The organism is Neobacillus kokaensis (genome assembly GCF_014656545.1).
GTDB lineage: Bacteria > Bacillota > Bacilli > Bacillales > Cytobacillaceae > Neobacillus > Neobacillus kokaensis.
This window is the reverse complement of record NZ_BNDS01000010.1, coordinates 107,491-191,532: the sequence shown is the minus strand read 5'-3', so window position 1 is coordinate 191,532 and position 84,042 is coordinate 107,491. Positions and strand designations below refer to the sequence as shown.

89 protein-coding genes, 1 pseudogene, 1 riboswitch and 1 other annotated feature are annotated in these 84,042 nt (G+C 39.4%); of the genes and pseudogenes, 58 read left to right on the top strand and 32 right to left on the bottom strand.

Translation table 11 applies throughout. From position 1 onward, the window contains the following. Nucleotides 1–102: 102 nt before the first annotated feature. Nucleotides 103–495 carry a C40 family peptidase gene (locus IE222_RS13630; RefSeq protein ID WP_191273681.1) on the bottom strand — a complete coding sequence of 131 codons (393 nt, stop codon included), beginning with the start codon at nt 493–495 and terminating at the stop codon, nt 103–105. Nucleotides 496–631: 136 nt separating this feature from the next. Between IE222_RS13630 and IE222_RS13625 the strand changes: the two genes are divergently transcribed. Further along, nucleotides 632–1,762 (top strand): glycerate kinase, encoded by a 1,131-nt coding sequence (locus tag IE222_RS13625; protein WP_191273679.1) that lies wholly within the window; start codon nt 632–634, stop codon nt 1,760–1,762. A 65-nt stretch (nt 1,763–1,827) separates the two neighbouring features. Then, nucleotides 1,828–2,703 (top strand): proline iminopeptidase-family hydrolase, encoded by an 876-nt coding sequence (locus tag IE222_RS13620; RefSeq protein WP_191273709.1) that lies wholly within the window; start codon nt 1,828–1,830, stop codon nt 2,701–2,703. 69 nt (nt 2,704–2,772) lie between these two features. On the opposite strand, the gene IE222_RS13615 is transcribed toward IE222_RS13620, so the two are convergent. Beyond that, nucleotides 2,773–2,916: a hypothetical protein gene (locus tag IE222_RS13615; protein ID WP_191273677.1), complete on the bottom strand. Its 144-nt coding sequence runs from the start codon at nt 2,914–2,916 to the stop codon at nt 2,773–2,775. Nucleotides 2,917–3,087: 171 nt separating this feature from the next. Between IE222_RS13615 and IE222_RS13610 the strand changes: the two genes are divergently transcribed. From IE222_RS13610 to IE222_RS13590, 5 genes are all read left to right on the top strand, one after another. Then, nucleotides 3,088–4,419: an MDR family MFS transporter gene (locus IE222_RS13610; RefSeq protein ID WP_191273675.1), complete on the top strand. Its 1,332-nt coding sequence runs from the start codon at nt 3,088–3,090 to the stop codon at nt 4,417–4,419. Nucleotides 4,420–4,593: 174 nt separating this feature from the next. Next, nucleotides 4,594–5,379: an ABC transporter ATP-binding protein gene (locus IE222_RS13605; protein ID WP_191273673.1), complete on the top strand. Its 786-nt coding sequence runs from the start codon at nt 4,594–4,596 to the stop codon at nt 5,377–5,379. Continuing rightward, nucleotides 5,363–6,124 carry an ABC transporter permease gene (locus IE222_RS13600; RefSeq protein WP_191273671.1) on the top strand — a complete coding sequence of 254 codons (762 nt, stop codon included), beginning with the start codon at nt 5,363–5,365 and terminating at the stop codon, nt 6,122–6,124. The genes IE222_RS13605 and IE222_RS13600 overlap by 17 nt, the downstream gene beginning before the upstream one ends. Before the next feature lie 32 nt (nt 6,125–6,156). Next, nucleotides 6,157–7,158, top strand: coding sequence for an ABC transporter substrate-binding protein (locus IE222_RS13595; protein WP_191273669.1), 1,002 nt, complete (start codon nt 6,157–6,159; stop codon nt 7,156–7,158). 187 nt (nt 7,159–7,345) lie between these two features. After that, on the top strand, nt 7,346–7,921 hold the full coding sequence (locus IE222_RS13590) for an SCO family protein (RefSeq protein ID WP_191273667.1): 576 nt from the start codon (nt 7,346–7,348) through the stop codon (nt 7,919–7,921). Nucleotides 7,922–8,013: 92 nt separating this feature from the next. On the opposite strand, the gene IE222_RS13585 is transcribed toward IE222_RS13590, so the two are convergent. Both IE222_RS13585 and IE222_RS13580 read right to left on the bottom strand, forming a co-directional pair. Further along, a complete protein-coding gene (locus IE222_RS13585) occupies nt 8,014–8,526 on the bottom strand; it encodes a gamma carbonic anhydrase family protein (RefSeq protein ID WP_191273664.1) in 513 nt (170 codons plus the stop codon). 142 nt (nt 8,527–8,668) lie between these two features. Then, a complete protein-coding gene (locus IE222_RS13580) occupies nt 8,669–9,391 on the bottom strand; it encodes a FadR/GntR family transcriptional regulator (protein ID WP_191273662.1) in 723 nt (240 codons plus the stop codon). A gap of 303 nt (nt 9,392–9,694) precedes the next feature. Here IE222_RS13580 and IE222_RS13575 point away from each other — a divergent pair, with 303 nt between their 5' ends. The 7 genes from IE222_RS13575 (at nt 9,695) to IE222_RS13545 (ending at nt 17,830) form a co-directional block, all read left to right on the top strand. Further along, nucleotides 9,695–10,729 carry a taurine ABC transporter substrate-binding protein gene (locus IE222_RS13575; RefSeq protein WP_191273661.1) on the top strand — a complete coding sequence of 345 codons (1,035 nt, stop codon included), beginning with the start codon at nt 9,695–9,697 and terminating at the stop codon, nt 10,727–10,729. A gap of 25 nt (nt 10,730–10,754) precedes the next feature. Then, nucleotides 10,755–11,570, top strand: a complete 816-nt coding sequence (locus IE222_RS13570; RefSeq protein WP_191273659.1) for an ABC transporter permease — start codon at nt 10,755–10,757, stop codon at nt 11,568–11,570. Nucleotides 11,571–11,585: 15 nt separating this feature from the next. Then, a complete protein-coding gene (locus tag IE222_RS13565; protein ID WP_191273656.1) occupies nt 11,586–12,359 on the top strand; it encodes an ABC transporter ATP-binding protein in 774 nt (257 codons plus the stop codon). An 18-nt stretch (nt 12,360–12,377) separates the two neighbouring features. Further along, complete coding sequence (locus IE222_RS13560; RefSeq protein ID WP_308435608.1) at nt 12,378–14,042, top strand: amidohydrolase; 1,665 nt, start codon at nt 12,378–12,380, stop codon at nt 14,040–14,042. 200 nt (nt 14,043–14,242) lie between these two features. Continuing rightward, nucleotides 14,243–14,495, top strand: a binding site (T-box leader). A 70-nt stretch (nt 14,496–14,565) separates the two neighbouring features. Continuing rightward, the gene (gene ilvA, locus IE222_RS13555) at nt 14,566–15,831 is read left to right on the top strand and encodes a threonine ammonia-lyase IlvA (protein ID WP_191273652.1); all 1,266 of its coding nucleotides are present in this window, start codon (nt 14,566–14,568) and stop codon (nt 15,829–15,831) included. Nucleotides 15,832–16,198: 367 nt separating this feature from the next. Then, nucleotides 16,199–16,924, top strand: coding sequence for a sulfite exporter TauE/SafE family protein (locus IE222_RS13550; protein WP_191273650.1), 726 nt, complete (start codon nt 16,199–16,201; stop codon nt 16,922–16,924). A gap of 186 nt (nt 16,925–17,110) precedes the next feature. Next, nucleotides 17,111–17,830 carry a YebC/PmpR family DNA-binding transcriptional regulator gene (locus tag IE222_RS13545; protein ID WP_191273648.1) on the top strand — a complete coding sequence of 240 codons (720 nt, stop codon included), beginning with the start codon at nt 17,111–17,113 and terminating at the stop codon, nt 17,828–17,830. 35 nt (nt 17,831–17,865) lie between these two features. Here the strand turns inward: IE222_RS13545 and IE222_RS13540 are convergent, their stop codons facing one another. Further along, a complete protein-coding gene (locus tag IE222_RS13540; protein ID WP_191273646.1) occupies nt 17,866–18,792 on the bottom strand; it encodes a DMT family transporter in 927 nt (308 codons plus the stop codon). A 197-nt stretch (nt 18,793–18,989) separates the two neighbouring features. On the opposite strand from IE222_RS13540, the gene IE222_RS13535 reads away from it, so the two are divergent. Together IE222_RS13535 and IE222_RS13530 are read left to right on the top strand one after the other, a co-directional pair. Next, complete coding sequence (locus tag IE222_RS13535) at nt 18,990–19,508, top strand: YbaK/EbsC family protein (protein WP_191273707.1); 519 nt, start codon at nt 18,990–18,992, stop codon at nt 19,506–19,508. Nucleotides 19,509–19,775: 267 nt separating this feature from the next. Beyond that, on the top strand, nt 19,776–20,231 hold the full coding sequence (locus tag IE222_RS13530) for a hypothetical protein (protein ID WP_191273644.1): 456 nt from the start codon (nt 19,776–19,778) through the stop codon (nt 20,229–20,231). 47 nt (nt 20,232–20,278) lie between these two features. Here IE222_RS13530 and IE222_RS13525 read toward each other — a convergent pair whose 3' ends face one another. The 9 genes from IE222_RS13525 to treP form a co-directional block, all read right to left on the bottom strand. Beyond that, nucleotides 20,279–20,683 carry a hypothetical protein gene (locus IE222_RS13525; RefSeq protein ID WP_223282697.1) on the bottom strand — a complete coding sequence of 135 codons (405 nt, stop codon included), beginning with the start codon at nt 20,681–20,683 and terminating at the stop codon, nt 20,279–20,281. 115 nt (nt 20,684–20,798) lie between these two features. Continuing rightward, entirely contained in the window at nt 20,799–21,416 is a 618-nt protein-coding gene (locus tag IE222_RS13520) for an RraA family protein (RefSeq protein WP_191273642.1), read from the bottom strand. A 93-nt stretch (nt 21,417–21,509) separates the two neighbouring features. Beyond that, nucleotides 21,510–21,752 (bottom strand): hypothetical protein, encoded by a 243-nt coding sequence (locus IE222_RS13515; protein ID WP_191273640.1) that lies wholly within the window; start codon nt 21,750–21,752, stop codon nt 21,510–21,512. A 23-nt stretch (nt 21,753–21,775) separates the two neighbouring features. Beyond that, a complete protein-coding gene (locus IE222_RS13510; RefSeq protein ID WP_191273703.1) occupies nt 21,776–21,994 on the bottom strand; it encodes a hypothetical protein in 219 nt (72 codons plus the stop codon). 26 nt (nt 21,995–22,020) lie between these two features. Beyond that, on the bottom strand, nt 22,021–22,266 hold the full coding sequence (locus IE222_RS13505) for a hypothetical protein (protein ID WP_191273638.1): 246 nt from the start codon (nt 22,264–22,266) through the stop codon (nt 22,021–22,023). Nucleotides 22,267–22,473: 207 nt separating this feature from the next. After that, a complete protein-coding gene (locus IE222_RS13500) occupies nt 22,474–23,151 on the bottom strand; it encodes an SOS response-associated peptidase (RefSeq protein WP_191273701.1) in 678 nt (225 codons plus the stop codon). 79 nt (nt 23,152–23,230) lie between these two features. Beyond that, nucleotides 23,231–23,947 carry a trehalose operon repressor gene (gene treR, locus IE222_RS13495; RefSeq protein ID WP_191273636.1) on the bottom strand — a complete coding sequence of 239 codons (717 nt, stop codon included), beginning with the start codon at nt 23,945–23,947 and terminating at the stop codon, nt 23,231–23,233. A gap of 15 nt (nt 23,948–23,962) precedes the next feature. Beyond that, complete coding sequence (gene treC, locus IE222_RS13490; protein ID WP_191273634.1) at nt 23,963–25,630, bottom strand: alpha,alpha-phosphotrehalase; 1,668 nt, start codon at nt 25,628–25,630, stop codon at nt 23,963–23,965. A gap of 111 nt (nt 25,631–25,741) precedes the next feature. Further along, on the bottom strand, nt 25,742–27,166 hold the full coding sequence (gene treP, locus IE222_RS13485) for a PTS system trehalose-specific EIIBC component (RefSeq protein ID WP_191273632.1): 1,425 nt from the start codon (nt 27,164–27,166) through the stop codon (nt 25,742–25,744). A gap of 512 nt (nt 27,167–27,678) precedes the next feature. On the opposite strand from treP, the gene IE222_RS13480 reads away from it, so the two are divergent. Next, complete coding sequence (locus tag IE222_RS13480; RefSeq protein WP_370465049.1) at nt 27,679–28,395, top strand: TerC family protein; 717 nt, start codon at nt 27,679–27,681, stop codon at nt 28,393–28,395. A 329-nt stretch (nt 28,396–28,724) separates the two neighbouring features. Here the strand turns inward: IE222_RS13480 and IE222_RS13475 are convergent, their stop codons facing one another. Continuing rightward, nucleotides 28,725–29,102: a thiol-disulfide oxidoreductase DCC family protein gene (locus IE222_RS13475; protein WP_370465046.1), complete on the bottom strand. Its 378-nt coding sequence runs from the start codon at nt 29,100–29,102 to the stop codon at nt 28,725–28,727. Nucleotides 29,103–29,278: 176 nt separating this feature from the next. Between IE222_RS13475 and IE222_RS13470 the strand changes: the two genes are divergently transcribed. The 6 genes from IE222_RS13470 to IE222_RS13445 all read left to right on the top strand — a co-directional run bounded on the left by IE222_RS13470 (nt 29,279) and on the right by IE222_RS13445 (nt 34,124). Next, nucleotides 29,279–29,650 (top strand): DUF2500 domain-containing protein, encoded by a 372-nt coding sequence (locus tag IE222_RS13470; protein ID WP_191273626.1) that lies wholly within the window; start codon nt 29,279–29,281, stop codon nt 29,648–29,650. A gap of 203 nt (nt 29,651–29,853) precedes the next feature. Continuing rightward, complete coding sequence (locus IE222_RS13465) at nt 29,854–30,936, top strand: NAD(P)H-dependent flavin oxidoreductase (protein ID WP_308435607.1); 1,083 nt, start codon at nt 29,854–29,856, stop codon at nt 30,934–30,936. A gap of 64 nt (nt 30,937–31,000) precedes the next feature. Continuing rightward, nucleotides 31,001–31,648 (top strand): phosphatase PAP2 family protein, encoded by a 648-nt coding sequence (locus IE222_RS13460; protein WP_191273622.1) that lies wholly within the window; start codon nt 31,001–31,003, stop codon nt 31,646–31,648. 214 nt (nt 31,649–31,862) lie between these two features. Continuing rightward, nucleotides 31,863–32,585: an amino acid ABC transporter ATP-binding protein gene (locus IE222_RS13455; RefSeq protein WP_191273620.1), complete on the top strand. Its 723-nt coding sequence runs from the start codon at nt 31,863–31,865 to the stop codon at nt 32,583–32,585. Between the two features lie 24 nt (nt 32,586–32,609). Continuing rightward, complete coding sequence (locus IE222_RS13450) at nt 32,610–33,398, top strand: ABC transporter substrate-binding protein (protein WP_223282695.1); 789 nt, start codon at nt 32,610–32,612, stop codon at nt 33,396–33,398. A gap of 69 nt (nt 33,399–33,467) precedes the next feature. Then, nucleotides 33,468–34,124, top strand: a complete 657-nt coding sequence (locus IE222_RS13445) for an amino acid ABC transporter permease (protein ID WP_191273697.1) — start codon at nt 33,468–33,470, stop codon at nt 34,122–34,124. Nucleotides 34,125–34,162: 38 nt separating this feature from the next. On the opposite strand, the gene dsdA is transcribed toward IE222_RS13445, so the two are convergent. The 4 genes from dsdA to IE222_RS13425 all read right to left on the bottom strand — a co-directional run bounded on the left by dsdA (nt 34,163) and on the right by IE222_RS13425 (nt 36,753). Continuing rightward, nucleotides 34,163–35,494, bottom strand: coding sequence for a D-serine ammonia-lyase (gene dsdA, locus IE222_RS13440; RefSeq protein ID WP_191273618.1), 1,332 nt, complete (start codon nt 35,492–35,494; stop codon nt 34,163–34,165). A gap of 129 nt (nt 35,495–35,623) precedes the next feature. Then, nucleotides 35,624–35,737, bottom strand: a complete 114-nt coding sequence (locus tag IE222_RS13435; protein WP_191273616.1) for a YjcZ family sporulation protein — start codon at nt 35,735–35,737, stop codon at nt 35,624–35,626. Nucleotides 35,738–35,832: 95 nt separating this feature from the next. Continuing rightward, nucleotides 35,833–36,189, bottom strand: coding sequence for a DUF2642 domain-containing protein (locus IE222_RS13430; protein ID WP_191273613.1), 357 nt, complete (start codon nt 36,187–36,189; stop codon nt 35,833–35,835). A gap of 135 nt (nt 36,190–36,324) precedes the next feature. Continuing rightward, nucleotides 36,325–36,753 carry a YugN family protein gene (locus IE222_RS13425; protein WP_191273611.1) on the bottom strand — a complete coding sequence of 143 codons (429 nt, stop codon included), beginning with the start codon at nt 36,751–36,753 and terminating at the stop codon, nt 36,325–36,327. A gap of 139 nt (nt 36,754–36,892) precedes the next feature. On the opposite strand from IE222_RS13425, the gene IE222_RS13420 reads away from it, so the two are divergent. From IE222_RS13420 to IE222_RS13395, 6 genes are all read left to right on the top strand, one after another. After that, nucleotides 36,893–37,060 carry a hypothetical protein gene (locus IE222_RS13420; protein WP_191273609.1) on the top strand — a complete coding sequence of 56 codons (168 nt, stop codon included), beginning with the start codon at nt 36,893–36,895 and terminating at the stop codon, nt 37,058–37,060. Between the two features lie 75 nt (nt 37,061–37,135). Then, nucleotides 37,136–37,381: a transcriptional regulator SplA domain-containing protein gene (locus IE222_RS13415; protein WP_191273607.1), complete on the top strand. Its 246-nt coding sequence runs from the start codon at nt 37,136–37,138 to the stop codon at nt 37,379–37,381. An 18-nt stretch (nt 37,382–37,399) separates the two neighbouring features. Next, nucleotides 37,400–38,425, top strand: a complete 1,026-nt coding sequence (gene splB, locus IE222_RS13410) for a spore photoproduct lyase (RefSeq protein ID WP_191273605.1) — start codon at nt 37,400–37,402, stop codon at nt 38,423–38,425. Nucleotides 38,426–38,696: 271 nt separating this feature from the next. Then, complete coding sequence (locus tag IE222_RS13405) at nt 38,697–39,065, top strand: rhodanese-like domain-containing protein (RefSeq protein ID WP_191273604.1); 369 nt, start codon at nt 38,697–38,699, stop codon at nt 39,063–39,065. Between the two features lie 167 nt (nt 39,066–39,232). Beyond that, nucleotides 39,233–39,808, top strand: coding sequence for a sulfurtransferase TusA family protein (locus IE222_RS13400; RefSeq protein WP_191273602.1), 576 nt, complete (start codon nt 39,233–39,235; stop codon nt 39,806–39,808). 46 nt (nt 39,809–39,854) lie between these two features. After that, entirely contained in the window at nt 39,855–40,982 is a 1,128-nt protein-coding gene (locus IE222_RS13395) for an MBL fold metallo-hydrolase (RefSeq protein WP_191273600.1), read from the top strand. 422 nt (nt 40,983–41,404) lie between these two features. Here the strand turns inward: IE222_RS13395 and IE222_RS13390 are convergent, their stop codons facing one another. Next, nucleotides 41,405–41,578: a hypothetical protein gene (locus tag IE222_RS13390; RefSeq protein WP_191273711.1), complete on the bottom strand. Its 174-nt coding sequence runs from the start codon at nt 41,576–41,578 to the stop codon at nt 41,405–41,407. A 285-nt stretch (nt 41,579–41,863) separates the two neighbouring features. Here IE222_RS13390 and IE222_RS13385 point away from each other — a divergent pair, with 285 nt between their 5' ends. The 7 genes from IE222_RS13385 to IE222_RS13350 all read left to right on the top strand — a co-directional run bounded on the left by IE222_RS13385 (nt 41,864) and on the right by IE222_RS13350 (nt 49,640). Beyond that, nucleotides 41,864–42,640, top strand: a complete 777-nt coding sequence (locus tag IE222_RS13385; RefSeq protein ID WP_191273598.1) for a sulfite exporter TauE/SafE family protein — start codon at nt 41,864–41,866, stop codon at nt 42,638–42,640. Between the two features lie 71 nt (nt 42,641–42,711). Then, a complete protein-coding gene (locus IE222_RS13380) occupies nt 42,712–43,986 on the top strand; it encodes an MFS transporter (RefSeq protein ID WP_191273695.1) in 1,275 nt (424 codons plus the stop codon). A gap of 91 nt (nt 43,987–44,077) precedes the next feature. After that, nucleotides 44,078–44,473: a DsrE/DsrF/DrsH-like family protein gene (locus IE222_RS13375; RefSeq protein WP_191273596.1), complete on the top strand. Its 396-nt coding sequence runs from the start codon at nt 44,078–44,080 to the stop codon at nt 44,471–44,473. 101 nt (nt 44,474–44,574) lie between these two features. Further along, nucleotides 44,575–44,964, top strand: coding sequence for an OsmC family protein (locus IE222_RS13370; protein WP_191273594.1), 390 nt, complete (start codon nt 44,575–44,577; stop codon nt 44,962–44,964). A 1,007-nt stretch (nt 44,965–45,971) separates the two neighbouring features. Beyond that, nucleotides 45,972–46,541, top strand: coding sequence for a peroxiredoxin family protein (locus tag IE222_RS13360; protein WP_191273590.1), 570 nt, complete (start codon nt 45,972–45,974; stop codon nt 46,539–46,541). A gap of 319 nt (nt 46,542–46,860) precedes the next feature. Beyond that, nucleotides 46,861–47,967: a CotH kinase family protein gene (locus IE222_RS13355; protein ID WP_191273588.1), complete on the top strand. Its 1,107-nt coding sequence runs from the start codon at nt 46,861–46,863 to the stop codon at nt 47,965–47,967. 125 nt (nt 47,968–48,092) lie between these two features. Continuing rightward, nucleotides 48,093–49,640 (top strand): S8 family serine peptidase, encoded by a 1,548-nt coding sequence (locus IE222_RS13350; RefSeq protein ID WP_191273586.1) that lies wholly within the window; start codon nt 48,093–48,095, stop codon nt 49,638–49,640. Between the two features lie 100 nt (nt 49,641–49,740). Here the strand turns inward: IE222_RS13350 and IE222_RS13345 are convergent, their stop codons facing one another. The 3 genes from IE222_RS13345 to IE222_RS13335 form a co-directional block, all read right to left on the bottom strand. Continuing rightward, the gene (locus IE222_RS13345) at nt 49,741–50,085 is read right to left on the bottom strand and encodes a hypothetical protein (protein WP_191273584.1); all 345 of its coding nucleotides are present in this window, start codon (nt 50,083–50,085) and stop codon (nt 49,741–49,743) included. A 65-nt stretch (nt 50,086–50,150) separates the two neighbouring features. Continuing rightward, nucleotides 50,151–51,305, bottom strand: a complete 1,155-nt coding sequence (locus IE222_RS13340; RefSeq protein WP_191273582.1) for an MFS transporter — start codon at nt 51,303–51,305, stop codon at nt 50,151–50,153. A 148-nt stretch (nt 51,306–51,453) separates the two neighbouring features. Then, nucleotides 51,454–53,004 (bottom strand): ABC-F family ATP-binding cassette domain-containing protein, encoded by a 1,551-nt coding sequence (locus IE222_RS13335; RefSeq protein WP_191273580.1) that lies wholly within the window; start codon nt 53,002–53,004, stop codon nt 51,454–51,456. Nucleotides 53,005–53,227: 223 nt separating this feature from the next. Here IE222_RS13335 and IE222_RS13330 point away from each other — a divergent pair, with 223 nt between their 5' ends. Then, entirely contained in the window at nt 53,228–53,440 is a 213-nt protein-coding gene (locus IE222_RS13330) for a spore germination protein (RefSeq protein WP_191273578.1), read from the top strand. A 23-nt stretch (nt 53,441–53,463) separates the two neighbouring features. Here the strand turns inward: IE222_RS13330 and IE222_RS13325 are convergent, their stop codons facing one another. After that, the gene (locus IE222_RS13325) at nt 53,464–54,765 is read right to left on the bottom strand and encodes a nucleobase:cation symporter-2 family protein (RefSeq protein WP_191273576.1); all 1,302 of its coding nucleotides are present in this window, start codon (nt 54,763–54,765) and stop codon (nt 53,464–53,466) included. After that, nucleotides 54,765–55,358: a xanthine phosphoribosyltransferase gene (locus tag IE222_RS13320; RefSeq protein WP_191273574.1), complete on the bottom strand. Its 594-nt coding sequence runs from the start codon at nt 55,356–55,358 to the stop codon at nt 54,765–54,767. The genes IE222_RS13325 and IE222_RS13320 overlap by 1 nt, the downstream gene beginning before the upstream one ends. 171 nt (nt 55,359–55,529) lie before the next feature. Further along, nucleotides 55,530–55,631, bottom strand: a riboswitch (purine riboswitch). Nucleotides 55,632–55,844: 213 nt separating this feature from the next. On the opposite strand from IE222_RS13320, the gene IE222_RS13315 reads away from it, so the two are divergent. From IE222_RS13315 to IE222_RS13305, 3 genes are all read left to right on the top strand, one after another. Beyond that, the gene (locus IE222_RS13315; RefSeq protein WP_191273573.1) at nt 55,845–56,843 is read left to right on the top strand and encodes an NAD(P)H-dependent flavin oxidoreductase; all 999 of its coding nucleotides are present in this window, start codon (nt 55,845–55,847) and stop codon (nt 56,841–56,843) included. A 424-nt stretch (nt 56,844–57,267) separates the two neighbouring features. Beyond that, nucleotides 57,268–58,458, top strand: a complete 1,191-nt coding sequence (locus IE222_RS13310) for a glycine C-acetyltransferase (RefSeq protein WP_191273571.1) — start codon at nt 57,268–57,270, stop codon at nt 58,456–58,458. A gap of 32 nt (nt 58,459–58,490) precedes the next feature. Further along, nucleotides 58,491–59,453 (top strand): L-threonine 3-dehydrogenase, encoded by a 963-nt coding sequence (locus tag IE222_RS13305; protein ID WP_191273569.1) that lies wholly within the window; start codon nt 58,491–58,493, stop codon nt 59,451–59,453. A 32-nt stretch (nt 59,454–59,485) separates the two neighbouring features. Here the strand turns inward: IE222_RS13305 and selD are convergent, their stop codons facing one another. Next, nucleotides 59,486–60,538, bottom strand: coding sequence for a selenide, water dikinase SelD (gene selD, locus IE222_RS13300; protein ID WP_191273567.1), 1,053 nt, complete (start codon nt 60,536–60,538; stop codon nt 59,486–59,488). Nucleotides 60,539–60,743: 205 nt separating this feature from the next. Between selD and IE222_RS13295 the strand changes: the two are divergent. Further along, nucleotides 60,744–60,926, top strand: a pseudogene (locus IE222_RS13295) (Rdx family protein); the annotation flags it as partial. A 75-nt stretch (nt 60,927–61,001) separates the two neighbouring features. Here IE222_RS13295 and IE222_RS13290 read toward each other — a convergent pair. Further along, nucleotides 61,002–61,406 carry an Hsp20/alpha crystallin family protein gene (locus IE222_RS13290; RefSeq protein WP_191273563.1) on the bottom strand — a complete coding sequence of 135 codons (405 nt, stop codon included), beginning with the start codon at nt 61,404–61,406 and terminating at the stop codon, nt 61,002–61,004. A 100-nt stretch (nt 61,407–61,506) separates the two neighbouring features. Here IE222_RS13290 and selA point away from each other — a divergent pair, with 100 nt between their 5' ends. Further along, nucleotides 61,507–62,913, top strand: coding sequence for an L-seryl-tRNA(Sec) selenium transferase (selA, locus tag IE222_RS13285; RefSeq protein ID WP_191273561.1), 1,407 nt, complete (start codon nt 61,507–61,509; stop codon nt 62,911–62,913). A gap of 171 nt (nt 62,914–63,084) precedes the next feature. On the opposite strand, the gene IE222_RS13280 is transcribed toward selA, so the two are convergent. Next, on the bottom strand, nt 63,085–63,225 hold the full coding sequence (locus IE222_RS13280) for a small acid-soluble spore protein P (RefSeq protein ID WP_191273559.1): 141 nt from the start codon (nt 63,223–63,225) through the stop codon (nt 63,085–63,087). Nucleotides 63,226–63,338: 113 nt separating this feature from the next. On the opposite strand from IE222_RS13280, the gene IE222_RS13275 reads away from it, so the two are divergent. Then, nucleotides 63,339–63,608, top strand: coding sequence for a hypothetical protein (locus IE222_RS13275; RefSeq protein WP_191273557.1), 270 nt, complete (start codon nt 63,339–63,341; stop codon nt 63,606–63,608). A gap of 47 nt (nt 63,609–63,655) precedes the next feature. Here IE222_RS13275 and sspO read toward each other — a convergent pair whose 3' ends face one another. Beyond that, nucleotides 63,656–63,805, bottom strand: a complete 150-nt coding sequence (gene sspO, locus IE222_RS13270; RefSeq protein ID WP_191273555.1) for a small acid-soluble spore protein SspO — start codon at nt 63,803–63,805, stop codon at nt 63,656–63,658. A gap of 317 nt (nt 63,806–64,122) precedes the next feature. Here sspO and acnA point away from each other — a divergent pair, with 317 nt between their 5' ends. The 8 genes from acnA (at nt 64,123) to IE222_RS13230 (ending at nt 71,623) form a co-directional block, all read left to right on the top strand. Continuing rightward, entirely contained in the window at nt 64,123–66,828 is a 2,706-nt protein-coding gene (gene acnA / locus IE222_RS13265) for an aconitate hydratase AcnA (RefSeq protein WP_191273553.1), read from the top strand. 155 nt (nt 66,829–66,983) lie between these two features. Then, nucleotides 66,984–67,517 (top strand): redoxin domain-containing protein, encoded by a 534-nt coding sequence (locus IE222_RS13260; protein WP_191273551.1) that lies wholly within the window; start codon nt 66,984–66,986, stop codon nt 67,515–67,517. Between the two features lie 167 nt (nt 67,518–67,684). Then, complete coding sequence (locus tag IE222_RS13255; RefSeq protein WP_191273549.1) at nt 67,685–67,816, top strand: FbpB family small basic protein; 132 nt, start codon at nt 67,685–67,687, stop codon at nt 67,814–67,816. Nucleotides 67,817–67,883: 67 nt separating this feature from the next. Beyond that, nucleotides 67,884–68,024, top strand: a complete 141-nt coding sequence (locus IE222_RS13250; protein ID WP_066398434.1) for an acid-soluble spore protein N — start codon at nt 67,884–67,886, stop codon at nt 68,022–68,024. A gap of 152 nt (nt 68,025–68,176) precedes the next feature. Continuing rightward, entirely contained in the window at nt 68,177–68,413 is a 237-nt protein-coding gene (gene tlp, locus IE222_RS13245; protein WP_191273547.1) for a small acid-soluble spore protein Tlp, read from the top strand. Between the two features lie 113 nt (nt 68,414–68,526). After that, complete coding sequence (locus IE222_RS13240) at nt 68,527–70,857, top strand: AAA family ATPase (RefSeq protein WP_191273546.1); 2,331 nt, start codon at nt 68,527–68,529, stop codon at nt 70,855–70,857. Nucleotides 70,858–70,879: 22 nt separating this feature from the next. Next, nucleotides 70,880–71,308 (top strand): acyl-CoA thioesterase, encoded by a 429-nt coding sequence (locus IE222_RS13235; protein WP_191273544.1) that lies wholly within the window; start codon nt 70,880–70,882, stop codon nt 71,306–71,308. A 24-nt stretch (nt 71,309–71,332) separates the two neighbouring features. Continuing rightward, nucleotides 71,333–71,623 carry a hypothetical protein gene (locus IE222_RS13230; RefSeq protein WP_191273542.1) on the top strand — a complete coding sequence of 97 codons (291 nt, stop codon included), beginning with the start codon at nt 71,333–71,335 and terminating at the stop codon, nt 71,621–71,623. A 338-nt stretch (nt 71,624–71,961) separates the two neighbouring features. Here the strand turns inward: IE222_RS13230 and IE222_RS13225 are convergent, their stop codons facing one another. Both IE222_RS13225 and plsY read right to left on the bottom strand, forming a co-directional pair. After that, nucleotides 71,962–72,129, bottom strand: coding sequence for a hypothetical protein (locus tag IE222_RS13225; protein ID WP_191273540.1), 168 nt, complete (start codon nt 72,127–72,129; stop codon nt 71,962–71,964). A 113-nt stretch (nt 72,130–72,242) separates the two neighbouring features. Continuing rightward, nucleotides 72,243–72,842, bottom strand: a complete 600-nt coding sequence (gene plsY / locus IE222_RS13220) for a glycerol-3-phosphate 1-O-acyltransferase PlsY (protein WP_191273538.1) — start codon at nt 72,840–72,842, stop codon at nt 72,243–72,245. Between the two features lie 268 nt (nt 72,843–73,110). On the opposite strand from plsY, the gene IE222_RS13215 reads away from it, so the two are divergent. The 7 genes from IE222_RS13215 to IE222_RS13185 all read left to right on the top strand — a co-directional run bounded on the left by IE222_RS13215 (nt 73,111) and on the right by IE222_RS13185 (nt 83,758). Then, the gene (locus IE222_RS13215; protein ID WP_191273536.1) at nt 73,111–73,941 is read left to right on the top strand and encodes a sensor histidine kinase; all 831 of its coding nucleotides are present in this window, start codon (nt 73,111–73,113) and stop codon (nt 73,939–73,941) included. 54 nt (nt 73,942–73,995) lie between these two features. After that, nucleotides 73,996–74,415: a CoA-binding protein gene (locus tag IE222_RS13210; RefSeq protein ID WP_191273534.1), complete on the top strand. Its 420-nt coding sequence runs from the start codon at nt 73,996–73,998 to the stop codon at nt 74,413–74,415. 275 nt (nt 74,416–74,690) lie between these two features. Beyond that, a complete protein-coding gene (parE, locus tag IE222_RS13205) occupies nt 74,691–76,670 on the top strand; it encodes a DNA topoisomerase IV subunit B (protein WP_191273532.1) in 1,980 nt (659 codons plus the stop codon). Then, complete coding sequence (parC, locus tag IE222_RS13200) at nt 76,667–79,111, top strand: DNA topoisomerase IV subunit A (protein ID WP_191273530.1); 2,445 nt, start codon at nt 76,667–76,669, stop codon at nt 79,109–79,111. Before parE ends, parC begins: the two co-directional genes overlap by 4 nt. Nucleotides 79,112–79,210: 99 nt before the next feature. Then, nucleotides 79,211–79,960, top strand: coding sequence for a YybI family spore inner coat protein (locus IE222_RS13195; protein ID WP_191273528.1), 750 nt, complete (start codon nt 79,211–79,213; stop codon nt 79,958–79,960). 187 nt (nt 79,961–80,147) lie between these two features. Then, the gene (locus tag IE222_RS13190) at nt 80,148–81,875 is read left to right on the top strand and encodes an ABC transporter ATP-binding protein (protein WP_191273526.1); all 1,728 of its coding nucleotides are present in this window, start codon (nt 80,148–80,150) and stop codon (nt 81,873–81,875) included. Beyond that, nucleotides 81,872–83,758, top strand: a complete 1,887-nt coding sequence (locus IE222_RS13185; RefSeq protein WP_191273524.1) for an ABC transporter ATP-binding protein — start codon at nt 81,872–81,874, stop codon at nt 83,756–83,758. Before IE222_RS13190 ends, IE222_RS13185 begins: the two co-directional genes overlap by 4 nt. A gap of 102 nt (nt 83,759–83,860) precedes the next feature. Here the strand turns inward: IE222_RS13185 and IE222_RS26390 are convergent. Then, a partial coding sequence (locus tag IE222_RS26390) for a hypothetical protein (protein WP_223282694.1) occupies nt 83,861–84,042 on the bottom strand: 182 nt, incomplete at its 5' end.

Sequence of the window (84,042 nt, the reverse complement as noted above, 5' to 3'; positions counted from 1 at the left end):
TGTAATTTATCTTCTGCAGTAAATTTAGCCATAGAAAAACTGCACCTCCAATTGTTAGATGGTGTCTAACAATTGGGGTGCAGTTCATATTTCGGGGATTTTTTAATAGATTCGTTTTACCCCTACCATCATTTTCTTCCAGTATGGTTCTAATGCTGAGATGGTAACTTTTTTTCCTTTCGGATACGTATGCAGAATTCTACCATTTCCAAGGTACAAGGCAACATGGCCGATTTTCTCAAGTCCTTTTTTTTGTTTCCTGCTGCGAGTAGTGAAAAATAATAAATCTCCTTGTTTGATATTTTGACTGTTAATCATTTTACCAGCAAGATATTGCTGGCGTGAATTTCGTGGAAGCGACACACCATTTACTTGGAAAATATATTGGATGAACGAGCTGCAATCAAAAGAGTTCGCTTGAAATGGTGGTGCATTGAAGACATAGGGCTTTCCGAGCTGTTGCAATCCTGATTGAATCACATTATTTGTTAGCATCTTTTCCCTCTCATTTTTGATTATAATCTAGCATATTGAAGTTAACAGGAAATGCTTGTACAAAAAGAATAGGATATCGTACAATTTTTACATCATATACTTTTTTGGGGATAACTCAAATAGGGAGTGGTTGGCGGTGAAAATTGTCATTGCACCTGATTCATTTAAAGAAAGTCTTTCTGCAATCGAGGTGTCTGAAGCAATTGTCAAAGGCTTTAAAAAGGTACTGCCAGATGCGGAATATGTAATGGTTCCTATGGCAGATGGAGGAGAAGGAACAGTTCAATCTCTCGTCGATGCAACCAGTGGGAAAATCATTAAAAAAATAGTGACAGGGCCACTTGGTGAAGAAGTAGAAGCTTTTTTCGGAATGCTTGGGAATGAGCGGACTGCGGTCATCGAAATGGCAGCTGCATCTGGTTTGCAGCTCGTTCCAGTCGAGCGTCGCAATCCTTTGATCACATCATCAAGTGGTACGGGAGAATTGATAGCTGCAGCCCTTGACTACGGAGTAAATCATATTATTCTAGGAATCGGAGGCAGTGCCACTAATGATGGAGGCGCAGGCATGGCACAGGCTCTTGGCGTACGGCTCCTAGATGAAAACTGCAGGGAAATTGGCGGAGGCGGGGGAGCATTAGGAGAGCTTTGTTCCGTTGATATCGCTGGGCTTGACCCACGATTAGGGAATGTCAGAATTGATGTTGCCTGCGATGTCGATAATCCGCTTATAGGTGAAAAAGGAGCTTCTGCTATATTTGGTCCGCAAAAGGGAGCAGACTCCGAAATGATGTCCCGGTTGGATGAAAATCTTGCCCATTTTGCTGCAATTATTGAACGGGACCTTGGAAAGAAAATAGTGGATGTTCCTGGGGCTGGAGCAGCTGGTGGTCTCGGCGGCGGCCTGCTTGCATTCTTACCTGCGGAATTGAAGCGAGGAGTGGATATTGTCATTGAAGCGACAGGGCTTTCTAGGCTTGTACAAGATGCGGATTTGGTCATCACCGGAGAAGGGAAGATTGATGATCAAACGATTTTCGGCAAAACTCCGATCGGTGTAGCGAAGGCTGCTAAAAAATTTGGAGTTCCCGTCATTGCCATTGCCGGAACAGTTGGCACTGACAGCCATGTTGTCCATGACCATGGAATCGACGCCATCTTCAGCATTATACCAGGGATTGTGGAATTAGAAGATGCTTTCAAACACGCCGCTGAATACATAGAAACAACCGCCAGAAATATCGCCGCAGTATGGAGTAACGAGTAGTGGTGTCAAGCACCATGGGAAAATTCACATGGTGCCTGACATCGCTAAAGAAAGGAGAATGGAAGATGTATGAAGAGGGGTTTGTTGAGGTAACGGGGGGCAGGGTTTGGTATCAGAGGTTTAATGAGGGGGCGGCTGGAACGCCTGTGATTGTTTTGCATGGAGGGCCTGGTTCATCTTGTTATTCATTGCAGGGGTTGAAAGACTTAGCGAAGGATCGTCCTGTGATTTTATATGATCAATTAGGCTGCGGCCGTTCGGATCGGCCAACAGATTCATCGCTATGGCATGTTGATCGGTTTGTGGAGGAACTCGGTCAGCTACGCAAAGCCTTGAACCTTCAAGAAGTACATATTCTCGGGCATTCATGGGGCACGACGCTGGCGGCGGCCTATTGTCTGATGGAGCCGCAGCCGCAAGGCGTGAAAAGCGTTATTTTTTCAAGCCCATGCTTAAGTGCACCATTGTGGGAACAGGATCAACGTCGAAATTTAAAAACACTGCCACTAGATGTGCAGGAAACTATCAAACGCTGCGAGGAAAACGGGACGACTGATTCGGCGGAATTCGAAGCAGCAATTGAAGTTTTTAGTAAACATTTTGTCAATCGATTAGAACGAAATCCCGAATGGATCGAAAACAGACCGCGAGAGTACCGAAATCCTGAAGTTTACAATATCATGTGGGGCCCATCGGAGTTTACCGTGAAGGGGAATTTAAAAACGTTCGATTGCACCGAGCAGCTAAAGAATATAACGTGTCCAACCTTATATACCTGCGGCCGCTATGATGAGGCAACACCAGATTCAACCAATTATTATAGCAGTCTGACACCCCACTCGAAATTTTATGTGTTTGAAAATAGCGCCCATATGCCATATATTGAAGAGCCGGAGGAATACTTACGGGTAATTGGCGATTTCTTAAACTCAGTAGAATAGTTAGATTGGAAAAACCCAACACTTATACACGAATGTGTTGGGTTATTTTAAAAAAACGCCATTACGGCGTTATGAATAGGGGGTATCATTTTCCTGATCGTTTTGTTGAATCATTTCTTTCACATCTTGAGAAATCTTATCAAAGGTTTGATTGACCCGGTTCATGATTTCTTCGTTATTTAGGCTGCTTTCTTGATTGATGTCTTTTCTCATCTTTACACCACCTCCGATTGTTTTTAGAATTTCTCTTAATAGAGCAATTTATTACTTAAAAAGGTATTTTTAGGGAGATTACTTTTTTGGGTTGGAAAAAGTAATAGATATTTGAAAAGGTACTTTGCTATAATAAAAAGATGTTTTAAGGGGTTTACGTAGGAGGTTCTAATGGGGAAAAGTAAATATGTATTTTGGGGGCTGGTGATTACCACTCTCATTTCGGCGCTTGACGCAAACATTATGCAAACAGCCAGTCCAACGATTGTCAAACAGCTTGGAGGTATGGAGTTGTTTGCGTGGATTTTTGTGGTTTATATGTTAGCGAGTACAGTAACTGTTCCGCTGTATGGAAAATTATCCGATATGTATGGCAGGAAAAAGCTATTGATTATCGCTGTGGGTATTTTCACGCTAGGTTCGGTTCTATGCGGACTTGCTAATTCTATGGTTACACTTGTTATATATCGAGGAGTTCAAGGTCTTGGGGCAGGCGGCATGATCCCGCTCTCGATGATCATTGTAGGGGATTTATTTACAATTGAAAAGCGCGGGAAAATTCAGGCAGTATTCAGTTCCATTTGGGCTTTATCTTCAATTGTTGGACCAGTATTAGGTTCTTTTTTTGTTGAAGCCTTAACATGGAGATGGATTTTCTATATTAACATTCCAATTGGCATTGCTACAGTGCTATGTTTGATTCCATATAAGGAACAGGTTCAATTTAAAAAGACATATATAGACTATAAAGGCTTTTTCTTATTTGGTATCTCCATTACACTGCTATTATTAGCTACGAACGTTAGCAAGCCTATGTGGTATGTGATAGCAGGTATTATCGTGTTTCTTCTTTTTGTATTGGTGGAAAGAAGGGAAACCTATCCATTTCTGCCTGTTTCCTTGTTTAAGAATAAAGGGCTATTCAGAACAAATTTGTTTATGCTTGTATACTGTGTTTCGTTTTTCGGGACATCGAACTTTATTCCGCTATTCCTGCAGGAAGGGAATAACATGAGTATTTACAAAAGCGGGTTAATCTTATTAAGTATCGCAGTCGGATGGATGTTTGGAAGCACTCCGGCAGGAAATTGGATTGTCCGTTATGGCTATAAAAATTTATTTATTATAGGTAGTATCATTACAGCATTTTCGGGACTTGCTCTCTACATTTTTGTCGAAAATATTGCGTACGCCGTATTATTTCTAATTCTAACGGTGCAGGGGTTTTCGTTTGGATTATTATTTGCGATAGGAACGATTGCTTCTCAGGAATTTGCTGATGCTGAAATCAAGGGGATCTCGACATCCCTGCAAATGTTTTTAAGAAACATCGGAACCTCCATTGGGGTTACCATCATGGGTGTCATTATTAATCAGGCGGCCAACATTGTAATTGGAATGCAAAACGTATTCCTATTTGCACTCATCTTCAGCTTTATCACCGTATTCCTAAGCTTTCTAATACCAGCAAAAACACAGTCTGAAGCCTATCAACTTAACTAGACAAACTTGGTGTCAGGCACCATGTGAAAAATTCACATGGTGCCTGACACCTTTTTTTGGTGAGAATTTTTAGAAAATGATTGACTTTAGGGCGATAAGCTTTATAATTAATTTTAATTAATATTAATCCGATTAAACTAATGTGAATTATGGGTGAAGTAGGTGAAAGGGCAAATGTTTCTTCAAATTCAAGATATTAATAAGCAATTTGTGAATCAAAATACGGCAAGTACTGTGCTTTCCGATATTAATCTGGACATAAAAGAGGGGGAATTTGTTTCAATCCTTGGGCCCTCTGGGTGTGGTAAATCAACACTGCTTTCGATTGTGGCCGGTTTGACAAAGCCAACAAGTGGTGAAATTTTGTTAAATGGCCAGCGAATCACGAAGCCGGGGAAAGATCGTGGAATGGTTTTTCAACAGGCTGCGCTATTCCCATGGATGACCGTAGAAGAGAATGTCATGTTTCCGCTCCGCAAACAGATGAAGAAGAAGGAAGCAAAAGAATTGGCACACCATTTCCTTCAAAAGGTGCAGTTGAGTAACTATACAAAGCATTCTCCACATGAGCTTTCTGGCGGCATGCAACAGCGGGTGGCAATTGCCCGAGCACTTTCGATGAATCCGAAGGTTCTCTTAATGGATGAACCATTTGGCGCATTGGATGAACAAACACGCTCAAGACTTCATCATGAATTAGAGAAAATTTGGCTTGAAACCAAGAAAACGATTTTGTTTGTCACTCACAGTATCAGCGAATCTATTAAACTGTCAGACAGAATTATCGTCATGGGGACACGGCCTGGAGTAATCCTAGAGGACATTCAAGTTCGAATTCCTAGACCGAGAGCGCAGCATCCGCAAATGACAGCCAAACTAGAGGAAAAAATTATGAGGCTCTTGCAGAGCGAGATTGATAAAGTTGTAAAAGAGGAATTAGCATATGCAGTCAACAATTAAACGAATCATATTCTTTGTTCTGATTTTGATCGCTTGGCAGGGGACTGTGAGAATACTCGGTGTTTCACCAGCCTTAATGCCAGCCCCAACAGATGTATTAGACGAACTTGCTAAAGGGTTTGCTGATAAAACATTAATCTATGATATTATCGCAAGCTTTCGCAGACTGGCAATTGGTCTTGCAATAGCGATTATTATAGGTGTCGGGCTGGGGATTCTCTTAGCCAAAAATAAAACTGCAGATGAAACACTTGGTACTTTGATTTTGGCGCTTCAGAGTGTCCCAAGTATCGTCTGGCTGCCTATCGCGATTATGTGGTTTGGCTTAAATGAAAAAGCAGTAACGTTTATTGTCATTCTGGGGGCTACTTTGGTGATGACGATTAATATGCGGATTGGAATCAAAAATGTCTCGCCTCTTTATATAAAGGCTGCTCAGACAATGGGTTCACGGGGCTGGGATTTATTTATAAAAATAATTTTTCCTGCCTCGATTCCATACGCAGTCACGGGAATAAGGCTTGGCTGGGCGTTTGCTTGGCGGGCGCTGATGGCAGGGGAAATTTTAAGTGCAGGACCTGGTCTCGGCTATACACTTAAGTTTGCCTCAGATTTTGGCAATATGAAGCTGGTAATCGGGATCATGATTATCATCGGTGTCATCGGCACGATTGTTGATATTTTGTTCTTCCAGCGGGTAGAGAAAAATGTCCTGCGCCGTTGGGGGCTGGAAACAAACAATTAAGATGTTTTTAAAAAAGGGGAGGAAAAAGAGAGATGAAAAAGAAGTTAACCATTATGGGCTCGGCCTTTTTACTTGCGGCAGGACTATTAGCAGGCTGCGGCAGTTCGGAAAGTGCCGGCTCCGGTCAAAAAGAGAAAAAGGTAGTAATTGGATACTTCCCGAACATTGACCATGCACCTGCGATGGTCGCAAAGGAAAAAGGCTACTACGAAAAAGAATTGGGTAAGGATGTAAAAATCGAATATAAAACCTTCCCTGATGGCGGTGCCTTTATGACAGCACTAAAAACCGGTGATATTGATGCAGGTTTAGTTGGACCTGGCCCTGTAATGAACAACTTTACTAACGGTGCCGATGTGAAAATTCTTGCAGGTGCTTCATCCGGTGGTACAGCGATTGTCGCCAGTCAGAAGAGCGGAATCAATTCCGTGGAAGATTTTAATGGAAAAACATTCATTACTCCTGGGGTTGGCTGCACACATGATGTTCAAATGGAAACATTTTTACAAGATTTCGGCATTTCATCTGCTAGAATCGGCGGCACGCTTAAGCATGTAACCGGCAACCCGGCTCAGTACGCAAACATGTTTGAGACTGGTAAAGTGGACCTTGCAGCCGTTCCTGAGCCTTGGGCTTCCCAATTGGTGAAACAAGTCGGGGCGAAGGTAATCGTCGACAGTTCTAAAATCTCTTACGGTCAAACATTGCCAAATACGATTCTAGTTTCGAGCGGTAAGAAGGTTAAAGAGGATAAAGACGTCATCGCAAAAATTGTAAAAGCGCAGGAAGAAGCCATCGCCTTTATTGAAAAGAATCCAGAAGAAGCCAAACAAATTACCATCAATAGCATTAAAGACATTACGAAACAAGAACTTGATAAAGATGTGATTGATCAAGCGTGGAAAAATATCCATTTCACTTCAGATGTCAATGAAGAGGTGATTCAACAGTTTGCTAATTCGTCTGTTGAGCTTAAATTCTTAAAAGAAAAGCCTGATTTTGCGGCTTTAATCAATACGGAGTTTATTAAATAAATATATAAAATTGACTAGTATGAGGAATTTATCTGCGGCTTTTCGAAATATATCTGTGGATTTTCTAGATAAATTTGCAACTTTCAACAATATATCTTCAAAAAATAAATTTTTCAGATTCAAAGCTAAATAAAATGCAAGGTGCTGAGTCAATGCTCAGCACTTTTTTCTAGAAGGGATGTTTGGAATGAAAAAAGTCATACTCCTTTTGTTGATCGGTTTAGGCATCTTGAGCGCATGTGTAAATAACAAACAAAAAGTTGTTTTTCCATTAAATATGAAAGTATCGAATTTTGAAGGGGTTAATCAAGACGAAAAGCCAATCGATCTCTCAACATTAAAAGGAAAGGTGTGGATTGCCGATTTTGTCTTTACTAATTGTGATACCGTTTGTTCGCCGATGACGTCCAATATGGCAGAACTTCAGAGGAAGCTTGCAAAAGCAGGCGTTAAGGCACAATTAGTATCCTTCAGTATTGACCCCGACTATGATCAACCCCAAATATTAAAACAATATGCTAGTAGAGTAGGGGCTGATTTTTCAAACTGGAATCTCATAACAGGATACAAACAGGAGTTTATTGAAAGCTTTGCCAATAAATCCTTTATGGCCCCAGCGGCAAAATTAGAAGGATCAAATCAATTTGTGCATAGCACGAATTTTTATCTAATCAATAAACAGGGACTGGTTGTGCAAAAGTATGAGGGGGTCTCCGATCCGCCTTATGAACAAATCATCAGAGATATTAAATCTTTACAATAATTTTTTGTGTAGTTTGATACCTTCTTAGATATAAAAATATGAAAAAAAGTCAACCACCCTAAAAAAAGCAGGGTGGTATTTTATACCTTCATTTATTTTAAAATCTCTCTATATTCCTTGCCCTTTTGGACATAAGATTCACTTGACATCTGCAGCATTTGCAGGTCTTTTTCTGTTAGTTCACGAACGACTTTGCCGGGAGAACCTAGTACAAGTGAACGCGGAGGAATTTTAATGCTCCCAGCAAGCAGGGTATTGGCACCGATAATACATTCTTGCCCGACTTCCACATTATCTAGGATTGTTGAACCCATTCCAATAATGGAGCCCTTGCCCACTTTACAGCCGTGCAAAATCACATTATGGCCAATGGTGACATCGTCTTCAATAATGACAGGAAATCCTTCATATAAATGAAGAGTAGAATTGTCCTGAATACTGCATCTTTCACCAATAATAATCGGACCCTCATCAGCTCGTAAAACAGCGTTGAACCAAACCGTCGACTCCTTCCCAATCTGAACATCGCCAATTAAATATGCACCTGGTGCCACAAACACGGAGTCATGCATAGAAGGAGATTTTCCTTTGTATGGAATCATCATATAAAATACGCCCCTTACAATTTCTGAATTTATTAACTGTTTGTAATTATATCAAAATTATTAGTGTCAGACACCCAGGATAATTGAAAATAAAAAATCCAGCTGGTGAAAGATTTCCTAGAACCTCAGAAAGGTAGAATGGTTAGTTATTTTCATTTACATCCAAATATTTTATGATAATCTTTTCCACATCCTCTAAGTGGGACATCATACATCTTTGCGCTTTTTCACTATCTTTGGCTAAAATAGCATGGTAAATATCGGCATGTTCCAAATATAATTTTTCGGTTGTCGTTTTGTTCGAGAAAACCCAAATTCGTCTTGTTTCTTTCATCGTTTCTATCATTAATTCTGCAACCTCTTTCATTAATTGTATTAAGATTGGGTTTTTGGAGGCTTCAGCTATCGATAGATGAAAACATAAATCTGCTTCCCCTAGTTTTTCAATCCCGAGAGGTTTTTTCATCTGCTCCAAGGCACTGAAAATAGTGAGTAAGTCATCTTCTGAACGTTTATTGGCAGCAGCTAAGACAGATCCAAACTCTAATATTTTTCTCACTTCTAAAAGGTGGATTATATCATTCTTGTTCATAAGAATGGCGGTAGACAATGGAAATAACAATCTATTTGTGTCAAACTCCTTAATATAGGTCCCTTCGCCTTGCTTCATCTCTACCAAACCCATAGCTTGTAAAGCACTTAAGGCTTCACGAATTGCAGCTTTACCAACTTGAAAATTCTCCGCTAGATGGTGTACCGAACCCAGTTTTTCTCCGGGCTTAAAAACCCCGTTTCTGATCATTTCATGGATTTCTTCAGTAACCTCTTCATATATTTTTTTTGGTTTTATTTTTTTATATATCATTTGATCCTCCTCATCCTTATCGGAAGTATATTTTTAGGATTAAATTATAGTTTTTAGTTGATTTAGCTATTGTCAGAATACCATCCACTTTTTAGTTAATTCTATTTAACCAAATTTTTCAATTTATAACTATTGTTATTTTTAATAAATTCCATAAATTATTTATATTCCAAATATTAAAAAAATTTAATTGCAATTAAAAATACTCACAGTTATAATTAAAAATAACTTTCACTTAGTCATCTGATGACTAGTTAAATGGATTGCTGGATTATTAATCTATTAAAAAAATGGGGGGTTCGTATGATTACCTTAAGAAAGAACATCTATTTTGGAATGATTGTTGTATTGCTGTTCGGTTTGTTAGCTGGTTGTGGATCAAATGAAAAGGCAGCCTCTAAAGATAATGGACATCAAGAGGTGAAAATTGGCTGGCAGCCAAGCGTTGAAACTCAATTCTATGTAGCTCAAAACGAAAAATTATTTGAAAAAAATAGTATTAACCCTAAATATACAAAATTTACCGCAGGGCCACCAATGTTTGCTGCTTTCAATAGCGGGAGTATAGATGTCGCTTATATGGGGAACCCACCGGCGGTTATTGCGATGGCGGAAGACCTTCCAGTAAGCATTATTGGAGTAGAAGTAAATTCTTCTAAAGCTGAGGGATTGGTTGTTAATGAGAAAAGCGGAATAAATAAACTTGAAGATCTAAAAGGTAAAAAGATATCTGTTTTAAGAGGAAGTTCTGCAGAATACGCCATGATGGAAGGTTTGAAGCAAGCCGGACTCACCGAAAAGGACTTAACCATTATCGATCTTGATGTTACCACCATTATCCCGGCTTTTGAAAAAGGCGATGTGGATGGTGTTTGGGTTTGGGACCCTTGGGTAAGCAAACTTGAAACTGCTGGTGGAAAAGTAATTGTCAGGGATGGAGATATAGGTGTCGGAGCTTCAGGAGTTTGGGTTGCGCGCAATGAGTGGATTGAAAAAAATCCGAAAGGTGTAGAAGCTTTTCTTAAGAGTTTAGGCGATGCAAATAAAATTATTGCAGACAACAAGGAAAACTCTGAAAAGATACTGCAAGAAGCACTGGCTTTAGAGAAACAAGAAGCAGCTTCTGTTTTAAGTAATTCTGAATATCCAACATATAAGGAATTATGGGACCCTAAATATACATTTTCAATGAATTCTGAGACGCTTAAGCAAAATGAAGGCTTAGTAAAGGTTCTAAACGATTTAGCAGAGTTTTTGTACGAAAAGGGGAAAATTAGTCAAAAACCCGAAATTGCAAAGCATATAGACGAATCGTTTGTTGAAAAGCTACAAAAATAATTTTCTAAAGGAGAGATGTAATAAGATGAGCCGAACGACAGTCCAGCCTAATTCTGCAATCCCAGTAAAATTAAAAAGGCGTAAATTGTCACCAGAAAGAATTGTAAGCGTTTGTACTCCTCTAGCTATGGTCTTATTATGGTGGCTTGTATCTGCTGCTGTTGGCGAGAAGTATCTCGCTTCTCCAAAAGAAATTATCACAACAATGGGTGTTTTGTTTACAGACGGGTATGTTGGAACAAATTTAACTACACATATTGTTGCTAGTCTATTTCGAACAATTGGCGGGTATCTGTTAGCTGTATTGTTAGCTATACCAATAGGGTTATGGATGGGTATGAATAAGTATGTTTCTGCAGTTTTAAGCCCAATATTTGCAATCATTCGTCCGATTCCGGCAATTGCTTTCTTACCGCTATTTATTATGTGGTTTGGGATTGGTGAAGTAGCAAGGGTCATGCTCATTTTCATGTCGGCGTTTTTATATATTGTTTTAAATACTTTTAGCGGCGTTAAGACAATTCCTAATGGTCTTATCCAAGCAGCTAAGAACCTTGGGGCAAATCGAATCCAATTATTTAGTAAAGTGATCTTTCCTGCTACACTTCCATCGATTATGACAGGATTAAAAGCTGGATTAGCAGTAAGCTGGGCGATTGTGGTTGCGGCTGAACTAATGGCTGCACAAGAAGGGCTAGGCTATATGATTATGGATGCTGCAACTTTCTTCAGAATGCCTGTAGTATATGTTGGAATTATCTTGATTGGATTAATAGGATTAATCCTTGAAAATATCATTTCCATTATTGAGAAGAAAAGCTGTCATTGGAGCGGGAAATAAGGGGGGAGTGTAATTATGCCATCACAAATACTTATGCAAAATATTGATATGATTTTTTCTTCAGAACGGAAAGAAACTCATGTTCTTGATAATATTGATTTAACAATAAATAAAGGAGAAATCTATTGCCTTTTAGGTCCGAGCGGCTGCGGAAAAAGTACTATCCTTAAATTGCTGGCAGGCTTTGAAAGTCCAACTAGAGGAAAAGTTTCTGTTAATCAAGAAATTGTAAAAAGCATTGGACCTGATCGGGCTGTTGTGTTCCAGACTCCCAATCTATTTCCTTGGCTAACTGTCTATGAAAATGTAGTTTTTGGACTAAGAATGAAGAAAACCTCACCTGGTGAACTGAAAGAAAAATCTTCAAGATTTATAGAGGCAGTTGGATTAAAAGGGTTTGAAAATCATTATCCACACGAACTTTCCGGAGGGATGCAGCAACGCGCCGCGATTGCAAGGGCGCTAGTAAATGACCCGACCGTGCTCCTAATGGATGAGCCATTTGCAGCCTTGGATGCACAAACTAGGTCATTAATGCAGGAATTAGTGATGGATGTTTGGGAACAATTTCATACTACTATTCTCTTTATTACACATGATATTGACGAAGCTATATTTATCGGGGACAGAATCGGCGTTATGTCAAGAAATCCCGGCCGAATTACGAAGGAATATGCCATTGAGCTTCCACGGCCGCGAAAAATAGATGTCATTACTACTCCGGAATTTTTAACGTATAAATCGGCTATTTTAAAGCAAATTCAAGAGGAAGTAAAGACATCTCATTAGAAACGGAAGGAGCTGCAAATGATGAAAATTGACCTGATTATAAAAAACGCTACAATCATAACTTTAGATGAAAGCAACACAACGGCCAGATCTCTAATTGTATCTAAAGGAAAAATTGTGAAACTATTTTCTGAATCAGAACCTGATTTACAAGAATTTACACTTGATGCCAATACAAAAGTTATAGATTTAGATGGTGCTGCACTTTTACCTGGATTCATAGATACACATAGTCATTTATTAATGTATGGTGAAATGTTAAATTTCATAGATTGTCGTTCGCCTCAAAATAATAGCATTGAAGACATCTTATTAAAGGTCAGTGCAAAGGCAGAAAAAACGGCACCAGGAAAATGGATTATGGGCTGGGGATATGATGATACTCTATTGGAAGAAAAAAGGCATCCAATGAGATTCGATTTGGACAAAGCAGCTCCAAACAACCCTGTTTATATCAGACATATCTCCGGACACTTTGCTACTGTAAACTCTAAAGCACTGGAACTGGCAGGCATAACCGAAGCTGTGATGGATCCTGCCGGCGGTTTTTTTGGACGTGATAAAGAGGGAATGCTAGATGGGGTGATTCATGAAATCCCGGCCTTGGAAATGATAAATCCATATTTACCTGTTCCGAGCAAAGAAGAGAGTATTCAAAATATCTCTAAAGGCGCAGAAGTATATTTATCTCAAGGAATTACAACGTGTACTGATGCAGGGGTAGGGTTGGATAAAGGAATAACCGAACTTGATGCTCATTTAGATGCAGTGAATTCAGGTAAGAACCCGCTAAAAATGCGATTAATGATTATGAATCATCTATTACGTGAAGATGGACCATTTGCTAATTATACAGCGGAACAGCTGCAAGCTGAATTGCTGAAAAGGTCAGATAACCGTGTTCGCCTTGATAGTGCTAAGCACTTCCAGGATGGTTCTATTCAAGGGTACACTGCAGCACTTAGAGAACCATATTTTAGTAATAGTTCTGAATACGGTGAACTATTAAACGAACAAGAAGCATTTGATAGAGAAATATTAGACTTACATAATCGAGGCTTCCGAATTGCTATACATGGTAATGGCGACCGGGCGATTGAGTCTAATATAAAAGCTCTTGGTGCAGCCATTCAAACCAGTCCTAGAGATGATCATCGCCACCGAATTGAACACGTACAGACAGGGAGCTTGAAGGATTTAGAAACAATGAAAGAACTAGGTATTGCTGCTTCCTTCTTTATTAATCACGTCTACTTTTGGGGAGACCGGCACCGTGAAATATTTTTAGGACCAGAGCGTGCAGCTCGGATTAATCCATTAGCTGATGCGGTTGGCTTAGATTTATTGTTTACACTGCATTCTGATTGTCCAATTACACCAATTTCTCCTTTATTTTCCGTTTGGGCCGCAGTAAACCGGATTACAAGGAACGGACGTGTATTAGGGGAAAATCAAAAGATTGATGTAATGACAGCATTGAAATCCATGACGATTTACGGGGCAAGGTTAAATTTTGAAGAAAATGAAAAAGGTACAATAGAAGAAGGCAAAAAAGCCGATTTCGCTGTATTGGCAAAGAACCCATTGGATTGCCCGCATGAGGAAATAAAGGATATTCCTATTTTAGCAACTATTATTGATGGGCAAGTTGTTTGGGAGAACAAAGTGAAAGCTCTGACCTAGAAGATGGAATGGACAAATATAGGTCATTAAAAAAATTTTAATAATGCTCTTATATTAAAATAAACAGCAATCCTTTGGGATGCTGTTTATTTTGTTTTACCTAAAAAAATGTAAGCGCTTTATTAATTATCTAAAAATAGGAAATAGTCAAAATATATTGACATGGCATTTTTTCAGTGGTAACCTAATAAAAAATTAATCTTAAATCGATGAAGAGAAGAGTAGGATTTGTTTCTTGTCCAAAGAGAATCGGCGGTTGGTGGAAGTCGATGTCAGAACAATCTGAAGATCATCTCTGAGATGCAAAGCTGAACATAACTAGTAAGCTATGCCGGGTGAGTCCGCCGTTAACGGAACACGTACTTTACAATCAGTACGTTGATCGAGAGCCGCAACAAGTTTATGTTTTTGCTGCGGAAGTAGGGTGGTAACGCGAGATAACTCGTCCCTATATTTTAGGGACGGGTTTTTTGTTGTTTATACAAGAAATAGTTGCTTGAAAAATGAAGGAGGAATCATGATCATGAGTCAACAAGTTGATAACAAAACATTACATGTGGAGGATATTATTATTGCCAGCCACACTATTAAGGATGTGATTTCTCCGACGCCTCTGCAATATAATCATCTCTTATCAGAACGTTATGATTGTCATGTCTATTTAAAACGTGAAGATATGCAAAGTGTTCGTTCCTTTAAAATTCGTGGAGCTTATAACCGAATTAAAAAATTAAGCTCCGAAGAAGTGGAAAATGGAATTATTTGTGCAAGCGCCGGAAATCATGCTCAAGGGGTGGCTTACTCCTGCCATTTATTAAAAATTCATGGAAAAATCTTTATGCCCAGCACAACACCAAAACAAAAGGTTAACTCGGTGAAATTTTGGGGTAAAGAAGATGTGGAAATTGTATTAGTTGGGGATACGTTTGATGATGCTTATGACAAAGCAATGGAATGCTGCCAAGAAGAAAATCGCACCTTCATTCATCCATTTGATGATTTTGATGTAATTGCGGGTCAAGGTACAGTTGGTGTGGAACTACTTAATGATTGTTCCGAAAAAATTGATTATTTATTTGCGGCCATTGGCGGCGGCGGGCTTATGGCAGGAACAGGTACCTACCTACGTCATTACTCTCCGGAAACCCAGCTGATTGGGGTCGAGCCTCAAGGTGCACCGGGCATGAAGGAATCCATTTTAAAAGGAGAAGTTACCTGCTTAGGAAAAATTGATCCATTTGTCGACGGTGCAGCTGTAAAAAAAGTTGGGAATAATACGTTCAATATTTGTAAGGAAATCGTAGACGATATTGTTGTTGTGCCGGAAGGAAAAGTTTGTACTACGCTATTGTCTCTATATAATGAAAATGCCATCGTTGTTGAGCCGACAGGTGCCCTATCTATTGCTGCCCTTGATACATATGCAGAGGAAATTAAGGGCAAAACCGTTGTTTGTGTCGTCAGCGGCGGCAACAATGACATCGGCCGGATGCAGGAAATAAAAGAACGCTCGATGATTTATGAAGGATTGCAGCATTACTTTATCGTTCAGTTCCCGCAGCGTCCAGGTGCTTTACGTGAATTCTTAATGGAGGTTCTTGGACCGAACGATGATATCAGCCATTTCGAGTACACGAAAAAGAACAACCGCGAAACTGGCCCAGCTTTAGTGGGAATTGAATTGAAGGATAAAGCCGACTACGGACCGCTAGTGGAACGGATTAAGGCGAAAGGGTTCGTCCATCGGGAAGTCAATAAGGACAGTACACTGTTCCAAATGCTTGTCTAAAAAATGGTTCTTTTTTAAAGTTTTTTGTGATTTTGGATTCGCCGATAAAATTGAAAATTCGCCGATAAAGTGGTTGGATTCGCCGATAAAATCGTAGTTTCGCCGATAAACTAACGAGAATCGCCGATAAAACATATTAATTAGTTCATATGTGTGATTTAAAACCATATTAACGTGATTTTTAACTGCATTCTTTACGAAAACCGAAAAAAATAAACTAATTATTCCAAGGCACACGTTATTCAGGGGAATTCCGTGTGCTTTTTATTGTTGTATAACCTAGTAGAAAACTTAAACAATGAGCTGGAATTTTGAAATGGTTGCATACAATTACACAAGGCTCATTTGCTAAAAAAGGAGGAAAAGTTTGGAGAATATATTTGTTTTTATTTCCATTGTTCTGGTGGCTTCCATCTTGCAAACCAGTACAGGTTTTGGATTTTCCGTAATATCGACACCTTTCTTACTGATGATATTCCACCCGCAAGAAGCCATTCAAATTAATATCATTTTAAACTTTCTAATCTCGGTACTTCTATTCAGGAAGATTAGAACGGACATTGACTATGTAATATTAAAAAGATTTATATTAGGAAGTTTAGCTGGTGTCCCTTTTGGTATTTTACTGTTTATTTCGATAAACATTAATGCATTTAAATTAGGCATCAGTATTCTTCTGTTGCTTTTTACATTGTTATTAATTTGTCGATTTAAGGTTAAGCGCACGAAATTTAGAGATTTTATCGTTGGAGGAATTTCCGGGCTTTTATCGTCAAGTATCGGCATGGCCGGTCCGCCGCTGTTACTTTACTTTACTGGTACGGATACGGAAAAAGAAAAAATAAGAGCAACAACCTTAGCCTATTTTATATTTATCTATTTTATTAGTTTAATCGTTCAAATAATCTTTGCCGGAACGGAAAAAATCATTTGGCAGTCAACACTTTATGCTGTTTTAATCGTCTTTTTCGGTTTATATATAGGTCAAATGATTTTTAGCCGACTGAATCAGCGGGTTTTTAGAATATTTACCTATATCATCCTAAGTTGTACAGGTATCTATCTTTTCCTAGAAAGCCTGAGCTCAATGTAGGATTTATTCCCTTTTATTGAAAAGTCTAGGGGGGACCCTGCGAAATGCATCACTTCTTCATTTTTTTTTAACATCTACACTTAACAAATGTCCCATTTAATGTATAATAAAAAATGGTCGAGTATCATTAGATTAAGGGACGAAATTTAAATCGTATCGATTCAAATTCAGAAAGAGAGTGTTCATATGGGTCGTAAATGGAATAATATCAAGGATAAAAAGGCAGCCAAAGATGCTAACACAAGCCGTATTTATGCTAAATTTGGCCGTGAAATTTATGTTGTAGCAAGACAAGGGGAGCCTGATCCAGAAGCAAACCAGGCATTGAAATTCACCCTTGAACGAGCTAAAACATACAATGTACCGCGCCATATTATTGACCGTGCGATTGAAAAAGCAAAAGGCGGTTCAGATGAAAGCTATGATGAATTACGGTATGAAGGCTTCGGACCAAACGGTTCTATGATCATTGTCGATGCACTGACTAATAACGTAAACCGTACTGCGTCTGAAGTACGTGCTGCCTTTGGTAAAAATAGCGGTAATATGGGTGTGAGCGGTTCTGTTGCCTATATGTTTGATAAGACAGCAGTAATTGGTGTGGAAGGCAAGAATGAGGAAGAAGTACTTGAACTATTAATGGAAGCAGATGTTGATGTTCGTGATGTCGTGGAAGAGGACGGGCAGGTTATTGTTTATGCAGAGCCAGACCAGTTCCATGCTGTTCAGGAAGCCTTCAAAAATGCTGGCATAACAGAATTTGCGGTTGCAGAGCTTTCTATGCTGCCACAAAATGAAATAACTCTTCCAGAGGATGTTATTCCGAAATTTGAAAAGTTAATCGATGCATTAGAAGATTTAGAAGATGTTCAGCAAGTGTACCACAATGTGGATTTAGGGGAATAATGATGGCGAGGGTGTCCTAATGGGCACCCTCTAATTTATCTTTTAACCGTTGACAATATAAAAATCGTAGCAATGATGGCGAACGAACCAATCCATTCTGCAGGACTAAATGTAACTTGGAGCCAGACTACCGCTAAAAATGCAGCAGACAACGGCTCCGCACAGGCTAATAGGCTGGCTTCAGAGGCACGGATGTATTTCATGCTCTCCATATAGCAAAAAAAGGCGATCAATGTTCCGAATATTACCACAAAGACAACGGCAATGAAGGATGAAAAAGTCCAGGTTCCTTGAAACTTCCACGGTGGATGGATAAAACTAAAGCCAACACCGCCAATTAACATTCCCCAGCCAACTGTAATGAGCGATCCCCATTTGGTTAGTAAACTGCCGGGGTAAAGGGTATAAAAGGCCAGCGCAAACGCGGAGAGAAGTCCCCATGTAAAGGCTGGTATGGAAATCGCCAATGTATGAATATTTCCCTTTGTTACAAGGAGAAACGTTCCTGATAAGGCCAAAATAATCGCGATGGTCTCCTGCTTTGTTGGCAGAGATTTAACCTTTAAACAAAGATAACTGGCAATGATAACTGGTGCTAAATATTGAAGTACTGTAGCTGTAGCCGCATTTCCATGTTCAATTGCAGCAAAGTAAGTATATTGAACTCCCAGCATTCCAATGATGCCGAAGATGACCAGCTGTAAGACATCTCGCTTATTTTTCCAGATGCTCCAAATGTTATATTTGCCGACTGTATTGGCGAAAAATAACAACCCAGCACCTGAGATTAGCAGCCGAATCACAACTAACCAGCCTGTGCTGAAGCCTTGCTGGTGAAATAAAAATTGTGCCACCGTTCCTGATACACCCCAAAAGATGGCGGCAATTAACACTAAAATAATTCCTTTTGTTCTTGGATAAGGCAAAACTGCCCCCTGTGATTCCAAACAGTATCCCCCCATTGAAGCATTTCATAAATGTATACCAACAAGATTATAACACTTTTTGGAGTAAGGGAGTTTCATAAATATATCCTAATCTTCAAATATTTTAATCATGTAATAACTTTACTTCTAAAAAGCATTAAAGCGAAAATGTTTGTATATACATGGATATTTGTGTATATTTACAGCATAATGATTTAGAAAGGATGAAAATCGTGCCAATCGAAAGTGTTAAGGACCATTTTAAACAATGGAATCGGGAACAGGATATTATGGAGTTTGATACCTCAAGTGCAACAGTGGACCTTGCAGCTCAAGCAATTGGTGTAGAACCCGCACGAATTGCCAAGACATTATCATTTCGCGGTGAAGGTGAAAGCGCCATTTTAATAGTGGCGGCCGGGGATGTAAAAATAGATAATAAGAAATTCCGTCAATCATTTGGTTTTAAAGCAAGGATGCTTTCACCTGAGGAAGTATTAGAGCAAACGGGGCATGCTATTGGTGGTGTTTGTCCATTTGGGTTAAAAAATAACCTTGATGTTTACCTCGATACTTCGATGAAACGCTTTGAATCGCTTTTTCCAGCTTGCGGAAGTTCCAATTCTGCGATTGAACTAACCTGTGAAGAAATCCAGCAATTCTCCTTTGCCAAAGGCTGGGTAGATGTTTGTAAAGGCTGGCAGGAAAAAGAAACGAATGTGGAAGCAGCTATAACAACCAATCGGAACTAAATATCATACATATAACGGAGTCCTTTCATTGGACTCTTTTTTTAATAATTTCCAGTTAAATTGAAATTTTGGTTTCTGTTAACAGTTGGTTACTATATTTTTTTGCTAAAGCGGAGATATTAACCTTAAAGATTTTTTCAGGAGGAATGTTTATGGGTCAATATTGTCTATTACAAGATAATAACTGGGGGGTAAAAAATAACCAAGTGTCTGCGGCAAAAGTATTAATATTGCTTGCAAATGCCACATTTAAATGGGTTTAGTCTTATGGATGCTAAGGAGGCGCTTTTTTGGAGCATTGCGCTCCCCGGATTTGGTCAGCTGTTAAATGGGAAATGGTTCAAAGGGGCAGTGTTCGTTGCTTTAGAATTCCTAGTTAATGTTCAAGCAAATTTTAACCTAGCCATTATAGCAAGTTTTCAGGGGAATATTGATTTGGCCATCCAGCAAATTGATTTTCAATGGCTGATGTTTTATCCATGTTTATATTTTTTTGCGATGTGGGATGCGTTTAAGGATGCGGGCGGAGGGAAAAAACGTTATTCCTTTTTACCGTTTGTTTTTTCTGCCTATTTTGTTACAGTAGGGTTAATTTTCTCAACAAAATTAAGAATATTTGGTGTGCTGATAGGCCCAGTATGGCTGCCGATGTTATCCGTGATTCCAGGTGTATTGGTTGGACTATTACTGCAGGGAATATTGAAGCGAAGAAGCTTCACATAAAAAACGACTGCAAAAAATAGCAGTCGTTTTAAGTTTATTTAAAAATTCTATCGAGGTGTCAGCGGCTTGACGATGATCGCGGGGGAATACGTAGTAGTGATACAGCTGTTTAATTGTTCCGGGTTTAATAAACCCAAGTTTACAGCTGCCTTAATTTTTTTATCATCAGGCTTCTTTACCACTTGAATGAGGTCATTTAATTGTAGGTCTTCTAACATTTTAACTGTTTCTTCTTCAATATATTTTTCCGTTTTCCGGATTTGGCGCTGTATTTTGTATCCGTTAACCGTGATTTCACCTTTTCGGTCTGTCCCGACTAATTGATTGAAATAGTGCTGAAACATTTCTTTTAATTCATTCATTTCAAGTTCAATTTCTTTTTTCTGCTTGTTTAGTTCGTAATATTTCGCTAACATCTCACCTGTAATCAAGGACTCATTACTTTTTAGCAATAGTCTCTCCTCCTGTACGAACGTATATTCTATAATATGCCGAGGTTTTAGAATTAGTACCGCTTGGAGGAGAGTTAATGAGAAAAATCCCCCAAATGGAGGGGGATCTTTCTCATTATTTTGAGAGGAGTTCATCTAGATGCTTAAGAATTGCTTCACGGTTACCGGAAATTTTGTCTTCTCGAAGTTGGTCTTTATTTAATTTTTCCAGTGATTTGGTCAAAACTTCCTGTTCAATATCTTGAGGGACGACCACAACACCATCCACATCGCCTATGATGATGTCTCCTGCGTGCACTGTCACGCCCCCGCAGGAAATCGGGACATTAATTTCACCCACTCCAGCTTTTCCGCTTGCTGCTACAGCAGTACCTTTACTAAAGACAGGGAAGTTCAATGCTTTAATTCCTGCTACATCGCGAATGACACCATCCACGACAAGTCCTGCAATCCCAAGTGTTTGCATCATTCCAACGACAAAATCACCGGCAATGGCCCGGTACTGATCACCTTTGGCGTCTACCACCAAAACATCACCCGGTCGTGCATTGCGGATAGCTTTTAAGACAGCAAGATTGTCACCGACCGGAATTTTCACCGTGAAGGCTCGTCCCACCACTTTATATTCTTCTTTCAGAGGTTTAATTGAAGGGTGGAGGTTATTTAAGCCATCCATCGCATCAGAAATACAAGTTGTGGGAATATTCGTAAAATCCAAAACATGCTGATCCATAAAAAAACTCCTCTCCATATGTAGACTACCTTTTTATTATAACGCGATTTTATTAGAAAAGGTTAACAAAAAAATAGCTGGAGTTTTTTCCAGCTATTTCGATAAAATAGAATTATTTTTTCCAGTCCAGCTGTCACTAATATCTGAATCAAAAATATAGCCGATCGGGATAAAATATGGATTAAAGTCACCGTTTTGTTCACCATAGCCTTGATTTCGTTTGTAGGAAACAAATTGGTCGATGAACTGGTTTGGTCCCATATTCAAAATGGATGCGTGGTCAAAAACATTGACCTTCAGGTTTCCAAAATTCACGACCATTGGAGCAAAAATCAAGATGAATCCCCCCTTAGCAGGTATTAAATAATGCTGTTCTTTGCTGTATTACTATCAGATACATCTGGATCAACAACCCATGAGATCGGGATGTTTACAGGGGAGATGTCACCGTTTTGCTCTCCAACCCCTTGGTTTCTTTTGTAGGAAACAAACTGATCCACAAACTGATTCGGACCTAGATTAATAAAGGAGGCATTATCGATTGCATTAGCTTTAAAACCGATAAAATTAAACGCCATTGGTGCGATATTCAAAATGATCACTCCTATACATGATAATCGTTCCCTTTTATTTTTATGGACGGTATATCAATAATGTCGTCATCAAAGGTAATGCTGATGGGGATGATGGTTAATACGTCATCCGCTGACTGCTGTCCAAAGCCTTGGCTTTTCTTTCCCGCTACATTCATATTCGTTAGGAAATTGGCACCAAAGTTGATGGCACTCTTATGGTCTGGGCTGTTAATCTTTATATTGCAAATATTTAGCTTAGTAGGTATGAAATACATCCAAAATGCTCCTTTCCTAAAGTCCAAGCAATTTAAAAGTTTGATGTTTTATTATGTATATTCGCCTATAACAGTAAAAATTCGGCAAAAAAAGAAAGCGGCAAAAGCCGCTTTTAAAAAGAAGGAAAAACTTAATGGGTTACTTTAATCTATGAAAAAGCTTGTACGTGGATGTAGTCATCTTGTCCAATTATATAAAAATGTGCGTTAGCATATTTTTTGAACAAGGTCGATTGTGTTATTTTTTGGTGAATTGACAAACGTAGATACCTTATAGGCTTCCATCCTTGACTCATCATATGGTTTTAAAAAACTTTGTAACCAATTTGTATCTGAAATGGAAGGGTTTAACCAATTTTTTTCATCCTCTGAATTCAAAATTACCGGCATACGATCATGGATATCTGTCATCAGCTGATTAGGAGTTGTTGTAATCACGGAACATGAGAAAATTGATTTCCCCTCCGGTGATTTCCACTGCTCCCAAATTCCCGCCATCGCAAATAATTCGTCGGATTTAAGTTTGATTCGCATTGGTGTTTTGGTTTTATCTTCATGACGTTTCCATTCATAAAAGCTATCGGCGATGATTAAACAGCGCTTCTTTTTAAAAGCATTTTTAAAGCTAGGCTTTTCTGCAAGGGTTTCCGCTCGGGCATTGATCAACTTGTTACCGATGGAAGGATCTTTAGCCCACGGTGGAATTAGCCCCCATTTTAAAAATCCCATCCGATTTGCTTTACCATTATTAATAACAGCAAGTACCATTTGAGATGGGGCAATATTGTAACTAGGGGAGAAATTTTCTTCGTCTAAAAATGCTTGAATATCAAATCGATCGATGATTTGTTCAATCGAAGCAGTCAACGTAAACCGGCCGCACATATTTTTCACCTCAAGATTATTGTAGCAAAAATGAATGAAGGTGCAATAAGAGGAGAGGAGCTTGGAATCCCAGCTCCTTTTATCGTTTCCTTCTCGCAAAATCAACAAAGCGGAATTTATCGGGACGGTGTCTAGACTCGGTATATTGGAAGAGGCTGGCGTCCTCTAAATAGACATGACTTTTAATGACAACAACATTTTGAAATCCCTCTAAATCTAAAAGCTCGCGGTCTTCGTCTGTCGGCTCCTCAACGATGATTTCCTTTTTCGCAAAGCTGATTGTTAGGCTTAAATCCTTCTCCAGGTATTCATAAATCGAGTTTCCACAGATTTCTTCCGTAAGGCTGGGCACATATTTTTTATTTAAAAAATCCTTATCCAAGATAATCTTTTTTCCGCCAATTTCTCTCGTTCTTATAACCTTCCATACCTGGTCCTTTGCTGATAATTGCAGCTGCTGGCGAATGGAATGATCAGGTTTAATTATCAAAGAAAGCTCATGGACGTTCGTTCGCGGTTTCGTTTCCATTTTATCTGCCAATTCTTTGAAACTTACAAGACCGGACACTGGAAAATCTAATTTGGTAACGTCTATGACAATCGACCCTTTTCCTCTAACTTTTTGAATATAACCATTTTGTGAAAGCAGATTTAATGCTTTACGTATTGTCTCCCTAGAGGTTTGGAATTGATCGGTCAATTCATGCTCAGAAGGGAGCAATGTTTGAGGCGGTATCGAACCGCTCTTAATTTGCTCTACAAGCGTGTTATAAATCGTTAGGTACTTACTGGTCACTACAGACATCTCCGTTCACTTTATCAAATGGTACACAATTGACTCATATGGCCTTAAGCTAAACTTATTTGTAAGCGGCTTCGAGTCTTTATAATTAGAGATTAACATTTCACTATGATACCCTTCAAGGTTTATCTGACCAGGAAGGAGCAGTTCTTTCTTCCTGCCATAGAAATTATTAATAACCAACAATTCTTCATCACCCGATGTTCTAACAAAGACAAATACTTCATCATCATCCTCTAAAAGCGGAGTAAAATCACCCGCCGAAATAATAGCGTAGTCTTTTCTTAATTGAATCAGTTTTTTATAATGGTAGAAAATCGAATCCGGGTCGCTTAATGCATTTTTGGCATTGATTTCTCGATAGTTCGCCGCCGTGTTAATCCATGGGGTGCCGGTTGTAAATCCAGCATTTGCCTCTGAATTCCATTGAACTGGCGTACGCGAATTATCACGAGATTTCTGCTGCAGGATTTCAAGGATTTCTTTTTCACACTTGCCTTCTTTTCTCATAATCTCGAATATATTTAACGACTCAACATCTCGGTATTGTTCGATTGATTTAAAGGCGGGATTGGTCATCCCGAATTCTTCCCCTTGGTAAATATATGGGGTGCCTTGCATCATATGAATCACAGTTGCCAGCATTTTTGCTGATTGTCTGTGATAGTTTTGATCATCGCCGAAGCGGGAGACAACCCGAGGCTGGTCATGGTTGCACCAGAATAAAGCATTCCAGCCGCCGCCTTTATTCATTTCAATCTGCCAGGTTGATAGAATTTTTTTCAGTTCTTGAAGATCAAATGGCGCCTTCGTCCATTTCTCTCCGTTAGGATAATCGACTTTCAAGTGATGGAAGCTAAAGGTCATGTTTAATTCTTTGCTCTCCGGTTTTGTATATTTAATACAATGGTCAATGGATGTGGATGACATTTCACCGACCGTGATTAAATCATATTTTGAAAAAACCTTCTCGTTCATCTCCTGCAAAAATTCATGAATTCTTGGCCCATCGGTATAAAATTTGCGCCCGTCGCTGTCATCCTGAGGGAATTGCTGATTCTTCGAAATTAAATTTATGACATCAAGACGGAAGCCATCTACACCTTTCCTTAGCCAAAAATGCATCATTTCATATAAGGCTTCACGCACTTTCTCGTTTTCCCAATTGAGATCAGCTTGGGTGACATCGAAAAGATGTAAATAGTACTGATCCGTTGTATCATCGTACTCCCAGGCAGAACCGCCGAATTTCGATTCCCAATTTGTCGGGGGTTCACCGTTTTTGCCATCACGCCAAATGTAGAAATCACGGTATGGATTGTTTTTTGAAGAACGTGCTTGTTTGAACCATTCATGCTCAGTAGAAGTATGGTTAATAACGATATCCATCATAATTTTCAATCCGCGTTTGTGGGCTTCAGATAGCAGCTCTTCAAAATCTGCCATCGTTCCGTACTCTTCGTGAATTTGATAATAATCGCTAATATCATAGCCATTATCGCGCTGCGGTGATTGGTAAATAGGGGTGAGCCATAAAACGTCCACACCAAGATTTTTTAAATAATCTAGTTTTTGAATGATCCCTTGAAGATCGCCGGTCCCATTCCCGGTCGTATCGCAAAAGCTTTTTGGATAAATTTGATAAACAACGGCATTCTTCCACCATGCTGTTGACATATAAAACACCTGCCTAAAATATTTCTAGTTGTAATCGAGTTCCCTAATTCGGCTAATTTATCGGCCAATTAATTGTAATGTAGAAAAGGAGGGAGACCATCTCCCTCCTAATTATTTTTTAAAAGCAATTTTCTTGATTCCAGTCTTTGCGAAAATCATGGTTAGAATAAATGGAATGACAATGGCAACTGCCATTGAGATAGCAAACATCGCCATGTGCTGCGGTTGAATTGATAGGATCCCTGGGAGACCACCGACACCAATTGAATTTGCCATGACATCCGTTCCCACAGAGATAACTGCCGCACACATAGAGCCAAGCATTGCTGCTAAGAATGGGAAGCCATATTTCAAGTTAATCCCGAACATTGCTGGCTCCGTTACTCCTAGATAGCAGGAGATGCATGCAGGAATGGACACTTGTTTTTCTTCTTCATTTTTTCGGTTAATGTAAATCATTGCAAGAACAGCAGATCCCTGGGCGATGTTAGACAGGGCAATCATTGGCCATAGGTTTGTACCGCCAAGTTCACTCATCAGCTGGAGGTCAATTGCATTGGTCATATGATGCAGCCCTGTAATTACCAGCGGTGCATAAGCAAAACCGAAAATTGCGGCAAATAGCCAGCCAAAGGCTGAAGTTAAACTTGTATAGACTACGTTAGAGATAGCAGAGCCGATTGTCCATCCGATAGGGCCTAAAATCGTGTGTGCGATTAGGACAGTAGGAATCAGTGCTAAAAAGGGTACAACAATCATCGAAATGGAGTTTGGCACAATTTTGCGCAGCCTAGTTTCTAAGAACGCTAATAAAAGACCTGCCAAAATGGCTGGAATAACCTGAGCTTGGTAGCCAATCATTTCAACTTGTGCAAAACCGAAATCCCATACTGGAATGTCTTTGGCATCGGCAACCGCATAGGCATTTAGCAATTGCGGTGATACAAGGGTAATACCGAGAACAATTCCAAGAATTTGCGACGCACCCATTTTCTTGGCAATCGACCATGTGATACCCACAGGGAGGAAGTGGAACACCGCTTCACCAATTAACCAAAGAAAGGAATGCACCCCCGCCCAGAATTGAGATACTTCGATTATAGTTTTTGTTCCGTTATCAAGTAATTTAATATCGCCAATTACGTTTCTGAAACCAAGAATTAAACCTCCGACCACAAGGGCTGGGATTAAAGGTGTAAAAATATCAGCGAGATGGGCCATCATCCGCTGGAGCCAATTCATGTTTTGCTTCGCAGCGACTTTCGCTTCATCTTTTGTTGTACTGTCTACACCTGCAAGTTTAATAAAATCGTTATAAAACAAAGCGACTTCATTGCCGATAATAACTTGAAACTGACCAGCTTGGGTAAAAGTTCCTTTTACAAGCTTAATAGACTTAATTTTTTCAATAGCAGCCTTACTAGGATCATTGAGAACAAAGCGCATCCTTGTAGCACAGTGGGTAACGGCTGCGATATTGTCTTTGCCGCCAATATGCTCTAATAGCTCTTTAGCAGGATCTGTATATTTAGACATTGTTTTTCCCCCTAACAACTGGGTTTAACCCCTATTATCTTTTAACGCTGCTGATTTTTATACAGCGTTTTCAATCATCCGAACAACATGTATATACAAGTTTTGATTACGTTTTCATTGTATCTTGTATATACATGTTTGTCAAACTGTATTTAGATGATATTTAATAAGATTATTGAAATTTGGAAATAGTATACAAAAATGTAAATATTGTTAAGTGTTTCGTGAAGTTTTAAAAAATTATTTAACCATTGCCTCTTTTTAATGAAACCTATTAGTCTTTAATAACGTATGAATAATAAATTCACATGATGGAAGGAGCAGTTTATGAAGGACAGGACTCAATTGTTATAAATTTTATGGTTTTATAATCTTATTAATTTTTAATTTGCTAGCTAATTCGAGGGAAGGTTGAATGTTAAATCAACCATAGCTAGTAAAGAAAGGGGAATATTTTATTGAACGTTTTAAATGAAATCTGGTCAACCTATGCATCATTTTTTGACTGGGGAATGTGGGTCGAAGTTTTATCAGATCCTGTTTCTTGGGGATACATAGGTACATTGGTTATTTTGGAAGGGCTGCTTTCAGCTGATAATGCACTGGTGCTTGCTGTTATGGTGAAACATCTTCCCCCAGACCAGCGCAAAAAGGCTTTAACATATGGGTTATTCGGGGCATATTTCTTCCGGTTCCTGTTTATTGGATTAGGTATGTTATTGATTAAGTTCTGGTGGATTAAGGTATTAGGTGCAGCTTACTTAGCTTGGCTTGTAATAAAGCATTTCTGGTTAGGTGAGAAGGAAGACGATGTAGAGGGAGTAAAAAAGACAAGCTGGCTGATCCGTACTTTTGGTGTATTCTGGGGAACAGTTATTTCTGTTGAATTAATGGATATTGCTTTTTCGGCGGACAGCATTTTGGCAGCATTCGCCGTATCAGAGCAGGTATGGATTCTTCTTGTTGGAGGAATGTTAGGAATTCTAATGATGCGGACTGTTGCTAAGTTTTTCTTAGTGTTAATTGACCGAGTACCTGAGCTTGAGAATACAGCGTTTATTTTAATTGCAATTATTGCAGCGAAGATGTTTGCAAGCGTGTTTGGAATCCATGTGCATCATTTAGTATTTTTCGGAATCTTGATTCTGGCATTCGCAGCAACATTTGTAGTTCATAATATTAATAAGAAGAAAACTGCTTCAGAGGTTGCCGCTTCGAAGGATAAGTAATGCTGCAGCTTTTGTTAAAGGGTATTGTGCCGCTAATGGTTGAAATTAGCGGCTTTTTATATACGGGAAATAAGACTCATATATTTTTACCCACTTTCATACTTTAGCGCTTTAAACTATTGTGAGAAGAATGTATCCATGTTAAAATGAACTTGTTTAAATTCTTCTGAGTTTAGACCTCCTAAACTGGGTTCTTATCAGTAAACTGTTAAGTACTCAATTAGCCTTTGGCATTTGCTCAAAGGTTCTTTTTTTGCTAAAAATAGGATAGTTATTTTTGGTATGACGGTAAATATGACATAAGATTCATTTTGTGGATAACCATTTCCTTAATCAAAAAATCTATTTTTCCATTCCGGTAATGGCAGCATGCAGCTATCTTTTTTGCCAAACCATTTATAGCGGTTATTGGCGATGATTTTATAGAAATAGTTACGTAGTGGGCTTGGAATGATCAATAAAACCGAAAGCACCTTCCAGCCGCCATTCAACTTACGGCACACACGGAGTGCAGCAGTTGACTCGAGGTAGATGTTATTATCTTCAACCAAAATAAAACTGTTCATGTTAGAGTTCAATCCATACTTACTAAGCAGCTTTTGGCCAGCTTCCCCTTGGAGGGAAGCAAATTTAAAATGGCCCGTTGGATCCCGTTTTATAACAAATTGTACACTGCTATTGCAAAGATTGCAGACGCCATCAAACAATATGATTCGCTCCAAAAAAATCACCAACTTAAAACAATTTAAATATAGTTAAAGTTTAGCATAATTTCTGGGGATACAAAAATTTTCCAATCAATGTAGAATTTTTGAAACAAAATAGAATAAGAGTCGTATGATTATCTAAGAAAGATATTAAGTTAAAGAATAGGGGGCACGGAATGGGGGGTTATCCAGCATTTGATATGTTTAGCATCATGGAAACCATTTTTCCAATCTTTTTTATTTTAATATTTGGAATCATCCTTTTCGTTATTTTTAGCGGTGTCAAGCAATGGAACAATAATAATAAGCAACCACGCCTGAATGTTGCAGCAGTGGTTGTTTCAAAACGGACTGAAGTAAGCGGGGGCGGAACTGATCATCACTCGAGTACCTGGTACTATGCCACCTTCCAAGTGGAAAGCGGCGACCGGATGGAATTTAGTGTCACGGGGCGCGATTTTGGTATGTTGGCGGAAGGTGATGCTGGTGAACTTGAATTTCAAGGCACACGATTTCACGGCTTTACCCGCCAACAGCCGCCAAATTAACCGATACTCCCATATTAGTTCACAAAAACAAAAAGGAAGAGAAACCTGATTTCGAGGGTTTCTCTTCCTTTTTAATCAAAGTGTCCACTGGTGGCGTACAAATGTCCTCGAGTGGTGCCTAACACCAAAAAGGAAAAATGTTGTCATAATTTAAAGGGAAATGTTTAAAAAAGTAGAAATAAATATTGAGAAAGGTGGTATATATGATGTTACAAAATGAATTAACTAAAAGGTTGCAAATAGACTATCCGATTGTTCTGGCTCCGATGGCGGGGGGCGTTACTTCATCTGAATTAGTTGCGGCTGTATCGAACTCTGGCGGGCTTGGGATGATTGGGGCAGGCTATTTAAGCCCCGACCAATTAAGACATCAAATAAAGGAAGTTAAGGTATTAACCACTAAAAATTTCGGAGTCAACCTCTTTGTTCCGAGCAGCTATTCTGTAGATGAACAAAAGCTCACAATTTCCGAAAAATACCTTCATTCAATCGAATTGGAGCTAGGAATCCAAAAGACAACCCCTTCACTTCCGAACTACGAGCAGGACATTGAAACGTTTGAGAAGATGGTGAATATAGTTATAGAAGAAAATATTCCAATTTGTTCGTTTACTTTTGGAATTCCTTCGGAAGATATTAGAACCAAATTAAAACAAAATGCGTCTATTATTATTGGAACAGCTACAACCGTTCAAGAAGCAATCATGAATGAAGAAGCGGGAATGGATGCAGTGGTAGTTCAAGGATCGGAAGCAGGAGGACATCGTGGGACTTTTGCTGGTGGAGACCAGCAGAGTTTAATTGGATTACTATCACTGATTCCACAGGCGGCGGACCAACTCTCCATTCCAATCATAGCCGCTGGCGGCATTATGGACGGAAGAGGCTTGCTCGCAGCCCAATGTTTAGGGGCAATGGGAGTGCAATTGGGAACAGCATTCCTTGTATGTGAAGAAAGCGGGGCGAATAAACTTCATAAGGAAGCCATACTTGAAGCAGCTGAGGACGAAGTAGTACTGACAAAAGCTTTCTCCGGTAAAATGGCTCGTGGAGTTAAAAATCGTTTTATTGAAAAACTTCATGGGGCAGAAGAGAATCTTCCGGAGTATCCGCTTCAAAATGAGTTAACAAAAGCGATTAGAAAAGCTGCTTCCGCTGATAAAAACCCGGAATATCTGTCTCTTTGGTCAGGTCAAAGTCCTAGATTAGCTATCAAGCTCTCAGCACAAGAACTAGTTGAAAAAATAGTAAATGAAACATTGAAACTTAAAAATACACTATCATAGAGTTTGACCATATTCTAGAACTCTATAAAAAATTGCTTAATTGCAGGGCAGGGGAGGAGAGAGTTTGAAGATATATTTAAAAAGAGCTCCCTATTTATTATTTTTACTGATTCTTCCGGTGCTTGGAGGAATTTATAAGCTGCTAAATGACCGTTCTCATAAAGCAGTAGATTTCATTACGCCGTTAGACCAGGCGATTCCGTTTGTAGCGATTTTTATTATTCCTTACATTCTTTGGTACGCCTATATTTTTTGTTATTTGATTTACTTTTGTTTTAAGGACCCCAAGGTCTATCTCAAAACATTGTCGCTAATTGTCATTGGAGAGCTTATCTGCTTTGGGATATATTTCTTTTTTCAAACAACGGTACCAAGGCCGTTAGTTGTGGGAGATGATTTTCTGACGATGCTTGTTCAGTGGATCTACATCAAGGACCAGCCGTATAATTGTTTCCCAAGTATTCATGTATTAACAACGTTTGCGGTGATGCTGGCGTCACTTCATATTCGGAATAAACATATCGTAAATACCTTGTTAATTCATATCGGCGGAAGTCTTATCATCATTTCAACCCTATTCGTTAAACAGCACGTCATTTTTGACATGATTGGCTCGATGTTTCTCGTTGCGTTTCTTTACGGATTCACCTTTGAATTATTATCGTTTCGTGTTCCCAATAAATCCGAAACAGTATATGTGAAAAATAAATAATTACAGTGGTAAACTGAGCCCAGCTTAGGCACAAACTAAAAAAGTTTGTGTCTTTTTGATGTCTGAAAAAATAAATTAATTTCTCTGAGGATGTCTAACATTTAGAAAGATTCGAATAAAATGCAAATCCTTATAATACGATTTACTAAAGCAGCGGATAGAGCGTTATGCGTAGGAAGGCCGGAGAGTCGAGAAAAAAACAAGGAGGGCTGCCATGATTACGATTTCAAATCTTGTTAAATCGTTTGGGCCACAAACGGTTTTACAGGGAATTGATTTAACTGTTACGGAAAAGGAAGTTGTTGTGATCATTGGAGCAAGCGGGTCGGGAAAAAGTACATTGCTTCGCTGTATTAATTTTCTTGAGGTATTTGATAAAGGTGAGATCTCCATTCAGAACAAGAAGATCGTTCCCGAGGAAACGAATTTGAACAAAGTCCGGGAAGAAGTAGGTATGGTGTTTCAGCATTTCAATCTTTTTCCGCACAAGAATGTGTTAGAAAACATTATCGAGGCGCCGGTTCATGTCAAGAAGATGGACAAGGCCATGGCAGCAGAGAAAGCTCTTCAGTTACTTGAAAAAGTGGGGCTGCGTGACAAAGCATACGCCTATCCGTCAAACCTTTCCGGGGGGCAAAAGCAAAGGGTTGCCATTGCCAGAGCCCTGGCGATGGAACCGCGGATTATGCTATTTGATGAGCCCACCTCTGCTCTCGATCCAGAACTTGTCGGAGAGGTGCTTCAGGTTATGAAGCAGCTGGCTAAAGAGGGGATGACAATGGTTGTCGTTACACATGAAATGGGGTTTGCGCGTGAGGTAGCCGACCGGATTGTCTTTATGGGTGATGGAAAAATTTTAGAAGAAGGACCGCCGGAACAATTTTTCACGAATCCACAGCATGCAAAGGCAAGGCAATTTCTAAACAGGGTTTTATAAAAAATGGACAGGGGATGATAGAACTTGAAGCGATGGGGCAATTCTTGGCTATTGGCTGCACTTTTGATTGTTTCTTTGGTGCTGAGTGCCTGCGGACAGGATGAGGAAAAAGATTCAGGTAACGGAACGGATCAAGAGGAATTTCATTATGCCATGAGCGGGCTGTACAAACCATTTAATTTTAAAGAAGGTGGGAAGTTAAAGGGATTTGATGTCGAAATTGGCGAGGCGCTGGCGGAGAAAATGGGGATGAAGCCGGTAGCGGTTACCAATCCATGGGAAACGTTAATCCAAGGTTTGCAGGCGCAAAAATTTGATGCCATTATTGGCAGTATGACCATAACCGAAGAACGCCTTAAATCGGTTAATTTCACTGAACCATATTACCGTTCCGGAGCGCAAATTTTTGTAGCCGAAAACAATCAAGACATTTCTGGACAAGCAGATTTAAAAGGAAAGAAAATAGGGGTTGTCAAAGCCAGTACCTATAAGGAATTGGCACTGCAAAATACGAAAAAGACCAATATTGTTGAATATGACAGCGACATTACGGCCCTTATGGACCTGCCAACTGGAAGATTAGATGCCGTAATCACCGATCAAATGGTTGGACTGCCGATTATAAAAGAGGGAGCAATTAAAATTAAAGATGTTGGTGAGCCAATGACCCATGATGACCAGGGCATTGCAGTCCGTAAAGATGACCACGAATTGTTGAAAAAATTAAATAAAGCACTGGATGAAATTATCAAAGACGGCACATACGAAGAAATCAGCAAAAAATGGTTTGGACGTAATATTTTAGGAGAGTAATAGTTTTATAAGGGTGTCGCTTTCATGCAAGGCACCCTTATTTAATTTACAAAAGGGAAGGTGATTATTATCCTTGATATTTTTCTTAATACATTAGATGTTTTCCCTCGTGCCGCCTTGCTAACTTTAAGATTAACGGTTACGTCGTTATTGCTTGGCTGTTTCATTGGACTCATTATTGCCTTTTTCCGAATATCCTCGAACAAATTGTTAAACTATGTTGCAACCGTCTATATCGGCTTAATTCGTGGCACACCATTGATTGTACAAATTGCCATTCTGTATTTTGGAATTGCTTCAATCGTTACATTTTCACAATTTTGGGCAGGAGCACTAGCACTTGCCATTCATAATGGTGCTTATATTGCAGAAATATTCCGCGGGGCGATCCAAGCCGTAGACCGTGGGCAAATGGAGGCAGCCCGCTCACTTGGGATGAGTTACCCGCTTGCAATGCGAAGAATTGTTCTTCCGCAGGCGTTTAAGTTTTCAATTCCGCCTCTTGGCAATCAATTTATCATAGGACTGAAGGATTCCTCGTTAGTAGCGTATGTAGGGATGGCGGAGCTTTGGGGCTCTGGATTAAGTGAGGCAGCCTCGAATTACCGCCAGCTAGAATCCTACATCGTAGTTGGGTTCTATTATTTAGCGCTTGTCATGCTGTTTTCTTTCCTGTTGAAAAAATTGGAAAAACGAATGAGTTTGGATACAAAGCTACTTGATTAAAAAGGTCAGACCCTGAAGAGGAGATCTGCCCTTTTTATTTAACCTTTTCGATAATAGTTGTCCATTTCTTCTTTCGGGACCATGCTCCCGCCCGTCGCCCAAACAATATGGGTTCCTTGAGAAACTTTGTTCGTAAGCTGGTGCTGTTGTAAATAATCGCTGCCTTGCTTACATAATTTTACCAGCCCAATCATTCCTGCAAGGGCAGATGGTTCTAAATAAATGTTCTCAGTGTCCGCCAAATTCTTTAGCAGCTTAAACATTTGCTCATCGCTGACGGTATAGTTGCCGCCTAAGAACGGTTCAATCAACATTCCGACAAATCCAGATGGCCTGCCGACAGCAAGCCCGTCCGCTGCGGTTTTATTGTCGATTCCAATATCTTGGACGGCAATTTTGTCATGCAAACCGGTCATCAGTCCAAGAAGCATACACGGAGAGTGGGTGGGTTCTGCAAAGAAACAATGAACATGTTCCTGGAAAATAAGCTTAAGCCCAAATGCGACCCCGCCTGGTCCTCCGCCTACACCGCAAGGGAGGTATACAAATAACGGATGATTCTCATCGACGGTGATTCCAGATTGATCAAGCTGGTTTTTTAGTCGAATCGCTGCTACAGCATATCCTAAAAATAGGTCGCGGGAGTTTTCATCGTCGATAAAATGGCAGTCAGGGTCAGCCTCAGCCTGTTGTCTTCCTTCCTCCACGGCTTTGCTGTAGTCTGATGCATATTCAATCACAGTGACGTTCTTGCTGCGAAGAAGGTCTTTTTTCCACTGTTTAGCATCTGCAGACATATGTACAGTGACGTTAAATCCTAATTTTGCACTCATTATCCCAATGCTGAGCCCTAAATTTCCAGTTGAGCCCACGGCAATTGAATATTGAGAGAAGAAAGAACGGAACTGATCACTGTCTAAGATTGAATAATCATCCTCGGTCGTCAGCAGCTGCCGTTTAATGGCCAAGTCTTCTGCAGTTTTTAAGACTTCATAAATCCCGCCTCTTGCTTTTATCGACCCCGAAATTGGCAGGTGGCTGTCACATTTTAACCAAAGTTCACCGAAAATTTCGTGCTCATATTCATGTTCTAGAAGTTCCTGCATGTTTGAAATTTTGAGCAAGGGGGATTCAATAATCCCATTTGTTCCTTGTGTTTCCGGAAAAACCTTGGCGATGTATGGAGCAAATCTTTGTAATCTAGCTTCAGCCTCTAAGACGTCATTTAATGCCAGCGGGCAGTTTTCGAGCGCAGTGTGAAAGGATTGTAATTTAGGATTAACCCAAAAAACTTCTTCTAATAATACGATTTGATTTATTAGCGGGTGTGGGTGGTTTTCCAGCCATGCTTTTATTTTGATGTTATTCATTTTGACCCCTCCAACATAAGATAAAAACAGTGTACCATACGTTTTTATCTCGTAGTTATTCAAATCTTTCGAATAAAAAAACAGCCATGTTGGGTTCATGACTGTTTCCTAAATAATCACGGCTTTATCCTAATAGTAGAAACCTCCGTAGCCGCCCATGTAGCCTGCGCCCACGATGATAAGCAGAATAAATAGAACAACAATAAGAGCAAACCCTGCTCCGCCTGAAAATCCTCCGCTCATGTTCTTCACCTCCACCGCTTTTACTTACAGCGTATGTTGGAAGAATCAATGGGTATAGACAAACATGTAATTTTTAGCTATTTTTTTAACAGATTTTAAATGCTTTCGTGCCTTCCATGACTTTCGTGCCTTCCATGACTTTCATGCCTTCCATGACTTTCGTGTCTTCCATGACTTTCATGCCTCTCGCTTGATTCCTCAAACTCTTCGCCCATTGGCATAAATCCAAATGGTCCTACATGTCTCCGCTCAGCACGGCGGATCACTACTACTTCTTCTATACGAATAAATAGTTTAAATGGGCGTCCCCCTAAGCGATGTTCTTCAAGTACTAGCACGTCTGTTCCAACGCTAATAAGTTTTCCTTCAAAGTTGCCTTGTCTAGTAATAACAATTACTTCGCGATGTAAAAGTTCAACAGCAACTTGATGGAACGATTTTTCGTTCTGCATTTACCATCCCCTCCTCTCAGAAATAGTAAATGCAGAACTTAGGAAAATGGGATTGTTTTTCCCATTAATTTTTAAAAATTGGCTTGTTTTAAAAAATATGACAGAGCAAACTTTTCTGTGCTCTTGTTTTATAAACTAGGAGCTAAGCAGTCCCGTCATAGAATTCATAATTCGTTCAACTGTTTCTTTACCGGCTTGTTCCCACCTGCTTTTATCATAAATATAGCCATCTTGGTCTAATGGTTTTTGAAATTGATCAAGTCCGGTTGTCCCGGTCACAAAAGAGTTTTCATCGTGATCTAGTCCAACATTTACGACGTGTTTAATGACAAAAGGTGCGCCAAATTCAATTTGGGCACTGGAATGATCCAACTCCCCGTCTACAACATAAATCGGCACCCGCAAATAGATGGATTCTCCGCCATCCCGCCATAACAGAGCATCAAATTTCCCTTGATGGTAGTCAAAATTACTGCAGAAACTGCAGCCGAAGGAGTCAAAAACATTTCGGGCTGCCCCAAAATTAGCTTGTTTTCCTTCAATAGGCGTTTGTAATAAAATCATTGATATTCACTCCTGTTAGTAGTTTTGTACTATTATTTACCAAAAATGAATTAACATACAGGGCTATTAAATCTTCTTAAACAATTCGAATAACTTTGCCACTATTACAAACCCTAATATAAAGAGGAGGTGATTAACATTGGTTCAGATTAATCGTGAAAACATAAAAAGTAAGACTGCAGAGCAAACAGGTTCAGGGACCAAATACCATGAAGAACACGCTTCGAAAGTAACTGGGTATGGAGAAATAGACCCCAATGCAGAGAGATTAACAAATAGAACGGACAAAAATTCTTCAACCTCTTAAATTCACGCCCTTTTGCGGCGTTTTTTCTTTGAGGCCATGATAGGTTTTTTAAAAATTTCGAGGAAGGTGAAGAAAATGGATGTAAATATTAACGGCACTCCCTATAATCCGGGAGATATCGTCTATGTATTTTATCGAAATCCTCATACACAGGATGTGGCTAATGTGCAGGCAGCTGCTGTTGTTAATCATCCCGATCATCCCAATGAATTGGCATTATTTCTGTATGAGAACTATTATCCATTAACAAATGAAACAGCCGTTTATTCAAGTGAAACAGAAGCAATTCAAGCTTATGAGCAATATTTCGGAGGGTATTAAAATGGAGGTTTACCTTTTATGAAACCATTTACACCTCAGCTTGTATACTTTGAACCGAAAGCCTTGGAATATCCACTTGGAGTGGAACTTAAAGAAAAATTCGAAAAAATGGATGTAGAAATTCGCTACACAACCTCTCATAACCAAGTTAGAAACCTACCTGGGGAAAACGATTTTCAAAGGTATCGTATAGCTAAATCAACATTGGTCGTTGGTATTCGAAAAACACTGAAGTTTGATACATCCAAGCCTTCAGCTGAATATGCTATACCGTTTGCCACGGGATGCATGGGGCATTGCCACTATTGTTATTTACAAACGACGATGGGAACAAAGCCTTACATACGTACTTATGTAAATGTGGATGAAATTTTGGAAGCTGCTGATCAATACATGGAAGAGCGGGCTCCTGAAATTACCAGATTTGAAGCCTCCTGTACTTCAGATATTGTTGGGATTGATCATTTGACACATACGTTGAAGCGGGCAATTGAACATTTTGGGAAAACAGATATGGGCAGACTTCGGTTTGTTACTAAATTTCACCATGTAGATCATTTATTAGATGCCAAGCATAACGGAAAAACAAGGTTCCGCTTCAGTGTAAATGCAGATTATGTGATAAAAAATTTTGAGCCTGGGACCTCGCCATTGGCTAAACGGATTGAAGCCGCCGGAAAAGTGGCGAGAGCAGGATATCCGTTAGGGTTTATTGTGGCCCCGATTTATTTGCATGAGGGATGGGAAGAAGGCTATTATCATCTATTTGAAAGACTAAATGAGGAGCTTCCAAAAGAGGCAAGGGAGGATATTACATTTGAGTTTATCCAGCACAGGTTTACTAAACCAGCTAAGAAAATTATCGAAAAGAACTATCCCATGACCAAATTAGAGTTGGATGAAACAGCTCGCCGATATAAATGGGGCAAATATGGCATCGGCAAGTACATTTATCAAAAAGAAGAAGAAGAAGATATTAAACAACACCTTCATTCTTATATGGAAAAATTTTTCCCTAAAGCAAAATTGGAATATTTTACCTGAAGTATACTGGTAAATAGGAAGCACTTTGCCGATTATGAAGAAAATGTGAAAGTCTTCGAAAAGGACTTTACACATTTTTTTATTGCATTCATAATACCCTTATAGGTATGAGGTCTAATATGGTATCTCCTAACGTACATAACATCTCGAGAGGTATCCGATTAAAAGAGCATCTTAAGAATCAGACAATCTATGTCTGCTGTAAAACATTCCTCTGCATACGGAAGCAGTGGTAAAAAAGAAGGTTAGAATAGGAGAGGGAGAAGTACTAATGAAAAAGTTTGCGTTCACTTTAGTTTTCGTTCTAATGATTTTTCTTACAGCCTGTGGAAACAAAGGATATAAAAATGTAACTGCTGAAGATGCAAAACAGCTCATCGGAAATAATAAGCTAATTGTGCTTGATGTAAGAACTCAAGAAGAATATCAACAAGGTCATATACCAAACGCAACATTGATCCCATTGCAGGAATTAGAAGGAAGGTTAAATGAATTAAAAACAGATGCAGCTTATTTAGTTGTTTGCCGAAGCGGGAAGCGGTCGGCTCAAGCCAGTGAAATTTTAACTGATAATGGTTTTATAAAAGTTTATAATATGACTGGCGGTATGAATAACTGGAGATATGAAATTGAGAAATAATTAATTATGGACTGAGGTCTCTTTAAAAACGAGGCCTTCTTTTATTTTTGTTGACTTTATACCCATAAGGGTATACAATGAAAATTGTTCAGGGGTTATTCTTTAACACCAAGAAAAGATAATTTTTTTAACATAAAAAATACCCTTATAGGTATAGGAGGAAAAGGATGAATAACATGGAAGCAAATGTAGTAGTAGATGCAAAAGGCTTGTCCTGTCCAATGCCAATCGTAAAAACAAAAAGAGCAATGGACAGCTTGGAGGCTGGGCAGGTATTAGAAGTTCTAGCTACGGATAAAGGCTCTAAGGCTGACATAAAAGCATGGGCTGACAGCACCGGGCATCAATATTTAGGAATCATTGAGGAAGGTGAAATTTTGAAACATTATCTTCGTAAATCCTCAAACGAAGAAACAAATGACAAGAAACATCCAAATATTATCGATAATGAAGAGTTAGAAAATAAGCTTGAGGCTAATGAAGAGATCATCATTCTTGATGTAAGAGAAGCGGCGGAATATGCTTTTAACCATATCCCAGGTGCTCTATCCATTCCTATAGGTAAACTGGTAGAACATTTGAGTGAATTAAAAAAAGAAGCTGCAATCTGTGTTGTTTGTCGTACAGGAAACCGTAGTGATTTAGCGGCACAAAAATTAGCAGAAAATGGATTTAAAAATGTAATTAATGTGGTGCCTGGTATGAGCCAATGGACTGGGAAAACAACAGGAATTAATCAATAAACAAATTTTTTTGACAAAAATAATACCACAGGGGGTAAATAAGAAAATGACTGTAACTGTCATGACGGCAAGAGAAGTAACCAAAAAGATTTTTAATAAGGAAGAATTGTTTATTCTTGATGTAAGGAATGAAAGTGATTTTCAAGATTGGAAAATAGAAGGGGAGAACTTTGACTATTTAAATGTTCCTTATTTTGAATTATTAGATGGAGTGGAAGGGATCCTCGATAAAATTCCGGCAGACAAAAAAATATTAGTCGTATGTGCCAAGGAAGGTTCTTCGATTATGGTGGCAGAAATGCTGTCTGAAGCAGGATTAACTATTTCTTACTTGGAAGGCGGCATGAAGACTTGGAGTGAGTATTTAGAGCCCGTTAAGGTCGGCGATTTAAACGATGGGGGAGAGATCTATCAGTTTGTTCGAATCGGAAAAGGATGCTTATCCTACATGGTTGTTTCTAATGGAGAAGCTGCCCTAATTGATGCTACACGAATGACCAAAACCTATATTCATTTTGCAGAAAGCATCGGGGTGAAAATCAAACATGTATTCGACACACATCTTCACGCCGACCATATTTCAGGTGGACGTATCATTGCAGAAAAAACTGGTGCACAATATTGGCTGCCGCCAAAGGACGCAGCAGAAGTAACCTTTGAGTATCAGCCATTACAAGATGGCAATGACGTAACAATTGGAAAGACAAAAATTAATATTCATGCACTATATTCTCCAGGGCATACAATTGGATCCACTTCTTTTGTAGTGGATAAAAAATATTTGCTCTCAGGTGATATTTTATTCATTGATTCTATTGGAAGACCTGATCTGGCTGGAAAAGCAGAAGATTGGGTGGGAGATTTGCGGGAAACTCTTTATAAACGTTATAGAGAATTATCAGAAGAGCTTCTTGTTCTTCCTGCACATTTTATGATTATTGATGAGCTTAACAAGGATGGTACTGTGGCAGAAAAATTAGGTACATTGTTTACGAAGAACCATGGTCTAAATATCGATGATGAAGTTGAATTTAGAAAATTAGTAACCGAAAACTTACCACCGCAGCCAAATGCTTATCAAGAAATTCGTGAAACAAATATGGGTAAAATAAATCCAGACCTAGATCAGCAGCGGGAAATGGAAATTGGTCCAAACCGTTGTGCTGTTCGATAAAGCTAGATATATTAAAAGTAGTACCGGGACTAGAATGCGCGTACCTTAAATTTAGATAAGTGGAGGATTGTTATGCTTAAAATTACACCAGCCGCTATATCGGCGATTACAAATGAGGTTCAGGATCTTATTGATGGAGGTAAAAAGCCGCTTATCCGTTTATCTATGGGGATTGGCTGAGGGGGGCCACAGCTTCGTCTGGCTCTGGAAGAGTCAGCTTTAGAAAGTGATGAATTCACTGAACAGGATGGAATTCAATTTTTAGTTAACGAAAGAGACAAAGTTTATTTTGACCATACCAAACTTGATTATGTTAAAACCTTATTTGGGGGCGGTCAATTTAAATTGCTCAGAGTGTAGGGGGTTTTTACAACCATTTGTAAAAGAGGCAGACGAACATCTGCCTTCTTTTATGGAAGTTTTTAAGAAACCTTATAGGTTTCAATATATGTTTCTAAAGCTGGGTGAAATTCTTTTTGGTAATGGTTTTCTGGGCATAATTTAATAACAATTGATTTAAAAGGTTTTGAATGTTTTGTTTCCAATACTTTTTTACATTTAGGGCAATGTTCCATAAAGAGGTTTTTAAAAATCACATTTTATCCTCCTATTCCTTTAAATCCTATGTTTATACTATGAATTATAATGTATATACGTAAATTTACAATAGTTTATTGACTTATTTTTATAGTATAGAGTGTAAAAGCGAATGGTGAAAAAATTTAGTATTTATGGAAGTATCAGAGGCAGCATGAGTGCCTGCATTCAATTATAATGAATGGGTATCTCAATTTTTAAATACAGTTTATAATAGGTTTATAAAATCTTTAGATGAGGGAATTAGATAAAAGACCCTTTCTACAGAAAGAAGGTAAAACAACATGGATATCAACCTTATCATAACGCTCTTCCTGCTCGGTTTTATAGGTTCCTTCATTTCAGGGATGTTAGGCATTGGCGGCGCGATAATCAACTTTCCTATGTTGTTATATATTCCTGCAATGCTTGGAGTTGGACATTTTACAGCGCATGAAGTTTCCGGAATTACCGCTATTCAAGTTTTCTTTTCGACGATCGGCGGGGTTTTGGTCTATCGTAAGGGCGGGTTTTTAAATAAAACCCTTATCACTTACATGGGAGTCAGCATCTTACTTGGTAGTTTCATAGGTGGATTCGGTTCAACTCATATGCCGGAAAGCGGGATTAATATCGTCTATGGCATTTTAGCGCTGATTGCTGTCGTTATGATGTTTGTTCCTAAAAAAGGAATTGATGACATTCCGCTGGATCAGGTAAAATTTAACAAATGGCTTGCGGCACTTTTGGCCTTCGTTGTCGGAATTGGTGCAGGAATTGTCGGTGCAGGCGGCGCATTCTTGTTAGTACCAATCATGCTTACAGTGTTAAAAATCCCTACTAGAATGACAATTGCCTCCTCTTTAGCGATTACCTTAATTTCATCCATTGGTTCGGTTACCGGAAAAGTTTCTACAGGGCACGTTGAGATTCTTCCATCGCTAATTATCGTCATTGCCAGCTTGTTAGCTTCACCAATTGGAGCAAATACGGGGAAAAGGGTTAATACAAAGGTATTGCAAATGGTAATGGGAGTATTAATTTTCGCTGTCGCAGTGAAGGTTTGGATGGAAATTTTATAAGTGAGGCAGGTACTCTTGGTTTTACCTAAATCAACTGTAAGTAATGATCTTTTTAAAGGAGGTGTTACAATATTTCTAGTTTAAGAGATGACGTATTTCAAAGCATTATTGACTCTCCGGATAAGCAAAGGAAGTTATACAAGCGGACATTGCTTATAGTGAGCCTTTCGCAAATATTTGGCGGTGCGGGTCTTGCTGCGGGGATTACAGTTGGTGCCTTGCTTGCCCAGCAAATGCTTGGTAAAGATACACTAACTGGACTTCCAACCGCTTTATTTACATTAGGCTCTGCCGGTGCGGCCTTATTTGTCGGGAGATTATCGAATCGTTTTGGACGGCGCACTGGTTTAACGGCTGGTTTCATAACTGGCGGGGTTGGAGCAATTGGTGTAGTGATTGCTGCGATAACGAATCAAATTTTTCTTTTATTTGCTTCTTTATTTGTTTACGGTGCAGGAACAGCCGCTAACTTGCAAGCTCGATATGCGGGAACAGACCTGGCGAGTAAAAAGCAGCGGGCAACTGCAGTAAGTATAACGATGGTTTCGACCACCTTTGGTGCGGTTGCAGGTCCAAACTTAGTAGATGTAATGGGGAATCTTGCTGCTTCAATGGGTGTCCCAGCATTGGCTGGACCATTTATTTTAGCCGCTTTTGCTTTTATCCTTGCTGGATTAATCCTTTTTATAATGCTTCGTCCGGACCCGTTTGTTATCGCTAGAGAATTAGAAGAAAACAAACAAATTTCAGCAGAAGAAGCTTCCGAAACAAATAAATGGGGGATTACGGTCGGGGCAATTATTATGATTTGGACACAAATTGTGATGGTTGCCATCATGACGATGACACCGGTTCATATGAAGCATCATGGTCATGGTTTAAAGGAAATTGGGATTGTGATTGGTGTTCATGTAGCTGCTATGTTTCTTCCTTCTCTTATTACCGGAGTACTAGTGGATAGGGTTGGTAAAACAAAAATGGCTATTGCTTCCGGAGGGACGTTAATGCTTGCGGGGGTAATAGCAGCATTTTCTCCAAATGATTCCATGATTTTATTAGGAACTGCCTTAGCTTTACTCGGGTTAGGATGGAACATTGGCTTAATAAGCGGGACGGCTTTAATTGTTGATTCAACAGAACCGTCGACACGTGCCAAAACACAAGGAACAGTGGATGTGTTTATTGCTTTGGCAGGTGCTTCCGGCGGAGCATTATCGGGAATGATTGTCGCCAATTCAAGTTATATTGTATTGTCGCTGGCAGGCGGCATTTTATCCTTGCTCCTTATTCCAATTGTGTTATGGCCGCGCCATAAGGAACAAGACAAGGTACAACTAAATGTATAGAGATAAGCAGATTTGACAATATTATTTTTTTAGATTACTATATACCTATAGGGGTAGTGGTAATAAAAGATATTTTAGGAGGAAGTCATTAATGAATAAAAAAGTAGCAATTATCGCAAGTAATGGTGGTTTATTTGATGCCTATAAAGTATTTAATATCGCTACGGCGGCTGCAGCAACCGATCAAGAGGTAGCGGTTTTCTTTACATTTGAAGGATTAAATTTAATTCATAAAGAAGCACATAAACAGCTGTCAATGCCAGCAGGTAAAGAACATTTCGCAGAAGGTTTTGCTAAAGCAAATGTACCTTCTATTCCGGAGTTAGTCGCTATGGCTCACGACTTAGGCGTTAAATTTATCGGCTGTCAAATGACAATGGATGTCATGGGATTAGATACGAAGGACTTTGTTGATGGAGTCGAGGTTGGCGGCGCAGTTACATTTCTAGATTTTGCAAAAGATGCAGATGTTACACTAACATTTTAAAAAGACAAACGCTTGGATGCCAAGCGTTTTTTTTGTGCTTAATATAATCTTAACAATTGTATGAGAGGATTGAATCATACTTTTTAGGAAGGGGATTGCAGATGTTAGAGTACGAGTATAAAAATGGTGTAACAAATCATGAAACAATTTACGGTATTTTACCTATTTCATCTGATGATTCAAAGGGTTATAGACCATTCGAATTATTGGTTTCATCTATTGTTGGATGCAGCAGCGGGGTATTATATAAAATTTTAGAAAAGAAAAGAATGAAAGTTGAGGCAATTCGTATCCAATCAAATGTTGAAAGAAAAAAGGAAGAGGCTAATAAAGTAACCGAAATTAGCCTGCATTATATCATTGAAGGCACGGGTCTTAAGGAAGAACAAATTAAAAAATCCATTGAGATGGCATTTAAAAATTGTGCGATGGTTCAGTCAGTTAAAGATAGTATTAAAATAAGTGAGTCATTTGAAGTCATAAATCATTAACATCTCCTTCGCTTATTATACCCCTTGTGGTATAATAAGCGAAAAAGAGCTTTAATGGCTTTGTGAATTAAAGGGGGGTCCCTTATGCAGATTGTTCAAATAGGGTCTTTTGCTATTTTGTTTAAATGGCTTTTGCTTGGAATTGCTGTCCTTTTCGCTATACTCGTTATCAAGCTTTGGCTAATAAGAACTCAAGAAAGGGAATTACATAAAAAAATATTAGATGTATTATCAAATAGTCTATTTTTAGGATTTCTTATTTGGAAAGGGAGCTTAATCATCCTTGAGCCATCTTTGGTGATGAAAAGTCCATTCTCCTTATTGTATTTTACGGGAGGAATGAAAGGACTGTTTCTTGCAATCATCCTTTCCATAGTTTTCTTCGTGTTTAGAGCACAGAAAAGCCATATAGGAAACTTGCTTATCTCACAAACTGGATTCATTTTTAGTTTTTCTGTCATAAGCGCATACCACATTTTAGAACTTGTATTTTTGGATAACGACAAAATGATTCACCTTATTCTAGGTTTTTTTCCTATTTTTGTTCTGATGTTCTTTTTATTTAAACAGCAATTATCCGAAAGGAAAATTTTTACCAATTACATCTTATTTTCTTTTCTGAGTCTTTTTCTATCTTTTGCTCAAGGAAAAACAGATTCAAGGTTATTCATATTTTCAATCGAACAGTGGTTTTTTATCGGGCTCATTATTGTTTCATTATTTAATTGGGATAAAAAAACCATTTCTTAATTGATTCTTAACAATCGTTTGTAAGAATAAAGCCGATAGGGGAGTTTTCTATGGCAAATATCTCAATTTTCATTGCCCGGAATTCCATTTCTCATTTTGTCAGTAATTGTAACGTATTCATTAGAAAAGAATAAATAATTTTTTACCAAAGCTCAATGGGGTGATTCTAATTATCATTTGCATTTTACTTTTTACTGGCAAAATGCAAATGATAAGTGCCTTTTCATCCACTTATACTATCTAGAGGAGTGAATAAAGTGTACAAAAAGATAATCGTTATCATTGCTTTATTTGGTCTAATTGGATGGGGAATATATGATTATACCTCATCACCAACTGAAGCTGAAAAGAAAATACAGGAAGTAAGTAAACCTAGTGATCAAGGTTCCATAAAAATTGGCTTTCAAGAGGGAAACAAAGCTCCTAATTTTCAATTGAAGACATTGGATGGAAAAGATGTTCAACTGTCCGATTTTAAAGGGAAGAAACTAATCTTGAACTTTTGGGCAACCTGGTGTCCGCCATGTAAAGCAGAAATGCCTCATATGCAAGAATTCTATAAAGAACAAAAAGGAAAAAATGTTGAAATTTTAGCCGTAAACTTAACGACGGCGGAAAAAGATCCCAATGGGGTTGGAGCGTTTGTGAAGGATTATGGTTTAACCTTTCCAATATTACTAGACAGCACTGGGGAAATAGGAGATGCATATCAAGCCTTTACGATTCCAACAAGCTATATTATTGATACGAATGGTATAATCTATAAGAAAATAATTGGTCCAATGGATATAGAGATGATGACTGAAATTATGAAAAGTATTAATTAAAGTGGCTTTTTAATAAAAAATCGGGGGAAGTTGGACATTCACATGTTATTCAATTTGTCTGGTAAAAACCGAAAAATTAGCCGTGATTGAAGACTTTATTTGTTTGGCCGCTAAGTAGTGTCTCCAATAGCCCCGATTGGAGACAATTTTTTCTATGCTCCTACTACCTTTGTTTCTAACCCTAAATCCACATAGTAAGGCCTATTATAATAATGGATTGTTAATTTGTATTTAAATCTCCCATACCCCCACACAGGAACATTCTCAAGTACATACAATATTATGGACAATTTATACCTGAAGAGGAAGTGTATGTATAATGACTAGCCCATCTAGGCTAGAATTACCAGCTTATCATCTTTTCATTCGTCCGGCTAATCTTCGAGAACTTAAGCGTGATATTTGGTTCGATGATCCCGTTCCGGCGAAGTTAATGATGAATAACAAAACTTATGATATTGGCATTGCCTTTCGAGGAAATCATATCCGCGAATTTGAAAAGAAATCCTACCTTTTTACATTCCTAAAACCCTCAGCCTATCAAAAGAACCAAGAATTGCATCTTAACGCTGAATTTATGGATTCCTCGCTTATACGATCGAAATTATCCTTCGATTTTTTTCAAGAGATTGGTGTTCACTCACCGCAAACAAAACACATCGTATTAAAAATCAATGGAAAAAATGCCGGCATTTACTTAGAAATAGAGTCCGTTGACCGTTTATTTTTTCAAAAAAGAAACATACCGGTAAAGGCAATCTACTATGCGGAAAACAGTAACGCCGATTTTTGTTTATTCAGCACGTATGATAAAAGTTTTAAGCTGGATGTATTAGCCGGTTATGAACGCAAATATGGGGATATCGAGGATGATCAGTATTTAAGGGCATTTATTTTTAAAATCAATACCCTTTCTAATGAGGATTTCCCAACTGAAATAAAAAAGTATTTAGACGTTGATCAATTTTTCAGATGGTACGCTGGTGTCGTTTGTATTCAAAACTTTGATGCTTTCCACCAAAACTATGCCTTAGTCCTTAATGCTGAAACAAATCTATTCGAAATCATTCCATGGGATAATGAAGCCACATGGGGAAGAGATTGTCACGGAGCAATCATGGAGTATGATTTTGTCCCGATTACTGGTGATCAAACCAACCTTCTGGCTGTCCGTCTTTTAGAACATGGACTGTTTAGAAAACAATATAGGGAGCTGCTTGAGAAAATCCTTGCTGAAAAATTTACAGAGAGTTACCTAACACCAAGAATAGATTCTTTAAAAACAATGCTGCAAAACGATTTAAGGAAAGATCCTTACATTTCGTATTCGTTAGAACAGTTTGAGAAAGAAATAGATTTGATTCGTCAATTCATTCGGAATCGTCGAACGTACATTCAAAATCATTTAATAGATTTAAAATCCTAGGTTGTATTGTCCTTAAAAAATCCTTATATCATTAGGAAATAAGCCCTTACGCATTCACTCTCCTTTGAATACTTTATTTTAAGTCGGACAAGCATTTCGACATTTTCATAAAGGAGGGATGTACATTGAATGCTAATGTAAACCTGTTAGTAGGTTTCCATCCTGATTGTAATAAGGCTCAGCGTGTCTATTTACATCAGGTAAATGGGTGTAAGGTTATTAAGCAATTTCCCGAAATTAACGTAGAAGTCGTAACGGTTCCCCAAATTAATGCCACCTTTGCATTTAAGGCCTACCACGCTTCACCCCATGTTACTTTTGTAGAAACAGAAAAGACCTATTCAGCTAACTTCAGACCCAATGATCCATTTTATAAAACACCAATTCAAACTTCAAATAACGGACTGCAATGCCAATGGGGGCTTAGGAGAACGAATCCGGAGCAGGCATGGGATCAGGTCCGCAATCGAACACCTTCTCAAATCATTGCGATATTGGATACAGGTATTGACCCAAACCATCCTGATTTAGCGCAAAAAATAGTTTCACCGGCTAATTTCACTACAGATAGTAGTTTTATTGATATTAATGGTCATGGAACACATGTTGCGGGGGTTGCAGCTGCCGTTACGAATAATAAAACCGGAATCGCAGGGATGAGTTTTAATACGGCTAACATCATGCCCGTCAAAGTTTTAGGCGGTCCACAAGGACAAGGCCAAACTTCCTGGATTGTAGCAGGAATACTTTATGCAGTGAACAATGGGGCAAATGTCATTAACATGAGCTTAGGCAGTCCTGCATATAGCCAAGCCTTTCAGCTGGCCATCAATTTTGCTTGGAATCGAGGCCTCGTGATCGTAGCATCAGCCGGTAATAATGGAAATGAACAAATACAATATCCTGCTGGGTATAATTATGTATTTTCAGTTTCTGCAACAAATCAGGCGAATGATCGTGCTTATTTTTCTAGCTGGGGCATGGATGTTGGCGTTACTGCTCCTGGTATTGCTATTCTTTCAACAACTCCTACTTATCCAGTAGCAAATGTACAATTAAACTACGATGCTTTAAGCGGGACATCACAGGCAGCACCATTTGTAGCCGGATTGGCAGTTATGTTAAGAGCGATCTACCCGCAGCTTAGCAATCAAGAAATTATTCAGGTTATTCAGAGATCAGCAAAACCAATTGATGCAGCCATTAAAGAATGGGATGCTTTCTTTGGATATGGGTTAATCGATGCTAGTAACGCCGTAAAACGTACGAGCGGGAAAGCCATACGCAGGCAGTCAACATTAAATCAAAATCTTCCGTGCAGTGCAGAGGCAAGAACCTCAGGAAATCGAAGCAGCGGCAGGAGAAATAGAGGGAAAAATTTGAAAACAAAGTTAGGCAGTTTTTATGGACAAGTCGTTAACCAAAATGGAAATCCAATCGGAAATGCAAGAGTCTTTGCACGAAGAGGTAATATTAATGTATCTATGTATACGACGAAAACCAATGTCTTAATTGATACAGGAGTAACCGCTTCGGATGGAATGTTCCGTCTGCCAAATCTTCAGGCAGGGTCCTATGGCATATTTGTAGCATTGCCGGGACAAGCACCTGTACAAATTACCACTGCGACAATTACACCGGGCGCAGATCTATTTCTTCGATTGGTGGTATAATAACCCAAGTGAGTAAACCTTCTAAATTAATAAGTAAGGTGAAAAAAGCTTTTGGGAACACTGCCCAAAAGCCTTTTTATCTTTAAAGATAGAAAATGTTTTATTCAAAAACCGAAGGGGAGTACTCACTTTGATCCCAGTATTTCAATGTTTCCATTTTAGAGGTAGGGATTTCTTCCGTGACATTTCCATTTGGGTCCTTATAAATCTCGTATTCTTGGTACGTTTCTACGATATAACCATCTACCTTTTCTATCTTTTCTAATTTTTCTACAAGCTCTGGTTCTTCTTCAGCTGGCTGTATGCTGGCTGGCTGCGCTATTACCGGCTGGTCAGCGGAATAAGAATAGTTAATATTCATAAATGAGTACGGTGAATCAAGGTAGGCAACGAAACCTAGTGTGAGCAAAAGACCCAGCACGCTTATAAAGGTTGATAATTTCATTTTTCCCCGGCTCCTTTAATCAAATGAATCTTCGTACTCATTCTATGCTAGTCCATACCTTAAAATTACATATTCACAGCATCCTTTGGGCGGAATAATAGAAATAGGACAAAGGCTGCGATTGTGATAATGGCTCCTGATATATACGGCAGCCCAATGGACAAGGAAAAAAGCCAGCCTCCAAGCGGTGGTCCAATAATTCTTCCTAATGAATCAAAAGAAGATAATAGTCCGGTTGAGCTTCCATGGCCTGTTTTTGCTGTCTTGGTAAGCAGGGAAGAGACACTTGGACGGATTACACCATTCCCGAGTCCAAATATCGTTAAATAAATTGCTGCGGTAGCAAAGTTATGTACAAGTAAAATTAACCCAAATCCAATAGCGGATACAATTATCCCGCCTTGAATAACGGCATTTTCTCCATATTTCTTTGTCCATTTACCGACTAAGCCGCCTTGGACCATCGCACTGCCGAACCCCATGATCATGAAAATATAACCAAGCTGTACCGTATTGAGCCCGGCTTTTTTGGCCGCAAAATAAGCAAAGGTTGCTTCCAAGCCTGAAAGAGATAAAGAAATAAATAATTGCACAATAAACAAGACAGAGGCGCCGCTGTTAAAAGCGCTCCAAAAGGATTGCTTTTTCTGAATAGAATCGCTGCTTTTGTGTTTGGATTCTTTTAATAGAAGCATTACCAGAAATAAAGTAAGAAACGATGAGGCGCTTGCAATGTAAAACGGCATGCTTAAACTAATTTTGGAAAAAATCCCGCCAATTGCCGGGCCAAAAACAAAGCCCAAGCCCGTTGCTGCACCTATTATCCCCATTCCTTTACCACGGTTTTCCGCTGTTGTTATATCAGCAACATAAGCCATTGCGGTTGGCATATTGGCGGATGACAGAATTCCTCCGATGATCCTTGCGGCAAAGAGCATCCACAGCTCGGTTGAAATCGCTTGGATGAAAAACGATAGTGCCAGCCCGGCAATTCCAATCATCATCACCGGTTTTCTCCCAATCCGGTCGGAAACTTGTCCCCACATCGGAGCAAAAATGAGCTGCATCAGCGAATAGACCGCCATTAAAAGACCAAGTTCTGTTGGGGTAGCTCCAATTTCTTCAGCGTAAAACGGCAATACTGGAATAATGATGCCAAATCCCACCATTACCAAAAACATCACTACAAATAAAATCGGTAAAGCTGATTTTGTTTGCAAAGGAAGATCACTCCTTATAAAAAATACTAAAATGTCATTATTATTTCTTTTAAAAGCCCATTTACAATTATCACCTAGCATGGTAAGACTATGCAAGCCTGAAAATCATAAAGTAAAAAGGGTCCCAAGAATGGAACCCTTTAACTATTTAGTTCGATTGTGCCCATTCCTCGACATCCCAGATTTTTGTCACCCAATCCTCGTAAAAATCTGGTTCGTGGCAGACTAGAACGACCGTTCCTTTGTAGGCTTTCAATGCTCGTTTCAATTCTGCTTTCGCATCAATATCGAGATGGTTTGTCGGCTCGTCGAATAAAATCCAGTTACTTTCTGTCATCATCAGCTTGCAAAGGCGCACCTTCGCCTGCTCGCCACCGCTTAGCTGGTTTAGCGGGCGGGAGATATGTTCGTTTTTTAATCCGCAGCGGGCGAGAGCAGCGCGTACTTGATGTTGATCCATGTGCGGGAAGGAATTCCAGACATCCTCAATTGGTGTAATATTACCGGCCTTTACCTCTTGTTCAAAGTACGAAGGGAAGAGGAAATCGCCGCGCTCTACTTTCCCACCGAGCGGTTCAATTTTTCCAAGCATGGTTTTCAGTAAAGTTGATTTACCGACACCATTGCAGCCTATTATGGCAACTTTCTCGCCGCGCTCTAATGTCATTTCCATTTTTGGCAAGAGTGGGTGAGAATAGCCAATCTCAAGTCCTGATGCTTCAAAGACATAACGGCTGCTTGAGCGCGATTCTTTAAATTCAAATGTTGGTTTCAAGGCAGTTTCAGGGCGATCAATCCGCTCCATCCGGTCTAACTGCTTTTGCCGGCTTTTGGCCCGGCCAGTCGTCGAATATCGTGCTTTGTTTTTCGCGATAAAGTCTTCTTGCTTTTTGATAAATTCCTGCTGCTTTTCGTAAGCATTAATATGCTGATTCTTATTAATTTCAGCAAGTTCCAGGAATTTTTCATAGCTTGCTGTATACCGGGTTAACTTGGAAAATTCCAAGTGAAAAATAGCATTTGAAACTGAATTCATAAATTCAGTATCGTGGGAAATTAATAAGAACGCATAAGGATAATCTTTTAGATAAGATGATAACCAACGGATATGCTCTACATCGAGATAGTTGGTTGGCTCATCTAGCAAAAGAACTTTGGGCTGCTCTAATAGGAGTTTTGCTAACAATACTTTTGTACGCTGTCCACCGCTAAGTGCAGCTACATCACGGTCAAGACCAATGGCATCTAGTCCTAGTCCTCTTGCCGCTTCTTCAATTTTAATATCCAAAGAATAGAAGCCGCCGGCGTCAAGTGCATCTTGAATTTCACCCATTTTTTCAAGCAATACCTCAAGCTCCTCAGGTGAAGCATCAGCCATTTGTGCGGTTACTTCATTTAATTCTTTTTCTTTTTCAAATAGGGGAAGAAAGGCATCACGAAGTACATCGCGCATCGTTTTCCCCCGTGTCAGCACTGTATGCTGATCCAAGTAGCCGTAATGAACGCCTGGTGTCCATTCAACCCGGCCGCCGTCATGAATCAATTGCCCGGTGATGATGTTCATTAACGTCGACTTTCCAACACCATTTGCTCCTACAAGACCGACATGATCTTCTGCTAATAAGCGGAATGAAACATCTTTAAATAATGTTCGATCTCCGAATGTATGTGATAAATTTTCAACATTTAATAGACTCATTTTATTTTGTAATCCTCGCTTTACTCAAAAAATCAATCATTCTTCCATCATACTAGAATTTCGAAAATCCGACTAGATTATCTAGAGAAATTTTCATGAATAGCTATTTTCAAAATATGGCAATGAGAAAAAAACATATTTTTTGATTCATAGTGATGGCGTTTAAACCAAACATTGAGCTTGTACATATTATATAGAAATAAGCAGGAAGGGAGGAATGCTTGTGAACAAAACCCCTTTTGGAGTAAATATTGGTACAATTTCTGGAGGGATTGTTAATTTTGGAGGGGCGGTAAAGATTGCTCCGGTATCAGTCACAAAGACTATATCAGGCTCTGGTGAAGGGAACAGCGGTTCCAGTGTAACAACTTCTAGCGGCTTAAATACTTCTAGCATAAATGGAATTTTAGATGTCATCAGACGGAGCATGGAGTAGCTCCGTCTGATGCGTTTTTTATATTAAGAAGCTTTTAGACTCTGTGCGGCTTGCTTTTGTTTAACCGGTTTTACAACATTAAAAATAATATTAAGGAAAATCGCTGTTAAACTTCCAGAAACAATCCCGCTGTTGGTTAAAATTTTTACACTCTCAGGGAGAGCATCAAATAAATTAGGAACTGTAGTTACACCTAAGCCAACACCTACAGAGCAGGCAATGATTAATAAATTTTCCTGTGATGAAAAATCCACTTTACTTAACATTTTGATTCCTGAAGCGATAACCATACCAAACATTGCTACCATCGCGCCGCCAAGGACAGCAGTAGGAATAACGGTAGTTAATGCGCCGATTTTTGGTAAAAAGCCGAGAAATACAAGCATGCCGCCCATAAGGTAAATCACACTTTTATCCTTAACACCAGAGAACTGGACAAGACCAACGTTTTGTGAATAGGTAGTGTAAGGAAATGAATTGAAAAATGCTCCGATGACACTTGCTAATCCTTCTGCACGATACCCTTTTACTAAATCTTCTTCCGATAATTTTCGACCAGTAATATCTGCTAGGGCAAAATAAACCCCTGATGATTCTACAAGACTTACAATAGCAACAAGTGTCATTGTAATAATTGGCGCTAAGTCAAATGAAGGTGAAGCAAAATGTAATGGAGTTACCATATGGAACCATGATGCATCATTGACTGCAGAAAAATTGACTTTTCCCATGAACGCAGCGGCAATGGTTCCCGCCAGTAATCCTAATAAAATCGAAATGGCACGAATAAAACCTTTAAAGAAACGGTATAAAACTATAATAAATAAAAGCGTACCAAATGCCAGTGCAATATTAGAAACAGATCCAAAATCTGAACTGCCTTGTCCGCCGGCAACATTATTCATCGCAACAGGTATTAAAGTAGTTCCAATGATAGTCACAACTGAGCCGGTAACAACAGGAGGGAAGAAACGAATCAATTTCCCGAAATATTTTGCAATCAAAATAACGATAAGCCCAGATACTAAAATTGAACCGTAAATAGATGAAAGTCCATATTGTCCGCCAATGGCTATTATTGGACCAACGGCCGTAAAGGTACAGCCAAGGACAATCGGAAGTCCGATTCCAAAGAAACGATTTTGCCAAACTTGTAAGAGTGTCGCAATCCCGCTTGTTAAAATATCTAATGAAACTAAATAAGCTAATTGTTCATTAGTAAAATGGAGGGCTTTACCTATAATCAAAGGGACAATCACAGCCCCGGCATACATGGCCAATACATGCTGAATCCCTAATGAGGCGGTTTTAAATGGATGTTTCATTAGACAAGCTCCTCCACATTTTCATTTTTAAAAATGACTTCTCCATCGTTAAGAGCGGCGATCCGTGCTAACGATTCCACTCTGTAACCAAGTTTCTCTAGCTCGGCAGCTCCCTCCTGGAAGGACTTTTCAATAACGATACCGATTCCCGCAATGCTTGCGCCGCTTTTCTTGACAATATCAATTAACCCAAGTGCTGCTTGACCATTCGCAAGAAAATCATCGATGATTAAAACATGGTCATCTTTTTGAACATATTTATTTGAGATAGAAATTTCGTTTGTTTCATTTTTCGTAAAAGAATGGACTGATGCAGTAAGTAAACCTTCAGACAGGGTAAGTGACTTTCTTTTTCTAGCAAAAACTACTGGGACATGTAAGTATAATCCTGCCATAACTGCAGGGGCAATCCCGGATGATTCAATCGTTACAATCTTGGTTATTCCTTCTTCGGCAAACCGATTAGCGAATTCCTTCCCAATTTCCTGCATTAATTCGGGATCTATTTGGTGATTTAAAAAAGAATCCACTTTTAATACATGCTTGGATAATGCTTGTCCATCTCGCTTAATTCTTTCTTCTAATAGTTTCATGTTAACCTCCAAAGTTTTGCCGCATTGAAGCTGATACAGCACTGGTTTCAATTTATTTTGCACAAAAAAGCCCAAAGGTTATTGCTTCACTTCAAAATAGAGTGAGGCAATGACCTTCGGGCTTTATCCGAAAGGAATAGGAAGGAAGTCCGCTGAATATCACTTCAGACGGAATGCTCATTACCCACTCATAGTCGGATTGTTAACGGCAATCCGGTAGAAACTTGCGAGCCATATTCCCGCTATTATATGAGTGAAACATATGAATTTGATATTCACATTATAAAACCCTTAGTAGCGTAAAGCAATCCTTTTTTAGCAAAAAACGAATGGAATTTTTAAATAAATACATATCGTTCGGGTTTTGCAAACAGTTTTAACAGGTTTATATCTAGTTCAATTAAATGATTGAACAATCATTCATTTTTAGATACTATAAAAAGTGTGCGATTTGTTCAGAAAATTCAAAATGGGAGAGGTGCTTTTATGGTGAAAATGATTCCTGATTTATGGTGGAATCTGTTACGCTTGCCGGTGATTGCTGCCCCTATGTTTTTGGTGTCAGGCACCGAATTGGTAAAAACCTGCTGCTTGAGTGGTGTTATCGGTTCATTTCCAGCGCCGAATGCACGTCCAATTGAGGTGCTGGATCAATGGATGGGAGAATTAAATGAGAGCTTAAATGATGCACGGGAAAAAGATCCTGCCGGGAGGATTGCACCATGGGCGTTGAATATGGTTGTTCATAGTTCATACAGCCGCCTTAAGGATGAATTGGAGTTAATCAAAAAACACAAGCCGCAATTGGTGATTACTTCTTTAGGTAGCCCAAAGGTAGTTGTAGAGATTGTCCATGAATACGGTGGTCTTGTTTTTTCCGATGTCAGTGATGTGAAGTTTGCCAGGAAAGCCGCAGAAGCTGGAGTGGATGGGCTGATCTTGGTTGCCAGCGGTGCTGGGGGGCATGCAGGGCAAATCAACGGTTTCGCATTTGTTGATATGGTTCGCTCTTTTTGGGATGGAATTATTGTGTTAGCTGGTTCGATCTCAACTGGCAAAGGAATTTTAGCGGCACAGGCAGCAGGGGCTGACCTCGCATACATGGGAACACGATTAATCGTCGCAACAGAAAGTCTGGCAAATGATGAATATCGAGAAATGCTGGTTGGGGCGACACAGGAAGATATTGTTTTGACAGATGCTTTTTCCGGTGTTAATGCCAATATGTTAAAACCAAGCATTAAAAAAGCAGGACTAGATCCGGAGCAGCTAGTGAGCAAGGAAAAAGTGGATTTTGATGATATGCAAAGAGATACGAACGCGAAGGCATGGCGCGATATTTGGTCCGCTGGCCACGGGGTCGGAGCAATTGACCGAATTGAATCGGCTGCGGATATTATACGGCGTTTAGAAAAGGAATATAAACAGGCATTGGAAAGAATTAATCAAAATGCCAAGAATTTAACAGGCGTCCATGCAAAATAACCCTTCATGCAAGCAGTCTAAATTTCTTAGACTGCTTTTCTAATTGTGCTGATGCTTGCCGTTAGCGGGTAAATTAGTAAATTTGAGGGGCTAATAAGAAAAAATGACGGGTATTTTAGCAAGTTATACGGGTAAATTGTAAAAGTTGGCGGCTGTATCCCATAATTCCACAGGTTAACAAAAGAAACAAACCCCGAAAATTAGACATTTACAACAGATTATTGGGATAACCTAAAGAATGAAAAAAAATTTCGCGAATTTGTCCTCTTGACATGAACACTTTACGGATAATATGATAAATTATAAGTAATAAATCCTTTTATATTGGGATTTTTATTAATTCCAACTGTCCTCCTCAGGTGGACATTTGTTCATTGCATAACGACAAAAATGAATACATAAAGGAATAAGGGGGATTTAAACAGTGTCCAGTACTATTTTAGAGAAATTTTTAAATGAAAATCTTGAAGATTTAAAGGGTAAAGGCCTTTATAACGTTATCGACCCGCTTGAAAGCCCAAATGGTCCGGTAATTACGATTAACAGAAAAGAGCTAATTAACCTTTCATCAAATAACTATCTTGGGTTAGCAACCGATGACCGATTGAAAAAAGCAGCCACAGATGCACTCGAAAAATACGGTGTCGGGGCAGGCGCGGTTCGTACTATAAACGGTACATTAAAACTTCACGTAGAACTTGAAGAGAAATTAGCTGAATTTAAACATACTGAAGCAGCCATCGCTTATCAATCAGGATTCAACTGTAATATGGCAGCAATCTCCGCAGTTATGGATAAAAACGATGCTATATTATCTGATGAATTAAACCACGCATCCATTATTGATGGCTGCCGGCTTTCTAAGGCAAAAATCATTCGCTTTAATCATTCCGATATGGAAGATCTTCGCGCGAAAGCAAAGGAAGCGAAAGAATCAGGCCAGTACAACAAAATTATGGTTATTACAGATGGCGTGTTCTCAATGGATGGAGACATTGCGTTGTTACCGGAAATCGTTAAAATTGCCGAAGAATTCGATCTAATTACTTATGTTGATGATGCGCACGGCTCTGGTGTTTTAGGTGATGGAGCCGGAACGGTGAAGCATTTCGGCCTTTCCGATAAAATCGATTTCCAAATTGGAACGTTGTCAAAAGCAATCGGTGTTGTCGGCGGATATGTAGCCGGTAAGAAAAATCTGATTGACTGGTTAAAAGTACGCAGCCGTCCATTCTTATTTTCTACTTCATTAACACCTGCAGATGTCGCGGCAAGTAAGCGCGCAATTGAGATCTTAATGGAAAGCACAGAGCTTAATCAAAAACTGTGGGAAAATGGAAACTATTTAAAAAGGGGATTAAAGGAACTTGGATTCAATATCGGCAATAGTGAAACACCGATTACTCCTTGCATAATCGGGGAAGAAACCACGGCACAGGAATTCAGTAAACGATTAATTGAAGAAGGGGTTTACGCCAAAGCAATTGTATTCCCAACTGTCCCTAAAGGAACAGGAAGGGTCCGTAACATGCCGACTGCTGCACATACGAAAGAAATGCTTGATCAAGCAATTTCTATTTATGAAAAAGTTGGTAAGGAAATGGGTATTATTTAAAATAGACTAACGAACAAGGACGGGGAACATCGATGAAGCGAATACTAATTACAGGTGCACTTGGACAAATAGGATCTGAGCTAACCTTAAAACTTAGAGATCTTTATGGTGCCGACAATGTTATTGCCACCGATATTAAGAAAAATGACAGCGAAGCGGCCCACAGTGGTCCGTTTGAAATTCTCGACGTTACCGATGCAAATAGGATGGTGGAGATAGCTAAAAAACACAAGGTCGATACCGTCATGCATTTAGCTGCACTTTTATCAGCAACTGCTGAATCAAAGCCGGTATTTGCTTGGAATTTAAATATGGGCGGCATGTTAAATGCACTTGAGACAGCAAGGGAAGTAAAGGCGCAATTTTTTACACCTAGTTCAATAGGCGCATTTGGTCCATCTACTCCTAAAGATAATACCCCGCAGGATACGATTATGCGTCCTACCACCATGTATGGAGTAAATAAAGTAGCAGGTGAACTTTTAGCTGACTACTACTATCATAAATTTGGGGTTGATACTCGGGGCCTTCGCTTCCCTGGACTGATTTCCTATGTAGCCATGCCGGGCGGAGGAACAACCGATTATGCGGTTGAAATTTATTATGAAGCGGTTAAAAATCGCAGATATACCTCCTATATTGATAAAGGCACCTATATGGACATGATGTACATGCCTGATGCTTTAAATGCTATCGTGGACTTGATGGAAGCTGATCCCAGCAAGCTCATCCACCGTAATTCCTTTAATGTTAGTTCGATGAGTTTTGACCCAGAAGAAATTGCTGCTAGTATCGCCAAGTATATTCCTGGCTTTAAAATTTCATACAATGTGGATCCGGCAAGGCAAAATATCGCTGATAGCTGGCCAAATTCCATTGACTCTGCAGCAGCCAAAGAGGAATGGGGATTTAAGTTCGATTACGATTTAGATAAAATGACGCAGGATATGATTGATAAATTAAGACAAAAAATGCAGTTGAGAATTTCCGGCTGATAGAAAAACAGCGAAGCACCTTGGCTTCGCTGTTATCTTTTTACATACATTAATTTGTCTTCCTTATCGATAACCCGTCCGACAATGGATGCATCGGTTAACCCGTTTGACCTGAGCTCCCTCACATACTGCTCTGCCTCTTCCACACTAATAGAAATAAGCAGTCCTCCAGATGTAATGGCATCACATAAAACCAACTGTTCCTCCGGAAGAATGTCATCATAAATAACATCATCCTGCAGCCATTTGTGGTTCGACTTAGAACCTCCTGGGACAACCCCATTTTTTGCTAGTTCAACCGCTCCTTCTAAAATCGGCACTTGCGATAACGAAATTTCAAAGCTTACATTACTTCCGCGTGCCATTTCACTCCCATGACCTAGGAGTCCAAATCCAGTTACATCCGTCACAGAATGTGGCTTAAAGGCGGTCAGCGTTTCAGCTGCTATTTTATTCAGCATAGCCATTGTTGCAGTTACGAGCTGTTCCTGTTCTGGTGAAACCATACTTCGTTTGATTCCAGTTGTTAATATGCCGACGCCAATGGGTTTTGTTAATACGAGTACATCACCTGATTTTGCACCAACATTTTTCCATACTTTATCAGGATGTACGATCCCTGTAACGGAAAGTCCAAACTTAGGCTCTTGGTCATCAATCGAATGACCGCCTACTGTGATGGCTCCAGCTTCTTTTACTTTATCGGCTGCACCCCGTAAAATTTCCGCTAAGATGTTTGCTCCTAGTTTTTTAATGGGAAACCCGACAATATTCAAAACGGTTTTTGGCTCACCGCCCATTGCATACACATCACTCAAGGAATTGGCAGCCGCAATTTGTCCAAACATATAAGGATCATCCACAATCGGGGTAAAATAATCGACCGTTTGGATTAGGGCAATCGAATCAGTTAATTGATAAACTCCCGCATCATCGCTCGTTTCGTTTCCAACAAGCAATTCAGGGACTGGGTCTTGCTTTGGTAATAGACGCAAAACTTGCGTCAGGTCTTCAGGACCAATTTTACAACCTCAGCCAGCTTTCGTGGATAACGAGGTCAGGCGAATTTTCTCATGTTCACTCATAATATGTACACCTCCACTCTTAGTAGTATAACTCTATCTCAATGAAACTGCACGATTGGTGCAAAGAATTTGCAAATGCCTAAATGGCTGAGATACAATTATTTCTATTATATTAATAAAAAGAAAATGCTGGTAAAAGGGGGAATTTACTGTGGGTAAGTATAATGTAATTGTAGAATTTTGTATGATGTGAAACTATGCACCAAAGGCCGCGAGTTTCGCGGAAGAGTTGATTACCCATTTTAGAAGGGATATTGAAAAACTGGAATTGATTCCAGCATCAGGCGGTGTCTTTGAAGTAACGGTTAACGGTAAAAAAATCTATTCGAAGGATGATACAGGGCTTTTTCCTGATACCGACGAGATTATTCAAATATTGGAATCATAAAAGGTCCTTAAGAAGAAGGACCTTTTATGATTTTCAGTAATAATGTTATGTAAACTGAATAAAAAAAAAGAAATGCTACGGCAAGGTAATATAGCGATTTTTTCCTAATCCATTCTTTGTCTTAGAAATAAAAATTTCGAGCATACCATTTTGAAATATAGCGGTCACACAATGATGGATAATTTGGAAGGGGAAATGAATTGTCCTTTCCTTTTTAAGAAAGGCAGAAGGGTATGAATGCTCTTGCTTTTGTGTTGAAATGTTTAGATCGGATTCTTTGATCATAACTTTTATATCGGAACTTAGGTAACCTTTTAATACCGCTTCTACAATCCAATGATCATCTGTTTCATAAATATCTATTTTAAACAATGCATGATCTTCGTGTTCAGTTCGCGGGTCAAGAAAATAATCGCGTAACCATTGTTCCATTTTATCATAATCGGCTGACAGATTTTGATTTATTTTTTTTTCATCCAAAGCCAGCGCCCCCTTGCTCGTTTCATTTTATTCACACAAGCGGAAAACGTGAAAGATGGTATAATAAGTCGTAAGATGTATTTGTAAAGGAGTTTTATTTGTGAAAGAAACCCTACGATTCATACCACCTGTCCATGAACTGCAGAACCATTCAACGTTTCTAATGCTCCTGAAAGAAATGGGACTGGATAAAGTCCAATTAACCAAATCCTTAAAAGAAGTATTAGAGCAAGTTAGGCAAGCCATTATCAATGATCAATGGCAGGGAACTATGCCGGGGACAGATCAATTTATTGAAGAGTTATTCATAATGCTTGAAAAAACTGCCACAAAACAGTTTTCATATACAATAGAAAAAGTGATTAATGCTACAGGTACCATTTTACATACTAATTTAGGCAGGGCTCGGCTAAGTAAGACCGCTATTCAACATGTTGTAGAAACGGCAGGAAGTTATTCAAATCTTGAATATAAACTTTATGAAGGGGAACGAGGTTCACGTCACAGCCATGTGGAAGAGCTTATTAAAGAAATTACTGGTGCAGAAGCAGCGATGGTCGTTAATAACAATGCAGCCGCTGTTTATCTTGTATTACGGGCACTTGCTGCAAACAAAGAAGTGATTGTATCAAGAGGACAGTTAGTTGAAATCGGCGGTTCGTTTCGTATTTCTTCGATTATGGAAGAAAGTGGGGCAAGGCTTGTCGAAGTTGGAACAACGAATAAAACCCATTTATATGATTATGAAAAAGCAGTCACGAATGAGACGGCTATGATTATGAAAGTCCATACAAGTAATTTTAAGGTGATAGGCTTTACTAAATCAGTTGCAACAACAGACCTTGTTCAATTAACCAAAACAGGTAATGAACTTATTTTTTATGAAGACCTTGGAAGCGGCGCCTTGTTTGACTTTAGAAAGCATGGTATTGGTGAAGAGCCGGTAGTCAAAGAGGTCATTGAAATGGGGGCAGATATTGTCACCTTTAGCGGCGATAAGCTGCTTGGAGGACCTCAGGCTGGGATTATTGCTGGGAAAAGAAAATTCATAGACAGTTTGAAAAAACATCAATTAGCCAGAGTTGTCCGTGTGGATAAAATGACGCTTGCGGCGCTCGAGGGTACATTACTAGAATATGCCCGCGGTGAAATGGCAATGCGTAATATTCCGACAATCCGGGATTTATTAGTGTCTGCTATTGAATTAGACGAAAGATCACAACGGTTTGTTACAAAATTATTACAAAAAACAAATTGTTTTAAAACGGAAATCTTTCCTGACGTCAGCCAAGTAGGCGGTGGAACAATGCCAGATGTTGAACTGTCAACTATGGTGATTGCATTAACGCATCATTCTTTAACAGCCGAACAATTGGGAAGGAAATTGCGCACAGAACATAAACCTGCCATTGTAGGAAGAATTCAGAAAGAGCAGTTTCTAATCGATTTACGAACAGTTTCAGCGGAGGAAGAGGACCAGCTTCTTGAGGCGTTAATAAATATTTAAAAGAAATCGGCTGAAACGCCGATTTCTTTATGTCTAGCTTAAGCTCCCACGACTAGTGTCCTTCGATCTTCTCCCTACAATAAGTCAACAACGAATCACTTTCGCTCTTTGTGTTTCCTTTAGTCGAAAGACCTTCAGGCCATACGTCGCTACCCAGGCGCTTCCGCTTTTCTACATATCATGACTGGAATTATGCTTTGCCCGTGTATGGTTGGCATTTTTTACTTTTTTCGATCCACTAAGTGGTTCCGGTTGTCCGGATTGTTTAGGAGCATTTTTTTGCATGTCTTTACTGTCATTTTTATTGGTCATTTTTCATCCCTCCTCGTAACCATTAGGATGCAATCAAAAGCCTTTTTTATGCTGTATATTTTTTCTCGGGTTGTGCAATTTAAAGGGTAAACAAAAATGAAGGAGGAAGAAAAGTGACACAAAGAAATCCTTATAATAAGAATAAACAGGAAGCGTTTCAAGCGGCGCAGCAAGGTTTTGAGGATGCTCAAGGGCTGTTTGAAACCATCGTTAGCGACAGTGCTAACTATGGCCATCAACTAAAGCATTTAAAAAATGAAGTCAATGAAGCATACCAGCAAATTGAAAATGCGCTGGAGGTTGCCTCTGAAAAACAGCGGGCACAATTGGAGCAGTTCCAACAAGATTTGGAGCAAATGGTAACAGAAGTTAATCAAGATTAGAAAAAAGAATGGGTCCTCACGGCTGGGGACCCATTTTCACGTAACTATCACTGATTTTTCTTTCGTTTCTTATTATTACGCTTCTCCATTTCGGTTAACGGTTCATTTGCTATTTCTTCATGAAAACCTGCGCCATTTCCCTGGGCTTTAGCAGCATTCATTCCAGGAATTACATGATTCGCCTTTCTTTTAGCCATCCCAATCACCTCCTATGTAAATACTATTTCCTCTGGAATAAAATAAATGACAAAGAATTATTTTTTTGACATAATAATATAGATGACCATTCAGTTTTCAATTTATAAATTACATATGGTAATCCACGGTTATCAAAATATTCTGAACAGGTTATATGAAAATTGATAAGCAAAACTTATCAAGAACAATAACTTTCTTGTTATTTACTTATGTAATCGCTTGTATTAATATGGAATTGAAGCTGGATGGAAAAATCAAATTTATATCTTTTTTGTTGAAATTCGGTTTTTTAATGTCGAGTAAGGGGGTTTTTTGAATGGTGAAAAACGATGTATTTAATGCCCGTTCTTCCTTTGATGTGAACGGCAAAAGCTATCATTACTACCGATTAAATGCTTTAGAAGAAGCAGGCGTTGGCAATGTATCTAAATTGCCATATTCCGTTAAAGTATTACTTGAATCTGTGCTCCGCCAATATGACGGTCGTGTCATTACAAAAGAGCATGTTGAAAATTTAGCAAAATGGGGAACTGACGAACTGAAAGAAGTGGATGTTCCATTTAAACCATCTCGTGTTATTCTGCAAGACTTTACTGGTGTACCAGCAGTCGTTGACCTTGCTTCTTTAAGAAAAGCAATGGCAGACCTTGGCGGTGACCCTGATAAAATCAATCCAGAAAAAACAGTTGATCTAGTTATCGACCACTCTGTACAAGTTGATGCATATGGTTCAGCTGATGCTTTGAAAATCAATATGGATTTTGAATTTGAACGTAACGCTGAGCGTTATCAATTCTTAAGCTGGGCACAAAAAGCATTTAACAACTATCGTGCTGTTCCTCCGGCAACTGGTATCGTTCACCAAGTTAACCTTGAATTTTTAGCAGATGTAGTTCACGTTGCCGAAGTTGACGGTGAATTAGAAACTTATCCAGATACATTGGTAGGAACTGACTCTCATACAACAATGATCAACGGTCTTGGTGTTCTTGGATGGGGCGTTGGCGGTATTGAAGCAGAAGCAGGAATGCTTGGTCAGCCTTCATACTTCCCAGTTCCTGAAGTAGTTGGGGTTAAATTAATCGGCGAGCTTCCAAACGGTGCAACTGCAACTGACCTTGCTTTAAAAGTAACTCAAGTTCTTCGTAAGCATGGTGTAGTTGGTAAATTCGTTGAATATTTCGGTCCTGGTGTGTCATCTCTTCCACTTGCAGACCGTGCAACAATTGCTAACATGGCTCCTGAATATGGTGCAACTTGTGGATTCTTCCCAATTGATGAAGAATCACTTGCATACATGCGCTTAACAGGCCGTGATGAAGAGCAAATTAACGTGGTTGAACAATATTGCAAAGCAAACGGCTTATTCTTCAATCCATCTGATGAACCAGTTTATACAGATGTAATCGAAATCAACCTTGCTGAAATTGAAGCAAATCTTTCTGGTCCTAAGCGTCCGCAAGATTTAATTCCACTTTCAAAAATGAAGGAAGAATTCGTGAAAGCTGTATCTGCGCCACAAGGCAACCAAGGATTCGGCTTACAAGCTGATGAGCTTGTAAAATCAGCAACCATTAAATTTAACAATGGTGACGAAGCAGAAATCAAAACTGGTGCGGTGGCTATTGCTTCTATCACAAGCTGTACGAATACTTCTAACCCATATGTTCTTGTGGCTGCTGGTCTAGTTGCGAAAAAAGCAGTTGAACTCGGCATGGAAGTACCAAAATTCGTAAAAACTTCTTTAGCACCAGGGTCAAAGGTTGTAACAGGATATCTTCGTGATTCCGGATTGCTTCCATATCTTGAGCAAATCGGCTTTAACCTAGTTGGTTACGGCTGTACAACTTGTATCGGTAACTCCGGTCCATTAAAAGAAGAAATTGAAAAAACAATCGCAGAAAACGATCTTCTCGTTACATCTGTTCTTTCAGGGAACCGTAACTTTGAAGGGCGTATTCATCCGCTTGTAAAAGCAAACTATCTTGCTTCACCACCATTAGTTGTGACTTATGCGCTAGCTGGTACAGTGAATGTAGATTTTGCTGCTGAGCCAATTGGCAAAGACAAAGACGGCAATGATGTATTCTTTAAAGATATTTGGCCATCAACTGCAGAAGTAAATGACGTAGTTAAACGTACCGTTACTCCTGAACTATTCCGTAAAGAGTACGAGAACGTATTCGGAGACAACGAGCGTTGGAACGAAATCAAAACTAGCAATGAGCCGTTATACACTTGGGATGAGGATTCAACTTATATTGCGAACCCTCCATTCTTTGAGGGGTTATCAGCAGAACCTGGTACAGTAGAACCATTATCTGGCCTTCGTGTAGTAGGTAAGTTTGGTGATTCTGTTACAACTGACCATATCTCTCCTGCAGGAGCTATTGGTAAAAATACACCTGCCGGAAAATATTTATTAGAAAAAGGCGTTCAGCCTCGCGACTTTAACTCTTACGGTTCTCGCCGCGGTAACCATGAAGTTATGATGCGTGGAACATTCGCAAACATTCGTATCCGAAATCAAATCGCTCCTGGTACAGAAGGCGGCTTCACTACTTACTGGCCAACAGGCGAAGTTACATCTATTTACGATGCTTGCATGAAGTATAAAGAAAACGGAACTGGATTAATGGTTCTTGCAGGTAAAGATTACGGAATGGGCTCTTCCCGTGACTGGGCTGCAAAAGGTACTAACCTATTAGGCATTAAGACTGTTCTTGCTGAAAGCTTTGAGCGTATCCACCGTTCAAACCTTGTGTTGATGGGTGTACTTCCACTTCAATTTAAAGATGGGGACAGTGCTGAGTCACTTGGTTTAACTGGTAAAGAAACATTCGAAGTTCAAGTTGATGAAAATGTAAAACCACGTGACTTAATTAAAGTAAGTGCTACTGACGAAGCTGGCAACAAGAAAGAATTTGAAGTATTAGTACGATTCGACTCTGAAGTTGAAATTGACTACTATCGTCACGGCGGTATCTTACAAATGGTTCTTCGTGAAAAATTACAAGCATAAGATTAGTTTTAAAAAACACCATGCGCTCAGCTCATGGTGTTTTTTACCGTCTCTTAAATTGTTCACAGAATCGGCAAATTGCTATTTTGTTTTACCTGAGTTTATAGTGTAAAATCAAATAGGGTAAGTATGAACGAAAGGAAGGGGGATTCGGGATGATTAAGAAAGTAATTGCTGCTGTTGTCTTAATTGCATTATTAACGGTGGCGATTGTACAGGCAGTTGATAAAAAATCAGATAAACAGCCCGATACCGCAAAAGAGGTCTCAGCAACAGCATTGACAATTGGTGCAAAGGCCCCTGATTTTGAATTAAAAACATTGAACGGTGAATCGGTAAGGCTTTCTGACTTAAAGGGAAAGAAACTTATGTTAAATTTCTGGGCAACATGGTGCGGTCCATGTAAAGCAGAAATGCCTGAAATGGAAGAATTTTATAAATCAGCCGATAAGGATATCAAAATCCTTGCTGTCAACATTGATCCGCAACTAGACGTAAAAGGATTTGTTGATGAATACAAGATTACATTCCCTGTTCTTCTTGATACAGAGGATGCCGTTAATACGAAATATCAGGTAATCTCAATCCCGACGACTTATTTTATTGATAGCAACGGTATCATACAAAACAAATTTGTCGGCACTATGAAGCTGGATGATATGAAGGACTTTACCAATAAGCTAAAATAACTAGACGCGGGTTTCGACCGGCGTCCTTTTTTATCAAATTATAAAAGCCGATTGATAACTTTTTTATGTTAATTAAAAAAGCGCTGAAATTTTCAAAAAGTTGTAATAATTAGAACGGTTTCTGGGAATAATACTTGTTACAATAGGTAATAAGGAAGGTGATAAACATGAGAAGACCAAGAAAACGTTCCTTTGCGGAATTAGTTTCAGAAAATAAATCACAACTTTTGAAAGATAGTGCTGCATTGGAAAAAATCGAACAGCGCCTAGAACAAAAACGTCTAGGTAAGGCTGAATAAAACAAAAGATTTCCAATCATGGTTCCCCGCTTAAATGGACAAAATAGTTATTAAGGGGGGATTAATTATGGGTAAAGGTTATCAAACAAAACGTTTTAGACCTGATCATATTGGAACACAGCCGCAAGGATTTGGCGGGAATAAAGGCAAACAAATGCAAGATAAATCCGGCCAGCAAGTCCAAGTAATGCAAACAAAAGGTGAATAACATAAATGGTAAGACCCAAGGGCTTAGGACGTCTGCGGGTCTTTTTGTTTGCTGTACTTTAGGTTCATTTGCTATTTTTTACATCTGATATTTTTTTCACAACGATACAAACTATATTTGTACCAAGTACTATTGTTTAGGAGGAATCTTCAGTGGCTTATAATAACAAACCAAAACCTGATGATCGCAGTGATAATGTAGAAAAACTTCAATCCATGATTCACCATACAATTGAGAATATGGAAGCAGCCGAAGAGTCATTAGCGTATACTGACAGCGAGACACAGCGTCAGCAAATTGAAGCGAAAAATCAGCGCAGACGTGAAAGTATCGAATCATTCCGTTCAGAAATTAAAGATGAAGCTAACGCCAACAATAATCAAGGTTAAAATCAATTAAGGACCGCCGATCAGGACAGGTCCTTTTTTTAATCCTTCTGTTTAGTATTCAATGTTTTCTTATGGTAAGATAAAAAGGAATTTTTGAAAAGATGTGATGAACCATGATACAGCAAAACCAAAAATCATCGATTACAAATGAGCAAATACGTATTTGGGAACAAGAGATATTGGAAAGCGGGACAATAAAAAATGAAAGCCTACTCATTACTGCGATTAGCCAGGAAAAGAATCCAGTCTTTTTATCCAATCTATTAACACTTGCCGCCCGTTCAAGAATTAATCGAAATAAAGAGGATTCTCTGGCGTTAATTTGGCTTGATAAAGCAGTGAAGCTTAATCCGGATAATCAAAATGCGAAAGAAATCATGATTCATTCGGATTGGAGAAAGTTACAAAACCTGCTTTCCCCGCTTTCATTTCCTTCCATCAGAGAAACCGATAATCGTACAGCCAAAAAGAAAGTGGCCGAAGAATACATCCAAATTTGTCAGGGATTTTTAGCGAATGCCGAAGATGATCTTCATGCTATAAAAGAAAAAGTAGATCTTATCTCACCGACAATGGATCAAGAGCTATTTAAAAAACTCCAACAGCTTCACGATTTGCTTAGCAATATAATTGGAGAAACAGGGAAGTTATTGAAGGCTGCCGAGGAATATGAGCAGTCTATTATCGGTGTCTTTCATACGGCAGTGTACTATGAGAATCTAAAACACCATTTGTCTCGAATAGGCGCAACAAAGCAGGCATGGGAGCAGCTTTTTATTGAACCTGAAGCATCCGTTACAGCTGCTGATAAAACCGCCTTAGAAATGATGAACGAGATGATTGGCATGGAATCCGTTAAAAGACGGGTAAATGATTTTTATCAATTTCTAAAATACCAAAAGAAACGTAAAGAATTAGGTTTTACCATAAAAGATGAACTCAGTCTGAATATGATCTTAACCGGCAATCCTGGTACCGGGAAAACAACGCTTGCCCGTTTAATGGCGAAAATCTATCATGAACTTGGTGTGCTGCCGCGTGAAAAGGTGTTCGAAACAAACCGTTCTCAGCTTGTTGGTGCCTTTGTCGGCCAAACAGAGGAAAACGTAAGAGCAATTGTTGAACGCTCTCTCGGCGGCGTCCTGTTTATTGATGAGGCCTATAGTTTAAAGCGCGAGGGACAAACGGGAAATGACTATGGACAAACAGCAATTGACACACTTGTTGCATTGATGACTAGTAATGAATATAGCGGAAAGTTCGCAGTATTTTTAGCTGGCTACCCTGAAGAAATGCGAACCTTTTTACACGCAAATCCGGGGCTTCGGAGCCGTTTTCCGCAGTCAAACTTTATCCATTTGCCTGATTATACAAATGATGAGTTAATTGAAATTGGGGAAAAAGTGGCCCATGCGAATGATTATTATTTAACTGATGATGCGATGGCTGAACTAAGACACCGTCTCGACCACGAGCGTGTTGATGACACATTTGGAAATGCACGTACGGTAAGCAATCTTGTGTTAGACGCTATTTTTAAAAAAGGGTCGGAAAATGAAGGCAGTCAAGAGCTTGTAGATTATATGATCTTAAAAAAAGAAGATTTTAGTTTGGAGAAGCACGAAGCGCTGGATTCGCCGATTGAGCAGCTTAACGGTTTAATCGGACTTGAGTCTTTAAAAGCGGAACTTATGTCATTGTACTCATTTGTAAAAATGCAGCATTTTAGACGCAGCAACGGCTTGCCTGCTGTGCCAATTCAGCTCCATTCTGTGTTCACTGGGAATCCGGGCACTGGAAAAACAACCGTTGCAAAACTTTACGCCGAGTTGTTAAAAGAATGCGGTATGTTAAAAAGAGGGCATCTGGTTGTCACAAGCAGAGCTGACTTTGTCGCTGGTTATGTAGGGCAAACAGCTGGTAAAACAAAGAAAAAAATCAGAGAAGCCCTCGGCGGCGTGCTATTTATTGATGAAGCCTATTCGCTTCTCGGGGCTGCTGCTGGAGATTTTGGCAAAGAAGTGATTGACACCCTTGTCGATGAAATGACGAAGCATAATGAAAATCTTGTGGTAGTTCTAGCTGGTTATCCGAATGAGATGGATAAGCTGCTTGAAAGCAACCCAGGTCTCCGCTCGAGGTTTAAAAAGTTCTTTTTCTTTCCAGATTATTCATCTGAGGAATTGCTTAAGATCATGGTGTCTTATGCTTCAAGCTATCAATATAAAATAACAGATGACGCAAAGAATTTACTGCTTAATACAATGGTAAAAGAGTGCTTCAATGGCAACGGCAGGTTTGCTGTAAATTTGGTCGATGCCATAATTCAAGCCCAGGCAGCTCGATTAATGGATGGACAAGCCAATTTCGAAGAAAGCAAACTTTTTGAACAAGCATTTATTTTAGAAGCAGCAGATGTCAGGGCAGCTTTTAGTAAATTTTAATAGAAAAAGGGGAACTGGTTCAATGGAAGAATTTTTTGTTTCAACGAGAGAGATTCAGCTTTACTATGCGGATACAGATATGATGGGTGTCATATATCATGCCAATTATTTAAAGTATTTCGAGTTAGGCAGGACTGCCCTTATTGAAGATATTGGGTATAGTTATGTAGCAATGGAAGAAGCGGGTTATTTCGCGCCCGTTTACGATGTTCAAGTAACATATAAGAAGGCATTGCGCTACGGAGATCAGGCTTTCGTAAAAACTTGGGTGGCGCATAATGATGGTATTAAAACGGTTTATGGTTATACAATCATCAATGGTAACGAGGAAGTGTGTGCTGAGGGAACGACTACTCATATTATCGTTAAGAGAGATAACTTTAAACCAACCTCGTTTAAAAAAGCGTTCCCTGAGTGGTTCTTAAAATACGAAAATATCAAGAAAAAATAGATCTAGAAACAAGGGGTGACAAGGTTGGCGTTTGGCATTAAAAAACGGGATGTAAAGGAATGGAAAAGAAAAATTGACCGTGGTGAAATCGCCTTTTTAACCCATTACTGGCTCGATGACCGCTTTCCGGGGTGTAAAACGGTTACGAAAGTCGGCTGCAATGATCTTGAGAAATTAGCTGCATGGGGCCGGAAATATGGTCTTATGAAAGAGTGGATTCATCATCGGAAGGATGGCTACTCTCACTTTGACTTACTTGGTGAGCGGCAAAGAGAGGTTTTACAGCAGGAAGGTTTACTTGAATATATTTGGTGACAGGTTGTGATTAAATGTTTAAAATGACGGAAGCGGCTTACATGGTTATAAAAAAGGCAATGGAAGCAGAGAAGAAGTCAAATGATGAAGTCTTGTTTTTACGTCTTAGCATGGGTGTCGGTTGAGGCGGTCCAAAACTAAATCTGTCTCTGGAAGAGCGGAAAATCCAAGGTGATCTCTCCTTTGAATTTGATGACATCACAGTTCTAATCCACGAAAAAGACTTTGTATATTTTGATCATACGAAGCTTGATTATGTGGAAGATGTTATGGGGAAAAGGAAATTTCAATTACTGACCATATAAAACGGGGCCTTCCAAATGGAAAGCTCCGTTTTTTTATGATAATTCTTCAAGAAATTCAATTAATTCATCGAAATTGTTTGTCACCTTAACTGCCGTTTTTCCGACTGCATCACACAATACAAACTCAATGATAAATTCATTAGGGTCATTACAATCATTCACAAATGTCGAAAATAAGTAATCCTGTGATATCGCTTTCATTATGAACCCTCCAAATGTAAGGCATCTTATTAATCTAATTGTAAAATAAAATATACGAATGGAATGGAAGGATTATGAATTTTTTGTGAAATATAAAAAGCTGTAACATGTTGCTACAGCCATTTAATCTTTGGTTCTGTTTTATTCATAATTCGTTTAATATTTGTACGGTGGCGGTAAATAACAAACGTAGCCATGAGGGTAATTACAACCAAAAGCGGAGGATCCCATACGCCAATAATACCTGAAACCAAAACATAAAGAACACCGACGATTCCAGCAATCATAGAAGATAATGAAACATACTTAGATATGTATAAACCTATAAAAAATGCCAGCACCAGCGTAATAAATAATAACGGTTCGTAACATAAAATGACCCCGCCAGATGTTGCTACTGCTTTGCCGCCGCGAAACCCGGCAAAAATAGGATAAGTATGACCAATAACAGCCAAAACTCCCGCTAGTAATGGATGCATATCAACCGCTAATAGTGCCGGTAAGGCAGTTGCCAGCGTTCCTTTTAAAATATCTGCGATTGTTACTACTAATCCGGCTTTGATACCTAATGTGCGAAAAGTATTTGTGCCCCCTAAATTTCCGCTCCCATGTTCCCGAATATCAGTCTTATAAAAAACCTTCCCTATAATTAAACCTGAAGGAATGGAGCCAAGTAAATAAGCAAGAACTAAGATAATTAAAATTTGAACCATTGCAAATACTCCTTTAAAAAAAGATCAAGCTATTTTATTTTACACCATGAAATAAGGAAAATCACCATATGATTTTTCTTTTCGTTTTTGGATTATAGAAATTTTGTATGTTTAGAGGCAAATTTATTACAAATGTATGGAGAATTTTCAAACCATTTGTTAAATCGTTCCACACTTTATATCCTCGGTCTTATTATTAGGCTAAAATAAAGGCAAAAGCTGGTCAATTCTATTAAAAATGATGAGACCCGATCATGAGGTGATTTATATGAACATCCAAAATGAAATTGATTATCGTGCATTGGCGGAAAAGTATGAGGAAGTTAACCGATTGCTAGAGCAACGAATTCAAGAGGAAATAGAGAAGAATCGAGAGAAGGAAAAAATGCTAATTCAGCATGCAAGGCTGGCGGCAATGGGAGAAATGATGTCCTGTATCAGCCACCAATGGCGCCAGCCTTTAAACGGGTTATTGCTTTTAGTAGAGGATGTAAGAGATGCTTTGGAATTCGGGGAAATCAATGAATCTTATATAGACCGGTTTACACGAGAAAGTATAATTATTATTAAGCATATGTCGCAGACGATAAACGACTTCCGTAAATTTTACAAACCAAACTTCGAAAAAAACTCCTTTTCTGTCGGGGATGCTATTGAGGAAGCGCTGTCAATTTTTTCACAAAGCCTGAAAAATCACGGAATTGCCGTTGAGTTTGAAAATAGGGGACAGCAGATTGCATATGGTTATCCAAATGAATTCAGCCAAGTTGTACTCAATATTTTAGCAAATGCCCGTGACGCGTTTGTCTTGAAAGAGATATCCAATCGGAAAATCACCATTAAAATCAAAGAAACAAAAGACTTTATTAATGCGGAATTTACAGATAATGCTGGTGGAATTGAACCTGCATTGATTGATAAGGTGTTTGATGTACACTTTACGACAAAGCCTCATGGTTCTGGATTAGGATTATATATGACCAAGATGATTTTGGAAAAAATGAATGGCAGTGTATCTATAAAAAATCAAGCCGGAGGAGCATGTTTCAGTCTTTCCGTGCCGAGGGTCTTGCAGTCCCCAAGCGATTTAGTTGAGTAATTTTCATGGATTCAGGTAATATATAGTAAAAAAGACTATTAGGAGTTGGAATCTATGACAATTGAAAATCCAAGCCGCGAGGAAATTAAAGATATTTTAAAAAAAGCCAAAAGGATTGCTGTTGTTGGGTTAAGCAGCAACCCCGAAAGAACTTCTTACCAAGTTTCTGCTGCGATGCAAAAAGCCGGCTATGACATTATCCCAGTAAACCCAACCATCGAAGAAGCACTAGGTGCAAAAGCTGTTGCTTCTTTGAAGGATATTGAGGGCCATATTGATATTGTCAATGTATTTCGCCGCTCTGAACAGCTGTTCGATGTTGCGAAAGAATTTGCCGAGATTGATGCCGATGTATTTTGGGCTCAGCAGGGGCTCATTAATGAACAGGCGTATCAATTCTTAAAAGAAAAGGGATTTACAGTGATCATGGACCGCTGTATTAAAGTGGAACATGCGATAACAAGGGCAATATAATTTTTCAAAAAGCTGCCAAAAAATGTGGCAGTTTTTTTCATTTTTAAATGAAAAATACCTAAAAAATGCAGTGATTTCAACCCTAATTTTAATTATGTATTTGCCAAATCTAAATAAATCGCTAAAATAAAGCATAGACTCGTTTGTAAGATATGATAAAATAAAATAGGCAAACATTCGTTCTGGGAGGAATAAAGATACATCTGGCGAATGATAAATGAAGCAGTATTTTTATAGGTTATAGGTTTTGCGTGGTGTATGAAAGGGGAATTTAAGTGGCAAGAAATCAGCAAGCTTTTGAATATAATGATGATGCCATTCAGGTACTTGAGGGGCTTGAGGCCGTTAGAAAGCGTCCTGGTATGTACATTGGCAGCACCGATTCACGGGGTCTTCACCATCTCGTCTATGAGATTGTCGATAACTCCGTCGATGAAGCGCTTGCAGGATATGGTGATCAAATCATTGTTAAAATACACAAAGATAACTCGATCAGCGTCATTGATAAGGGACGCGGCATGCCTGTGGGGATGCATAAATTAGGTAAACCGACAACAGAAGTGATTCTTACTGTTCTCCATGCCGGAGGAAAATTCGGTCAAGGCGGCTATAAGACAAGCGGAGGGCTGCATGGAGTAGGTGCTTCGGTAGTGAATGCATTGTCAGAATGGCTGACCGTCACGATAAAAAGGGATGGATTTATTTACGAACAGCGCTTTGAAAATGGCGGTAAGCCGGCAACCACACTTGAAAAAATCGGAAAAACCAACCAAACGGGAACCACAATTCATTTTAAGCCTGATCCGGCCATTTTCTCGACCACGACATATAATTTTGAAACACTATGTGAACGGCTCCGGGAATCAGCCTTCTTGTTAAAAGGTTTAAAAATTGAAATTATTGACGTACGGAACGATTTTCATGAAGTATTTCATTATGAAAATGGGATTGAGGCATTCGTTGAGTATTTAAATGAGGAAAAAGACGTTCTTCATCCTGTTGTTAGCTTTGAAGGCACGCAAAATAATATTGAAGTTGAATTTGCTTTCCAATTTAATGACGGCTATTCAGAAAATGTCTTATCATTTGTAAACAATGTCCGAACAAAAGATGGCGGTACACATGAAGCAGGCTCAAAAACAGCAATGACCCGGGCATTTAACGATTATGCCCGCAAGGTTGGTCTGTTGAAAGAGAAGGATAAAAATTTGGATGGCTCAGATATTCGTGAAGGATTGTCCGCAATTGTTTCTGTTCGCATTCCAGAAGAACTGCTCCAATTTGAGGGGCAAACAAAAGGAAAATTAGGGACAAGTGAAGCAAGATCTGCTGTAGATGGAGTTGTCTCTGAACATCTTTCTTACTTTTTAGAAGAGAATCCGGATGTTAGCTCTTTGTTGATTAAAAAATCAATCAAAGCCTATCAAGCAAGGGAAGCTGCAAGGAAGGCCCGGGAGGATGCCCGAAGTGGAAAGAAACGGAAACGTTCAGAAGCCTCACTTTCTGGCAAACTAACGCCTGCACAATCTCGTAACCCGCAAAAAAATGAGCTTTACTTGGTTGAGGGTGACTCTGCGGGAGGGTCAGCAAAACAAGGCCGCGACCGCCGTTTCCAAGCTGTTTTACCGCTTAGAGGTAAAGTTATCAATACAGAAAAGGCCAAGCTGTCCGATATTTTTAAAAATGAGGAAATTAATACGATTATCCATGCGATCGGTGCTGGTGTCGGTTCCGATTTTTCGATAGAGGATATTAATTATGACAAGGTAATAATCATGACCGATGCGGATACGGACGGCGCCCATATTCAAGTACTGTTACTTACATTCTTTTACCGCTATATGAAGCCGCTAGTAGAAGCAGGAAAAGTATTTATCGCCCTGCCGCCGCTTTATAAAGTAAGCCGCGGAACCGGTAAAAAAGAGGTCATTGAATATGCCTGGAATGAAGATGAACTACAGGGAGCTATTAAAAAGGTTGGAAGAGGTTATATCATCCAGCGCTACAAAGGTCTTGGGGAGATGAATGCCGACCAGCTTTGGGAAACGACAATGGATCCGGAAACACGTACGCTCATCCGCGTTAAAATTGACGACGCCGCACGCGCCGAGCGCCGGGTAACAACACTTATGGGGGACAAAGTAGAACCGCGACGTAAGTGGATTGAAAGCAATGTTGCCTTTGGCTTAGAAGAAGATGATACGATATTAGAAAATGAAAATATTACTGTTTCTGAAGGAGGTTATGAAGGATGAGTGTGCCAGAAAAATTTCGTGACCTCCCTTTAGAAGATGTTCTTGGCGACCGATTTGGCCGCTATAGTAAATATATTATTCAAGAACGTGCCCTGCCAGATGCCCGAGATGGATTGAAGCCGGTACAGCGTCGAATTTTGTATGCGATGCATGTGGAAGGCAATACACATGAAAAAGGGTTTCGAAAAGCCGCAAAAACGGTTGGTAATGTTATTGGTAACTACCACCCGCATGGTGATTCTTCCGTATATGAGGCAATGGTGCGGATGAGCCAGGACTGGAAGGTTCGTAATGTGTTAGTGGAAATGCACGGAAATAACGGGTCCGTGGATGGCGATCCGCCAGCAGCAATGCGTTATACCGAGGCGAGACTTTCAGCCATTGCTGCAGAACTGTTGCGAGATATAGAAAAACAAACCGTTGATTTCATCCCAAACTTTGATGATACTTCAAAGGAACCTACTGTCCTTCCGGCGATGTTCCCGAACCTTCTCGTCAATGGTTCTACAGGGATTTCTGCAGGTTACGCGACGGACATTCCCCCCCACCACCTAGGTGAGGTCATCGACGGTGTCATCATGAAGATGGATCAACCGGATTTATCAGTTGATGAATTGATGACCGTTATTAAAGGACCTGATTTTCCAACGGGCGGTATCATTCAAGGAATTGACGGGATTAAAAAGGCCTATGAAACCGGTAAGGGAAAAATTATTGTCCGAGGGAAGGCTGAGATTGAGGACATTCGCGGCGGCAAGCAGCAGATTGTCATTTCAGAAATTCCCTACGAGGTCAATAAAGCGAATCTCGTGAAAAAAATGGATGAATTCCGATTGGACCGAAAAGTCGAAGGGATCTCCGAGGTACGTGATGAAACGGACCGCACAGGACTTCGCATTGTCGTTGAATTGAAAAAAGATGCAGATGCCGCTGGGGTTTTAAATTTTTTATATAAGACCAGTGACTTGCAGGTAACCTACAATTTTAACATGGTTGCGATTCATAACAAGCGCCCGAAGCAGATGGGACTCCGCGAACTGCTTGATGCCTATATTGCGCATCAGAAAGAAGTTGTGACAAGAAGGACACAGTTCGATCTCCAAAAGGCAAAGGAACGCCAGCATATTGTGGAAGGCCTCATGAAGGCACTATCTATACTGGATGAAGTCATTGCCACGATCCGTGCGTCAAAGGATAAGCGAGATGCTAAGGACAATTTAATTGCTAAATTTGAATTTACCGAAGCACAGGCGGAAGCAATTGTTTCGTTACAGCTATATCGTTTAACAAATACTGACATCACCGCGTTAAGAAATGAAGCTGAGGAATTAGCAAAGAAGATTGCGGAGTTAACCAGCATTTTAGAAAGCGAGAAAAAGCTTCACTCTGTAATTAAAAAAGAATTGAGAGACGTGAAAAAGCGCTTTGCAGATGACCGTCGTTCAAAAATTGAAGCAGAAATTGAAGAAATCAAGATTAATCTTGAAGTTATGGTAGCCAGTGAGGATGTTATTGTTACGGTCACAAAAGAAGGCTATGTAAAACGGACAAGCCAGCGTTCATATGCTGCCTCAAATGGCCAGGACTTTGCGATGAAGGAGTCCGACCGTTTATTAGCACAGCTTGATATGAATACACAGGATGTATTACTGTTATTTACTAACAAAGGCAATTACTTATATTGCCCGGTTCACGAGCTGCCGGATATCCGCTGGAAGGACCTTGGTCAGCATGTTGCCAACATAATTCCAATTGATCGTGATGAGGATATTGTCAAGGCGATACCGGTTAAGGATTTTGAAACGGATGCCTTCCTCGTGTTTGCCACAAAAAATGGCATGGTGAAGAAAACAGAATTGAAACAATACAAAGCACAGCGCTATTCCAAGCCGCTGGTTGGCATTAATCTAAAGGATGAGGACCAGGTTGTTGATGTCCATCAAACGGATGGGTCTAAAGAAATATTCTTGGTAACTCACTTAGGTTACTCCCTTTGGTTTAATGAAGATGAAATCAGTATTATTGGTGTTCGAGCTGCAGGTGTTAAAGGAATAAATTTAAAAGACGATGACTATGTGGTTGGGGCACAGCTTATATCTCCTGCTGGCAGCAACTCAGAATCAATTGTGATTGCCACGCAGCGCGGTGCATTGAAACGGATGAAATTAACGGAATTCGAAAAGTCAACTCGTGCAAAACGGGGTGTTGTTATCCTTCGCGAGTTAAAAGCAAACCCACATCGGATTGTTGGTTTTGCCGCTGCGGGGGAGCAGGATGAGGTATTCATCCAAACCGAAAAAGGTCATATTGAAATGGTTAAAACAGGTGAAGTTCATTTCAGCGACCGTTATTCCAACGGCTCCTTTATTATTGATGAAGCAGAAAGCGGAAAAGTAAGGGAACTTTGGAAGGTAGAAGCAAAGGAAACATCAAGTGAATAAGAAATGAGGACTCTCTAAAAATTAGAGAGTCTTTTTTTCATCTTTTTTCCATAATTGGACATACTAGCATGTATCAGTTTTTTTATGGGGAGGATTAAAATGAAGAAGGAAACATTCTTAGCATTTGTGGGTTTTTTCCTATTATCTCTGACAACTGTCGTATATGCAGTCGAAGAAAAAGCAAAAACCGTTACCATTTCTGAACAGAAAGCAGATATTACCGGAGACACGGAACTGGAAACTATTCTTTTAAAAGGGGTTCCCTATCAAGAGGAAGAGGATTTTTTAAAGGAAATTTTTATTGAAATTAAGGCATCAAATGGAAAAAAATATACGTTTCCATTGGAAAGCGGTGCAAAAGCTTCCTTTCAATTAGTTGATTTAAACCATGATGGTGTGAGGGATGTATTGGCAACTGTGCAAACTGGCGGAAGCGGAGGGATTGTCCTTAGCTTTTTACATTCGTTGAAAAATTTTGTCCACACCGACTTAACCGTGCCTGACCCGGTAGAAATGGAAAGCCGTTTCGTAAATGACTACAAGGCAGAGATCAAAATTAAGGAAACCGGTAAGACCTATCCTTTCGATTTGAAGGATCGGAAGCTATATTATAAAAAGCTTGGGCTTTATTATAAAGGGAAATTGAATGAACCAACAGAGCTAATGGTTAATTCGTATTCCAGTTTAAAACCGGTAGAGCTTGGGGAAGGGAAACTTGGTTTAAAGGGAGTGCAGCGAATAGCAGGAATTGCTAATGCTGATACGATTTGCTTTGTAGAATCTACTTGGAGATATTTAAATGGAAAGTGGAATTTACTTGAAGTTAAGGTGAAAAAAGAAGCTAACTAGCCTAAATTAAAAAAACACAGGTACTCCTGTGTTTTTTTGTTTTAAGTATTTAAAAAACTTTAACTTTATTGACATTAAATTTGACCGAATTACACTCAGAGAAATATAATTAGCGAATAATTTAGTGAATTGCCTACTAAAGTACAGAAGCAGTTTCTGTATTAAATTAGGAAGGGAGTGAAAAGCAATGAAAAAATTAGTTGAATTTCTAAAACCATTTCAAGTGCCGATTTATTTGGTTTTAATTTTGATTTTGCTGCAGTCATTGGCTGAACTTTATTTACCAACATTAATGGCCGACATTGTCGATAAAGGGGTTGTCACCGGTGATACACAGTATATTTGGAAAATTGGCGGCTTCATGCTGCTTGTTGCCGCCGGGGGAGTGATTTGTTCGGTCACGGCCAGCTTTTTCTCGGCAAAAGCGGCCTCTGGATTTGGCAAACTTTTACGCAGCAAAATTTTCTCTCATGTTGGAGATTTTTCCTTACATGAGTTTGATCAATTTGGCACTGCTTCATTAATAACCAGAACCACGAACGATATTACACAAGTACAGCAAGTCTTAATTATGATGCTGCGGATGATGGTCATGGCACCGATGATGTGTATCGGCGGGATCATCATGGCGTTGTCAAAAGATACAAAACTAACATTAGTACTAGCGGTGTCTATTCCGGTACTGATTATTATTATTTTAATCGTCCAAAAAAAAGCCATTCCACTATTTAAAGCGATGCAGGTAAAACTTGATAAGCTTAATCGTGTTTTACGAGAAAATTTGATAGGAATTCGTGTTATACGTTCCTTTAACCGGATTGACCATGAGAAGAAGCGATTTGATGAAGCCAACTGGGACTTAACGCAAACGGCAATCAAAGTGAATAAAATTATGGCAGCGATGATGCCGACGATGATGATTATTTTAAACCTAACCACTGTTGCGATTATTTGGTTCGGCAGCATCCGTATCAGCAACGGCCATATGGAAGTCGGTGACATGATGGCATTTATTCAATATGCGATGCAAATCATGTTCTCCTTCCTAATGCTTGCAATGATGTTTGTGATGATTCCAAGAGCAGCTGTTTCCGCAGGCAGGATTGTTGAAGTGCTCGACACTATTGCTGATATAAAAAATTCAGAAAAGCCAATTGAGCCAGCAACGATACGTGGTGAAGTAGAATTCCAAAATGTCAGCTTCAGCTATCCTGGCGCTGAAATGCAGGCGATTTCCGATATATCTTTTAAAATGATCCCCGGTGATGTTACCGCGATTATTGGCGGTACCGGTTCAGGTAAATCGACGCTTATAAATTTGATCCCACGCTTTTACGATGTTGATCACGGTAAAGTGCTGGTTGATGGGATTGATGTCCGGGAAATGACGCAGGAAAGCTTGCGGCAAAAAATTGGGTTCGTCCCGCAGCAGGCGGTTCTTTTTACTGGGACGATAGGAGAAAACATCCTCTACGGCAAAGAAAATGCTACAGAAGAAGAAATCCGCTACGCAGCCGAAATTGCCCAGGCGGCGGATTTTATAGCAGAAATGCCGAAGGGCTATAATACAGAGATCGCCCAAGGGGGAACAAATGTTTCGGGTGGGCAAAAACAGCGCCTTTCGATTGCGCGTGCTCTAGTAAGAAAACCGGAAATCTATGTTTTTGATGATAGTTTTTCCGCTCTGGACTTTAAAACGGATGCCAAGCTGCGGGCCGCTTTAAAAGAAGAAACCGGGAATGCCACGGTATTAATTGTTGCTCAGCGCGTCAGTACGATTATGGATGCGGACCAAATTATTGTCCTTGATAACGGTAAAATAGCCGGTAAAGGCACACATAAACAGTTAATGGAAACATGTAACGTTTACCGTGAAATTGTGATGTCGCAGCTGTCCGAGGAGGAAATCGCATGAGCCAAGAAACTAAAAATCAAAATACGGAACATCGCTCTCCAGGACGGGGACCAGGGTTCGGACCGCACGGAATGGGCATGCCAGTCCAAAAAGCAAAGGACTTCAAAGGCACGCTGAAGCGATTAATCACTTATTTAAAACCATATAAAGGACAGCTGCTAGCGGTGTTTATCACCGCCATCATCAGTACCGTGTTTTCAATCGTCAGCCCGAAAATTATGGGAAAAGCAACAACCAAACTTTTTGAAGGACTGATGATGAAGATAAATCAGGTACCTGGTGCGAAAATTGATTTTGTCTATATCGGGAATATTATTCTGCTGCTGATCGGTCTTTATCTTCTTAGTGCCGCCTTTGCCTATGTACAGCAGTACATCATGGCAGGTGTAGCGCAAAAAACGGTTTATAATCTACGGAAAGAGGTTGAAGAAAAACTCAACCGGCTGCCGTTAAAATATTTTGATGCCAAGACGCATGGAGAGATTCTAAGCCGTGCAGTCAATGATGTGGATAACATTAGCACCACCCTGCAGCAAAGTTTAACGCAGTTGATTACATCTGTTATCACATTAATCGGTGTCATTGTTATGATGTTATCTATTAGTCCGCTCATGACGTTAATTGTAGTCGTCACTTTACCACTCAGCTTTGTTGCAACAGCCAGTATTGCCAAGAAATCGCAACGGTATTTTAAAGGCCAGCAAAAAGCACTTGGCCAGTTAAATGGTCATGTCGAGGAAATGTATACCGGCCATAAAATCATTAAGGTATTTGGCCGCGAAAAGAAATCAATGGAAGAATTTGAAGTGATTAACGAAAAGTTATACAACGCCGGCTGGAAGGCGCAATTTGTTTCGGGGATGATTATGCCGATTATGTCGTTCATTAACAATATAGGTTATGTGCTTGTTTCAGTTGCCGGCGGGATTCTTGTAACGAAAAAGGCAATTGAAATTGGCGATATCCAGGCTTTCATTCAGTATGCGCGGCAATTTTCTCAGCCAATTACGCAAACAGCGCAAATCGCAAATGTGATTCAGTCGACAATTGCCAGTGCAGAGCGAGTATTTGAAATCCTTGATGAGAGTGAAGAGGTTGCGGAAACTGCATCACCTAAAGTGATTACTGCGCCAAAAGGTGATGTGGAATTTAAGCATGTATCCTTCGGTTATAAAGAAAACGACCTGTTAATTGAAGATATGAATATTTCCGTCAAGCCTGGTCAAAAGATTGCGATTGTCGGACCAACTGGTGCAGGAAAAACCACTTTGATCAATTTATTAATGCGTTTTTACGAAATTAATTCTGGTCAAATTTTAATCGATGGAATGGATACAAGAGAAATGAGAAGAGCGGACCTACGCAGTTTGTTTGGGATGGTGCTGCAGGATACATGGCTCTTTAATAGTACTATTCAAGATAATATCGCCTATGGCCGTGAAGGTGCAACAGAAGAAGAAATTATTGCGGCGGCTCAGGCGGCAAATGCTGATCACTTTATTCGGACACTCCCTGACGGCTATGATACCGTATTAAATGAAGAAGCATCTAATATTTCTCAAGGACAAAAGCAGCTGTTAACCATTGCCAGGGCGATTCTTGCCAATCCGCCGATGTTAATCCTTGATGAAGCAACCAGCAGTGTTGATACACGGACGGAAGTACAAATTCAAAAGGCGATGGACCATTTGATGCATGGCCGCACAAGCTTTGTCATCGCCCACAGGTTATCGACCATCCGTGATGCCGATCTTATTTTAGTCATGAACCATGGAAAGGTCATAGAAAAAGGAAATCACCAAGAACTACTAAATCAAGGCGGTTTCTATGCTGATTTATATAATAGCCAGTTTACAGGCGGCGGGATAAAAAATGTTGGGTAAATAGATCTTATTATGCTTAGAGAAGTTACATGCTCTCTAAGCTTTTTTAATTGAATTTTTACGAACATAACTAACAAAAGTGAATATTTGTTTTAGAATAAATTATGTTGATTTAACCCGTGTAAGATTGGAAGGCAGTTGAACAGGAAGAATATTCTGCCCGAGTGAGTTGGGGGGAAAGTAGTAAAACGGAAAGAATGACGCTTTGATTCTTCCAGTGAAGCCGATAGATAGGCGGCTAACAGTAAAAATGAATGCTTGAATTTGCCCGTCCAAGAAGGGAA

Excerpts from the sequence above, each read along its gene's own strand:
- IE222_RS13565 (WP_191273656.1), top strand. The coding sequence starts at position 11,586 with ATGCCATCACAAATACTTATGCAAAATATTGATATGATTTTTTCTTCA.
- IE222_RS13385 (WP_191273598.1), top strand. The coding sequence starts at position 41,864 with ATGGATATCAACCTTATCATAACGCTCTTCCTGCTCGGTTTTATAGGT.
- IE222_RS13280 (WP_191273559.1), bottom strand. The coding sequence starts at position 63,225 with ATGACCAATAAAAATGACAGTAAAGACATGCAAAAAAATGCTCCTAAA.
- IE222_RS13395 (WP_191273600.1), top strand. The coding sequence starts at position 39,855 with ATGACTGTAACTGTCATGACGGCAAGAGAAGTAACCAAAAAGATTTTT.
- IE222_RS13575 (WP_191273661.1), top strand. The coding sequence starts at position 9,695 with ATGATTACCTTAAGAAAGAACATCTATTTTGGAATGATTGTTGTATTG.
- IE222_RS13225 (WP_191273540.1), bottom strand. The coding sequence starts at position 72,129 with ATGAAAGCGATATCACAGGATTACTTATTTTCGACATTTGTGAATGAT.
- IE222_RS13260 (WP_191273551.1), top strand. The coding sequence starts at position 66,984 with ATGATTAAGAAAGTAATTGCTGCTGTTGTCTTAATTGCATTATTAACG.
- IE222_RS13630 (WP_191273681.1), bottom strand. The coding sequence starts at position 495 with ATGCTAACAAATAATGTGATTCAATCAGGATTGCAACAGCTCGGAAAG.
- splB (WP_191273605.1), top strand. The coding sequence starts at position 37,400 with ATGAAACCATTTACACCTCAGCTTGTATACTTTGAACCGAAAGCCTTG.
- IE222_RS13250 (WP_066398434.1), top strand. The coding sequence starts at position 67,884 with ATGGGTAAAGGTTATCAAACAAAACGTTTTAGACCTGATCATATTGGA.
- IE222_RS13455 (WP_191273620.1), top strand. The coding sequence starts at position 31,863 with ATGATTACGATTTCAAATCTTGTTAAATCGTTTGGGCCACAAACGGTT.
- IE222_RS13335 (WP_191273580.1), bottom strand. The coding sequence starts at position 53,004 with ATGAGTCTATTAAATGTTGAAAATTTATCACATACATTCGGAGATCGA.
- IE222_RS13185 (WP_191273524.1), top strand. The coding sequence starts at position 81,872 with ATGAGCCAAGAAACTAAAAATCAAAATACGGAACATCGCTCTCCAGGA.
- IE222_RS13435 (WP_191273616.1), bottom strand. The coding sequence starts at position 35,737 with ATGAGCGGAGGATTTTCAGGCGGAGCAGGGTTTGCTCTTATTGTTGTT.
- sspO (WP_191273555.1), bottom strand. The coding sequence starts at position 63,805 with ATGGCTAAAAGAAAGGCGAATCATGTAATTCCTGGAATGAATGCTGCT.
- IE222_RS13235 (WP_191273544.1), top strand. The coding sequence starts at position 70,880 with ATGGAAGAATTTTTTGTTTCAACGAGAGAGATTCAGCTTTACTATGCG.
- IE222_RS13345 (WP_191273584.1), bottom strand. The coding sequence starts at position 50,085 with ATGAAATTATCAACCTTTATAAGCGTGCTGGGTCTTTTGCTCACACTA.
- ilvA (WP_191273652.1), top strand. The coding sequence starts at position 14,566 with ATGAGTCAACAAGTTGATAACAAAACATTACATGTGGAGGATATTATT.
- IE222_RS13560 (WP_308435608.1), top strand. The coding sequence starts at position 12,378 with ATGATGAAAATTGACCTGATTATAAAAAACGCTACAATCATAACTTTA.
- IE222_RS13305 (WP_191273569.1), top strand. The coding sequence starts at position 58,491 with ATGAAGCGAATACTAATTACAGGTGCACTTGGACAAATAGGATCTGAG.
- IE222_RS13355 (WP_191273588.1), top strand. The coding sequence starts at position 46,861 with ATGACTAGCCCATCTAGGCTAGAATTACCAGCTTATCATCTTTTCATT.
- parC (WP_191273530.1), top strand. The coding sequence starts at position 76,667 with ATGAGTGTGCCAGAAAAATTTCGTGACCTCCCTTTAGAAGATGTTCTT.
- plsY (WP_191273538.1), bottom strand. The coding sequence starts at position 72,842 with ATGGTTCAAATTTTAATTATCTTAGTTCTTGCTTATTTACTTGGCTCC.
- IE222_RS13255 (WP_191273549.1), top strand. The coding sequence starts at position 67,685 with ATGAGAAGACCAAGAAAACGTTCCTTTGCGGAATTAGTTTCAGAAAAT.
- acnA (WP_191273553.1), top strand. The coding sequence starts at position 64,123 with ATGGTGAAAAACGATGTATTTAATGCCCGTTCTTCCTTTGATGTGAAC.
- IE222_RS13470 (WP_191273626.1), top strand. The coding sequence starts at position 29,279 with ATGGGGGGTTATCCAGCATTTGATATGTTTAGCATCATGGAAACCATT.
- IE222_RS13510 (WP_191273703.1), bottom strand. The coding sequence starts at position 21,994 with ATGGCGTTTAATTTTATCGGTTTTAAAGCTAATGCAATCGATAATGCC.
- treC (WP_191273634.1), bottom strand. The coding sequence starts at position 25,630 with ATGTCAACAGCATGGTGGAAGAATGCCGTTGTTTATCAAATTTATCCA.
- IE222_RS13610 (WP_191273675.1), top strand. The coding sequence starts at position 3,088 with ATGGGGAAAAGTAAATATGTATTTTGGGGGCTGGTGATTACCACTCTC.
- IE222_RS13405 (WP_191273604.1), top strand. The coding sequence starts at position 38,697 with ATGAAAAAGTTTGCGTTCACTTTAGTTTTCGTTCTAATGATTTTTCTT.
- IE222_RS13530 (WP_191273644.1), top strand. The coding sequence starts at position 19,776 with ATGGATGCTAAGGAGGCGCTTTTTTGGAGCATTGCGCTCCCCGGATTT.
- IE222_RS13400 (WP_191273602.1), top strand. The coding sequence starts at position 39,233 with ATGAATAACATGGAAGCAAATGTAGTAGTAGATGCAAAAGGCTTGTCC.
- IE222_RS13615 (WP_191273677.1), bottom strand. The coding sequence starts at position 2,916 with ATGAGAAAAGACATCAATCAAGAAAGCAGCCTAAATAACGAAGAAATC.
- IE222_RS13600 (WP_191273671.1), top strand. The coding sequence starts at position 5,363 with ATGCAGTCAACAATTAAACGAATCATATTCTTTGTTCTGATTTTGATC.
- IE222_RS13325 (WP_191273576.1), bottom strand. The coding sequence starts at position 54,765 with ATGAAACATCCATTTAAAACCGCCTCATTAGGGATTCAGCATGTATTG.
- IE222_RS13415 (WP_191273607.1), top strand. The coding sequence starts at position 37,136 with ATGGATGTAAATATTAACGGCACTCCCTATAATCCGGGAGATATCGTC.
- IE222_RS13430 (WP_191273613.1), bottom strand. The coding sequence starts at position 36,189 with ATGCAGAACGAAAAATCGTTCCATCAAGTTGCTGTTGAACTTTTACAT.
- IE222_RS13540 (WP_191273646.1), bottom strand. The coding sequence starts at position 18,792 with ATGGGGGGATACTGTTTGGAATCACAGGGGGCAGTTTTGCCTTATCCA.
- IE222_RS13210 (WP_191273534.1), top strand. The coding sequence starts at position 73,996 with ATGACAATTGAAAATCCAAGCCGCGAGGAAATTAAAGATATTTTAAAA.
- IE222_RS13580 (WP_191273662.1), bottom strand. The coding sequence starts at position 9,391 with ATGATATATAAAAAAATAAAACCAAAAAAAATATATGAAGAGGTTACT.
- treP (WP_191273632.1), bottom strand. The coding sequence starts at position 27,166 with ATGTCTAAATATACAGATCCTGCTAAAGAGCTATTAGAGCATATTGGC.
- IE222_RS13240 (WP_191273546.1), top strand. The coding sequence starts at position 68,527 with ATGATACAGCAAAACCAAAAATCATCGATTACAAATGAGCAAATACGT.
- IE222_RS13545 (WP_191273648.1), top strand. The coding sequence starts at position 17,111 with ATGGGTCGTAAATGGAATAATATCAAGGATAAAAAGGCAGCCAAAGAT.
- IE222_RS13605 (WP_191273673.1), top strand. The coding sequence starts at position 4,594 with ATGTTTCTTCAAATTCAAGATATTAATAAGCAATTTGTGAATCAAAAT.
- IE222_RS13570 (WP_191273659.1), top strand. The coding sequence starts at position 10,755 with ATGAGCCGAACGACAGTCCAGCCTAATTCTGCAATCCCAGTAAAATTA.
- IE222_RS13620 (WP_191273709.1), top strand. The coding sequence starts at position 1,828 with ATGTATGAAGAGGGGTTTGTTGAGGTAACGGGGGGCAGGGTTTGGTAT.
- IE222_RS13315 (WP_191273573.1), top strand. The coding sequence starts at position 55,845 with ATGGTGAAAATGATTCCTGATTTATGGTGGAATCTGTTACGCTTGCCG.
- IE222_RS13595 (WP_191273669.1), top strand. The coding sequence starts at position 6,157 with ATGAAAAAGAAGTTAACCATTATGGGCTCGGCCTTTTTACTTGCGGCA.
- IE222_RS13585 (WP_191273664.1), bottom strand. The coding sequence starts at position 8,526 with ATGATGATTCCATACAAAGGAAAATCTCCTTCTATGCATGACTCCGTG.
- IE222_RS13375 (WP_191273596.1), top strand. The coding sequence starts at position 44,078 with ATGAATAAAAAAGTAGCAATTATCGCAAGTAATGGTGGTTTATTTGAT.
- dsdA (WP_191273618.1), bottom strand. The coding sequence starts at position 35,494 with ATGAATAACATCAAAATAAAAGCATGGCTGGAAAACCACCCACACCCG.
- IE222_RS13195 (WP_191273528.1), top strand. The coding sequence starts at position 79,211 with ATGAAGAAGGAAACATTCTTAGCATTTGTGGGTTTTTTCCTATTATCT.
- IE222_RS13590 (WP_191273667.1), top strand. The coding sequence starts at position 7,346 with ATGAAAAAAGTCATACTCCTTTTGTTGATCGGTTTAGGCATCTTGAGC.
- IE222_RS13480 (WP_370465049.1), top strand. The coding sequence starts at position 27,679 with ATGTGGGTCGAAGTTTTATCAGATCCTGTTTCTTGGGGATACATAGGT.
- IE222_RS13505 (WP_191273638.1), bottom strand. The coding sequence starts at position 22,266 with ATGTATTTCATACCTACTAAGCTAAATATTTGCAATATAAAGATTAAC.
- IE222_RS13520 (WP_191273642.1), bottom strand. The coding sequence starts at position 21,416 with ATGGATCAGCATGTTTTGGATTTTACGAATATTCCCACAACTTGTATT.
- IE222_RS13215 (WP_191273536.1), top strand. The coding sequence starts at position 73,111 with ATGAACATCCAAAATGAAATTGATTATCGTGCATTGGCGGAAAAGTAT.
- IE222_RS13425 (WP_191273611.1), bottom strand. The coding sequence starts at position 36,753 with ATGATTTTATTACAAACGCCTATTGAAGGAAAACAAGCTAATTTTGGG.
- IE222_RS13370 (WP_191273594.1), top strand. The coding sequence starts at position 44,575 with ATGTTAGAGTACGAGTATAAAAATGGTGTAACAAATCATGAAACAATT.
- IE222_RS13500 (WP_191273701.1), bottom strand. The coding sequence starts at position 23,151 with ATGTGCGGCCGGTTTACGTTGACTGCTTCGATTGAACAAATCATCGAT.
- IE222_RS13190 (WP_191273526.1), top strand. The coding sequence starts at position 80,148 with ATGAAAAAATTAGTTGAATTTCTAAAACCATTTCAAGTGCCGATTTAT.
- IE222_RS13320 (WP_191273574.1), bottom strand. The coding sequence starts at position 55,358 with ATGAAACTATTAGAAGAAAGAATTAAGCGAGATGGACAAGCATTATCC.
- IE222_RS13465 (WP_308435607.1), top strand. The coding sequence starts at position 29,854 with ATGATGTTACAAAATGAATTAACTAAAAGGTTGCAAATAGACTATCCG.